We start from the raw sequence: 115,343 nt of genomic DNA on the forward strand, positions 1-115,343 counted from the left end.
CGGCAGCGAGATGCGCCGCAGCTCGGCCACCAGCTCCGGGCTGAGCCCGTCCTCCAGCTCGGCCAGCGAGCGCTCGTGCACCTGGGCGAGGCGCGCACGGCCCGCCTCGTCGAGCGGTGCGCCGCGCACCTCCTCGAGCAGCTGGCGCACCATGCTCCCGATCCGCATCACCTTGGCCGGCTGCTCCACGCTGCCGACGGCGCGGGCGGCCTGGGAGTCCTCCCCGCCCGCTGACAGCGCCGTCCCGGAGACCACCACCACGGGGTCCGCCTGCTCCTGCTGACCACCCGACTGCTCGCTCACGCGACGCTCCTCTCCCAGACCAGAAGGACCTTGCCCACGTGCGCGCCCGCCTCGAGGTCGGCGTGGGCGCGGCGCACCGCGTCCGCCGCCGCGGCCGACGTCCCGCGCGGCACCGCCACCCGCTCGGAGACCACGGGGCGGACCGTGCCCTCCGCGACGAGCGGCCACACGTGCTCGACCACGCTCGCGCAGATCGCCGCCTTGCCGTCGGGCCCGTCCACGGGCCGCGCGCGCAGCGTGGCGCCGAGCAGCGACAGGCGCTTGGACGTCATGAGACCGAGGTCGAGCTCCCCGCGCCGGCCCCCCTGCATCCCCACCTGCACCAGCCGCCCGCCGGTGGCGAGCACCTGCAGGTTCCGCTCCAGGTAGGGACCGCCGACGACGTCGAGGACGACGTCCGCCCCGCGCCCGCCCGTGGCCGCGCGGACCTCCTCGACGAAGTCCTGGCGCGAGTAGTCCACCAGCACGCTCGCCCCGAGGTCGGCGCACGCGCGCAGCTTGCGCTCGCTGCCGGCGGTCACCGCCACCACGGCGCCGGCCTGCCGCGCCAGCTGGACGGCCATCGTGCCGACGCCGCTCGCGCCGCCGTGCACGAGCAGCACCTCGCCGGGGCGCAGCCCCGCGCTCATGAACACCGTCGACCAGACCGTGGCGGCCACCTCGGGCAGCGCCGCGGCGTCGACGAGGTCGAGCCCGGCGGGCACGGGCATGACCTGGCCCGCGGGCGCCACCACGCGCTCGGCGTACCCACCGCCGGCCAGCAGCGCGCACGCGGCGTCGCCCACGCGCAGCTCGGTGGAGTCCTCGACGCCCTCGCCGAGCGCGGCCACCGTCCCGGAGACCTCCAGGCCCAGCACCCCGCTGGCGCCCGGGGGCGGCGGGTAGCGGCCCTCGCGCTGCATGAGGTCGGCGCGGTTCACCCCGGCGGCGACCACGTCGAGGAGGACCTCACCGGGACCGGGCTCCGGGTCCGGCACCTCGGCCAGCTCCAGCGCCTCCGGGCCCCCGGGGGATCGGACCAGCACGGCACGCACCCCAGCGACCCTACGCAGGCCCGGCCCCACCCGCCCTGCGGAGGCGCTCCCGCTGCTCGAGGCGCTCGAGGTCCCCCGGGGCGTCGACGTCCGCGAGGACCCCCTCCGCCACGGGCACCTCCACGAGGTCCTCCCCGGAGGGCAGCAGCCGCGCCGCGGCCAGCCCCGCCAGTCCCCGCTGACCGCCGAGGGCGGCCACCCGCCGCGCCAGGGCGCCGGCGCGGTGCGCCGCCACCAGCACCTGCCGCCGCCCTCCGCCGTCCACCGCCACAGCCGTCGCCGCCGGCGGCCGCCCCGGCGTCCCGGCGAGCGCGTCCAGGAGCACCGGGACCGCCGCCGCCGCGTGCGGGGCGTCCCCGGGGAGCACGACGACGACGGCGGGCCCGTCACGGCCGTCCTGCCCCCCGGCGCCCGGGGGCCGCACCCCCAGGGCCGCGACCCCTGCCGCCAGCGCCGCCGCGGGGCCGCCGCCCGGGGGCTCCTCCCGGCACCACAGGACCGGGCGTCCCACCTGCAGCGCGAGCTGCCGGGGCGGACCCACCAGCGCGGCCGGGACGCCGGCGGGCAGGCCGTCCAGCAGGTGCTCCAGCAGTCCGCGGCCGTCCAGCAGCAGCGCGGGCTTGTCCGCACCGCCCAACCGGGAGCCCGTGCCGCCCGCCGGCACCACGACGCCCCAGGCCAGGCCCCGGGCAGGCTCCTGTGCAGCGTGCTGGGCAGCGTCCTGGGCCCCGGTGGGGGCGGGCCCGTCCGGTCCGAGCGCGGCGGTGTCGGGGCCCGCCGGGGGGTCGGTCGGTGTCGGCACCGGAGGATCGTCCCGCGAGCCGCCCGCGGCCGGGCCGTCGACGCGAGCGCAGACCTGGGAGAGGATGTGCCCGGAGTGCGCCGGTCGTGCGACGGGCCCACTCCTCGTGAGCACGCTCCTCGGAAGGTGGACATGGTCCGCAACCTCAGCATCCGGTCCCGGATCCTGGCCGTGCTGGCCCTGCCGGTCCTGGTGCTCGTGGCGGCGGCGGCCGTCTTCTCCTGGAACGGCTTCACCGCCGCCCGCGACGCCGCCGCCCTGCAGCGCGCCGTGCAGGCCGCCAGCGACGCGCCCGCGCTCGTGGCCGCCCTGGACGCCGAGCGCACGGCCTCCACGCGGGTGCTCGACGGCGACCCCGGCGCGTCCGAGGACCTCACCCGGGCCCGGGCGTCCACCGACGCCCTGCTCGACACCACCACCCGCTCCCTGCAGCGGGTCGACGCGCAGCGCATCGGCGAGGAGCCCGCCCGGGCCGTGGCCGCGGCCCTGGCCACCACCGGCCAGGTGCGGGACGTCCGCGCCCTCGTCGACCAGGGCCGGCAGAGCGCCACCCTGGTCTCCGCCGCCTACGAGACCGCCATCGGCGCCCAGAGCGAGCTGCCCGGCGCCCTCGCCGAGGACGCGGACCCGGCCGGCGCCGACGCGCTGCGCGCGGCCACGGCGGTGCAGCAGCAGGCCGGGCTGCTGGCCGACCAGCGCGACGTCGGCACCCGGGCCCTGTCCACCAGCGGCGGCATCTCCACCTCCGAGCGGTCCAGCCTGCTGGGCCTGACCGCGCAGCTGTCCACCAACCGCAGCGAGGCGGTCCGCCTGGCGCGCAGCGCGGGCGTGCAGATCCCCCAGCCCAGCGTCGCCTACGTGCAGCTGCGCACGGCCCTGGAAGCCGACGAGGGCGCGGGCTTCGGCCTGCCGTCCGTGGAGTCCTGGCGCTCGGCGGTCAACAGCGAGATCGCCGCCCTCGGCCCGTCGGCGCAGGCCCTGTCCGCCGCCGGCGTCGACGCCGTGGCGGCGCAGGCCGCCAGCGCCCGCACCACGGCCGTCGCCGTCGCCGGGGGCGCGCTGGCCGCCGTCGTCGTCCCCCTGCTGATCGCCCTGCTGATCGCCCGCAGCATCACCGGGCCGCTGCGCGCCCTCACCCGCGCCGCCGGGCAGGTGCGCGAGCGCCTGCCCCGCCTCGTGGAGGCCGCCCACTCCGGGGACGGCTCCGACGACGCGGAGGAGGTCGAGCTCGAGCCCATCCCGGTGCGGGGGCGCGACGAGGTGGGCCGCCTGGCCACCGCCTTCAACGAGGTGAACGCCACCACCGTGCAGGTGGCGCGCGAGCAGGCGGCGCTGCGCGGGGCCATCGCGAGCACCTTCGTCACCGTGGCCCGCCGCGACCAGGCCCTCCTGTCCCGGCAGCTGTCGTTCATCGACTCCCTCGAGCGCGCCGAGGAGGACCCCCAGACCCTGGAGGAGCTCTTCACCCTCGACCACCTCGCCACCCGCATGCGCCGCAACGCCGAGTCGCTGCTGGTGCTGGCCGGCATCGACAGCGGGCGCCGGCTGCGCGCGCCGATGCCGCTGTCGGACGTGGTCCGCACGGCCTCGAGCGAGATCGAGGACTACCGCCGGGTGGACCTGGCCCTCGGCGCCGACCCGGCCGTGCTGGGCCACCTCGCCCTGCCGGCCGCCCACCTGCTGGCCGAGCTCCTCGAGAACGCCACCCGCAGCTCCGACCCCTCCACGCGGGTGCGGGTGGCCACCTCGCCCTCTCCGGGCGGCGTGCTCCTCACCGTCACCGACGAGGGCATCGGGATGACGCCGGCGCAGCGCGCCGAAGTGGCCGCGCGGCTGGCCGACCCGTCGGCCAGCGCAGCGGTCGGGGCCGCGGAGCTCGGCTACTTCGTGGTGGGCCGCATCGCCCGCCGCCTCGGCGCCGCCGTCGAGGTCCACGCGGGGGTCTCGCGCGGCACGGTGGTGGCGGTCTCGCTGCCGTCGGCCGTGTTCGCCGGTGCGGTGCAGGCCGCCGACCCCGGCGTGCGCGCGCCGCAGCCCGCGCTGCCGGTGCGAGCCACCGCCACCGGTGCACTCCCGGCGGTGCGGCTCCCGGAGTCCGCCCCCGCGGCCGCCCGCGGCCCGGTGCCGGCGGCGGCCCGCGCCGCCGCGCCGCTCGCCGCGGCGCCGTCCGCGACGACCAGGACCGGCAGCCTGCCGCGCCGAGCACCTCGCGCCGCGCAGGCCGCTGAGGCCGCTCAGCGGGCGCGGGCCGCGACGGGCCCGCTGGCCGCGGCGCCCGCCGCCCCCCTCACGGGGGTGCCGGCAGCACCCGCCCCCGGCAGCGACGCCGCCGGTGCCCCTCCCCTCGCACCGTCGGACCCGGCCGTGGCGCGCCGCAGCGCGGTCTTCCGGACCTTCACCGCGCGCCGCGGCGAGCTCCAGCCCCCCACCGGCGCGCCGCACGAGATCGACCTGACCGCGCTGCGCGCACCGCTGGCGCCCGTCACCCCTGCCGCACCGGCTGCCGCCGCCCCCGCCCGGCCGGCGGAGCCGCTCGCAGCGCTCACCGAGGCCGTCGAGCCGTACGCACCCACCGCCACGGCGACCGGCGGCGCCCCGGTGCTGCCCGCCCGCGAGGCGGAGCGCGCCCGCGGTGACCACGCCGCTCCGAAGCGCGGGCTGTTCGCGCGCCGGCCCGCGCGCCCCGAGGACGCCGCCGCCCCAGCCCCCGCCGATGCGCTCCCCTCGCAGGCCGCTCCGGGGCACCGGACCGGGGACGCGGTCCCCGTGGGCGCTCCGGACGCCGCCGAGGTGAGGCCCATGACGCGCCGCGAGCTGCGGGCGCTCGAGGCCAGCGGCCGCTTCCCGGCTGTGCGCGGCCAGCGCGGCGCGGGTCAGCGCACCGGGCAGCAGCGGGCGGTCCTGCCGGCCGCCCCGCAGACCCCGCCGGCACGCACCCCGGCCCCGCTGCCGGAGCCCGTCGCCTCGCGACCGGCTCCGGCCCCCGCAGCCCCGCCGCTGGCGCCCGTTCCCGTCCCGGTCACCGCGGCGACCGCGGGCCCCGCCGGTGCCGCTGGACCCGCTGGTCTGCCCGCCGGTCTGGTGCTCCCGCCGGCGGACGCGCCGTTCCAGCCCGTCTCCGGCACGCGGGCCGAGGCCGGCGCGGCGCTGCCGCGGCGCTCGACCGGTGTCCGCCCCGTCCCCGAGGCCGCGCCCGAGCGCGCCGCGGGCTGGCACGCGCAGCCGGGCGCACCGCTGCGGCCGCTGCGGTCCATGCCCCCCGCCACGGGCGTCTCGCCCGCGCTGGCGTCCTTCGAGACGGGCCGCATCCCGCGGGAGCCGTACCGGCCGGCCGCGCTGTCGACGGGCAGCGCGCCGCTGGTCAGGCGCGCCCCCTCGGGAGTCCCGGCCGCGCCGTCGCGCCCGGTCGGCGGGCAGCACCCGCCCCGCCGCCGCGAGCCGTCGGAGGTCCGCAGCATGCTGGCCGGCTACACGAGCGGCGTCAGCCGCGCCCGCCGCACGCCCGCGGGCGCCTCGAGCGACACCCAGACCAAGGAGGAGCGGTGACGGCTCAGACCGGACAGACCCTGCAGGACGGCCAGGGGCCGGCGGGGGGCGAGACCACCGCCGCCGGCTTCAGCTGGCTCCTCGACGACTTCGTCCGCCGGGTCCCCGGCGCGCGCAACACGCTGGCGGTGTCCGCCGACGGCCTGCTCATGGCGATGTCGGCGGACCTGGACCGCACCGAGGGGGACCAGCTCTCGGCGATCGTCGCCGGCATGTCCAGCCTGACGCGCGGCGCCGCCCGGCAGCTGCGCGGCGGTGAGGTGCGCCAGGCGATCGTGGAGATGGACGAGCTGTTCCTGTTCACGATGAGCGTGTCCGACGGCTCGGTCCTCGCCGTCGTCGCCGACGCCACCTGCGACGTGGGCATGGTCGGCTACGAGATGGCGATGCTCGTCTCCCGCGCCGACGCCGCGCTCACCCCGCAGCTGGTGGCGGAGATGCGCGCAGCCCTCCCCGTGGACGGGCCCGGTCGCACCACCCGGGAGGGGTGAGCGGTGGCCACGCACGCGCCCCGCGGCCCGGGCGGCACCCCGGAGCACGCTGACGACGAGGACGGCGAGGAGCTCCCCACCGTCCGCCCCTACGCCGTCGCCGGGGGCCGGCGCGCGCCGAGCGCCGCCGAGCTGCCGCTGGAGGCGCTCGTGCAGGCCCTCCGCACCCCGGTCACGGGGATGACCCGCGAGTGCCGCAGCATCCTCGAGCTCACGGCGACCGGCTGGCTGTCGGTCGCCGAGCTGTCGGCGCACGTGCGCCTGCCCGTGCCCGTGGCGCGCGTCGTCATCGGCGACCTGCAGCGCACGGGTGCCGTGCGCGTGCACGCGCCCGTCCTCCCGCCGGTGGGCTCGGCGGGCTCCTCGCGGTCCAGCGCAGACGGCCGCGCCGGCGACTGGGCGCCGACTTCCCCCCGCAGCGTCCTGGAGAGCGTCCTCGATGGCATCAGCAGCCTCTGACAGCACCGTCACCAGCGCACCCGGCGCCACCCGGACCGACGACGCCCCGCAGGGCGCCGGCGGGGCGGCACCGACCACGGTCAAGATCGTCATCGCCGGCGGCTTCGCGGTGGGCAAGACGACCTTCATCGGGTCCCTGTCCGACATCGAGCCGCTGAGCACCGAGGCCGCCATGACGGAGCACTCGGTGGGGGTGGACGACGCCGGCGGCGTCAGCGACCGCAAGACCACCACCACGGTGGCCATGGACTTCGGGCGCATCGCCCTGCCGGGCAACCTGTGGCTGTACCTGTTCGGCACGCCGGGCCAGGACCGCTTCCTCTTCATGTGGGACGACCTGGTGCGCGGAGCCATCGGCGCCGTCGTCCTCGTCGACACCGAGCGCCTGGACCAGTGCTTCTCCGCCGTCGACTACTTCGAGCAGCGCGGCATCCCCTTCGTGGTGGCCGTGAACTGCTTCGACGGGATCGCCCGTCACGAGCTGGAGGACGTCCGCGAGGCGCTCGCCGTCCCCGACCACGTGCCGGTGCTCTACACCGACGCCCGCGCGCGGCCCGCCACCAAGCAGGCGCTCGTCACCCTCGTGCAGCTCGCGGTGCAGCAGCTCGCCGCCTGAGCGCCGCGCCGCGGGTCCGCCACCCGGAGGACCCTGACGAGGCCCCCGGAAGATCCGCACGCCGCGGGGTGTTCGATGCGTGCGTGCGCATCTACGACGACGTCACGCAGCTGGTCGGCCGCACCCCGCTGGTGCGGCTCAACCGCCTCGCCGAGGGCGCGGTGGCCGAGGTGGTCGCCAAGCTCGAGTTCTACAACCCGTCGGCGAGCGTGAAGGACCGCATCGCCGTCGCCATGCTCGACGCCGCGGAGGCCTCGGGCGAGCTGCGGCCGGGCGGCACGGTCGTCGAGGCGACCAGCGGCAACACCGGCATCGGGCTCGCGATGGCGGGCGCGGCCCGCGGCTACCGCGTGGTGCTGACCATGCCCGAGACGATGAGCCTGGAGCGGCGGGCGCTGCTGAGGGCGTACGGCGCCGAGGTGGTGCTCACCCCGGGCAGCGAGGGCATGAAGGGCGCCGTCGCGCGCGCCGTCGAGGTCGCCACTGAGCGGGGCGCGGTGCAGGTGCGCCAGTTCGCCAACGCCGCCAACCCCGAGGTGCACCGCCGCACCACGGCGGAGGAGATCTGGGAGGACACCGACGGCCGCGTCGACGTGGTCGTCGCCGGCATCGGCACCGGCGGCACCATCACCGGCGTCGGGCAGGTGCTCAAGGAGCGCAAGCCCGGCCTGCGGGTGGTCGCCGTGGAGCCGCAGGAGTCCCCGATCCTCAACGGCGGGCAGCCCGGTCCGCACAAGATCCAGGGCATCGGCCCGAACTTCGTCCCGGAGGTCCTCGACACGTCGGTCTACGACGAGGTCGTCGACGTCGACGTCGACACCTCCGTGGCCTGGGCGCGCCGCGCCGCCGCGGAGGAGGGCATCCTCGCGGGCCTGTCGTCCGGTGCCGCCCTGTCCGCCGCGGTGCAGGTGGCCAGCCGCCCCGAGATGGCGGGCAAGCTCGTGGTCGTCGTCATCCCCAGCTTCGGGGAGCGCTACCTGTCGACGGTCCTCTACAGCGACCTCATGCAGTGACCCCGGCGACCCACCAGTGAGCCAGCCGCCGCCGTCCTCGTGGCGCGAGCGCGTGCGCGAGGACGTCGACGCGGTGCTCCTGCGCGACCCCGCCGCCCACTCGCGCCTCGAGGTGGTGCTCACCTCGCCGGGGCTGCACGCGCTGTGGGCGCACCGGGTCGCCCACGCCCTGTGGCGGCGCGGTGGGTCCGGGAGGCTGCCGGCCCGGCTCCTCGCGCACTGGGCGCGGAGGCGCACCGGTGTGGAGGTGCACCCCGCGGCACGGCTGGGCCGGCGGATCGTCATCGACCACGGCATGGGCGTGGTGGTCGGGGAGACCGCCGTGGTCGGGGACGACGTCCTGCTGTACCACGGGACCACGCTCGGCGGCCGGGTCAGCGGACTGCAGGGCGAGCAGCAGGGCCGGCGCCACCCGACCGTCGGGGACCGCGTGGTGCTCGGCGCGGGTGCCACCGTCCTGGGCGCGGTGCGGGTCGGCCACGACGCGCGCGTGGGCGCCGGAGCCGTCGTCCTGGTGGACGTCCCCGACGGCGCGACGGCCGTCGGGGTCCCCGCGCGGGTGCTGCTCGCGCGCCCCGGCGGGCAGCCTCAGGAGCCGGCGCCCGGCCCGTCCTGACCGCGGGAGGGGCCGTCGGCGGCGTCGTCGTCCTGCGAGCGCAGGAACGCCTCGAGCTGGGCGGCGAGCTCGTCGCCGTCGGCCACCTCGTCCTCGGGCAGGTGCGGTGAGACCAGCGACGGACCGGTGAGCCCGCGGCCGGCGGCCACCGCGTCGTACTGGTGCTCCAGCGCCGAGACCGCCTCGCGGGTCTCGGCCGACGCGGCCACCTGCTCGTCCACCTGGGCGAGCACCTCGACGCCGGTGGCGGCCAGGTCGGCCAGGGCCGCCTCCAGCTCCAGGCCCGTGGCCTGGGACAGGGCCTCGAGGAGGGCCACCGCCGACGGCGGGAAGGTGGTGGAGCCGAGGTAGTGCGGCACGTGCACCGAGAACCCCATCGACGCGAGCCCGGCGCGGGCCAGCGACAGCTCGACGAAGGCCCCCGCGTGGCCGGGGACGACGACGGCGTCGAACCAGCGCGGGCGGCCCGCGATCAGCGCGCGGTCGCTGGCGTGGGCCGTCAGCGCCGCCGGGCGGGTGTGCGGCGCCGCCCACGGGATGCCCTGCAGCGACACGGCGAGGCGGGCCCCGGCCCGCTGCGCGAGCTGGTGGACGGCGGCGGCGAAGCGCTGCCAGTGCAGGTCCGGCTCGGAGCCCGCCAGCAGCAGGAACGGCGTCCCGGCCTCGTCGAGGACCTCGTGGAGCACGAGCTCGGGGAGGTCCGCGTCCTCGAACCTGTCACCGCTGAAGGTCATCGGGGGGCGGCGACCGCGGTAGTCGTGCAGGAGGTCGGTGTCGAAGCGGGCCAGCACCCGCGACTCCAGGCGGCCCAGCAGGTGCGCCGCCACCAGCTGGGAGGCCCCCCCGGCGTCGACGAAGCCGGTGAGGGCGTGCACGAGCACAGGTCCCTGGCCGCCCGTCTCAGCAGCGGTCGGCTCCGCGACCACCTCGTACAGGTCCTCCGGTGCCAGCACCGCTCCTCCGTCCCTCCGCGCGGTCGCGCGCGGACTGCGTCTCTCGCGCTCAACGCCGCCGACCCCCCGGATCCATCCCACCCGTCCCACCTCCGCGCGACCAGGGGACTCCCTCGGCACCACGGCGGGAAAGGGGTTGGCGGTGCCGCCGCGCCTGCTGCCAGGCTCGACCGGTGAGTCCCTCCGTGCCCACCGGTGCACCCGTCGAGCCCGTCCTGCGCCGCGCCACCCGCGACGACCTGCCCGCGCTGCGCACCTTCGACAGCCGCGCCTTCAGCGCCACCTGGGGCGACCCCGACTTCGCGGGCTTCGAGGGCGTCTTCGAGCCGGAGCTGTTCGTCCTCGCCCTCGAGCCGGCCGCAGCGGGCCTGGCCGAGGCCGACGCGCTGGTCGGCGGGGCCGGCGCCTACTCCTTCACCCTCACCGCGCCGGGGGGTGCGCGCCTGCCCGTGCCCGGCGTCACCTGGGTCGGGGTGGCGCTGCACCAGCGCCGCCGCGGCCTGCTGCGCCGCATGCTCGCCGACCTGCACGCCGGGTTCGTCGCCGGCGGCGCCCCGCTCGCGGTGCTCACGGCCAGCGAGGCCACCATCTACGGCCGCTTCGGCTACGGCGCCGCCACCACCGACCGGTCGGTGCGCGTGGACCGGCGCCGCGCCCGGCTCACCCCCGCCGCCGAGGCGCTCGCGGGCCCCGAGGTCGCGCGCCACGCCACCACCGCCGCGGTCCGCGGGCACCTGGCCGCCGTGCACGAGCGCTGGTGCGCCGTCACGCCCGGGGCCCTGACCCGCAGCGGGGCGTGGTGGGACTGGCTGCTCGCGGACACGGCCGACCAGCGCTCCGGGGCGAGCGAGCTCTTCACGCTCGTCCACCCCGACGGGTACGCCACCTACCGGGTCTCCGAGGGCGGCACCGCCCGCGTCGTCGACCTCGTGGCCGCCACACCGGCCGCCCACGCCTCCCTGTGGCGCTCGCTGCTGGCCCTCGACCTCGTCGAGGAGGTCCTCGCCTCGCGCGGCGTCCCCCTCGGCGACCCGCTGCCCCACCTGCTGGCCGACCCGCGCGCCGTCGCGACCACCGCCGTCCAGGACGGCGTCTGGGTGCGGCTGCTCGACGTCCCCGCCGCCCTCGCGGCGCGCACGTACGCCTGCGAGGTGGACGTCGTCCTGGAGGTCGTCGACGACGGCGGCCTGGGCGGCGTGGACGCCTCGGCCCGCGTCCGCCTGCGCGGTGGACCGGACGGCGCGGAGTGCACCCGCACCGACGCGGCCGCCGACGTGCGCCTGGGGGTCGCGGCGCTCGGCGCCACCTACCTCGGCGGCACGCGGCTCGGCCCCCTCGCTCGGGCGGGTCTGGTGGAGTCCGACGACCCCGCCGTGCTGGCGAGGCTCAGCGCCGCGCTGCTGGGGGAGCGGGAGCCCCAGTACGGCACGTCCTTCTGACGCCCGCGCACCGCTGCGGGCGGGTCGTCGGCGCGTGCGGCAGGATGGGCGTGCCGAGGAGGGCTGCCGGAGCGGCCGAACGGGGCAGTCTTGAAAACTGCTGACTGGTCGTGCCAGTCCGTGGGTTCGAATCCCACGCCCTCCGCGCGCGAGGGACGGGGCTCAGGCGGGGGAGCGCCCCGCTGCCAGCTCGTCCTCCCGGCGGTTCGCGCGCTTGGCGGAGTACATGGCGGTGTCGGCGGCTCGCAGCGCGGCCTCGACGTCGGGGTGGTCGTCCAGGCGGGCCAGGCCGACGCTCGCCCCGACGGGGACGTCCGGCGGTGACGCCTCCGCCACGGCGGTGCGCAGCCGCTGGACCACGGCGTCCTCGTCGGTGGCGCTGGTGCCCCGCAGGAGCAGCGCGAACTCGTCCCCGCCGATCCGGCCGACGAGGTCCCCGCTGCGCACGTCGCTGACGAGGTAGGCGGCGATGCGCTGCAGCAGCGCGTCACCGGCGGCGTGCCCGAGGCGGTCGTTGACGGGCTTGAAGCCGTCGAGGTCGAGGAACGCCACGAGGACGCCGGCCTCGCCGCCGGCCCGCAGCCGCTCCGCGGAGGTGGTGAACGCCCGGCGGTCCAGCAGGCCCGTGAGCGGGTCGGTGTGCGCCAGGCGGCGCAGCTCGGCGTTGGCGCGGCCCAGCGCGCGCGAGCGGGCCGCGATGACCTCGCCGACCACCACGAACACCGGCACGGCGTAGACGGCGGTCCAGGCGGAGCCGGGGTGGCCCAGCAGCACCAGGGGCACGGTGTACGACACCAGCGCCAGCGGGGCGACGCCCAGCGACGTCCAGCGCGGGTGGTGCGCGCCGATCCACACGAACAGGAGCAGGTAGAAGACGCCGTAGCGGTAGGGGTCGTCACCGCCGACGGTGTTGTGCACCGCGATGACCACCAGCGCGAGCGGCGCCATCACCAGCGTCGTGCGGCGCGGCAGCCGGCCCCACACCGGCGCGAACATGCCGAGCGCCAGCACGGCGGTCGCCAGCGTCACCCAGCGGACGCCCACGTGGTCGCGGGCGAGCCCCTCGCCGGGGGTGAAGGTGGACACCAGCACGAAGGCGGAGGAGAGCAGCCCGATCGTGCCGAGCGCGCGGGCGGCCTCTGCGGCCGACGTGCGGCGGACGGGCGCGTCCGTCGTCGTCATCGGGGCCGGACGGCCGCACCGGCGGCGGGCGCGGCGGCGGGGGCGCCGAGGGGGCGCACCCCCGTGAGCAGGTCCTGCGCGACGTCCTGGGGGACGGGGCGCGACAGCAGGAAGCCCTGCGCCTTGTCGCAGCCCAGCTCGCCGAGGATGCGCAGCTGACCAGGGGTCTCGATGCCCTCGGCGATGGTCGTCAGGCCGAGCGCGGAGGCGATGTCGAGCACGGCGCGCACCATGGCCAGCGACGTGGTGTCGTCCTCCAGGCGCGAGATGAACGCCCGGTCGAGCTTGACCACGTCGACGGGCAGCTGGTGCAGGTAGGACAGCGACGACGACCCGGTGCCGAAGTCGTCGATGGCGATGCCCACACCGAGGTCCCGCAGCGCCTGCAGGCGCCGGGCCGCGCCGTCCAGGTCGAGCATCATCGCGGTCTCGGTGAGCTCGAGGGTGAGCAGCTGCGGCGCGAGCCCCGTGCGGTCCAGGACGTCGCGCACGCGGTGCACGAGGTCGACGTCGAGCAGCTGCTGCGGGGAGAGGTTGACGCTGGTGGTCCACGGCCGCGCCGGGTCGAGGGCGTGCCAGGCGGCCGACCGCTCGGCGGCGTCCTGCAGCACCTTGAGGCCGATCGGCCGGATCAGGCCCACCTCCTCGGCCACGGGCACGAAGTCCAGCGGGGACACCAGGCCGCGCGCCGGGTGCTGCCAGCGCACCAGCGCCTCGAAGCCGGCCACCCGCGAGGGGTCTGCCAGCAGCGCGTACGGCTGGTAGTGCACGAGCAGGTCGCCCGCGGACGGCTGGCCCGCCAGGGCGGCGCGCAGCTCGTCGGCGGTCCGGGAGCGCTCGAGCACCTCCTCGCGCAGGCAGGGGGTGTACAGCACCGTGCGGGCCGCGGAGCCGTTGTCGGCGCCGGTCCGCTGGGCGGCGTGCAGGGCCAGGGAGGCGTCGCGCAGGACGTCCTCCGGGCTGCGCTGCTCACCGGGTCGGTGCAGCACCGCTCCGGCGCAGGCGCTCAGCACCACGGTGGCCCCCTCCACCTCCACGGGCTGGTTCACCACCTCCAGGAGCCTCAGCGCGATGGCGGCGGCGTCGGCGTCGTCGGGGACGTCCTCCACGAGCACCGCGAAGACCGAGCCGGAGGCGCGGACCACCCGCTCGTCGCCGCGCACGGCGGCCGACAGGCGCAGCGCGGTGGTGGTCACCACCAGCTCGCCCACGTCGTGGCCGAGCGTGGCGTCGATGGTGGCGAGGTCGTCCAGCTCCACCTTGACCACGGCCAGGGGCGTGCTCCGCGGGGCGCCGAGGGCCTTCTCGAGGTGGCGCAGCAGCAGGTGGCGGTTGCCCAGGCCGGTGACGTCGTCGTGGGTGGCGCGGTGCTCCAGCTCCTCGGTGAGGCCCCTCAGGCGCTGCTGCTCCTCCACCAGCGTGTCGATCATCCTGTCGAACTGGCCGGCCACCAGCATCAGCTCGTCACGAGCGGGCCGGACCGGGGCCGGGGCGTCGACGACACCGCCGACGCGGGCGGTGAGGTCGCCCTCGGCCACGCGCCGCGCGACCTCGGCCAGGCGCTTGGTGCGCCGGCCCACGAAGGCCATGAACACCAGCCACAGCACCACCAGGAGCAGCGCGGTGCCGTCGGTCGTCACGAGGGAGACCTGCTGGCTGAGCTCGGTGCAGGCAGGGGTGCCGCCGCACTCCTCCGTGTCGAGCGCGCCCTCGAGGTAGAGGGCCATGCCCAGCGACACCGCCAGGACGGGACCGCCGACCTTGACGATGAGGGGTGTGGCGGCCGAGGCGCGGTGGGCCGTCCGCAGCGCCCCCGACCGGAGCCGCAGCAGGGCCCCGGACGCCGGCGGGGGACCGGGCGCGCCGGGCGCGCTGGACCCGTCGGGGGCGGTGGGCTGGCTCACGGGGTCCTCCCTCAGGCGGCCTGGCGGGGGCGCGTGGCCCAGACGACGCCCAGGAGCACCGCGGCGGTGCCGAGGTGCAGCGCGTGGTCCGGGCTGTTCAGCGCGATCGGGTCCATGTGGCCGCCCATGACGAAGGGGCCCACCAGGCCGAGGAGCAGGAAGACGAAGCCCACGAGGCGGTCCACGCTGCGCGCGGCCTCGGTGCCCAGGAGCCCGCCGACGAGCAGCGCCGCGCCCAGCCCGAGGTGGGCGACGTTGTGGACCGGGTTGATCTGGAACAGCAGGATGGTCGCGCTGTTGTGCATCGACCACGACGTGACGCCGGTCAGCACGAAGCCGACCAGGCCGACCAGGAGGTAGACCGAGCCGAGGCCGGCGCCGGCCAGGCGCACCGGGGTCCAGCGCTCGCGGGCGCTGCCGGTGGAGGGCTCGGTGCGGGGGCTGGTGGCGGAGGAGGTCATGCCTCCCCATCGGCACGCGGCGCCGTGCTGTTGAGCGCGGTGCTCCGGGCCGGGCGTCGGCCGTCAGGGAGACCCCTGGTCACGGCACCGGGTCGTCGTCGGGGGCCGGCGCGGCCGGCGCGGCCGAACGGGTGCCCCGCAGGTCCTCGGTGGTGGGGCCTCAGGTCCTGGGTGTCATCCGCCGATGTGACCAGCGGATGCCGCTCCAGCGCCTCCGCTCCGGCGGCGCAGGCGGCTCAGCGGCCCTGCGGCCGTCCCGGACGGACCGGCAGAAGCACACAGGAGGAGGAGGCCGCGTGGACGGCATGGACGAGATCATCGGCGAGTTCCTCGTCGAGAGCTACGAGAACCTCGACCAGCTCGACAGGGACCTGGTGGCGCTCGAGCAGGCGCCCGGCTCGCGAGAGCTGCTCGCGAGCGTCTTCCGCACCATCCACACCATCAAGGGCACCAGCGGGTTCCTCGCGCTGAGCAAGCTCGAGAGCGTGGCGCACGTGGGCGAGAACCTCCTCGCCAAGCTGCGCGACGGCGTGATGGTCATGGACCCCGCCACGGCCGACGCGCTGCTCGCGATGGTGGACACCATCCGCGGGCTGCTCGGCAGCCTCGAGGACAGCGGCTCCGAGGGCGACCTCGACGTCGAGCCGACCGTGGCCCAGATCAAGGCCGTGCTGGACGGCACCGCCGCTCCGGCCGCCGCCCCCGCGGCGAAGAGCGGCCGCGCGAAGGCGCCCGCGGCGCCCGAGCCGGTCGAGACCGTCGAGGAGGCGCCGGACGCCGTCGACGAGCACGCCGACGAGCACACCGACGAGCCGGTCGCCGAGCCGGCAGCCGAGGTGGCCGAGACCGCCCCGGCACCCGCCGCTGCGCCCGCCGCGGCTCCCGTCCAGGCCGCCGAGCCCGCGGCCAAGGCCGCCCCGGCGGCCAACGACGGCGAGCACCGCCGCAGCGCCGCCGACTCCTCGATCCGCGTGGACGTCGACGTCCTCGACGACCTCATGCGCCTCACCGGCGAGCTGGTGCTGGCCCGCAACCAGATCCTGCGCCAGGTGGCCGTCCTCACGGACGACCTGGAGCTGACCCGCGCCGCCCAGCGCCTCAACCTCATCGCCGGTGAGCTGCAGGAGGGCGTCATGAAGACGCGCATGCAGCCCATCGACGCGCTGTGGGCCAAGCTGCCGCGCGTCGTCCGCGACCTCGGCGCCCAGTGCGGCCGCCAGGTCCGCCTGGACATGGTCGGCCGCGAGACCGAGCTCGACAGGACGCTGCTCGAGGCCGTGAAGGACCCGCTGACGCACCTGGTCCGCAACGCGGTCGACCACGGCATCGAGGCGCCCGCCGACCGCGTGGCGGCCGGCAAGCCGCGCGAGGGCGTGCTGCGCCTGGCGGCCCGCCACGAGAGCGGCCAGGTGGTCGTCGAGGTCTCCGACGACGGCAAGGGCATCGACCCCGCCGTCATCGGCGCCTCCGCGGTCCGCAAGGGCGTCATCACCCAGGACGTGCTGGACCGCATGGCCCCGGCCGACGTCCTCCAGCTGATCTTCGCGCCCGGCTTCTCCACGGCGGCGGCCGTCACCAACGTCTCCGGCCGCGGTGTCGGCATGGACGTGGTGAAGACCAACGTCGAGGCCATCGGCGGCACCATCGAGGTCGAGTCGGTCGCCGGCCGCGGCACCACGTGCCGCCTGCGCATCCCGCTGACGCTGGCGATCATGCCGGCGCTCACGGTGGTCTCGGGCACCGAGCAGTACGCCATCCCGCGGGTCAACCTGCAGGAGCTCGTGGCGCTGGACGTCGAGTCCGACCCGGGCCTGCTGGAGGAGGTCGGCGGCGCGCCCGTCTACCGCCTGCGCGGCGAGCTGCTCCCGCTGGTCAACCTCGCCGACGTCCTCGGGGTCACCCCGAGCGTGCGCGCCGACGGCGCCGGCGAGCGGATCACCATCGCCGTCCTCGCCTCCGAGGGGCGCCGCTTCGGCCTCGTGGTCGACCGGGTGCTCAACACCGAGGAGATCGTGGTCAAGGCGCTGGGCAACCAGCTCAAGGCGGTAGGCCTGTTCTCCGGCGCCACGATCCTCGGCGACGGCGCGGTCGCGCTCATCCTCGACGTGCAGTCGCTGGCCCGCCGCGCGCTGCGCGGCGTGGCGGCCGAGCGCCTCGAGAGCCTGCGCGACGACCGCACCGAGGCCGCGGCCGGCACCGGCGAGCGCCTGCTCGTCGCCGGCATCGGCGGGGGGCGCCAGGTGGCGATCCCGCTGGACATGGTCACCCGCCTGGAGCGGATCGCCGCGAGCAGCGTGGAGACCGTCGGCTCGCGCGAGGTGGTGCAGTACCGCGGGGAGATCCTCCCGATCGTGCGGCTGGACCGCTACCTCGGCGCGTACGCCGAGAACGACCGCACCGACCTGGAGGTCGTCGTGTACGCCGACCCGCGCCAGGGCGGCCGCAGCGTGGCCATCGTCGTGGCGTCGATCCTCGACGTGGTCGACGGCTCCAGCGCCTCGGTGCTGTCCGACATCGACGACCACGGCCTGCTGGGCTCGGCCGTCATCGCCGACCGCGTCACGGAGATGCTCGACGTCCGCGCCGCGATCCTCACCGCCGACCCGGCGTTCTTCTCCCACATCGCCGCCGACGCCGCTGGCTCCGACGGCCTGACCCTGGCTGTGGAGGCCTGACATGAGCACGAGGACCGCCGTCAAGTCCGCGGCCACCGCCGTCGCGACCCGCATGCTGACCTTCGAGCTGGCGGGGCACCTGTACGGCCTCGAGGTCGAGCAGGTGCAGGAGGTGCTGCGCGCCCAGAAGGTCACGCGGGTGCCGCTGCACAGCGACGCCATCGCCGGTCTGATCAACCTGCGCGGCGAGGTGGTCACCGCCATCGACCTGCGGGCGCGGCTGTCCATGCCGGCGCGCCCGGAGGGCCAGGACGCGGTGAACATCGTGGTCCGCCTGCACGGGGAGTCCATCAGCCTGCTGGTCGACTCGATCGCCGACGTCGTCGAGCTGGACGACCGCAGCTTCGAGCCGGTCCCGGACACCCTGGACGGCGAGGTGCGCGACCTGATCCGCGGCGCGTACAAGACCGAGGGCCGGCTGCTGCTGGCCCTGGACGTCAACCGCGCCGTCACGGGCTGACACCGGCCGACCCCCGGTCGGCTGCGACCGGGCGCCGCAAAGCGCCCGGATCGGACACCCAGCGCTGGACCCCGCTCACCCTCCGCTACGGCGGATGGGTGAGCGGGGTTCGCGTCGTCACGCACAGCGATGCACCCTGAGCCGGTGCCGTACACCCTGACCAGCGCCGCCACCCTCGGCTACGACCTGGTCCGGCTGCCTGGCGGCCGCCAGGCCGCCGGCGTGGTGGTCTCGGCCCTGCGCAGCGGTCCCGCCGAGTGGGCCCTGCTCGCCGCCCACCACCCGCTGCGCACCTCCGACCCCTCCTGCGACCCGCTGCTGGCGGCGCAGGAGTCCGCCCGCGCCCGCGAGATCGCCTCCGAGGGCCCCCGCCTGCAGCACCTGCCCCCCACCGACGGCGGTGAGCGCTCGAGCGAGCGGGAGCGGCTGGCCGCGCTGGCCGAGCAGCTCCGCTGCTCGATGGTCGGCAGCGCCGCGGCCTTCGAGCGCCTGGTGCGCACCGAGGCGCTCGGCTGCCTCGACAGCCCCGTCGACGGTTCCTCCGACAGCACCGTCGACGACGACGGCGCCCTGGACCGAGCGCTCGCCGCCGACGTCCTGGCGGACGCCGCCTTGGCCGCCTACGCCGCCCGCGAGCTGCCCCGCGCCCTGCGCCGGCGCCTGTCCGAGCCCTACGAGCGCGCGGTGGCCGGCGCGGTCCCCGGGACGTTCGACCTCGCCCCCGACCCCAGCACCCCGTGGGGGCCCGCGCTGTCGGAGGTCCTCTCCGGCCTGCGCGGCACCGACGCCGAGGGCCGCCTGCGCTGGCGCGCCGCGGTCGACGCCTCCCGCCTGGCGGCCCAGGCCCGGCTGGCCCCCGCCAGCACCGGCGACGGGGTCCCGGGCCGGTCCTGGTCGGAGGCCATGCACGACGCCTGCTGGGCCGCGCACGCCTCGGGTCGCACCGAGGCCGCCGCGGCGGCCCAGATGCTCGCCGTGCAGGCCTTCCTGGACGGGGGCTTCGGCGTCGACGACGGCGCGACCGGCGTCTGGAACGCCGTGGCCGGCTGCGTGCAGGGGGTCCTCGTGGCCGACCTGCTGGGCGGTGGGTCCCTGGAGCTGCTGGCCCAGCCGTGGGCGGCCGTGACCGGCCGGACGCTCGCCGGCTGCTGAGCCGCAGGTCAGCGGCCCTCCCGCGGACAGGGACGAAGCGGCCCCTGGGCTGAACGGGGCATCCCCCGTCTCGCGCCCAGGTCCCCCTCGGCTGTCGCTCAACCCCCCGCCCCTGACGGCCGATCCCCTCAGTACGCCGCGCACCAGCGCCGGTGCTGCTGAGTCCAGGGAGGCCGTCGGTGCAGCCGATCAGGGTGCTCGTCGTCGACGACTCCGTCGTCGTCCGGAAGATCGTCACCGACTGCCTCTCCGGTGACCCGCAGGTCGAGGTGGTCGGCACCGCTTCCAACGGCCGGCTCGCGCTCGGCAAGATCGCGGCCCTGCGCCCCGACGCCGTGACGATGGACATCGAGATGCCGGAGATGAACGGCATCGAGGCGGTCCGCGAGATCCGCAAGACCGAGCGCCGCCTGCCCATCATCATGTTCAGCACCCTGACGGACCGCGGCGCCGCCGCGACCCTCGAGGCGCTGACCGCGGGGGCCTCCGACTACGTCACCAAGCCCGCCAACGTCGGCTCGGTGCAGGCGTCCATGGCGCAGGTGCGCGAGCAGCTGCTGCCCAAGCTGCTGGCCCTCACCGGCCGCACCCCCACCCCCGCGCAGACGGCCGCCGTGCCGCGCGCCGCAGACCTCGCCGCCGTCCCGGGGGGCAGCGCTGCCGCCCCGGTCGTGCCCGGCCCCCGCACCGTCCCGCCCCGCCAGGCGTCCGTGCTCGTCATCGGCTCCTCCACCGGCGGTCCCGAGGCGCTCACCAGCGTCCTGCCGCGCCTACCGCGCGACCTGCCAGTCCCGGTGCTGCTCGTGCAGCACATGCCGCCGCTGTTCACCGCGCAGTTCGCCGCGCGCCTGGACAGGCTGTGCGCCCTCGACGTGGTCGAGGCGACCGCCGGCACCGTCCTGCGGCCCGGCACCGTGCACCTGGCCCCCGGCGACTGGCACCTCACGGTCACGACCGCCGACCGCGAGAAGCGGACCGTGCTGACGCAGGACCCGCCGGAGAACTTCTGCCGCCCCGCCGTCGACCCGCTCTTCCGCTCCGTGGTCGACGCCTACGACGGCGCCGTCCTCGCCGTCGTCCTGACCGGCATGGGCTCGGACGGCAAGCTCGGCGCGGCCCGCGTGCGCGCCGCCGGCGGCTACGTCATCGCCCAGGACAAGGCCACCTCGGTGGTCTGGGGCATGCCCGGTGCCGTCACCACCTCCGGCAGCGCCGACGAGGTGCTGCCGCTGGGGTCCATCGCGGACGCCGTGCTGCGGCGCCTGCCGCGCGGCGCCGGCGCGCAGCGCCCTCCCGTCGCCACCGCCGCCACCGCCCCGCCGCCTCCTGCCCCACCCGCTGCCCGGCCCTCCCTGGTGCCTGCGGCGTCCCCCGCCTACTCCCGCCCCGCGGTGCCGTCCACCACGCGCCCGCCCCTGTTCGGAGGTGCTCGATGAGCCTGGCCGCCAGCGACTTCGGCTTCGTGGCCGACCTGGTCCGCCGCGAGAGCGCCATCGTCCTGAGCCCCGGCAAGGAGTACCTCGTCGAGGCGCGCCTGCTGCCGCTGGCCCGCCGCGCCGGCGCCTCCGGCGTCGCGGAGCTCGTCGAGAAGGCCCGCCGCCACCCCGACCGCGCCACCACGCAGTCGATCGTGGAGGCGCTCACCACCAACGAGACGTCGTGGTTCCGCGACGGCGACCCCTTCTCCCAGCTGGGCACCACGGTGTTCCCCCAGCTGCTCGCCACCCGCAACCCGGGCGAGAAGCTGCGCTTCTGGTCCGCGGCCTGCTCCAGCGGGCAGGAGGCCTACACGATCGCGATGGTCGCCTCCGACACCGTGCCCGCCGCCGCCTCGCGCCTGGCCATCACCGCCACCGACCTGTCGGTGGAGATGGTGGAGCGCACCAGGGCCGGCCGCTTCAGCCAGCTCGAGGTCAACCGCGGCCTGCCCGCTCCGATGCTCGTGCGCCACTTCACCCGCGCCGGAGCCGAGTGGGAGGTCGCCCCGGCCCTGCGGGCCATGGTGACCGCCAGCCAGCTCAACCTCGCGCAGCCGTACCCGCGGATGGGCCCGTTCGACGTGGTCTTCCTGCGGAACGTGCTCATCTACTTCGACGTCCCCACCAAGCAGGACATCCTGCGCCGGGTCCGCGCCCTCATGCGGCCCGACGGCTGGCTGTTCCTCGGGGCCGCGGAGACCACGCTCGGCGTCGACGCCGGGTGGGAGCGGGTGGCCCTGGGCCGCACCTCCGCCTACCGGCCCGTCAGCTGACGGTCCGACGGCCCAGCACCGACCAGCACCACCCCGGACGCAGACAGCGACGGGTCTCACAGAGAGAGGGAGAGCAGTGCACGCACTGGTGATCGACGACTCGCGCGCGATGCGCCGGATCGTGGGCGGCATCCTCGAGGACCTCGGGTACGAGGTCGAGCAGGCCGGTGACGGCCGCGAGGCGCTGGACGTCCTCGAGGCCGGGCGCGTCCCCGACCTCGCCTGCATCGACTGGAACATGCCCGTCATGGACGGCCTGTCCTTCGTCAGCGCGGTCCGCGCCAACGCCGCGTGGCGCGACGTCACGCTCATGATGGTGACCACGGAGAGCGAGCACGGGCAGATCGTCCGGGCCCTCGCCGCCGGCGCCCACGAGTACCTCATCAAGCCGTTCACGCCCGACGCGCTGCGCGACAAGCTGTCGCTGCTCGGGCTGGTCCCGGTGGAGGTGCCGTGAGCGAGCTCCTGGACACCCCCTCGGCCGCGGTGACCCCCGCCGAGCTGCTCCCCGAGGACAGCGTCCGCGCCATCGCGGACGAGATCTTCGCCTCCTTCGTCGGTGAGGACGAGGTCCTCGTCCCGCTCGAGGGCGAGCTGCCCGAGGAGACCGTCAGCGCGTGGGTCGGCATCGACGGCCCCTGGCGCGGACGCGTCGTCCTCACCTGCTCGCCCGGCACCGCTGAGGAGCTCACCCGTGCCCTGCTGCGCGGACGGGCCCCCGAGGTGCTCGACCCCGAGGACGTCGAGGACGGCTTCGGCGAGCTCGCCAACGTCGTCGGCGGCGGCCTCAAGGCCCTCCTGCCGGAGGCGTCCACCCTCACGCTGCCCCTCGTGGGCACCGACGCGCCCCACAACGGCGTCGACGAGCACCGCATCGCCAGCCTCTGGCGCGGCCAGCCCTTCGACATCGCCATCTGCTCCGTCCCGCTGCCGAGCTGACCGACCACCCACCCCAACCGCGAGGGAACCGACCGTGAAGATCCTCATCGCTGACGACAGCCGCGTGATGCGGCAGATCGTGATCCGCACCCTGCGCCAGGCGGGCTACGACAGCCACGAGGTCGTGGAGGCCGAGAACGGCCGCGACGCCCTCGACAAGGTCGCCAGCGAGCGGCCGGACCTGGTGCTGTCCGACTGGAACATGCCCGAGATGACCGGCATCGAGTGCCTGCGCGCCCTGCGCGCCTCCGGCTCCGACGTGCCGTTCGGCTTCGTGACCTCGGAGGGCTCCGACGACATGCGCTCCACGGCGGCTTCCGCCGGCGCGCTGTTCCTCATCGCCAAGCCGTTCACCGCCGAGACCTTCGAGGACCACCTGGGCGCGGTGATCGGCTGATGTCCACCGCCACCACGCCGCTGCCCGCGGCCAAGGACGTCAAGGACCTCTTCGAGGGCCTGCTCGGCAAGACGTGCGAGTTCCACGAGGGCGGCACGCTCGACGCGTCCGGCAAGAACCTCGTGGCCACCTACGTCGACGACACCCTCGTCATGCGCGCCCTCGTCGCCGTGGACCTGCCGCTGGCGGTCTACACCGGCGCGGCCATCGGCCTCATGCCCCCGGGTGCCGCGCAGGACTTCGCCTCCGAGGGCGACCTGCCGAAGACCTACCGCGAGAACGCCGCCGAGGTGCTCAACATCATGGCGTCGCTCTTCAACACCCCCGGCTCCCCGCACCTGCGGCTGTACAGCCACCACGCCCCCGGTGAGGCGCTCGCTGCCGACGTCGCGGCCAACCTCGCCAAGCGCGGCGGCCGCGTCGACTACGCGGTCGAGGTCAAGGGGTACGGCAAGGGCGCCCTGGCGGTCGTGCTGGTCTGACGCCGCCCCGCACGTCCGGCCCTCGCGGGTCGGTCAGCGCTCGGCAGCGCTCGGTGGGCCGGTTCCCCCTGCTGGGGGAGCCGGCCCTTCCGCGCGTCCGCGGCCGGCCGCTGTGCTGGCCGGTCGGCGCGTCGTCGTCCTCCTCCCCAGCCCTCCTCCACTGGCACGGGGCCACCCCGTGCCAGCAGGAGTGGCACGGGGTGGCCCCGTGCCAGTCCGGGAGTGGTTCCGCTCCACCCAGACCCGCTCCGGCGCGACGTCCGTCGACGCTGCTGAGGACGACGACGACGGCGGCGGGTGCAGGTGGTCCGCGTCGACCGAGGTCGGCGTCGCTCAGGACGACGACTCACGCCGCCCGCCGCGGTCCAGCGCCGAGGTCGGCGTCGTCGGGTGGAGCGGTCGGACGACGGCGTGCGCGCTGGTCCGGCAACGCCAGAGGCCGGCGCCCCGGGCGGGGCGCCGGCCTCTGCGGCACAGCGGGTGGAGCTGGTGCCTCAGGCCGCCAGCGGCTGGCGCAGCGGGTAGGTGCTGCCGGTGAGCACCACCTGGGCGGCGACGCCCGTGGCGGGGTTCACGAGGACCGGGGCGAGCAGGTTGACGGTGGAGTCCTCCAGCGACGCACCCGGGCTGACCACCACGAGCAGCGCGCCCTCCTCGCCGGGGGCGAGGCCGACGGCGGCGCGGGCGACGCCGTCGAAGGTGGGGGAGTAGCCGGACACGACCACGGCCGGGTCGAGCACGAACAGCCTGACCGCCTCGTCCTCGAGGCTGTGCAGCGCCATGAGGGGGCTGTCCGGGTCGATCTCGACCAGGGCGAAGCGGCTCAGGTGCTCCAGCCCCAGCAGGGGCGCGGCGAAGCGGACCTCGGTGAGGTCAGGTGCTCCGGCGGTGTCCCCCGCCGTCGTCTCGCTGTCCATCACGATCACGGTACTGCTCACGAGTCTCCTCGAGTGGTCCGCGCCGTCCGTGGCTGTGGAGGGTTCCGTCTGGTGGGTGCTCAGCGCGCGAGGCGCTGCAAGGAGGGCGCTCACCGGGGTCAGCGCAGGAAGTCCATGAGGCTGGTGTTCAGCGTCTTGGACGTGACCTGCAGCGCCGCCTTGTAGGCGGTCTCCTGCAGGGACATCTGGATCATCACCGCGGGCAGGTCGACGTCCTCGACCTTGGACAGCTGGTCGGTGAGCTCGTACTTCGCCGACGAGGCCACCTGCTGGGCGCGCTCGATGCGGTTGGTGCGGGCACCGACGTCCGCGAGGCCCTCGAGCACCTTGCCGGACGCGCTGTCCAGCTCGTCGAGCAGCTCGGCCAGCTTCGAGGCGTGCTTGGCGGGGTCGGCCACGGCTCCGGTGGACCCGGGGGTCTTGATCTCGGTGCTGATCTGCTGGAGCAGCGAGAAGACCGACTGGCCGGCGGCCACGCCGTTGCCGGCGACGTCCGCCCCGAGCATGGCGGCGCCGTTGCTGTCCACGCGGACGCTGCTCTGCGCGTCGACCTGGCGGGTCACCGGGGTGTCCGTGCCCAGCGGCACGACGGCGCTCGTGGCCGGGTCGGTGCCGCCCGCGGCGACGCCCGTGGCGCTCCACGTGTACACGGCGGGGGTGTACGTGGTGACCGCCGGCGGACCGGCGGAGATCGGCACCTCGGGGCTGGTGAGGGTGACCGCTCGCGTGCCGCCGGACGTGCCGGCGAAGACGTTGCGGCCCTGGTACTGGGTGTTCGCCAGCGACAGCACGGTCTGGGTGATGCCGTCGAGCTCCACCGAGATGGCGGTGCGGGTGCCGTCGGTGTTGCTGCCCTCGCTGAGGGCCTTCACCACGAGGGTGCGCGCCGCGGTGATCTGGGAGCTCATCGTCTGCAGCGCGGTGTCCTGGACGTTGAGCCAGCTCGTGCCGTCGTTCGCCTGCAGGGCGTACTGGTCGTTGAGCCGCAGCTGCTGGCGCAGCGCGAGGCTCGAGACCGTGCCCGACGGGTCGTCCGACGGCTTGGTGATCTTCTTGCCGCTGGAGATCTGCGCCTGCAGCAGGCCCATCGTCTGGAGGTTGCCCTGGATCCGCGCCAGGGAGGCCTCCTGGATGGACCGGTGGGTCACGCGCTCGGTCATGTCATCACCTGCCCACGAGTCCGGTCTTGTTGATGAGCGTGTCGAGCATCTCGTCGACCGCGGTCAGCACGCGCGCTGCGCCCTGGTAGGCGCGCTGGGCGGCGATGAGGTCGGCGCTCTCCTCGTCCAGCGAGACGCCGGCGGCGCCCTGCTGGTCCGCGATGGACGCCGTCAGCACCGCCTGGGCGGAGGTGGTGCGGGCCACGGCGGACGCGCTGTCGGCGCCCAGCTTGGAGACGTAGCTGGCCCAGACGCTGTCGGGGCTGGTGGCGGAGGTGCCGACCGCGGCGATCGCAGCAGCGTTCGAGCCGTCCTTGACGCCCTTGCCCACCGAGCCCAGCGCCAGGTCCTTGCTGGTGAAGGAGGTGTCGATGGTGATGCTCTGGGCGGTGAAGGTGCCGGCCGGCACGTCACCGCTGAACAGCTTCTTGGGGGGCGTGACGCCGTTGCCGTCCACCGCCGTCGTCGCCGTCTGCAGGGCGTTGACCTGGGTGGCCAGGCTCTGCGCGACCGCGTCGTACTTGGCGGAGGCGCCCGGCAGCGTGGTGCGCAGCGCCTCCAGCTCACCGGTGATCTTGCCGCTGAACGGCGTGACGGTGTTGTCGCCGAGCTTCACCACGATGGTGCCGTTCGCGACCTCGGCCGGCGTCGCGCCGGCCGCCTGGCCCTTGAGGACGTCCGTCATGCTCGTGGGCGTCTGGCTGACCGTCAGCTTGGTGGTCAGGTTGCCCTGCACCAGCAGCCCGCCGCCCAGGTAGAGGTCGGTCTGCCCGTTGGCCGCGGCCTGGGTGGTGGCGCCGGTGAGCTCGACGATGCGGGTGACCAGCTGGTCGCGCCTGTCCTTGAGCTCGTTGGCGGCCCCGCCGGTGGTGACGGCCTTCTGGATCTGCTCGTTGAGCGTGGCGACGCTGCCGGCGAGGGTGTTGACCTCGTCGACGTCGGCGCTGACCTGCGTGCGCATCGTCGACCACTGGTCGTTGATGGTGTTCCAGGCCGCGTGGAGCGTGGTGACCACGTTCTGAGCCGCACCCAGCACCGACTGGCGTGCCGCGGCGTCGGCGTTGGTGGACCCGACCTTGGTCGCGGCGTCCGCGAAGGCGGCCCACATCTTGTTGAGCTGGGTGGCCAGGCCGGCGTCGCTGGGCTCCTGCGTCAGCGACTCCAGGCCCGACAGCGTGTCGGCCCGCTGCTGCTGCAGGGCGTGGTCACCGGTCTGCACGTTGACGCGCTGGGACTGCACGGCGTCGAAGGCACGGGTGATCTCGGCGACGCGCACGCCGCCCCCGGTGACGGGGTTGCCGGTCAGCATCCCGGAGCCGCCGGGTGCGTTGAGCATCTCGAGCTCGGCGCGCTGGCGGGTGTAGCCGGGGGTGTTGACGTTGGCGACGTTCTGCCCGATGACGTCCATCGCGCTGCGGTGGGCCCGCAGCGCCGTCACCGCGGCGTTGATGCCGGAGAAGGTGCTCATGGTCGGAGTCCTCGGGTTCGCGGGGGTGGGAGCGTCAGAGCGCTCGGTCGACGAGGTGCGCGGGCGCCGGCGACGTCGTGCGGCCCGTGGGGGCGTACGTCTCGAGCGTGCCGGTGAGGTTCAGCAGGGTCTCCCGCGTGGCGCGGGCGGCCACGGCGAGCACCTCGCGGTTCTGCGCGGAGACCCGGGCGATCTCCGAGGTCAGCTCCAGCAGCGCGTCGCGGTGGGAGGTCAGGATGGACGCCCACGGCCCGTCGGAGGCGGTGGCGAGGTCCTTGAGGGACGACGACGGCGGCATGCCGATGCTCGCGGCGTAGGCGTCGACCTCCATGCTGCGCAGCAGCTCGGTCTCTCGCAGCTGCTCCACGAGCAGCTGCACCTCGTGGGAGGCGTGCGCCACCCACCGGCTGCTGCCGCTGGCGAGGATCAGACGCTCCTCCTCCAGCTTGAACAGGAGCAGCTCCAGCTGCTCGCGCTCGCGCCACAGCACGTTGGAGACCTCGGCGACGCCCACGCGCCCTCCCATCGCTGCCGACTGCACCACGGCGGTGCGGTCCTTCACGCTGTCCATCGGCACCCCGACGACGGGGCTGAGGAGAAGCTGAGAGCAAACGGCCGGCGGATGCGCCGTCCTGAGCGCAACCGGGGGAGGTCCACCCGCTCGGCTCAAGCCGACGCGCCGATCGACCGAGACATCTTCCGTGACCGGATCGACGTCGTCGCCCTCCTCCCGGACCCCGCTCTCCCGCGGCGCCGTGGAGGAGCTCGTGACCACCCACCTGCCGATCGTCGGCTACCAGGTGAACGAGATGCTCGTGCGCCTGCCGGGCCACGTGCTGCGCGACGACCTCGTCTCCGCGGGCATGGCGGCGCTCGCCGCCGCCGCCGCGAGCTTCGACGTGGCGACCGGCGTGCCGTTCGCCCGCTACGCCACGCTGCGCATCCGCGGCGCGCTGCTCGACGAGCTGCGCGGCATGGACTGGGCGCCCCGCGGCGCCCGCTCCCGGGCCCGTGCGCTGGAGGGAGTGGAGGAGCGGCTCACCACCGAGCTGGGCCGCAGGCCCTCCCGCGACGAGCTCGCCGCCGCCATGGGGTGCGCCCCCGATGAGGTCGACGCCGTCAAGAACGACGTCCAACGCGCCGTCGTCTCCCTCGACGCCTTCGACGGCGCCCTGTCCGACGTGCTCCCGCAGCGCGGCATCGGCCCGGAGGAGCACGTTCTCCAGGGCGAGCAGGTCCGCTACCTCAAGGCCGCCGTGCACGCGCTGCCGGAGCGGCTGCGCGTCGTCGTCGCCGGCCTCTACCTCGAGGACCGCTCCGTGGCCGACATGGCCGCCGAGCTGGGCGTCACCGAGTCGCGCATCAGCCAGCTCCGCACCGAGGCCCTCGGCCTCATGCGCGACGGGATGAACGCCTCCCTGGAGCCCACGATGGTCGCTCCGGTGGAGCGTCCCGGCGGCGTGGTCGACCGGCGCCGCCAGGCGTACTTCGCGGCCGTGGCCGCGCACGCGTCCGTCGCACCGACCGCCACGGCCGCAGTGGCGGCCGACTCGCTGGCCCCCGCGACGACGACGGCGGCCGCCTCGCCCGTCCCGGCCCAGCGCCGCACCGGCTGGTCCGCTACGGGCTGAGCCGCCCCCAGACCCCCGGCCGCCGCCCGGTGACTTCCCCACCCGGGCGGCGGTGGGGCCCCACGTGAGAAGGCCCCCGCGCGATCTGCGCGGGGGCCTCCTCGTGGTGCGGGGGAGCGGTCAGCTCTTCACGTCGACCGCGTGCTCCTCGTGGGCAGCGGCCGCCGGCCTCGTCGAGGACACGGTCGCCTCCAGGTAGGAGATGAGCACCGACAGGCGCTCAGGGGTGATCTTCGACGGCCGCGGCCCCTCCGGGGCGCGACCTGTGATCGACGCCGCGAGCAGGCTCGCCAGGTACGCGCCGGTGGCGTTCCGGTCGCCCGGGTCACCGCCCGCCTGGTTCTGGGGCGACGACCCCTTGGAGCTCCGCTCCGGCTTCGCCACGGCGACCGGCGCCGACGAGGTCGATGACGGCGCACCGTCGCTCGCGGCCTGCGCGGAAGCCGCGGTGGAGACGGCGACGCGGACAGGTCCGCTGTCGCCTCCAGGAGCGACTGCTGTCACGCCAGTGATCATGGGAGCCCTCCGTGGTCCCGGCCTCCAGCCTCCTGCTGGTGGTCACGGATCAGTCATCGGCATCGGCTGAGCGTTTGACCAGCGAGGTCACCCGATCGGCGCCGGTGACGCGGCTGCGCTCCGGAGCCGGTGGCTCTGGAGCGCAGCGGGTGGGAGGTCGTCAGCGGAAGCTGTCGAGCACGTGGGCGACGCGCTCCAGGGCCTCGCCCACGAAGTAGTGGTGGTTGCCGAGGTAGAAGCCGTTGTCGTGCACCTCGTCGGCGTGGACGAGGCTGCCGCTGGTGTCGGCGTTCAGGTGGCGCACGACGGGGTTGCGAGCGAAGTTCCCGGCGACGACCGGGCGGGTCTGCACGCCGACCTCCGCGAGCGCTGCGACGACGTCATCCCGCCGCCCGGCGAGGTGGTCCACCAGGACGCAGGAGAACCCGAACCAGCTGCTCTCGCCGACCTCCTGCTGGATGCGCACGCCGGGCACACGGGACATGAGCTCCCGGAAGGCGTCTGCGTTGGCGCGGCGTGTCGCGACCATCGCCGGCAGCTTCTCGAGCTGGTGCAGGCCCACGGCGCCGGACATCTCCAGCGGCCGCACGTTGTAGCCCGGCAGCACGAACTGGAAGAGGTCGTGGAAGCCCTTGGAACCTGCGGGGCGCAGCGGGCTGCCCTCGGGGAGGTTCCGCGTCCAGCCGTGGGAGCGCAGTGACAGGAGCATGTGCGCGAGGTGCTCGTCGTCGGTGACGACGACCCCGCCCTCCATCGTGGAGATGTGGTGGGAGAAGAACGTGCTGAAGGTCCCCATGAGGCCGAACGTGCCTGCGCTGCGGTCGGCGAAGGTGGCGCCCATCGACTCGCAGTTGTCCTCGAGGACCACTAGCCCTTCCTCCGCTGCGAGCCGCTGCAGCTCGTCGAAGCGGTTGGGGTTGCCGAGGAGGTTGACAGCCATGATGCCCTTGGTGCGGTCGGTGCACCGGGCCCGCGCCGCTTCGATGTCGATGTTCAGCGTGTGCGGGTCGACGTCGACCAGTACGGGACGCAGTCCGTACTGCGTGAGCGGGTAGTACGTCGTGGCCCAGGAGACCGCGGTGACGAGGACCTCGTCGCCGGGGTTGAGGTCGATCCGGTCGTCCAGGACGGCGGCGGCCACCATGAGGAGGTTGGCGCTGCTCCCGGAGTTGACCATGACGGCGTGGCGTGCGCCGAAGGTCTCTGCGAAGGCCTGCTCGAAGGCGCGCACGTGGGCGCCCATCGTGAACTGCCCGGATGCGATGACGTCCTGGAGGGCCTGCAGCTCTCGGTGGTCCCAGGTGCTCGTAGCCAGGGGGAGGCCGTGCTGCTGGACCTGCACCGGCGCCTCCGTGCGGGGGCCGGGCACCCTCACCAGAACGCTCACGCCGGCACCAGCGATCCGACGTACTTCTCGTAGGTGGCGAGCATGCCGTCCGCCAGGCTCGTCGCGGGAGCCCAGCCGAGGGCGCGGGCCCTGGAGCTGTCCATGAGCTTCTGGTGCATGCCCTTCGGCATGCTCGTGTCGTAGACGAACTCGCCCTCGTAGCCGACGACGGACCGGGCCACCTCGTAGTACTCGGTCACCGAGTGGTCGACCCCCGCTCCGAGGTTGAGGACCGGCGGCAGCAGCTCGAGGCGGGGCAGGCTCCCGAGGATCCAGCTCGCCACGTCACCGGCGTAGGTGAACTCGCGACGGGCGGTGCCGTCTCCCCAGATCGTGACGGTCGGTGAGCCGGCGACCTTGGCCGCGTGCACCTTGGCGATCGCGGCAGCGACAAGGTGCGCGCGGTCAGTGGAGAAGTCGTCGCCTGGACCGTAGAGGTTGGAGGCGACGAGGGCGCGGTAGGCGACACCGTGCTGGGCGGAGGCGAACTGGCACAGGCGCGTGCCCGCCAGCTTGGCGAGCGCGTAGCCCTCGTTGGTCGGCTCGAGGGGGGCCTGGAGCAGGTCGGTCTCGACGAGCGGCTGCCGGTGGTCGCGCGGGTAGGTGCAGGAGCTGCCCAGGTAGACCAGGCGCTCCACGCCGGCGTCCAGCGCTGCGCGGAAGAGCGAGGTGTCGATCGCGAGGTTGTCGAGCAGGAAGCCGGTCTGGTCAGCGGCGTTGGCCTTGATCCCGCCGACGCGCGCCGCGCCGTGCACGATGACGTCGGGCCGGGTCCGGCCCAGCAGATCACGGGTCGCCCGCGGGTCGCTCAGGTCTGCGTCGGACCGCGTGGCGAAGACGACTTCGAGGGCTCCGCCGCCCCTCGCGACGACTGAGCGCAGCGCACTGCCGAGGAGCCCGGCGCTGCCGGTCACGAGGACCCTGGAGACCGCCGGCAGCGTTTGCTGGGAGTCCCGGCGTAGCTCGACAGTTCGTGATGCTCCCACGGGTTCCTCCTGGCGGTCAGTGTTCTCGCGCCTCCAGCGCTCCTCCAGGTGCATCGGCCGAACGGGCGAATCCTTGAGCCAGGGCCGAGACCTCAAGCCCGGAAGCGCCTGGGCCGAAGGAGTGACATGACGATCGCTCAGGTCGAGGGAGGCCTGGCCAGCCAGATGTTCGGCTACGCCGCTGCACGCCGGCTCGCGCTGAAACACGGGGCCGACGTGCTGATCGACCCGCGGAACTACCGGACGTACACGAAGTTCCAGCTGGAGCTGCACCACTTCGACGTCCAGGCCGTCCTCCTGAGCCCCGAGCAGGCCGACGAGATCTGCGGTCGGCTGGACGAAGCCGTGACAGTGGTCAGACCTCGCCACCTGCACGTCGACCAGGCCGTGCTGGAGCTGGACAGACCCCACGTGCTCATGAAGGGCAACTACGTCAGCGAGGACTACTTCCACGACGTCGAGGACGTCCTGCGCCGGGACTTCCGCCGAACGAGCCTCCCCACCGAGTATGCAGCGGGAGCGCGCGCGGCCATCGACGCTCACCGGGCCCGGGGCGGGGCTCCCGTCGCCGTCCACGTCAGGCGCGGCGACTACGTCTCAGAGGCGCACACGAACCGCTTCCACGGCACGTGCACCCTCGACTACTACGCCCGTGCGCGTGACGTCATCACCCGCACCGTCGAGGACCCGTGGTTCTTCGTCTTCTCCGACGACCCCGAGTGGTGCAAGACCCGATTCTCGGGCTCGCGGACCACGGTCTTCCACGCCCCACCGGGAACGCCTCCCGTGGAGGACATGCTCCTCATGGCCGCGTGCGACCACCACGTCATCGCCAACAGCACCTACAGCTGGTGGGGCGCCTGGCTGGGGAAGACCGACCGGCAGGTCGTCATCGGCCCCCGACCCTTCCTCGCCGACCGCACGCACAACACCGACGACATCCTCCCGAGGCACTGGCTCACCCTGGGGGCGAGTCCTTCGCCCGGCCATGGGGCCGGTGCAGCGCGGGCGGACGACCCTCGCGTCGCGGTTGGGGCGCGCTGAGAGGGAGCTGCTGGTTGCACCGGCGTGGCTGCGCTCCCAGGGGCCGTTCGTGCCGGACGATCGGGACGAAGAGGCCATCGTGTTGAACACCTGCGAGAGGAGAAGCCGTGGTTTTCGCCGGTACCGAGCCCAGGCTCGACGTGGCAGCGCCTCGTCGAGCGGCTGGTGAGCCGCCGCTGAGCCGGTGCCACGTGGTGGACCTGCCGGTGGTGAACGACCCCCGTGGCAACCTGACCGCCATCGAGGCGGGCGTCCACGTGCCCTTCGACATCCAGCGCGTGTACTACCTCTACGACGTGCCGGGTGGTGCGCGGCGGGGTGGGCACGCCCACCGCGGGCTGCACCAGCTGATCGTCGCCATGTCCGGCAGCTTCGACGTGCTCCTCGACGACGGGTTCAGCAAGAAGCTGGTCCACCTGAACCGCTCCTACAAGGGTCTCCTGGTCACTCCCATGGTGTGGCGCGAGATCGACAACTTCTCCTCGGGGTCGGTCTGCATGGTGCTGGCCTCCGCGCCCTACGACGAGGCCGACTACTACCGCGACTACCACGACTTCCTGGCCGATGTCGTCGGCGGTTGACGTCGACCGCGTCCCGTTCCTGGACCTCGGCGCCGCCCACGACGAGGTTCGCGCTGACCTGGCCGCGGCCTTCACGGCCGTCGTGGACCGGGGCGTCTACGTCCGGGGCGCCGAGTGCGAGCTCTTCGAGCAGGAGTGGGCGGCGTACTGCGGGACCGAGCACTGCGTCGGCACGGGGAACGGCCTGGACGCGCTGACCCTCGCCCTCCGCGCGCTGGGGGTTGGGCCCGGTGACGAGGTCATCGTCCCGGGACACACCTTCATCGCGACGTGGCTGGCGGTGGAGGCCGTGGGCGCCGTCCCCGTCGGCGTGGACGTGCTCCCCGACCGGCCCGTCATCGACCCGCGGGCGGTGGCTGCAGCAGTGACGCCGCGGACCGCGGCGGTCGTCCCGGTCCACCTGTACGGGCACGTGGCGCCGATGGCGGAGCTCTGCGCCATCGCCGAGCGCGCCGGCATCGCCGTCGTCGAAGACGCGGCCCAGGCCCACGGCGCCGAGGCCGACGGGATCAGGGCTGGGGCGTTCGGCCACGCGGCGGCCTTCAGCTTCTACCCCGGCAAGAACCTCGGAGCACTGGGGGACGGAGGTGCGGTGACCACCCGAAGCGCCGAGGTGGCAGACCGCGTCCGGATGCTCGCGAACTACGGGTCGCGCACCAAGTACCACCACGAGTCATCCGGCGTGAACTCGCGCCTGGACGAGCTTCAGGCGGCGTTCCTGCGCGTGAAGCTGCCCAAGCTCGACGACTGGAACGCGCGCCGCCGCACCACCGCCGCCGTCTACGAGGACGCGCTCAGGGCAGCGGGCGGTGCAGTGCGGACCGTGCCCGTCGCGGCCGGGACGACCAGTTCCCACCACCTCGAGGTGGTCCGTCTGCCGGAGCGGGACCGGGTGCGTGGGCAGATGGACCGGGCGGGCGTGGAGTGCTCCGTCCACTACCCGGTGCCGCCGCACCTGTCCGGCGCGTACTCCGGTCGCTCCCATCCCGCGGGTGGCCTCCCCGTCTCCGAGGCCTGGTGCCGGGACGTGCTGAGCCTCCCCACGGGTCCGGGCCTCACGGTCCAGCAGGCCGAGCGAGTGGTCCACACCCTTCTGGAGGTCGCCCGGTGAGCGCACCTCGCGGTGTGGTGCTGCTGGGCAAGGGCGACCTCGCCGTGCGGCTGGGGGAGTGGCTCCTGGAGCGCGACGACTTCCACCTGAAGGCCGTGGTGCCTGTGGTGCCCGAGCCGTCCTGGACGGCGTCGCTGGGCGACTGGGCCCGGTCGAGGGGCGTACCGGTGGCGGAGAGCGGCGCCGCCGCCGACGCCTTCGTGCTGCCGGGGGTTCCTGAGCGCCTGGAGCTCGCGATCTCAGTGTTCTACGACCGCCTGCTGCGCCCGTCCTTCCTCGAGCACTGCGACCGCGCCATCAACCTCCACAACGGGCCTCTGCCCCGCTACCGAGGCGTGTCACCGATCGCGTGGGCGCTGGAGAACGGCGAGACCTCCCACGGGGTGACCCTCCACGACATCGCGCCAGGCGTGGACGACGGAGACGTCATCGCCCAGACCACGTACAGCCTCTATCCGGAGGTCGACGAGGTGGTCGACGTCTACGGGCGGGCTCTGGATCACGGCTGGCTACTGCTGGTGCACTCGCTGCCGCGGCTGGACCAGCTCCGCCCACGTCCGCAGGACGACTCCCTGGCGACCACTTACCGGCGCAGTGACGACCACCGCCTCATCGAGCGCGCGGGGCTGCGACGTCCCGGACGCTGAAGCAGGCCCCCGCCGCGGTCAGCCGCGGTGGGGGTCCGCCGGTCCGCTCCCAGCCCCAGCGGCGCGAGCCAGCCAGGACGCGAGGACAGCGGCGTCGTCGCCCGTCCGGAGCATCCCCTGGAGCCGGGAGCCGTCGGGCGGGAGCAAGCCGAGGTCATCCACGACCTCCACCGCCACCTCCGCCGCGTCCGCCAGATCCCACCCAGCGAGGTCTGCGCAGGTCTGCTCCCAGACCTCGTGGTCGGGTCGCCCGAGGGTGGGCACGGTCCAGCGCGCCAGTTCCCGGTGGCCCCGCGTCCGCTGCAGAGCCGCCCCCACGACCCCCAGGTGATGACGGGCCTCCGCCACGACCGCCGCGTAGGCGGTGGCGGTGGTCAGCGGCGTCCCGTCCCAGCGGCGCACGCCGGGACCGGCGGCCGAGGTGCCGTCTGCCAGGGCCCGCTCCAGGAGGAGGCCGGGCGAGGACAGGTCGGCAGCGTCGACGGAGCCCGCCCGGAGCGCTGCACCGGCGCGGGCGGCGAGGTCCAGGTCGTCGATGCCCCGCAGCGCGTCCAGCGCGGCGTCCAGGTCTCCCTGCAGGGCACGGCTGACCGCCAGGTTCACGACGTCGCCATCCACGGGGTCCAGCTCGCGGGCCCGGAGGTACAGGTGCTCGGCCGCGGCCGGTGAGGTGGTCAGGAGGCGGTTGCCGAGCGCGAGCGCGGCCTCGCGCCAGACCCGGGGGTTCCGGTTCCCGTGCAGCTCGGGGAAGAAGCTCGGCAGGTCGCTCGTGGCCACCCACTCGGTTCGCACGCGCTCGGCCTCACGGGTCGTGCGCGTCAAGCCAGACTCCGAGGTGGAGAGTCCGGCTGCGTGGACCCGGTAGCGCACGAGCCCGCGCGGCAGGTAGCGGAAGCGCACTCGCCCCGCAGACTTCAACCAGAAGTGGTAGTCGCAGACGAGGCCCTGTTCGAAACCACCCAGGCGATCGTGGACGCTTCGCCGGACAGTCGCCGAAGGGTGGCCCACGAAGTTGTGCGCCACGACCTCACGGGCGGCGCTGAGGTCCGTGTAGGCGGCGGGCAGGTGCCAGGAAAGGCCACCGGGCCGGCTCGAGGCATCCATGATCTCGGCCGCGCCGTGGCAGACGCCGAGTTCGGGATCCGCGTCGAAGGCCTCCACCTGGGCGCTCAGCCGGTGAGGGAGCATAGCGTCGTCGCCACCCAGCCAGGCGAGCAGCTCGCCGCGCGAGGCCGCGAGCAGGCGGTTGAACACCAGGTCGAGCCGACCCGTGCGGCCGATGTTCGGCTGTGTCATCACGCTGACGCGAGCGGACTCGTACTTGCGAGCCACGCTCAGCGATCCATCGGCTGACCCGTCGTCGAGCACGACGACCTCGTAGTCGTCGTAGTCCTGCTGCAGGACGGACGTGATCGTCTCGTCGAGGTAGCGAGCCTGGTCGTGAACCGGGATGAGCACGCTCACGCGCGGCGAGCGCTCACGCACCCTGAGGGGGTGGGCGGCGTCCGGCGTCCGCACCACTTGCGAGGCGCTGTCTCGCGCCTGGACCTCGAGCTGGTGGAGGAGGTCGTCCGCGGCGACCACCGTGACCTCAGCCTGGCCCGGTGGGTCTTCGAGCGGAACCTCGGTGAGGACGCGGAGGGGACCGACGGCTTCGCTCCACCAGCTCAGCACCTCCGACACCTCACCGGAGAGGCAGGAGCCGGCAGCTGCCGCACTGTCGAAGCCACCGACGGCCCCGAGCCCGAGCACTTCCTGCAGCTTCAACACCGCGGCGCCCAGCGGTGCGCGCGGATCCTCCGCCCCACCTCCGACGACCAGCAGGAACCGGTCGCCTCCGACAGGGCCGCTCACGCCGGAGCCATCGCCGCAGCGGTCACGTCGGCAGTCCCCTCGGGCCGGGCGAGGAGGTCGCCGAGCCGACCCAGGTCGAGCCGACCACCGGCCCTGACCGTCGCCAACCGCCGTCCGCTGACGCGGGCGCGGAGGAAGCGGAGGACGTCTCCGGGGGGCACGTCCCCTGTGGCGAAGGCCTGCACGTCGCCCTCGAGGGCGTCGACGAGACCGCGCCATGCACGGAGGTCAGGCACGGCGAGGACGAGCTCGACCCCTGAGGAGCTTCCGAGGTGGACGGCGAAGTCCTGGACGGACTCCACCGCTCCGTCAGTGTCAGAGCCCTCGCAGAGGATGACGACCGACAGCTCGTAGGGGTAGGCGTCCAGACGCGCGCTGGAGCCCGCCAGCATCTGACCGCGGGCCGCCGCCAGGGGAGAGGAGCGAGGCACGGGGTGCTTGGCGTAGATCGCCTCGAGGGCGGTGTGGAACCTGAACTGCTCGCGGACGGACTGGTTGCCGGTCCCCGAGCGCCAGCGGTACTCGGCCGTCGGCACGGGCACGTGGCGGAAGGGGAGCAGCGCCGACAGCCGGATCCACAGCTCCCAGTCCTCGAGGACCCGGAGGTCGGGATCCAGGCCCCCGGACGCGCGGACCGCGGCCAGGGGGACGAGCGCTGACATGCCGACGATGTAGTTCTCCACGAGCAGCCGCTCGGCGTCGAAGTCGCTGGCACCGAAGACCTCGCGCTGCACGACCCTGCCCGCCGAGTCCTCGGCGACCCGGACGCAGTGGGAGTAGACCACCGCTCCGGTGTCGCCGGCGGCGGCGTCGACCAGCGAGGTGAGGTGGTGCGGGTAGGCGATGTCGTCGTCGTCGAGGAAGTTGACGAAGGTCCCGCGCGCCAGTCCGAGCGCGGTGTTGAGAGCCCCGCAGCGGCCCGCGTTGGTCGTGTGCTCGGCCAGGGTGATCGACAGGCTCGAGGAGAACTCGCCCACGACGTCGTCGACGGGAGTGCCGGCATCGTTGACGACGACGACCTCAAAGTCCTCGAAGGTCTGCGCGGCCAGGCTGGCCAGCGCGCGTCGGAGGAGCTCCGGGCGGTTGTAGGTCGGCATCACCACCGAGACGACGGGCGGAGGGCCCGTCACCGCAGCGCGCGCCACGTGCTGCTCGCTCATCGCTCCGCCCCCACGAGCGCGCGCCCGAGCAGCCGCTCGAAGTCCTCGTGCACGTCCTCGGAGCGCCACAGGCGCAGCATCTCGCGCGAGGTGTGCATGAAGGCGGGCGTGTCGAAGACGTCGTGGAAGAAGTCTCCCGGCCGGCGCGGGTCGAACCAGTGGACGAGCGGGAGGAAGCGGCGGTCGGCCGGGCTGGTCCAGCTCCGCGCCTCGGAGACGAGCGGGGTCCCGCACGAGAGGACCAGGGACGCGCGCACCTGCTCGAAGCGGCTGGCCTCGTAGGCGCTGACGTTGAGTACCGCGCGCGCCCGGCGCACGAGGGCGTCCCGCTCGGGACCGTAGACGGGGCGCTGGAGCACCGTGACCTCCTGTCCGGCGCGCTCCACGGCGTGCAGCACCTCCAGCCGTCGCGGCGTGAGGCAGCCGACGAAGAGCAGGTCGATGTCGCGGTCCTCCAGGGGCGTCACGTGCGCCCCGAGGTGGGCCACCGGCCCGAGCCGCACCAGCGTCACCGACCCGGTGGCGCCCGCGTACGCGGGCAGGTTGTCGGGGTGGTAGTCCACGACTGCCGCGCAGCGCAGCAGGTCGAGGTAGCCCGAGGGCAGCGCTGCGCCTCCCGGGCCGAGCTGCTCGAGGTTCACGAGCACGCACTCGTACTGGTCGAGCAGGGTTCGGGGGAAGCCCAGGTGGGCGCCGAAGATGTAGTTGACAGCGCCGGCGACCAGGGTGTTGGAGGAGGCTGTCACGTGCGCGCCGGCGCGCTCGAACTCCTCCTGGAAGAAGACCAGCGGGTCGAGCAGCGCGCCGGAGTGGGCGTAGCCCGCCGGCTGCACCAGGCACAGGTGCACGGGTCTGACCGGCCCCGCCGCCCCTGACTGACCACGGTCGGGGCTCGCGTCGTCCACGGTCATGCCGGACCGACAGCGGTGAGCACGGCGTCCGGCACGAAGCGGCGGAGCTGGGCTCGGACCTGCTCGCGGTCGGCCGGGTCGGCCGTCGACTCCAGCTGGTCCAGCTGGTCGTCGAGGCCGGTGTCACCCAGACCGTGGTGGAGGAGGCCGAGGGCGAAGAGCCGCGCCCGGGGGTGCAGGGCCTCGTCGGCACCGATCGTCCGGAGCGGGCAGATCTCGGTGAGCCCCGCCTCCCGGACCCTGACCGACCACTCGAGCGCGACCTCGACGCTCGTGCGAGCCGCGAGGACGCTCCCGGCCACGAGCGGACGCGGGTCGCCGGGGCGAGCGTCCGCCAGAGCGGCGCTCCAGGCGAGGGCGAGGTCCGGGACCGCCACCGGTGCCTCGCGCAGCGACCGCTCCAGCAGCGCGTCGGGGACGTGTGCGGCGAGCTCGCGGAGGTCACCGCCGGCCGCCAGCACCGCCTGGAGGAGGGAGGAGACCGGGACCTTGTGCGGCGCGGCCACCATGAGCTGCACCAGGCTCGTCGCCGCGACGTGGGCCTGCCCGATGCCGACCTGCAGGTCCGCCACGGCGATGACCGCCATGTCGAGGTCGAAGGCACGACCCCACAGGTCGACGTCGCCCGCGGAACGGCCGCCATCGACGAGCCGCTGCAGGTCGGCCACAGCGGCCAGGGTCTCTCCGCAGCCGTAGCGGACCAGAGCGTGACGCAGAGCGCTGAGGCCGCGTGTCTCGCCGACCTGAGCAGCCCGGTCGGTCCACTGAGCCGCCTCGTGGAGGAGGCCGCGCTGCAGCAGCAGGGGGACGACTCCCCGTGCTGCCTGGACGACGTTGCCGGGAGTCACCTCGCGGTCGACGACAGTGCGGAGCACCTCGATGCACTCGTCGTGGCGTCCAGCCTGCCCGAGTGCCCTCGCGTAGGCGACGGTCGCCTCGGGCCAGCGGGGGTCGTCCTCGGCGATCGCACGGACGGCCGTCTCGGCGACCAGGAGGTTCCGCTGCGCCTTCCCCTGGACGTTCTCGTGACCCAGGGAGTAGCCGGAGTGCAGGAGGTGCATCTCCGGAGCGGTGCTGCAGGGCGTCCACTTGGTCGCTCCCTCGCGGGGCACGACCTGCTCGTGGAGGGCGCCCTCCCACCGCGCGCTGGTGCGCAGGAAGAGGCGGTAGGCGCGCACCTCATCACCGTCGACGCTCGCCGCAGTGCTCGGCGAGACGATCCGGACCAGGGCGAGCTCGCCGTCCGCGGCACGCAGCCAGCGGCGCAGGGCGCCCTGGTCAGCGACGAGCACCTCGTCGGCGTCCACGGACAGGATCCAGTCCGTCGTGGCGCTCGCCAGAGCGCGGTTCCGAGCAGCGGAGAAGTCGTCGTCCCAGTAGCCCTCCACCACCGTCGCCCCGGCCGAGCGGGCGATCGCCACGGTGTCGTCCGTGCTCCCGGTGTCGTACACGACCACCTCGTCGACGGCGTCCACCAGCGCGGTCAGGCAGTCACCGAGCCGCGCCTGCTCGTCCTTGACGATGAGGACGGCGCCGAGCGTCGGGCCGCCGGCGGGGCTGGTCCTTCCGGTCCCGGCCAGGAGGGCGTCGACGGGACGCAGCGCGAGCCGCGGCGCATCGAGGCTCGTGACGGACTCGGGGTAGGCGAACAGGTGGTGGGACCCCACGCGGAGGACCCCGATCTGGTCTCCTCGCCCGGCGAGCTGCTCCAGGACCTCGACGTCCCACCCCGGTCGAGTGCGCGCCCCGAAGGGCAGCACCAGGACGCAGGACGGGCCGGCGACCTCGGCAGCGAGAAGCGCGGCCCCTCCGTCGCGCACGACGGCGAGCTCGCACCGCTGAGCGGTGCTCGGGGACAGTCGTCGCGGGGCGACGACGGTCGCGATGACGCGCGCGTGCTGGGAGGTCGTGGACACGACCTCGCGCAGGCGGCGCTCGAGCCTGCCGCCGTCGAGCTCGCCGCAGTGGACGACGACGGTGGTCGCGGGCGTGTTCTCCGATGCGGTCACAGGGGACTTGTCGGCCACAGGGGGCGCTGGCTTGAGCCGAACGGGTGTCACACGGATGCCGAGCGAAAAACCTTCAGCGGTCGTGACCCCCGGCCGATGGACCTGGTGATCGCCCACGGACGGGCATCGCAGCACCACCCCACCAGTCATGGAGGAATTCGACATGGGCCTCTCGGTCAACAACAACACCGCTGCGTTCAACACGTACCGGAACCTGAGCACCACGCAGTCCCAGCTGTCCAAGAGCCTCGAGAAGCTGTCGAGCGGCTACCGCATCAACCGCGCTGCGGACGACGCGGCCGGCCTGGCCATCTCCGAGGGGCTGCGCTCCCAGATCCAGGGCCTCACCCAGGCGACCCGCAACTCCCAGGACGGCATCAACGTCGTCCAGACGGCTGAGGGCGCCCTGTCCGAGAGCACCTCGATCCTGCAGCGCATGCGCACCCTGGCGGTCCAGGCCGCCAGCGACGCCTCGGTCAACAGCGACGCCAAGGCCAACATCCAGGCCGAGGTCTCGCAGCTGAAGTCGGAGCTGGACCGCATCGCCAAGACCACCACGTTCAACGGCAAGGCGCTGCTCGACGGCTCCTTCAGCGGGACGTTCCAGGTGGGCGCCAACCAGGGCGAGACCATCTCCATCGGCGTGAGCACGTCGATGAGCTCGTCCGGTCTTGGCGTGTCCGGTGTCGACATGACCGGCACCGGCAAGTACACCTCGGCGGCCACCGGCACCGCCGCTGGTACCGCGGTGTACGCGAACGCCTCGACCACGTCCGCGGCGACCGTGACCTTCTACGCCCAGGGCTCGACGCAGGACAACTTCGTCGGTACCGGTGCCACGGCCACGGTCGACTCGTTCAAGAACCTGACCGGCACGATCAGCTTCGGTGGCAAGGTCTTCGACCTCAGCACCGTCGACTACGGCAAGTCCGCCGACACCGTCACCGTTGACGGCAAGACCGATGTCACCGAGGCCCTTGCCGCGCTGAACACCGCCGCCAAGGCCGCGCTCGGCGTCACCACCAACCCGTTCTCGGTGAGCACCGGCGCGCCGACCCAGCTCACCTTCAAGGTGACGGACGCGATCAGCGGCTACACCGGCACCGGCGGTGTCGCCACCAGCGGCTCGGCCACTGACATCGCTGAGGCCACCCCGGTCTTCGCCGCCGGCACCGGCGCGTCCTCGGCCATCAAGCTGCTGGACGACGCCATCAAGACGGTCTCCACGACCCGAGCCAACCTCGGTGCTGTGCAGAACCGCCTGGAGCACACCATCGCCAACCTCGGCACCGCGACCGAGAACCTGACGGCGTCCGAGAGCTCCATCCGCGACGTGGACATGGCTCAGGAGATGACCAAGTTCACGAGCAAGCAGATCCTGGCGCAGGCCGGCACCGCGATGCTGGCCCAGGCCAAGAACCTGCCGCAGTCGGTCCTCTCCCTGCTGCAGGGCTGAGCCCGGCGCTGCTGGTGGTCGGCTGAGCGATCAGCCGGCCACCGGCAGCGGTGGTTCTCGTGGTCCGGCTGCTGCACCCGANNTCGGGTGCAGCAGCCGGACCCGTAGCACCTCAAGTGCGCGTCTCGTCGTGACGATGCACTCCTCGACGAGCACGTCCGAGCGAAAGGCGCCCCCATGGCCTCCACGTCCGCGGTGACCGGCCTGGTGACTGGTCTCGACACCAAGACCATCATCAGCCAGCTCATGTCCATCGCGAGGGCGCCCCAGGACGAGCTCAAGACCTCCCTGAGCAAGACGAACTCCCAGGTGACCGCAGCCCAGGCGATCAACTCCAAGGCCGCCTCGATGACGAGCCTGGCCGCTGACCTCGCCTCGGCGAAGACCTTCACGACGGCCAGCGCCAGGAGCAGCGACTCCTCGGTCTCGGCGACGGCGTCCTCGTCGGCGACACCCGGGTCCATCACCTTCACCGTGAAGCAGCTCGCCACGGCGCACGTCGTCCTCAGCGACGCGATCCCGTCCGGCTCGAGCTCACCGGCGATCTCCATCGGCAGCGCCAGCTACGCGGCTGACACGGTCTCGGCGCTGGCCGACAGCATCAACAAGGACAAGGACGCCAAGGTCACCGCGACCGTCGTCAACGACGGTACGTCGCAGCGCCTCCAGCTCACGGCCAAGGACACCGGGTCTGACAACACCTTCGGCGTCAGCGGCACCGGCTTCACGGACAGCAACGGCGACGACGTCTCCACGGTCGTCAAGCAGGGGCAGAACGCGCAGATCACCATGGGGGACCCCTCCGCGGGCTCCGGTGCCGTCACCATCAGCTCGAGCACCAACACCTTCACGGGCCTGATGGCCGGCGTGGACGTCACCGTCTCCGCGAAGGACAAGACGGTGACCGTCAGCACCTCGGTGGACCAGAGCGCGATCTCCTCCAAGATCGCGACTCTCGTCACCGCGATGAACAACGTGCTGGGCGACATCCAGTTCCACACCAAGGCCCTGGCGACCGGACAGACAGCCAGCTCCACCAGCGGAGGGCTGCTCCGGGGGAACAGCACCCTGCGCGACCTCGCAGGCCAGCTGGTGGGCTCCGTCACCGTGAACGCGACCACCACCAGCGCTGGCGGCACCACCACCGGCGTCAACGCGACCCAGGCGGGCTTCTCCGCTCAGCGGGACGGCACGGTGACCTTCGACGCCGCCGCCTTCAGCAAGCTCTACGCCAAGGACCCGGCGCAGGCCGCCGCGGTGGTCCAGAAGTTCGCGGACACGGTGCAGAGCATCGGCAAGCTGGCCAGCGACCCGGTCAGCGGTTCGGTGACCGGCTACGTCAACGGCGGCCAGACCACCGCCAAGACGATGACCCAGAGCATCGCCGACTGGGACGACCGCCTCGCGAGCAAGCAGAAGCGCCTCGAGTCGCAGTACGCCGCGCTCGAGGTGGCCCTCGGCAAGCTCTCCGACCAGGGCAACAGCCTCACCGCCGCCCTGAAGCAGTTCGAGAACAACTGACCGTCGACAGACGTCGCCGCCGACGGAAGGACCTGATCCATGACCTACGCCCTGCAGACCCGCCGCGCCCGCTTCATCAGCGACGGCGTCGCTGCCGCGTCCCCGCAGACGCTGCTGGTGCTGCTCGCCGACCGCCTGGTGCTCGACCTCGGCCGCGCCGAGGCCGCCCAGCGCGCCGGTGACCTCGAGAAGGCCAACGCCCAGCTCCAGCACGCCCAGGCCATCATCGCCGAGCTCGACGGCGCGCTCGACCACGACGCCTGGGCCGGCGCCAAGGAGCTCGCCGCCCTCTACGGCTGGCTCCAGAAGGAGCTCGTCACCGCCAACGTGACGCGCAACGCCGACCTCACCGCGCAGCTGCGCGTGGTCGTCGAGCCGCTCGCCGACGCCTGGCGCCAGGCCGTGACCGGCATCCCTTCGGTGACCACGACGCCGGCCGTCGCCGCGACCACAGCGGCCCGCTCCTTCGGGGGAGTGGCGTGACCGAAGGACCCAGCACCGACCCCCGCACCGTCTGGGGCGCCTCCCTCGACGCCCTCGAGCTCGACCTCGTCGAGACCGAGCGCGCCCTCCTGCTGGAGAGCGCGGCCGACGTCGTCCCGGAGGTCCGCCCGACGTGGCAGGCTCCCGCCGTGCCGCTTCCCGCCGAGCTCGCACCCCGCGCCGCCGCCCTGCTGGCGCGCCACCAGGACCTGACCGCGCGCGTGGAGCGCGCCATGGCCGGCATCCGCCGCGAGCAGCGCCGGTCCACCCAGCTTCACGCCCGCCTCGACCTCGGCACCGCGCCACCGCCGGTGTACGTCGACAGGGCGGTCTAGCCGCGTGCCGCACAGCACCCACGTCCGCGTCGGCCGCCAGGCCATCGTGGACCGCGACCTCAACCTCGTCGGCTACGAGCTGCTGTTCCGCGCCGGTGGCGCCGACGCGGCGAACCTGCACAGCCAGGCGGAGCACGACGCGGCGACCTCGCAGGTGCTGACCGCGGTCCTCGGTGACTTCGGCGACCGGACCCTGTCCACCGGGTCCCGCTTCTTCGTCAACCTCACCCGCGCCTTCGTGGTCGGTGAGCTGCCGCTGGCCCCCGGCCTCGAGGACGTCGTCCTGGAGCTCACCGAGGAGATCGTCGTCGACGACGAGGTGATGGCCGGCGCCCACCGGCTGCGCCAGCGCGGCTTCTCCCTGGCCGTCGACGACTTCGAGGGCGAGGCCCACCGCCTGCCCACCCTGCCGCTGGCGCAGTTCGTCAAGCTGGTGCTGCCCCCGGCCGAGGACGTCTTCCTCGACGCGGAGGGCCGGCTGGTCGACAGGTTCGACCACGTCGAGCAGCTGATCTGCGTGGTGCGCGAGCACAACCCGAGCGCGCTCATCGTCGTCGAGCGGGTGGAGAGCCTGGAGGACTTCCAGCGCTGCCGCGCCCTCGGCGTCGACCTGTTCCAGGGCTACTGGGTGCAGCGCCCGGTGGTCCACGAGAGCGCGTCCATGAACCCCGCGCGGGTCTCGGCCCTGCGCCTGCTGGTCGCCCTGGGTGACCCCGACACCCCCACTGCCGAGGTCGAGCGGCTCGTGCTGGCCGATCCCGCTCTCAGCTTCCGCGTGCTGCGCCTCGCGAGCTCCTCCGCCGTCGCGACGCTGTCGCCGGTGAGCTCCGTCGGTCACGCGATCGCGCTGGTGGGCCGGCGCACCCTGTCGTCCTGGGCGGCGCTCACCGTGGTGGGCGCCAGCACCGGGGCCGGCGGGGGCCAAGGGCGCGCCGCCCTGACCTTCGTGCTCGCCCGAGCCGGTGCCGTCGCGCGCCTCGCCGTCGACCGCTCGCAGGAGGCCTACACCGCCGGCCTGCTCTCCGGCACCGCCGAGGCCATGGGCATGTCCGTGGACGAGCTGCTCTCCACCGTCAACGTGCCCGACTCCCTGCGCGGTGCGCTCACGGAGTTCGAGGGCCCGGTCGGCACGGCGCTCGCCGCCGTCCTGTCCACCGAGGCCAGCCCCGCGGCACCGGCGCCGCGCGGCGAGGCGTCCTCGCCCGTGGAAGCGGGGCGCGCCTACGCGCGCGCCCTGTCCGAGGCAGCCGGCCTGACGGCCATGCTCACCTCCTGAAGGCTCCTCAGAACGCGTCACCCGCTCGGGCTCAAGGACGTCACTCGGTCTGCCGATGACTCCTCTGAGCGACGGATCGCTCACCCAGCGGCCACGGACACGGCCAACCCCTCGCGGGACTGCCAGGCAGCCCGCTTCTGTGGAGGCCCCGTGTTCGACTCCGTCAGCTCCGCCGCGCTGCGCTCGGCCCTCGACGGGCTTGCCGCACGCCAGCGCGCCACCGCGGACAACATCGCCAACATCAACACCCCGCACTACCTGGCCGCCCGCGTCGACTTCGAGTCCGCGCTGCGCCAGGCCGTGGAGGGTGGCAGCGGTGTCGCCCCGACCACCGAGTCGCGCGACATGACCGCGCCGACCCGCGAGGACGGCAACAACGTCGACCTCGACACCGAGACGCTGTCCAACCTCGACACCCAGCTGCGCTACCAGCTCGTGTCTCAGGCCATGAGCAGCAAGTTCTCCTCCGTCGCCAACGCCCTGAAGACGAGCTGAAGCCGCCATGAGCCTGTTCGACGCCCTCAAGGCCTCCGGGTCCGGCATGACGCTCGCCCGCAAGTGGATGGACGCGGTCGGCGACAACATCGCGAACATCAACAACGTGTCCCGCACCGACGAGGACGCCTTCCGGCAGCGCTTCGTGGTCGCCCAGGCCAGGGACTACGGCACCGACCACACGGGCAGCAGCCCCGGCGGTGTCGAGGTGGCCGGCGTGGCCTTCGGCAGCGGCGAGGGGCGCCTGGTCTACGACCCGTCCAACGCCCTCGCCGACGAGGACGGCTACGTGAAGATGCCCGACATCGACATGAACAGCCAGATGGGCCAGCTGATCATCAGCCAGCGCGCCTACCAGGCCAACGCCGCCGTCGTCGAGCGCGCCCGCGCCTCCTACGAGGCCGCCATCAACATCGGAGCGAAGTGACGTGGCCGGCATCCTCCCGCTCGGCGGCGGCAGCTCCGCCCTCGAGCAGTACGCAGCCCTCCTGAAGGGAGGTGCCGCCAGCGCCGCAGGCGCCGGCGGCACCGACTCCACCGCGAACGCCGACGCCCTCGCGGCGGCGGCGCAGGCCCTCACCGGCGCGTCGGGCACGAGGTCCACCGGATCGACCGGGTTCGCGGCGACGCTGGCCTCCAGCCTCGAGAACGTGCAGGCGCTGCAGTCCAAGAGCTCCGCGCTCGCCGTCCAGGCCGCCACCGGCGACCTCAACGACGTCCACGACTACACCGTCGCCGCGGCCGAGGCCGGCATGGCGGCGCAGGTGACCGTGGCCCTCCGCAACAAGGCCCTCGAGGCGTTCTCCGAGATCATGAGGATGCAGTTCTGATGCCCCCGCAGCTGATGGACCAGCTCAAGAAGCTGGGCGCCCAGGTGAACTCCCTGTCCCTGGGCCAGAAGGTGCTCGCCGTCATCGGCATCGGCGTCCTGGTGCTCGGCGGCTCGGCGTTCTACACCTACGCCTCGAAGCCGGACCTGGTGCCGGTCGCCAGCGGCGTCTCCGACGCCGACGCCGCCGACATCACCGCGGCCCTGCAGGGCGCGGGCATCACCGGGGAGTACTCCGGCGGGTCCGTCAACGTGCCCGCCGACCAGGCCTCCTCCGCCAAGATGACCATCGCGGCGGCGGGCCTGCCCAAGCAGAAGGGCGGCTTCGCGCTGCTCGACGAGCAGGGCATCACCGCCACGCAGTTCCAGCAGAAGGTCACCTACCAGCGCGCGGTCGAGCAGGACCTCGCCACGACCATCGAGCAGATGGACGGCGTGCAGTCCGCCGTCGTCCACCTCGCGGTGCCGGAGGAGACGGTCTACAGCGAGTCGAAGGAGCCGACCAAGGCGTCCATCCTCATCGACACGGGCATCACCAAGGCCACGGACGACCAGGTCAACGCGATCATCCAGCTGGTCTCCTCCTCGGTGCCCAACCTCGACCCGAAGCAGGTGACCGTCTCCGACGCCCAGGGCGAGCTGCTGTCCGCAGCCGGCCAGGGCGCTGTCGGCCAGGGCGACGAGCAGACGGCCGCCTACGAGACCAAGACGCAGTCCGCGATCCAGTCGATGCTCGACAAGACCCTCGGCCCCGGCAAGGCGATCGCGTCGGTCAACGCCACGCTGAACTTCGACCAGACCAACCGCCTGTCCACCACCTACACCCCCAGCGGTGCGCTGCCCAGCTCGATCTCCACCAAGGAGGAGGTCTACAACGGCGGCAACGCGAACGTAGGAGGGGCGCTCGGCGCGAACGGCGTGCTCGGCGTGGACGGCACCGAGACCACGGCGGGCGCCGGCACCACCGCCGGCCAGGGCGGGTACTCCAAGAAGGAGAACACCCAGGACAACGCCAACAACACCGTGGTGGACAACACCGTGGTGGCTCCTGGCGCCGTCGAGCGGCAGTCGGTGGCGGTCATGGTCGACCAGGCGGCCCTCGCCGGCATCGGCCAGCAGAACCTGCAGGCGGCCATCGCCGCGGCGGCGGGTTTCGACGAGGCCCGCGGGGACCAGGTCGTCATCACCCCCGCGACCTTCGACACCACCGCCGCTGACGCTGCGGCGAAGGACCTGGCTGCGGCCGAGGCGGAGCAGAAGAGCGAGGAGCAGTGGGCGCTCATCAAGCAGGGCGCCATCGCCCTGGGCGTGCTCCTGCTGGCGATCGTCCTGCTCGTCGCCTGGCGCCGCGCCGTGAAGAAGAACCGCCGCGAGGCGGTGGACCTCGGTGAGCTCGAGCGCCTCTACCCCGAGACGCCCCTCGCACCCGCCCCGATGACCGCGCTCGCCCCCGCCGTGGACGACAGCCACCTGCTGGTGGCTCCTGACCCCGAGCCGGAGGCGCTGCGCCGCCAGGAGTTCGGCCAGCTGGTGGACACCCAGCCGGCCGAGGTCGCCAACCTGCTCCGCGGCTGGCTCGCCGCCTCGAAGAAGGGCTGACCCGCCATGGCCACCAGCCTCGCCACGCGCTCCATCGCGAGCCTCACCGGCCCGCAGAAGGCGGCCGTGCTGCTCGTGCAGCTCGGCCCCGAGCGCTCCGCCCTCCTCATGGCCCTGCTCGACCCGGAGGAGGTGGAGCTCATCACCGTCGAGCTCATGCGCCTCGGCGAGGTCGACCCGGAGCTGGCCGACGAGGTGCTCATCGCGGGCTTCGGCGAGCTGGTGGGCCCGGCGGCCCTCGGCCAGGGCGGTCCCGGCTTCGCCAAGGCGATGCTCGAGGCGTCCCTGGGCAAGGAGGCGGCCGGCGAGATGATCGACCGCCTCAAGGGCGGTGACGACAAGCAGCCGTTCCTCTTCCTGGAGGAGGCCGACACCCGCCAGATGGTGTCGTTCCTGCAGGGCGAGACCCCGCAGACGATCGCCCTGGTCATGGCGCACCTGCGGTCCCACCAGGCCTCGGCGGCCCTGGTCACCTTCCCCGCGGAGGTCCAGGCCGACGTCGCGCAGCGCATCGCCACGATGGAGCGCACCTCGCCCGACATCGTGGGCATCGTCGCGGAGTCGATCCGCCGCAAGGCCGGCGCGGTGCTCACCGCGCAGGTCGACGAGGTGGTCGGCGGCATGCAGCCGCTCGTGGAGATCATCAACCGCACCGACGCCGGCACCAGCAAGCAGCTGCTCGAGGAGCTGGCCAAGCGCGACCCGGTGCTGGCCGACCAGATCCGCGCGTCGATGTTCACCTTCGAGGACATCCTGTCCCTCGAGGACAAGGCGATGCAGCTGGTCCTGCGCGAGGTCGACGCCGGCACGCTGGCGGTGGCGCTCAAGGGCGCCCGCGACGACCTGCGCGACAAGATCCTCAACAACGTCTCCGCCCGGGCCAAGGAGAACCTGCTCGAGGAGATGGAGCTCATGGGCGCCGTCCGCCTCTCGCAGGCCGAGGAGGGCCGCTCCGCGGTGGTGGCCGCGATCCGCCAGCTCGAGGAGTCCGGCCAGATCACGATCCAGAGGGAGTCCGACGATGAGTTCGTCGCCTAGCCCCCACGCAGCGGTCTTCACGCCGCTGCCGGGGAGCCGGACCGCCGTGGACGCCCACGCCACCGCCGCCGCGTTCGCCTCCCAGAACGTCGCCGCCACCTCCCAGGCCTCCGGCTACGCCGCGGGCTGGGCGCAGGGCGTCGCCGCCGCCGCGGAGGAGGAGCGCCGCGTCATCGCCGAGCTGCGGGCCCGCGCGGCCGCCGAGCGCGAGGCGCTGCAGGCGCAGGTCGCCCAGGCCATCGCCTCCCTGGAGGCCGCCGCCGACGAGCTGCGCGCCCGCACGGCGCCGCAGCTGGACGCCGTGGCCGACGCCGTCGCCATCGCCGTCGTCGACCTCGCCGAGGTCGTCATCGGCCGGGAGATCGAGGACGACGGGATGCGTGGCCTGACCGCGCTGCGCCGGGCCCTCGACGCCGCCCCCACCCACGCGGACATCACCGTCCGCCTCAACCCGGAGGACCTCGCCGTGGTGGAGCAGATGCGCAGCGCCGAAGCCCTGGTGGCCCTGGCCGAGCACCAGGTGACGATCGTCGCCGACCCGCGCCTGGCGCCCGGTGACGCGTTCGCCGAGTTCCCCGGCGGCCTCGTCGACGCGCGCACCGACACCGCCCTCGCGCGCATCCGCGGCCAGCTGCGCGGCGCCGCCCGCCCGTCCGCCCAGGGACCCCGCGCATGAGCCGCCTGTCCGACCTCGCCGCCGCGCCGGGCTCGCCCGCCGCGGCCATCGGCGTTCCCGGGATCGCCCTGCCGGCGATCATGCGCCGTGCGGAGGCCGCTGGCGCCCCGCAGGTCACCGGCACCGTCCGCCGCGCCGTCGGCCTCACCATCGAGGCAGCCGGCCTGCGCGCCCCCGTCGGCGACATCGTCCGCATCCTCACCGGTGACCTCACCACCACCGGCCAGGGGATCGACGCCGAGGTCGTGGCCGTCGCGCCCGACCACGTGACCTGCATGCCGCTGGGCACGCCCCCGGTCGGCCAGGGCCTGCGCGCCGGCCAGCCGGTGCTCGCGATGGGCCGCAGCCAGCGCATCCCCGTGGGCATCGGCCTCATGGGCCGGGTGCTCGACGGCCTCGGCCGCCCCATCGACGGGCTCGGCAAGCCGCAGGCCACCGCCTGGGTGCCGATCGACAACCCCGCCCCCGACCCCATCAAGCGCGAGCGCATCGACACCCCCATGGGCACCGGCGTGCGCGCCCTGGACGCCATGACCCCGGTGGGCCGCGGCCAGCGCATCGGCCTGTTCGCCGGCTCCGGCGTCGGCAAGTCCACGCTGCTGTCGATGGTCGCCCGCGGCACCGAGGCCGACGTCAACGTCATCGCCCTCATCGGCGAGCGCGGCCGAGAGGTCCGCGAGTTCATCGAGGACGACCTCGGTCCCGAGGGCCTCGCGCGCTCCGTCGTCGTCGTCGCCACCTCCGACCAGCCGCCGCTGGTGCGCCTGCGCGCCGCGATGGTGGCCACCACCATCGCCGAGCACTTCCGCGACCTCGGCATGAACGCGCTGCTGATGATGGACAGCCTCACCCGCTTCTGCATGGCGCAGCGCGAGATCGGCCTGTCGGTGGGGGAGCCCCCCGCCACCCGCGGCTACCCGCCGAGCACCTTCGCGCTGCTGCCCCGCCTCCTCGAGCGCGCCGGCACCGGCGCCACCGGCTCGATCACCGGCATCTACACGGTGCTGGTGGACGGCGACGACCACAACGAGCCGATCGCCGACGCCGCCCGCTCCATCCTCGACGGGCACGTGGTGCTCGACCGCGACCTCGCCACCGCGGGGCACTTCCCGAGCATCGACGTGCTCGGCTCGGTCTCCCGCGTGGCCTCGCGCGTCACCACCCGCGAGCAGCGCGGCCTCGCCACGCACGTGCGCCGCCTCATGGCCGCGCGCCGCGAGGCGCAGGACCTCGTGGACGTCGGCGCGTACGTGCCCGGCTCCAACCCGCTGACCGACGCCGCCATCGGCGCACGCGCCGACATCGACGCGTTCCTGCGCCAGGACGTCGAGGACCGCACGTCCACCGACGACGCGTGGGACGCGCTGGCCGGCGTGGTGGCCCGCAACCCGGTCGCCGGGCTCTGAGCACCACGACCACGACGACCACGACGACGACCACGACGACGGACAGGAGGCGGCGGTGAGCAGGAAGTTCCGCCTGGAGCAGGTGCTGCGCGTGCGCCACCTGCAGCGCGACATCGCCGCCGCCGCAGCGGGAGCGGCCGCAGCCCGCACCGTCTCAGCCCGGACCTACTCCGAGAACATCCTCGAGGAGGCCGCGGCGCAGAGCTTCAACGACCACGGCAGCCCCGAGAGCTTCGCCGCGGCCGTCGCCGCGCGCAGCGCCAGCAGCGCCCGCTACCAGGACGCGCTCGCCGCCCTCGAGGAGGCCGAGGCCGAGGCCCGCGCCGCGCAGGCCGTCTGGGCCGCCGCCGAGGGCCGGGCCAAGGGGCTGCAGCGCCTCGCCGACCGCCACGAGCACGCCCAGCGCACCGCCGACCTCAAGGCCGACCAGGCCGTCATCGACGAGCACGCCGGCCGCGCGCGCGGCCGCACCACCGGCGTGCAGGGTCCTGCCCATCTGGGGCTCGACTCCGAGGCCCGACCTGCCGATGACTACTCCATGAGAGGGAACGAACCGTCCGGCGGTGACGCGTGACGGCCGTGACGGGCGCCCCCGCGCCGGCCCAGGCGGCCATCGCGCAGGTGCAGTCGCGCATCAGCTCGCTGCAGCTGCGGATCGCCACCCTCAGCGGCAGCCCCCTGGCAGCCACCGGGACGGCGACGACGAGCACCACCTTCGCGGGGCAGCTCGCGCTGGCGCAGTCGCAGCTGGACGGGCAGGCCTCGTCGTCGTCCGCCGCCAGCGGGGACGACATCGTCACCGACGCCAAGAAGTACCTCGGCGTGCCCTACGTGTGGGGCGGCACCGACCCCGACAAGGGCCTGGACTGCTCCGGCTTCACGCAGCTGGTGATGAAGGAGAACGGCATCACGCTGCCGCGCACCGCTGCCCAGCAGGCGAAGGTCGGCACCGAGGTCCCCTCGCTCGCGCAGGCGCAGCCCGGTGACCTCGTGGTGCTGGAGGGCGGCTCGCACATCGGCATCTACGTCGGCGACGGGCAGATGATCCACGCGCCCAAGGCCGGCGACGTGGTGAAGATCTCCAAGGTCTGGGAGACCCCCATGACCATCCGCCGGATGACCGACGCGACGGCGGGTGCCGGCACGAGCACGGGCGCGCTCAGCGCCGCCCTGCGCTCGTCGGTGCTCGGCTCGGGCACCTCCTCCGGTGCCAGCGGCGCCGCGGCCTACCAGGGCCTGTTCGACGCCGCCGAGGCGCGCTACGACCTGCCCGACGGGCTGCTGTCCGCCGTCGCCAAGACCGAGTCGAGCTACGACCCCGACGCCGTCAGCCCCGCCGGCGCCCGCGGCCTCATGCAGCTCATGCCGGGCACCGCCCGCGAGCTCGGCGTCGACGCGCACGACCCGGCCCAGGCCGTGGACGGCGCCGCCCGCCTGCTGGCCAAGCACCTCGACAGGTTCGGCTCCCTCCCGCTGGCCCTCGCCGCCTACAACGCCGGACCGGGCAACGTCAGCAAGTACGGCGGCGTGCCGCCGTTCGCCGAGACGCAGGCCTACGTCCGCAAGGTCGCTGCGGCCATGCCGGGCGCCTGACCCGTCGCCCTCCCGCACCACTTCCAGCACCACCGAGCACCGACGCACCACCCACCCCCTTCCGCGCACCGCTCGATGCCCCGGAGCACCCGATGCCCCTGAACGTCACCCCCGCCGCCCCCGCTCCCGCTGTCGCGCCCGCCGCTCCCGCGGCGCCGGCCCAGCAGGACGACGACGGCCGCTTCGCCGACGTCCTCGCCCGCCAGCAGGCGGACGACGACGCCCCGGCGACCTCCGCGAAGCCCGCGCGCCCCGACGCGCGCCCGGCTGCTGCCACCCCCGCGCAGCGCGACGCGGTGCCCTCCGCGCCGACGTCCGACGCGACCCCGGCCACCGCCACCGTGCCCGCACTTTCCGCGGACAGTGCGCTTCCGGACCCCGCCCTTCCCGCACTTTCCGCGGAAACTGCGCTTCCGGACCCCGGCCTTCTCGCACTTTCCGTGGAAAGTGCGAGTCAGGCGTGGGTGCCGGGGACGACGACGGGCGACGCCGCGGCACCGGTCGCCACCGCTCCCGCGGCTGACGCCTCCGCCGACGCGACCGCAGACGGCGCCGCACAGGCGGGCACCGCGCAGGACGCCGCCGCCGGCGCCACCTCGCTCACCGCGCAGGCGCTCGCCGCCATGGTCACGCCCGTCCCGGCCTCCCAGCCCGCGGTCGAGCCCATCCCCACCACCGCTCCGGTGACGACTGCGGCCGCACCCGTCGTGCCCGGCGCCCCGGCCTCCGCGACCGCTACGACCGCCACGACCGCCACGACCGCTACGACGGCCGCGACCGCTACGACGGCCACGACCGCTACGACGGCCACGACCGCCACGACTGCCGCGGCAGCCACGGACGCGGCGCCGACCACGGCTCCCGCAGCGGACGCCGCCCCGGCGGGGCCCACCGCGCCGGCCACGGCCCAGCCCGCTGCCACCGCCTCCGGCCCGTCCGGTGACGCCCCCGGCGCACCGCAGGGCGGCTCCTCGTCCGGTGGGGGAGGGGCGGCCGACACCGCCCCGCACGCGAAGGGCCACGCCACCGACGGCGGTGACGCGACCGCCCCGACGGTCGCAGCGCAGGCGCTCCTGGTGCCGCTCTCGGGCGCCCTCGGCGCTTCCACCGCGCCGGACGCCACGACGGCGGCGGCCGCCGTCACGCCGCTCGACGCGTCGTCGTCCGCCGTCACCACCACGGCGCCCCAGGTCGCGGCGGCGCCGACCCAGAACCCCGCGGCACCGGCGCCCCTCCCGACGTCCGCGGCGCCGGTGGCGCAGCCCGTGCTCGTCGCGCAGCCCGCCCACGTGGCGGCGCAGCTGTCGCCGCAGCTGGTCGCGCTGACCGGTCGCGGCACCGGCACCCACAAGCTCACCCTCGAGGTGAAGCCCGAGGCCATCGGCACCGTCACCGTGGTGGCGCACATCCGCCCCGAGGGCACCCGCATCGAGCTGGTCGGCGGCAACCCCGCCGCCCGCGACGCGCTGCAGGCCTCCCTGGACGACCTGCGCAAGGACCTCGCCGCCACCGGCTCCGGCGCCTCCCTCGACGTCAGCACCGGCAGCGGCGCCGCGGCCCGCCAGGACCGCACCCCGCGCAGCTGGTTCGGCTCCCACGCCTCCGGCCAGGCCGAGGACGGCGAACGGGTGGTCGACCTGGCACCCGTTCGGCTCAAGGTCGGGCCCGGACGTGTCGATGTCCTCGCATGAGGAGCGCACCAGCGCTCCCCACCCCGTGAGCTCGCCGAGCTCCACCGACACCGCAGGAGGTACTCGTGGCTGACGCCATCGGCACCACCAGCACGACGGCGACCCGCTACGCCTTCCAGTCGGGCGGCAGGGTCTCCGAGGACAAGACGACCCTCAAGAACCAGGACTTCCTGCAGCTGCTCATCAAGCAGCTGCAGAACCAGGACCCGAGCTCGCCGATGGACTCCAACGCGATCATGCAGCAGACGGCCACGCTGTCGTCGGCGCAGGCCATGCAGGAGATGACGAAGGCCCAGCAGGACTCCTTCGCCCTGATGTCCCGCATGACCGCCTCGAGCTACATCGGCCAGACCGTCAGCTACACGGACGTCGCCGGCAAGCCCCAGAGCGGCGTCGTCTCCGCTGCCTCCTTCTCCGCCACCGGCACGCCGAACCTGACGATCGGCGGCGCCTCCGTGTCGCTCAACAGCGTCACCGGCATCACCGCGCCGGCGTCGTCAGCGTCCAGCTGACGCGCCCACCGACCCACAACCGAACAACAACTGAAGACGCGGCCGCAGGCCGCACCCCGACGGAACGCCCCATGGCCACGGACGGCACACGGCACCGCGACAGCACCCCGCTGCGCGCCCTTCCCTGGAGGACCCCGTGCTCCGTTCCCTTTACACCGGCATCAGCGGCATGCGCTCGATGCAGACCATGATGGACGTCACCGGCAACAACATCGCCAACGTCAACACCACCGGCTTCAAGGCCTCGAACACCATCTTCGAGGACACCCTGTCGCAGAGCCTCGGCAACGCCGCCGCCGCGCAGGGCGCCAAGGGCGGTCAGAACCCGGCGCAGGTCGGCCTCGGCGTCCGTGTCTCGGGCATCACGACCAACTTCACCCAGGGCGCGACCCAGACCACCGGCCGCAACAGCGACATGCTGATCGACGGTGACGGGTTCTTCGTGCTGAACAACAACGGCGCGATGCAGTACACCCGCAACGGCGCGTTCAACGTGGACGGCACCGGCACGCTGGTGAGCCTCGGCGGCGCCAAGGTGCAGGGGTGGATGGCCGACGCCAAGGGCGTCACCAACTCCTCGGGGACCCCGGGCAACATCTCCATCCCGACCACGCAGATCATCCCCGCGTCGGCGACGACGAAGGTGACGATGTCGGGCCGCCTGGACAACACCGTCGACGTGGTCCAGACCAGCGCCGCCGGCGTCACCCCTGTCACCTACGGGCCGACGGCGGCGTCGACGCAGAGCTTCTCCTACCAGCTCACGGACAAGAACGGCGTGAACGTGCCGCTGTACGTGGAGATCAAGCCGACCAGCGTGACCTCCACCGACGGCAAGACCGGCCTGGTCACCGCCTGGTCCGTGACGATGCGCAAGGACTCCGCCACGGGCACCGTGGTCGGTGACGTCACCTTCAACGGCGCCGGCGTCATGGCTGCGGGCACCACCGGCACCGCCGACGTCGCCAACGAGAAGCTGACCCTCGCGGCCTTCGACGGCGCCGACGGCACCGCGTTCGCACCGCAGCCGACGCTCGACTTCTCCAAGCTGACCGTGGCCAACCGCGCGGACATCTCCATCTCCGACGTGACCGTCTCCGCGCAGGACGGCTACGCGGCGGGCTCGCTGACCAGCTGGAAGGTCGGCCCCGACGGCGCGATCGTCGGCTCGTTCGACAACGGCCGCTCGCAGGAGCTGGGCCGCATCGCGGTCGCCACCTTCGACAACCCGGCCGGCCTCGACAAGCAGGGCGGCTCGACCTACCAGGCGACGTCCAACTCGGGTCTGCCGAACGTCGGCGTGGCCGGCGACGGCGCGCACGGCTCGCTGGTCTCCGGCGCGCTGGAGATGTCGAACGTGGACCTCGCGCAGGAGTTCACCAACCTCATCGTGTCCCAGCGCGGCTTCCAGGCGAACAGCCGCGTCATCACCACCTCGGACTCGATGCTCGAGGAGCTCGTCAACCTCAAGCGCTGACGCGCCCGTCCGGGTGGCGGTGGCCGACGCGGTCGACGCCGCCACCCGGACTCCTCACCACCGGCGCGCCAGCGCCGATGGAGCACGTGGAGGCGCCCACGGAAGGGCGTGCAACCAGACTCTCAAGGACGGTCGTCATGATCCTCGTCACGCGCTTGACCGGGGCCGCGTTCGCGGTGAACCCCGACCTGCTCGAGCGGGTCGAGGCGACCCCCGACACGGTCCTCACGCTCATCGACGGCACCAAGTACCTCGTGGCGGAGTCGGTCGTCGAGGTCATCGACCTCGTCCGCGACTACCGCGCCAGCGTGGTGGCCAGCGCCCGCACCCTGCGCGAGCCCGTCCCCGCTGCACCCCCCGCGCCCGAGCCCGGCTCCGAGGCGCGCCCTGACCTGCACGTCGTCCCGGCCCTGCGCGTGCTCCCGCGCGAGGCCGCCCCCGAGGAGGTGTGATGGACCCGGCGACCCTGATCGGGCTCGGCCTCGCGGTCGGCGGCATCCTGCTGGCGATCATCCTCGAGGGCTCGAGCCCCATGTCGGTCATCCTCATCCCGGCGATGACCCTGGTCATCGTCGGCACGATCGGCGCGACGCTCGCCGGGACGCGGATGGCCGACCTGCCCTTCGTCATCCAGGGCACCATCAAGGCGCTCACGGGCAAGGCCGTGAACCCGGTCAAGACCATCGACACGCTGGTCTCGCTCGCCGAGACCGCGCGCCGCGAGGGCCTGCTGGCCCTCGAGGACGCCGCGAAGGACGTCGACGACGAGTTCCTCAAGGACGGCCTGCAGTCGGCCATCGACGGCGCGGACCCCGAGGACCTGCGCGAGATGCTGATGGCGAAGATCGAGACCAAGCGCGCCACCGACAAGATCGCCGCCGCCTTCTACGCCACGGCCGGCGGCTACGCCCCGACCGTCGGCATCATCGGCACCGTCGTGTCGCTGGTGCACGTGCTCGAGAACCTCGCCGACCCGACCAAGCTCGGCCACATGATCGCCGCGGCGCTCGTCGCGACCTTCTGGGGCCTGCTCACCGCCAACATCATCTGCCTCCCCTTCGGCGCGCGCCTCAAGCGCCTGTCGGAGACCGAGTGCGCGCACATGGAGCTGATCGTGGAGGGCCTCATGGCCGTGCAGGCCGGGGCCAACCCGCGCCTGGTGGGCCAGCGCCTGCGCAGCCTCGTGCCGAGCACCGGCAAGAAGGAGAAGGAGGCGGCCTGATGTCGGGGCACGGGAAGGGCAGGGCCAAGAAGCACCACGAGGAGGAGCACGAGAACCACGAGCGCTGGGCCGTGTCCTACTCGGACATGATGACGGTGCTCATGGCGCTCTTCCTCGTGCTGTTCGCCATGAGCAACGTCGACCAGAAGAAGTACCTGGAGCTCAAGACCTCCCTGGCGGAGGGCTTCGGCAACCAGGTGCTCCCCACGGACGGCGGCTCCGGCGTCGTCGACGGCTCCACCAACAGCCCCATCGACGTCGGCTCCGGTGCGATGAGCGGCCAGGACTTCTCCGCGACGACGAGCATCAGCAGCACCCAGGGCAAGACCGCGGAGGACGCCGCCAAGGAGGCTGACGACCTCCAGCAGCTGCAGCAGCAGGTGGAGGAGCAGCTGCAGCAGCAGGACCTGCTGGAGCAGGTGACCACCACGGTCACCGAGCGCGGCCTGGTGATCAGCGTGGCCGCCAACAACGTCTTCTTCGCCAACGGCAGCGCCGCCATCGAGCCGGCCGGGCTGAGGGTCCTCGACGTGGTCGCCCCGCTCCTGCAGGGCAACGACCGCCAGATCGCCGTCGAGGGGCACACCAACAACCTCGCCATCAGCGGTGCCGAGTACGCCAACAACTGGGAGCTCTCCGGCGCCCGCGCCACGTCCGTGCTGCTGCGGCTCAAGGACGACGGAATCTCCGGCGACCGGCTGCGGCTGGTCGGCATGGGCGACCAGCACCCGCTCTTCCCGAACGACGACCCGCGGGCCCTCGAGGGCAACCGCCGCGTGGACATCGTCCTCATGGCGAAGGCCCCCTCCGCGGAGGAGGCGGCCTCCGACGCGGCGCTCAAGGCCGTGAGCCAGGGCGCGGCCCCCTCCGGCGTGAAGCCCTCCGGCGACGTCGGCGCGGTCCCCGACCTCCGCGCCGACGCCGCGCCGTCGGCGCACGACTGACCCTCAGACCCACCCACCCGACCGACCACCGCCACTCACGACAGGACGCCCGCCATGGCCACCGCCACCGCAACGCCCGCCGAGACCGAGGCCCCGAAGAAGAAGGGCCCCAACAAGCTCGTCCTCATCCTCGTCGCGGTCATCGTGCTCATGGGTGGTGGCGGCGCGGCGTACTTCCTCGTGCTGGCGCCCAAGCCGGCGCCGAGCGCCGAGGAGGTCGCCGAGGCGAAGAAGGCCGAGGAGGCCGCGCTGCTGGGCAAGGTCAAGGCCCTCGACCCGATCAGCATCAACCTCGCCGAGGGCCACTTCCTCAAGATCGGCATCGCGCTGCAGCAGAGCTCGGCCGTGGCCGAGGACGTCGACGGCAGCAAGGCCCTCGACGAGGTGATCGAGCTCTACAGCGGCAAGTCGATCGAGGAGCTCAGCACCTCCGAGGGCCGTGACGCCGCCAAGGCCGAGCTCGTCGAGAAGGTCAAGGAGGCCTACGACGACGAGGTGCTGGACGTGTACCTCACCCAGTACGTCATGCAGTGACCCCCGGCTGACCCGCTGACCGGCGCGGACGCCCGAGCGTCCGCGCCGGGGCGGAACTCGCGCGAACTCGTTCCCCCGAACGGCTCAACCCGTTCACCCGTCCTGCCGACAACTCCTCTGTGACCGTCCAGAGCCCGAGCGCAGCGCCCCGCCGCAAGCGGCGCCGCGGCGTGGTGAGCGAGTACGACTTCACGCGGCCCACCGCGCTGGCGCGCGAGCACTCCCGCGCCCTCGAGGTGGCCTTCGAGGCGTTCGCCCGCCAGTTCTCCACCACCCTGCTCACCCGCCTGCGCCAGACCTGCACCGTCGTGTGCACCGGCGTGGGCGCCCGCAGCTTCGAGGACCACCTCGCCGGCCAGCCCGGCCAGGGGATCTTCCTCAGCTTCCGCACCGAGGCGGGGGGCGCGAGCGGCCTGGTGGTGCTCGAGGCCTCCACCGTCATGACGGCGCTGGACTTCCTCCTCGGCGGCCACGGCGTGGTCGAGCCGACGGTGCTGAACCCCGAGCGCGAGCTCACCGACATCGACAACCGGCTCATCGAGTCGCTGGCCGGTCGCCTGCTGTCCGACCTCGGCACCGCGTTCGCCGGCACCGTGCCCATGGCGCCCGTGCTGTCCGAGGTCGACCAGACCTCCCAGTTCCTCACCATGGCCGCCCCGGCCGACGTCGTGCTGGTGGCGGGCTTCACCGTGGCCCTCGGTGAGGACGCCGAGCCCGCCGACTTCTCCGTGATGCTGCCCCTGAACCCCGTCCTGGCCCGTCTCAGCGAGAGCCGCGGCGCCAACGACGGCAGCGAGGAGGAGCGCCGCACCGCGGCGCAGGCCGCGGACGTGCTCTCCCGCACCGTCCCCGAGCTCCCCGTCGACGTGTCCGTGCGCATGACGCCCATGGCGCTGTCCGTGCAGGCCGTCACCGCCCTCGCGGTCGGTGACGTCCTGCACCTGCCCCACCCCACCGCCCGCCCCCTCGACGTCGTCACCAACGACGTCGCCCTCGCTCGCGCCGTCCCCGGCACGAGCGGAACCCGCCTGGCCTGCCTCGTGGTGAACCCTGATGAGGAGACGCGATGACCACCCCCACGGACGCCCCCGCCGTCCAGGCCGCGCAGACCGCGCTGCTGGCTGCGGCCGCCGTCGCCGCCGAGCAGCTGCCCGCCGGGGCCACCCTGGCGGTGGGCCCCTCGGACGGCTCGCTGGCCCCGACCGCTGACGGCACCGCCGTGTCGGCCGCGTTCACCGGCGCGGTGTCGGGCACGCTGGTCGTCATCGTCGACCCCTCCCTGGAGGAGGCGCTCGCCGGTGCCGAGGGCGGGCCGCTGCCCGTCGTCGACGCGATCGCCCCGGCGCTGCGCGCCGCCGTCACCGCCATGGGCCCCTCGGTGCCCGGCGCGGTGCAGGCGGTCGACGTGGCCGGTGTGGTCGCCGAGCCGGACGCCCTGTGGGTGCCGCTCGTGGACGCGAACTCCGCGGCGCAGGAGGTGGTGGTCTGGGTCGGCCTCGTCATCGCGCAGACCGCCATCCCCTCCGGCGTCCCCAGCGGCCCCGCGGTCCCCGTGCAGAACGCCGCCGGCCGCGCCGGCATGGCGCTGCTGCGCGGCGTGGAGATGGTCGTCACGGTGGAGCTGGGCCGCACCCGGATGTCGGTGAAGGACCTGCTGGCCCTCACCCCCGGCTCCGTGGTCGAGCTGGACCGCGCCGCCGGTGCTCCGGCGGACCTGCTGGTCAACGGCCGGCTGCTGGCGCGGGGCGAGGTCGTCGTCGTCGACGAGGACTACGGCCTGCGCATCACCGAGATCGTCGAGCCCGGCGCCGAGGACTGACCGGCGATGGACCTCCTGCCCCTCCTCCTGCGCGTCGCGGTCTCCCTGGCGCTCGTGCTCGGCCTGGTCTACGCGCTCCAGCGCGCGGCCAAGCGCCGCAGCGGCGGCCGCGCCGTGGACGCCACCCGCTTCACCGTGCTGGCCCGACAGTCCCTGACCCGCTCCGCCGGCGTCTCGGTGCTGCGCGTCGGTGACGACGCCCTCGTGGTGGGCGTCACCGACACCCAGGTGCAGCTGCTGGCCCGCATGCCGCTGGCCGACTTCGAGCGCCCCGCCACCGAGGACGCCGTCGAGACCGCCCAGGTGGTCAGCGTCCGCGAGGTCCGCACCCCCGTGGTCAGCGTCGGCGCGGCCTTCACCCCCGCCGCCGCGCCCGCCAAGGCCGTGGCGACCGTGGGCGCCACCCCCCAGCGCGGCGCGCTGGCCGGCTCGGCGCTCTCCCCGGCCACCTGGACCTCGGCCCTCGAGGTGCTGCGCGAGAGGACGACCCGGCGATGATCACCGCCCTGCTGACGGCAGGGGCCGCGGCAGGGCCCCAGGGCCCCGCCGGGCCCGTCGCTCCCACCGGAGGAGCCGGTTTCACCGTCGCCGTGAACGGCATCGACGGGACGCCGAGCACGTCGATCGTCCTCATCCTCGCCATCACGCTGCTGTCCGTGGCGCCGGCGATGCTGCTGATGATGACGGCCTTCACCAAGATCGTCGTCGTCCTGAGCATCACCCGCAACGCCCTCGGCCTGCAGGGCGTGCCGCCCAACCAGGTGCTCGCCGGCCTGGCGCTGTTCCTGTCGCTGTTCGTCATGGCGCCGGTGATCACGCAGATCAACACCGACGCGGTGCAGCCGTTCCTGCAGGGCACCATCACGCAGGGCCAGATGTTCGAGGCGGCGGCCGAGCCGCTGAAGCAGTTCATGCTCCACCAGACCCGTCAGCAGGACCTGGCGCTCATCACCCGCGCGGCCGACCGCCCCAACCCGGCGAACCCGGCCGACGTCCCGCTGACCACGCTCATCCCGGCGTTCGTGCTCTCCGAGCTGCGGGCCGCGTTCATCATCGGCTTCGTCATCTACGTCCCGTTCCTGGTCATCGACATCGTCGTGTCCTCGGGGCTGATGGCACTGGGCATGATGATGCTCCCGCCGGTGACCGTGTCCCTGCCGTTCAAGCTGCTGCTCTTCGTCATGGTCAACGGGTGGGGCCTCATCGTGACGGCCCTGGTGGGGAGCTACCGCTGATGGACGCCGCCGTCATCGACATCGCCGTGCAGGCGATGATCATCGCCGCCAAGCTCTCCGCGCCGATGCTCCTGGTCGCCCTGTCGATCGGCTTCATCGTGTCGCTCTTCCAGTCGGTCACCCAGATCCAGGAGCCGACGCTGTCCTTCGTGCCCAAGGCCGTCGGCGTCGCCGTCGTCCTGGTGGTGGCGGGCAACTGGATGCTCGCCGAGATGAACGAGTTCACCACCGGTCTGTTCGACCGGATCCCGGCGCTGCTGGCGATGGGCTGAGAGGAGGAGACCCGTGGAGCTGCCCACCATCGCGCTGACGACCGTCGCCGGTCACCTGCTCGTGCTGCTGCGGGTCACCGCCTGGCTCGCCATCGCCCCGCCGTTCTCCCACAAGGCCATCCCGAACCAGGTGAAGGCGCTGCTGGCCCTCGGCATCACGATGGCGCTCGGCTCCACGATGGACTTCTCCACGCTCTCGCTGTCCACCCCGGACCTCGTGCTCAGCGCCCTGTCGCAGGTGCTGGTGGGGGCCTCCCTCGGCTTCCTGTGCTACCTCGTCTTCTCCGCGGTGCAGGCGGCCGGCAACCTGCTCGACCTCTTCGGCGGCTTCCAGGCGGCCACCTCCTACGACCCGCAGATGGAGACCGGCGCCGCCGTCTTCGGCCGGCTCTACCAGATGACCACCGTGGTGCTGCTGTTCGCCTCGGACGGCTACCTCGTGGTCTTCCACGGCCTCGCGCAGACCTTCCGCGTGCTGGGCCTGCAGGAGCACATCTCGTCCGCGCTGCTGGCGCGGCTGGTGGTCGAGGGCACCACGCAGATGTTCGTCTCCGCGCTGCAGATCGCCGGCCCGCTGCTCGCCGTGCTCTTCCTCACCGACGTCGGCCTGGGCCTGCTGACCCGCGCGGCCCCCGCCCTGCAGGCGTTCTCCCTCGGCTTCCCCCTCAAGATCATGATCACACTGTCGCTGGCCGCCATGACCGTCGCCGCGCTGCCGTCGGTGGTCGACGCGATGGCCGACCAGGCCGGCTCGCAGACGGTGGCCACGGCCACCGCCGGTGGCGACGCCGGAGCCGCTGACGCCGCCTCGAGCGTCCTGCTGGGCGCCCCCGCCGGTGCGGCGGTCGCCCCGTGAGCGCGGGAGGGGGTGGGGGCGAGAAGACCGAGAAGCCGACACCGAAACGGCTCCAGGACGCCCGCAAGAAGGGCCAGATCGCCCGGACGCCGGACCTCGGCGCGTGGGCCGGGCTGGGCGTCATCGTGGCCGTCATCCCGATGGTCATCGCACCGACCCGCGAGCGCCTGCAGGCGATCGCGGAGTCGCTGGACGTCGTGGCGAAGCACCCCGAGCCGGCGCTCATGCTCCAGGCGCTGGGCGCCGGTGGCGCCGCGATCGTGCCGGCCGTCGCTCCGCTCCTCGCCGTCGCAGTGGTCGTCGCGGTGGTCGCCTCCGTCGGCCAGGGCGGTTTCGTGCTGGCCACCCAGGCCGCCAAGCCCAACTGGCAGCGCCTCGACGTGCTCAAGGGCATCAAGAACCTCTTCAGCGTCGTCAACCTCTGGCAGCTGGTGAAGTCGCTGGTCAAGACCGCGATCATCGGCGGCGTCCTGTGGGTGACCGTGCAGGGCCTGGTGCCGCAGCTGCTCTCCGGCGGCGGACTCACCCTGGCCGGGGTGCTCGACGCCACCTCCGGCGGCGTCGCCTCCCTCGTGCGCATCGCCGTGGGCGCGGGCCTGATGCTCGCCGTCGTCGACTTCGCCGTCCAGAAGGCGAAGACGATGAAGGACCTGCGCATGACCAAGCAGGAGATCAAGGACGAGTCGAAGAACTCCGAGGGCAACCCGGAGATCAAGGCCGCCATCAAGGGCAAGCAGCGCGCCATGAGCCGCAACCGCATGATGGCCGCCGTCGGCGAGGCCGACGTCGTGCTCGTCAACCCGACCCACGTGGCCGTGGCCCTCAAGTACGAGCCGAACCGCGGCGCCCCCCGCGTGGTCGCCAAGGGCTCCGGCCACACCGCCGCCCGCATCCGCGCCAGGGCCTCCGAGACCGGCGTGCCGCTGGTCTCGGACGTCCCCCTCGCCCGTGCGCTGTACGCGGCCTGCGAGCTGGAGCAGGAGGTGCCGATGCACCTCTACGTGGCGGTCGCCCAGGTGCTCGCGTTCGTGATGGCCCTCAAGAAGCGCGGCTCGGCCTCGGGCCTGCACGCCAACCCGGCTCCCGTGGCCGTCGAGGTGCCCGACCACCCGCTGCTGCGCGGCCTCCCCACCGCCGGCTGACCGCGCTCCCCAGTCTCGACTATCGCCCGGCACCGCCGCCGCGTCGACCTTGGCGTTTCGTGGCCTCCCGAGCCTCCAGCCGCCCACGGAACGCCAAGATCGACGCACGTCGTCCGCCCACAGGTGACCCCCGGGCCCGTAGCGTCCACAGGCCAGCGGGCGACGACGACCCCGGGCGGCCGGGCGGCGCCAGTCTGCGGCGCGTGGAACTCCTCCTCGACGCCTCGCTCCCGTCGTCTCTGACCGGACTGGCCCTGCAGCAGCGTGGCGTGCTCACCACCGTCCAGCTGCGGACCGCCGGGCTGAGCGAGGCGCGCATCCACGACGTCGGGCGGCGCGACGGGTGGCGGCAGCTGCTGCGCGGCACCCGGCTCGTGGCGGTGCACGACGGCGACGACGCCCTCGACGACCTCGCCCGCTCCTGGAACCAGGCAGCCGTGCTGGTGCTGCCGCGCGCCGTGCTCGCCCGGGACAGCGCGCTGCGCGAGCTGCGGGTGGCGGGGCTGCCGTTCCGCGACGGCGTCTGCGTGGCCGTTCCTCCGGGCGCCGAGCTGCGGGGACGCCTCGGGCTGGAGGCGCTGGTGACCGAGCTGGCCCCGGAACACGTGACCACGTCGGTCTGGGGCCTGGCGATGACGAGTGCGGTCCGGTCGCTGGCGGACACCGTGCCGCGCTGCGACCGGCCGACGGGGCTGTCGGTCCTCGACTCCGCGCGACGCCGAGGGGCCACGGAGGCGTCGCTGGTGGCAGCACGGGTGCTGGCCCAGGGCCACCGGGGGTGCCGGCAGGTGGACGACCTGTGGGAGCTGGCCGACCCCGACGCGGAGACACCGCTGGAGAGCCGTGTGCGCCTGCGGATGGTCGACGGCCACCTGGCGCCGGACCGGCTGCAGCAGCGCCTGCGCGACGCGTCGGGCCGCGTGTACGCCCGACCGGACATGACGATCGACCGCGAGCGCCGCCGACGACCGCACCGCGGGCCGCTCTTCGTCGAGGCTGACGGGGTGGGGCCCCACGGAAGCCCCACGGCCGCGTTCCGCGACCGGGACAAGACCAGCGCCATCACTGCGGACGACGGCGACGTGGAGCGCTTCACCTGGCGGGACACGCTCGACCCGATGCGGATCCCCTGGCGCTTGCGGCGGGCGCTGTGAGCACCGCCGCCACGCCCGCCCCGACCCGCCGCTGCGCCGGACGGGTGATCACCCGATCGGCTCAAGGGCGCGGCCCCGACTGCCGATGCACCCTCCGTGGACTTCCGCCGCGTGAGCACCCTCGCTCTGCCGCTGGGCGTGATCGGCATCATCCTGCTGCTGGTCGTGCCGCTGCCGCCGTTGCTGCTCGACTTCCTCATCGCGCTCAACATCATCATCGGGCTGCTCGTGCTGATGACCGCGATGTACGTCCAGCGGCCGCTGGACTTCTCGATCTTCCCCAGCGTGCTGCTCGTCGCGACGCTGTTCCGGCTGGGCCTCAACGTGGCCAGCACCCGCCTGATCCTGCGCGACGGCCACGCCGGCGACGTCATCCACGCGTTCGGCGACTTCGTCGTCGGCGGGTCCATCGTCATCGGCCTGGTGATCTTCACGATCCTCGTGGTCATCCAGTTCATGGTCATCACCAAGGGTGCGGAGCGCGTCGCCGAGGTCGGCGCCCGCTTCACCCTCGAGGCGATGCCCGGCAAGCAGATGGCCATCGACGCCGACCTCGCGGCCGGCCTCATCGACGAGGACACCGCCCGCCAGCGCCGCGCGGACGTCACCGCCGAGGCGGACTTCTACGGCGCCATGGACGGTGGCGCCAAGTTCGTCAAGGGCGACGCGATCGCCGGCATCATCATCATCCTCATCAACCTCATCGGCGGCTTCGCCATCGGCATGGTGCAGAACGGCCTGTCGGCGGGGGAGGCGCTCCACAAGTACTCGCTGCTCAGCGTCGGCGACGGCCTCGTCACGCAGATCCCGGCGCTGCTCATGTCCATCGCCACCGGCATCATCGTCACGCGCGCCACGTCCACCTCCGACCTGGGCACCGACGCCGCCACGCAGCTGCTGCGCAACAAGACCGCGCTGCGGATCGCCGGGGTCGGCGGCCTCACGCTGGCCCTCATCCCGGGCCTTCCCAAGCTGCCGTTCATCGTCGTCGGCGGTGGGCTGCTCCTGCTGGCCCAGCGCATCAAGCCCGAGGCCACCGCCGCCGAGACGACCGACGAGGTGGACCCGCTGGCTCCCACCGCGGAGACGCCCGAGCAGCTCATGCAGCAGATGCGCGTCGACCCGCTCGAGATCGTGCTGGCGCCCGACCTCGTGGACATGGTCGACACCGCCTCCGGCGGCGACCTGCTGGACCGGGTCCGCGCCCTGCGCCGCAAGATCGCCCTCGAGCTGGGCATCGTGCTCCCTCCGGTGCGCACCCGCGACTCCCTCGACCTGCCGATGTCCTCCTACGCCGTCCGCATCTCCGGCGTCGAGGTGGGCGTGGGCCAGGCGCCGCCCGGCAAGGTGCTGGCCCTCGGCGACGACCTGGAGTCGCTGCCCGGCGTCGTCACCGTCGAGCCCGTCTTCGGGCTGCAGGGCAAGTGGGTGCCGGCGGAGATGCGCCACCAGGCCGAGCTCACCGGCGCGACCGTGGTGGACCGCGCCTCGGTGCTCGTCACCCACCTCGCGGAGATCGTCCGCAAGAACGCCCCGCGCCTGATCTCCCGCGAGGACGTCAAGACCCTCACCGCCTCGCTCAAGAGCACCGACGCGGCCGTCGTCGAGGAGCTGGTGCCGAGCCTGTTGTCGCTGGGTGAGGTGCAGCAGGTGCTGCAGTCGCTGCTGGAGGAGGGCGTCGCGGTGCGCGACCTCGGCCGCATCTACGAGGGCCTGTCGCTGCGCGCCAAGGGCGGCGCCTCCCACACCGACCTGGTGGAGGCGGCCCGCGCCGCCCTCGGTCCCGCGGTGGCCGCCCCGCACGTGCAGGACGGCGTGCTGCGGGTCCTCACCCTCGACCCGCTGCTGGAGCACCAGTTCGTGGAGACGCTGCGCCTGACCGACTCCGGCCCGCAGTTGTCGATGGACCCTGCGCGTGTCGAGCGGGTGGTGGACGAGGTGGCCCGTAAGGTCCGTCATGTCGAGGACGCTGGGTGGTCTCCCGTCCTGGTGTGCGCCCCGGCGCTGCGGGCCCCGCTGCGTCGAGTCGTGTCGCTGACCACCCCCGGCGTCGCTGTCCTGTCCTACTCCGAGGTGTCGGGCCCCGGGATGGTCGTCGAGACGGTGGGGGTCGTGAGTGGCGCCGAAGCAGTTGCTGCTTGAAGGCCCCGCCATCGAGCCGCTCCTCGAGAGGGTCTGGGCCGAGCACGGCGCGGACGTCAAGATCGTCAAGGCCGAGCGCGTCCGCGTCGGCGGCGTGGCGGGCTTCTTCGCCCGCGAGCAGTTCGAGGTGACCGTCGAGGTCCCCGACCCCGTCCCCGGCTCCGCCGGGACGGCGTCCCCCCCGTCCGCTCCCACGACGACGACGAGCGCCGCGAGGCCGGCCCCCGCTCCGCGCTCACCGCTGGCCTCGCAGCCCCAGCGCCCGGCCCGGCCCGCTCCGCAGGGCCAGCCGGCCGGTGGCCTCGAGGCGCTGCTGGCCGCCGCCGAGCAGGGCGACGCCGCCACCCGCCCCGCCGCCGCTCCGGCCGCCGCGCCCCGCGCTTCCCGGCCCGCCCCGGCGCCGGCACCCGCGGGCCCCTCCGCCCCCGCTCTCGCCGGGGGGTCGCTGGACGACTTCGACGCCATCTTCGGCGCCGTCACCGGCGGCGCCCCCCTGAGCCCGGCCGCTCGTGCGGTGGCCGAGGCCTTCGCCGCCAGCTCCGCCCAGGCGCCGCCGGCCGCCTCCCCAGGCGGCTCCGCGGGCGGCTCCCCGGGCGGCTCCGACGACGACGACCCCTGGGTCGACGGCCCTCCGCCCGGCAGCACCCCGCGCTCGCGGCGACCGATCGTCGGCCGCGTCGCCGAGCCCGCCAGCGCGCGGTCCGCCGCCCAGGCGCCGGAGCTGGAGCCGCTGCAGCCCCTGGAGGAGTCCGCGCCGGACCTCTTCGCCCCGGCGGCCGTGCTGCCGGAGACGCCCGTGGTCGAGCCCTGGCGCGCCCCCTGGGAGGCCGAGGCGGAGGCCGCCGCTGCCGCCCGCACCGCCGAGGCCGAGGAGGCCCGAGCTCCCGAGCCCGCGGTCGACGAGGACGCGCTGCTCGCCCCGTCCCGCGCCTCCGCGGTGCTCACCGCGGCCCCCGCGGCGGCGCCGGTCGCCGAGCAGGTGGCCCTCGCAGCGGCCCCGGTGCCGGCTCCCTCGGCGGCCTCGGTGGCGCCGCCGCTGCCCCCGGCCGCGGCTCCGGTCCCCGCCCCGCTGCCCCGCCGCGTGGGCCGCTCGTTCGCCCCGCTGCCCGCCGGCCCCCGGTCCGACGGGTACGCCCTGCAGCGCAGCGCCGTCCTGCGCCTGCCCGAGACCGACCCGCGGCTCGCGCCGCTGGCCCCGCTCGTCGAGGCCCTGGTCGACGACGACGACGCCGCGGCGTGGACGCCGACCCTGGCCGCGCCCCCCTCGCTCCCACGGGCCCCGCTCACGCCCCAGCCGCTCGCGCCGGCGCCCGTCCCTGCGCAGGACCCGCACGACCGCCGCTCCGCAGACCGGCTCGCCCAGCGCCTGGCGGCGCTCGGCGTCCCCGTGCCGTGGCTGTGGGACCTCCCGCCCGGCCGCTCCGCGGCCATGCGGGAGCTGGCGCGCCGCATCGGCAGCGCCCCCGTGCGCAGCCGCACGAGCCCGGTCGCCGAGCCCGTCGTCGCGGTCCTGGCCGACCTCGAGGACGCGCTCCCCGTGGCCCAGCACCTCGCCACCGGCATGGGCCTGGGCGAGGAGGACGTCGTCGTCATGGGCCGCCGGGTGCGCGGCGTGGCGCCCGAGCGGTGCCTGCCCTCGCGGCAGGAGCTGCAGGAGGCCGCGCAGGACGCTCGCGCCGACCGCCGCTCCCTGGTGGTGGTGCTGCCGGCGCCCATCGGCGCGGCGCCGCCCGTGCGGGCCGCGGTGGCCGACACCCTCGAGCAGCTCGCGCCCGACGAGGTGTGGGCCGTGGTCGACGCCACGCGCCGCCTCGACGACACCGCCGCGTGGCTGACCGCCGTCGCCGGTGAGCGGGGCGTGGACGCCCTCGCCCTCACCAACACCGAGGTCACCTCCGCGCCCGCCGCGGCGCTCGCGCTGCCCGCCCCCGTGGTGCTCGTCGGAGACCGTCCCGCCACGCCGGAGGCCTGGGTGTCGATGCTCGCGGCGCGGCTGGCGGCGGAGGAGCTGCGGTGAGCCCGGCGCGCGACCGCACCCCGCCGCCCCGCCGCGAGGTCGCGTGGCCGCCGCTCGGCAGCCGCGCCCTGCTCACCGCGCCCGGCGAGGAGCCGCGCGCGACGGTGGTCGAGGACGTCGACGGCGACGCCGTGGCCGTCGCCGTCCCGCCGCTGCGCAAGGGCGAGCTCGAGCCGCCCCGCGAGGGGGACCCGTTCGAGCTCAGCTGGCCGGGTCCGCGCGGCCTGGTGGTGGTGCCCGTCCTGCTGCGCGCCCGGGTGCGCGACGGCGTGCCCCTGTGGTGGCTGCAGGTGGCTGGCGGGCCGGACGTGAAGCAGCGCCGCAGCTTCGTGCGGTCCGAGGCCGTGCTGCCGTTCCCCGCGCGCGTCGTCGTGGACTGGCAGCTGCCCGAGCGCGGGAGCGCCGCCGGAGAGCTCCAGGACCTGTCCGAGGGCGGGCTGCGCGCCCACCTGCGCGCCACCGGTCCGGGCGCGGACTGCCCCGAGGGGGCGGGTGTCGCGGTGCGCCTGACGCTGGTCGACGTGGCGCACGGCGCCGCCGACGCGGTCGAGGGCGTGGACGTCACCGAGCACGAGCTGTTCGGCACGGTGCTGCGCTCCGGGCGCCTGCTCGAGGACCCCGACGCCTGCGAGGTGGTGGTGCAGCTGCACGACGACCGCGCCCAGGCCGACGCCCTGCGCCGCCTCGTCTTCGCCTGGCAGCGCCGCGCCCGGCGCAGCTGACCCCGGTTCGTCACCGCTGGTCGTTCCGGCGTTTCGCCCGTGGCGGGACGTACCGGACGGCTACTGTGGGTGGATGCTGGTCCTCACGCGACGTGCCGGTGAGAGCGTCATGATCGGGACCGACGTCACCGTCAGGGTCCTGGAGATCCGCGGTGACGTGGTCCGGGTGGGCGTGGACGCGCCCCGCGACGTCCAGGTGCACCGCGAGGAGGTCTTCCACGCGGTCCGCGCCGCCAACCTCGAGGCCGCGAGCACCGGCGCGGCCCCCTCCCCGGCGGTCCTCGCCGGCCTCAGGAAGCGACCGGCGCCCCCGGTGCCGGCGCAGGCCCCCCAGCCGTCGGAGCAGCCTCCGGCCGCCCCTCCCGCAGCTCCCTGACCAGGGAGCCCACCACCGCCTTCAGGTCGCCGTCGCTGGCGGCCGCCACGGCGCGCTGGCGCTGGTAGCTGGCGCCGTGCACGGGGATCTGCGCCACCGCGGCCAGCTCGTCGCTGCATCCCAGCCGACGCGCCACGGGCTCCAGCCGCGTGAGGACGTCGGCCAGGTCGTCGGTGACCAGGCGCTCGTCCCCGGCCGCGCTGGTGATGATGATCGCGTCCAGCCCGTACCGGGCGGCGCGCCACTTGTTCTCCTGCACGTGCCACGGCGGCAGCACCGCCGGCAGCTCGCCCGCCTCCAGGCGGGCGTCGAGGTCCACCACGAGGCAGTGGGTCAGCGCGGTCAGCGCCGCCAGCTCGGCCTCGGTGGGCACGCCGTCGCACACCCTGACCTCCAGCGTCCCGATGCCCGGGGAGGGCCGCACGTCCCAGCGGACGTCCTTGAAGGAGTCGATGACGCCGGTGTGCAGCAGGTCCCCGACGTAGGCCTCCAGCTCCTCCCAGCGGGCGAACTGGAAGGGCAGGCCAGCGGTGGGCAGCTGCTGGAACATCAGCGCCCGGTTGCTGGCGTAGCCGGTGTCCACCCCGGCCCAGAACGGCGAGGACGCCGACAGCGCCTGCAGGTGCGGGGCGTAGGCCAGCATCGCGTCCAGCACGGGCAGCACCTTGTGCACGCTGGACATGCCCACGTGCACGTGGACGCCCCAGATGAGCATCTGGCGGCCCCACCACTGCGTGCGCTCGATGAGCTCGGCGTACCGGGGCCCCTCGGTCATGGTCTGCGCCGACCACTGGGCGAAGGGGTGGGTGCCGCTGCAGGCCAGGTCCAGGCCCAGCGGCTCCGCAGCGGAGCGCACCTGGCCCATCACCTCGTGCAGGTCCGCGACGGCCTCGGCGACGGTGTCGTGGACGCCGGTCACCAGCTCCACGGTGTTGGTGAGCAGCTCGTGGGTGACGCGCTGGCGGCCGTCGGGGTGGGCGGGGCGCCGGCCGACCTCGGCCAGCACGTCGGAGGCGCGCGGGGCGAGGTCACCGGTGGCCGCGTCGACCAGCGCCACCTCCCACTCCACGCCCAGCGTGGGGCGCTCGGAGGCGCGGAAGGGCAGCGCACCGCGACGCGCGTGCGGTCCGAGGGACGGCGTGGTCACACCGCCACCTCAGCACACGCCGCCCACCGCGCGCTGCCCCTCCCGGTGATCAGCGCCCCGGTGACCCCGTCACAGGCGCGCGGCGAAGAACGCCAGCGCTGCGGCAGCCACCAGCACCGCGATGACGATCGGCACGACGAGGTTCGCGCGCCGGCTGGGCAGCTTCGGCTCCGGGGCCGACAGGCCCGACGTCCCGGCCTCCGACGGCGGGGTGTCACCGGGCGCGACGCCGCCACCGGGCTCCAGGCCCGGGGTGGTCGCGGGATCGGGGTCGGGCACCTCGCTGGAGCTGCCCGGGCGCTCCCGGTCGGCGCCCTCGTCGCCGTGGCCGCCATCCGGCCCGCGCCCGGGGCCCCCGCCGAGGTTGGAGCTCACGCGCCCGCCCCTGCGGCAGCGGGGCTGCTCGCGAACTCCTCGACGACGGCGGCGCAGAACGCCGGCAGGTCGCCGGGGTTGCGGCTGGACACCAGGCCGCGGTCGCGGACGACCTCCTCGTCCACCCAGGTGGCCCCGGCGTTCTGCAGGTCGGTGCGCAGGCTCGGCCAGGACGTCAGCGTGCGGCCGCGGACCACGTCGGCGGTGACCAGCGTCCAGGGGCCGTGGCAGATGACCCCGACGGGCTTGCCGGACTCCACGAACCGCTTGACGAAGCTCACGGCGGAGGAGTCCATCCGCAGGTGGTCGGGGTTGGTGGTGCCGCCGGGCAGCAGCAGCGCGTCGAAGTCGCCGGGGTCGGCGCCGGACACCTCGGCGTCGACGTCGAAGGTGTCCTTGGGCTCGACGTCGTTCTCGTAGGCCTGGATCGAGCCGCTCTCCAGCGACAGCAGCACCACCTCACCGCCGGCGTCCCTGATGGCCTTCACGGGCTCGGTGAGCTCCACCTGCTCCACGCCGTCGGCGGCGAGCACCGCGACCTTCCGTCCCTGCAGCTGATCGGTCATGCGGGACACCTACCCCGTGCGCGTCCCCTCATGCCCCGGGACGGCCGGAGGGCCCGCACCCCNNGGGGTGCGGGCCCTCCGGCCTGCTGGTCGTCCTGCGTCAGCAGGTGGTCGAGGGGTCGACGGCCTGGTGGGGGTCCGCCGGGCTCTCGGCGGGCGCCGGGACCGCCGACGACGACGCGCTGGGAGCAGCGCTCGCCGCCGGGGCGGGCGGCGCCGGGTACAGCGCGTTCTCCACCATCTCCCGCAGCGCGTCGTAGTCCGGGTCCCCGGTGGAGATGTTGGCGCTGGTGAAGGACAGGGCGCGGAGGTCGCCGCCCTTCACCACCTGGCCGAGCGTGACGAAGGCGTCGAGCTCGCCGGCGGGGATGTCGGTCTGGATGTTCCTCTCGGCGGCCTTGGCCAGCGACGGGAACGCCGCGGCCAGCTCGACCGGCCCGTACTGCTGCACGGCGGCGGAGATCACGCACTGCTGGCGGGCCATGCGGTCGTTGTTGTCCGAGCCCTCCCGCGAGCGGGCGAACCACAGCGCCTCGTAGCCGTCCAGCTCCTGGGCCTGGCCCTTCCGGATCCAGCCGGTGATCGGGTACTTGCCACCGGTCTCGAGGTTGTGGCCGCCGCCGATCGGGATGTCGCGCGGCACGTTGAGGGTGATGCCGCCCATGGCGTCCACGAGCTGCTGGAAGCCCTCCAGGTCGACCATGGCGTAGTAGTCGACGTCCAGGCCGGTCGCGGCGGCCACGGCCTCCTTGGTGGCCTCGACGCCGGGGTCGTTGCCCTTGGCGGTGCCGCCGAACATCTCTGGGTGCAGCGTGCCGAAGAGGTAGACGGCGTTGAGCATGCAGCCGCCCTCGCCGTCCTCCTCGCACGCCTTCGGCCAGGCCTTCGCGGCGGCGCTGCCCTGCGGGAACGGCACGTCCTCGAGCTGGCGGGGCAGGTTGAGGAGCGTGGTGTCACCGGTCTTGGTGTCGATGCTGGCGAGCATGATCGTGTCGGGCCGGGTGCCGACCCGGTCCGAGCCGGTGTCGGCGCCGAGCATGAGCACGTTGACGCGCGGCACCTGCGCCCAGGGGTTCGCGGCCGCGGTGTCGGGCGCGTTGCCGGAGCGCGACTCGGAGCCGAAGAGGTTCTCGAGCAGGTCGTGGTTGGCCATCGCGTAGCGCGCCGCCGTGGCCGAGGGGGCCACCACGAGGGCGAGCAGCGCGGTGACGAGCAGCAGCGAGCCCAGCCGCTGGGCCCGGGTGAGCCGGCCGACCCCCGGGGAGCGGCGCAGGCTCGCATGGGTGGCCACGATGACCACGCACCACAGCAGGGCGCCGAGCGCAGCACCGGCCGCGATGACGAGCATCGCCTGCGGGTCGAAGGCGATGCTGCGGGCCATCGGCACCAGCCGGCCGGTGAGCAGCACGGCTGCCGCCGCACCGAGCCCGGCGAGCACCGGCAGCAGCACCAGCCAGCCCCAGAAGCGCCTGCCGGCGGCCACCAGGCCCGCGCCCGGCACGGCGGCGCCGAGCACCGTCAGCAGCACCAGGCGGGTGAAGCCCTCGCCGGAGCTGCTGGCGTGCCGGCCGCGGGGGTCGTCACCGGCGTGGATGAGGGTCACCTCGTTCGCAGCGGGCCGCGGCGGCGCGCCCTCGGGCGCTCGGCGCGGGGCGGGCGGCCGCACGGCCGTCGCGGTGGCGGTGGCGCCGCGGGCGGCGCGCTGCGGGCGGCCGTCGCGGACGTCCCTCACGTCCCCCGCCTCGCGGACGTCCCGCACGCCGCGGGAGCCGCGGACGTCGCGTCGCCGCGGGTAGCTCCCCGGTTCTGTCACGGTCACCAGACCCCCTCGCGCCCGTGCGACTCGGTCGCGCACGGCGGAAGGCCATCACACCACCGGGATCACCCAGCCACGCCGCATTCGCCACGTGACGCGCCGGAGCGGTCACGTGTGGTAACGGCCTTCCGCCCTCGCGGCGGCCCGCGCGGTCAGGACGGGCAGACGCTGCTCGCGTCCACCGCCTCGCCGCTGGGCGTGCTCTCGGTGGGGCTGGGCGTGGACCCGTCCGTCGGGCTGGGGGAGGACGTGGTGGGCGAGGGCGTCACCGAGGGCGTCGTCGCGGACGGGGAGGGCGCCGGCGGCGGCGGCACGAGCGCCTGCTGCACCAGCTGGTGGATCTGGTCGTAGTCGGGGTCACCGGTGTCGACCAGCGGCTCGGTGAAGGACAGCGAGCGCAGCGGTGCCTCCTTGACCTTGCGGCCGAGGTCCACGAACGCCGACAGCCGGCTGGCGGGGATGTCGGTGGTGACGTCGCGCTCGGCGGAGGCGGCCAGCTGCGGGAAGGCGCGGGCCAGGTCGAGCACGCTGTACTGCTGCACGGCGGCGTTGATGAGGCAGCGCTGGCGGTCCATGCGGTCGTTGTTGTTCGACTGCCAGCGCGAGCGGGCGTACCACTCGGCGTGGTAGCCGTCGAGGAGCTGGTCCCGGCCCGGCTCGATGTAGCCGGTCACCGGGTAGGTGCCGATGACGCGGCCGGTGCTGCTGAGCCGCTCCCCTCCGCCGATGGGGATGCGCCGGTCGACGGTGAGGCGGATCCCGCCCATCGCGTCGATGAGGTCCTGGAAGCCGGTGAGGTTCACCATCGCCGTGTAGTCGATGTCCAGTCCCACCACGCCGGCGGCGGCCTGCTCGGTGGCGGCCAGCCCCGGGTCGTCGGCGCCGGGGAACAGCTGCGGGTTCTGGGTGCCGAAGAGGTAGGCGGCGTTGAGCCAGCAGCCGCCGGTGCCGTTGGCCTCGCACGCGTCGGGCCAGGCCTGCGCGGCGGGGGTGCCCTCGGGGAAGAAGTTCCCGGACAGCTGCCGGGGCAGGCCGAAGATCACCGTGTCCCCGGTCACCGTGTTGATGCTGGCGACGATGACGGTGTCGGGCCGGGTGCCGATGCGGTCGGCGCCGGTGTCCGCGCCCACGAGGAGCACGTTGACCCGCGGGACGCCCTGCCACGGGTCGCGGGCGGTGCCGGTGGGCTCGCCGGAGGCGGCGTCCTGGCCGCTGGGGAACAGGGACGTGATGAGGGAGCGCGAGACCAGGGCGTACCGGGTGGCCGTCGCGGCGGGGAGGACGACGACGGCGAGCAGCACCACGACGAGCAGCGAGGAGGCGAGGCGGTGCCCCCTCACGCCGCGGTGCCGGCGCTGGGCGACGTGGGTCCCCACCACCACCGCGCACCACGCGAGGCCGGCCGCGGCGGCCGCCACGGCCAGGCCGAGCAGCACGTCGGCGTCGAGCAGGTAGCGCTGGGCCACGTCGACGGCGCGCCCCGTGCCCCACAGCACCGCGGCCGCGCCCAGCACGAGCGCGAAGGGCACCAGCGCCAGCCAGCCCAGGGCCCGGCGGCGGGCGTTGAGCAGCCCCGCACCGGGCACGGCGGTGCCGAGCACCGTCCAGCCGGCGGCACGACCGAACCCGTCCTCTCCGCGCTCGCGGTGGCGCGGTGGCGCGGTTGCGGTCGAGCCGGTCCGCGTGGTCCCGTCCAGGTGGAGCCTCCGTCGCTGTCGAGGCGCAGGTCAGGTGCCTGCGCACGACCAGCGTGGGCGGTGACCCGGTGCTGGCCGCGACCATTGCAGCACCTGTTCCTGGGGACTGCTGCACGCGGAGGATCGACACGGCGTAGGGTGGTGCTGCGCTCACGGGTGCGCTGCGCGGCGACGCGTGTTCCCGTGGCGCGAGGAGGTGTCGCCTAGTCCGGTCTATGGCGCCCGCCTGCTAAGCGGGTTTGGGTGTTAAAGCCCATCGCGGGTTCAAATCCCGCCACCTCCGCCCTCCGGACGACAGGGGCCCCGGCAGCTGCCGGGGCCCCTGTCGTCGCACCGGACCGGCTCACCCCTACTGGTAGCTGACGAACACCGGGCTCGGCTGCTCCGCCACCGTCTGCTGCGGGGTGAAGGTGGGGGAGTCCTCGTCGTAGAAGTTCTTCCACCCCCACACCAGGCCCTCCGGCGCGCCGGCCTGCAGCGCCCGGTACGTGGCCTCCTTCTCGCTGGGGGCGCCGGCGCCGTCGGCGTGCACCACGAACGCCAGCTCGTCGTGGCTGGTGTCCAGCGAGGCCCGCCCGGTGACCATGGACGTCCGGAACTGGTGCAGCAGGAACACCTTCTGCGGCAGCTGCCGGTCCCGCACCAGCTGCGCCAGCCAGGCGGAGGTCTCGTCCACCTCCGCCGCCGAGACGCTGCCCACCTGGGCCAGGTGCTGCTGGCCAGGCTGCAGCCGCCACTCCGGGTCGAGCGCCAGGCCGACGCCCGGCAGCGCGAGGAGCTCCTCGTAGGCCCTGGCCTGCTCCAGGAAGGTGGAGCGGCCCGGCTGCAGGTCCAGCACCACCTGCAGGCCGGAGCCCAGCGCCTGCTCGACCAGCGGCCGGAGCTCGTCCACGGGGGTCTCGGTGGAGTAGTCGCCGTCGGGGCCGGGAGAGCTGCTCGCCACCGTGGCGATGACCTCGAGCGCCGGCGCCGGCGGCAGCGCGTCCAGACCCGCGTACTGCTGGGCCACCTGGCCGGCGCGCGCGATGGTCGCGGTGGCGTCCTGCTCGCCGAGCACGCCCAGGCTCGGGGTGCCGGGGTGGCCGTACAGCGCCACCAGGCGCCGGCCGGCCAGGGGCAGCTGGCCGCCGAGCCCGGACGGCCCGGGCAGCTGCACGCCGGTGCGGACCACGGCCAGGCGCTGGTCCAGGCGGTCCGCCGGTCCGAAGGCGTCACCGAGGGCCACCACCGGGACCTGGGGCGCGGCCCCCAGCTGCTGGACGAGGGCGGCGTCCGCGCGCGGGTCGGCGCCGGGCAGCTGCACGGCCGAGGCGCCCGCCGCCCGCGCGGTCGCCTCCGCGGGACCCGCCTCGGCGCCCCCGGAGGTCAGGACGACCGCGGTGGGCGCAGCCGGCGCGCTCGCCGCCGGGCCGTCGCCGTCGTCCCCGGTGCCGGACAGGAGCGCGTCGGCGTCGTCGGCGACGACCAGGCCGCGCTGGGCAGCGGCCTCCTGCGCCGCGGAGCCCACGGGGACCACCTCCGCGCCGAGCCGGGCGACCTCCGCGGCGCCCGCGTCGCCGGCCACGAGCACCGGGACGCGCAGCCGCTGCGCGGCCTGCGCCGCGGTGGCCTGGGACGCGGTGTCGTCGGCGCCGACGAGGAGGGCGCGGCGGGCGCTGGTGAACAGCGCGGCGCTGGCGCCCGCGGCGAGGGCGTCGGCGGTGGTCCCCGGGACCAGCGTGGAGGCCCGGGTGGGCACGGTCGCTGCGGCGGCGCCCGAGTCGTCGAGCGGGGCCGTGCCGCCCGCGGAGGCCGCCGCCGGGGGAGCGCTGCTCTCGCCGTCCCCGGCGGTGCACCCCGTCAGGACGAGCACCGCCGCGAGGACCCCGGCAGCGGTGGCGGAGGAGGACGACGAGCAGCGGAGCACGCCACGAGCCTCGCCCACCCGGCGCGCGGCCGCCAAAGTGCGCAGGTGGGACGGCCGCGGGGCCCCTGCTCCGGTCCGGGCGGGGGAACCGGTTCGCGAGCACTCCCGGGCGTCGGGTAATGTCTTCACCGCACTCCAGCGCCCGTAGCTCAACGGATAGAGCATCTGACTACGGATCAGAAGGTTGCAGGTTCGAGTCCTGCCGGGCGCGCTCGTTGAGACAGCGACGCAGAGGCCCCCGACCAGCCGCGAGGCTGGCGGGGGCCTTCTGCGTGGTCGCCGCGCGCGACGCCGTCCCGAGCGGCGGGCTGCCGTCGACCGGCTCGCGCGCCACGAGCTGCCGAACGCCGAACGCTGCTGCAGGTCCGTGCGGTCGGTCGGTCACCCGCTCGTCGGACGGGCGACCCACTCGGCGGCCGCCGCCACCTCGCTGCGCTGGGCGCCGTGACCGCCGGGGCGGACCCTGCGGTCGACCGCCGCGCCGGCGTCCCGCAGCGTCCGCTCGAGCCGGTCCACGCTGCCGCTGGGGGCCATGGGGTCGCTGGCCCCGTTGAGGAGCAGCACCCGGGTGCCTTCGAGCCCGTGCCCGACCTGGCGGTCGGGCAGGGGGTGCATGCCCGAGAGGGCGATGACCTCCTGCAGCACCCCGGGGTGCAGCAGCAGCGTGGCGAGGGCGATGTTGGCGCCGTTGGACAGGCCGACCGCGACGATCCTCCTGCCCTCCAGCGAGTGGGCGGTCCGCGCCCAGGTGATGAAGTCCGCCAGCCTGGCGGCCTCCGCCACCACGCTGTCCTCGTCGAAGATCCCCTCGGCGTAGCGGCGGAACCACCGCCGCACGCCCTGCTCGACCACGTCGCCGCGGGGCGAGAGGACAGCCGCGTCGGGGTCGACCATCGGAGCGAGCTCGGCGATCTGCGCCTCGTCACCCCCCGTCCCGTGCAGGGTGAGCAGCACGGGACCGGGTCCGTCGCGGAACAGGTGCGGTCGCTGCGCCGCAGGGCCGCCCGTCATCGGCCGACCGCGTCGGCGGCGGGGTTGTTCTCCGCGGGCAGGCTGATCCGGGGGACGGCGCGCTCGATGGCCTCGCGGCGGGGCTCCAGCCACGGCGGCAGCTTCAGGGAGCGCCCGAGCTCCAGCAGCGGCTCGTCGACGTCGAAGCCGGGGGTGTCGGTCGCGATCTCGAAGAGCACCCCTCCGGGCTCGCGGAAGTAGATCGAGGTGAAGTACTGCCGGTCCAGGACCGTCGTCACGTGGTGGCCGCGCTCGGCGAGCTCGTGGCGCCAGGCCTCCTGGGCCGCGCGGTCGGGGACGCGGAAGGCGATGTGGTGGACGGTGCCACCGGCGGTCAGGCCCTCCGAGCCGCGTCCCGCGGCCACCACGTCGACGATGTCGCCCGGCCCGCCGTCACCGGCGGCCAGGCGGGTGGTGCCGCCGCGCTGGGACACGACGCGCAGGCCGAGGTCCTCGGTCAGCACCCCGATGGTCCGCTCGGGCCGGGCGACGGTCAGGACCGAGGAGTGCTGGCCGCGCACGGCGTGCTCGGCGGGCACCGCGGGGGTGTCCCACGGGTCGCGCGGGTCCTCGGTGCTGGAGGCGACCAGCTCCAGCTGGAGCCCGTCGGGGTCGCGGACGAGCAGGCGCTCCTCCTCCGAGCCCGCGCTCCGCAGCTCGCTCTCCACGCCGAGGGCGGCGAAGTGGCCGCGCCACCAGCCGAGGCTCCCGGCCGGCACGGAGAAGGCCGTGGACGTGGACTGACCGGTCCCGATGCGGCCCTGCTGCACGCCGGGCCACGGGAAGAAGGTCATGAGCGAGCCCGGGCGGCCAGCGGCGTCCCCGTAGTAGAGGTGGTAGGCCCCCGGGGAGTCGAAGTTGACGGTGCGCTTGACCAGGCGCAGCCCCAGCGCCGTGACGTAGAAGTCGATGTTCGCCTGGGGGTGCCCGGCGATGGCGGTGACGTGGTGCAGGCCGCTGGTGCTCGACATGGGTCCTCCTCCGTCGCCGCTCCCGCGCGACGCGGGAGCGGGTCGATGCACAAGCATCAGTTGAAAACTGTACTATCCAACGACGGCGGTGCCCCGCGTCTTCCCGGGCTGCTCGCGGGCTCGGCCCGCCCCGTGCTCAGTCGGCGTCGACCAGCGCGGCGGTGGCGGGCTGCGCCCGCAGCGCGTCGCGGCGCGCCGCCACCGTGCTCGGCTCCCACCGGGTCTCACCGTCCACCAGGCGGTACCCGTCGTGGACCTCGCCGGCGCCGTCCACCCACCGCACCGCTGCGCCACCGTCCGCGGACGGTGCCTCGTGCACGAAGAAGGCGCCGTCCACGAAGGCGTCCGGCGTGGCGAACAGCTCGGTGCTCACCGGCACCCGGTGCCGCAGGCGGACCGCTTCGACCGCTGCGGCGTAGCGCGCGCGGGCCCGCTTGACGACGGGTCCCGCGCCCGGTCCCGGCGCCGTCTGCGTGGCCAGCACCTCGCCCGACATGCCCACCCAGTAGCGGGGGTGGCTGTGGTCGTCGCGGACGTCGATGAAGTTGGCGCCCGGCGCCTTCGCGTCGGGGTGCGGCTCCAGGGGCGCGTCGGCGGGGACGTCCTCCAGCGCGTGCACGCGCCGCACCGCCTCGGCGGCCATGCGGGCGGAGAGCTCGCGGGGCTCCCGGTGGGTGGTGGGGACGCCGAGGGTGGCTGCAGCGTCGGGGGCGGGCTCCTGCGAGGCGCTCACGCCGGTCACGGTAGGTGCGGCGGGGACCCGCGGGAAGGGCGGCGCGCGTCCTCCTCGCGAGGGCCTGGCGCCGTGGGGGATGCTGGGCGGCAGCTCGGCAGCCAGCACCGGAGGTGGCCCGTGACCAGCCCGACCCGTCCTCCCGTCCCGAGCCCCGCGCTGCCGACCACGCCGCTGGAGGCGGCCCCCGGGTCCGAGAGCTGGGCCCCGGGCGTGACCGCCAGCCGCCGCGAGCTCGACCGGCGCGCCCGCGCCCACGACGCGTCGCACTACCTGCTCGTGCCGCAGGTGGTGGCCACCGCTCGCGACGCCGCCGGCGTGGCCGCCGCGATGGCCCGGGCCAGTGAACGGGGGTTGGGCGTGACCTTCCGCTCCGGGGGCACGAGCCTGTCGGGCCAGGGCGTCACCGACGGGCTGCTCCTGGACGTCAGGGCGGGCTTCCGGGGCGTGGAGGTGGGACCCGGCGGCCTCACGGTGCGCGCTCAGCCGGGTGCCACCGTCCGCGAGGTCAACGCGCGCCTCGCCCCCCACCGGCGCGCGCTCGGCCCCGACCCGGCCAGCGAGGTCGCCTGCACCGTCGGCGGCGTGGTGGCCGACAACTCCAGCGGCATGGCATGCGGCACCACCGCCAACACCTACCGGACGCTGTGCGCCATGACGGCGGTGCTCGTCGACGGCACCGTGGTCGACTCCTCCGCGCCCGACGCCGACGAGCGCCTGCGGCGCGACCGGCCCGACCTGCACGCCGGGCTGCTCGCGCTGCGCGAGCGGCTCCTGGCCGACCCGGCCGCCGTCGCCGAGGTCCAGCGGCAGTTCTCGATGAAGAACACCATGGGCTACGGCATCAACGCCCTGCTCGACCACTGCACGCCCGTCGAGATCCTCACCCACCTCCTGGTGGGCAGCGAGGGCACGCTGGCGTTCGTCGCCGAGGCCACCTTCGACACCGTGCCCGTGCACCCGCACGTCGCCACCGGACTGCTCGTCTTCCCCGACCTCGGCGGCGCCACCGCCGCCCTGCCCGCGCTGGTGGGCGCCGGGGTGGCCACCGCCGAGCTCATGGACGCCGCGTCCCTGCGCGTGGCCCAGGGCCTGGCGTCCGTGCCGCCCGAGATCTCCGGTGTCGCCGTCGTCGACCACGCCGCGCTGCTCGTGGAGCTGCAGGCCGCGACCCCCGAGGGCCTGGTGGCCGCGCGGGCCGTGCTCGCCCCGGTGCTGGAGGCGCTGCCGCTGGCCGCGCCGGCCGCGCTGACCTCCGACCCCGCGCAGCGCGCCGCGCTGTGGCACGTCCGCAAGGGCCTCTACCCGGCGGTGGCCGGAGCGCGCCCGTCCGGGACCACCGCGCTGCTGGAGGACGTCGTCGTCCCCGTCGAGGCCCTGCTGGAGACCTGCCGCGGGCTGACCCGCCTGCTGGAGGAGCACGCCTATGAGGGCTCGGTCGTCTTCGGGCACGCCAAGGACGGCAACATCCACTTCCTCGTCAACGAGCGCTTCGACGACCCCGCCAGCCTGGCGCGCTACCGGCGCTTCACCGCCGACCTCGTCGACCTCGTGCTGGGCGCGGGCGGCTCCCTCAAGGCGGAGCACGGCACCGGGCGGATCATGGCGCCCTTCGTGCGGCGCCAGTACGGCGACTTCCTCTACTCCCTGATGGTCGAGGTCAAGCGCCTCTTCGACCCCCGGGGCCTGCTCAACCCCGGCGTCATCATCGCGTCCGACCCCGACGCGTGGCTGCACCACCTCAAGACCGTGCCGACGGTGGAGGCCGAGGTGGACCGGTGCGTGGAGTGCGGCTACTGCGAGCCCGCCTGCCCGAGCAAGGACCTCACCCTCACCCCGCGCCAGCGGATCGTGCTGCGCCGCGAGGTGGCTGCGGCCCGCGCCGCCGGCGACGACGACCTCGCCGCCCGGCTCAGCGAGGACTACGAGTACGCCGGGGTGCAGACCTGCGCCGTGGACGGGCTGTGCGCCTCGGCCTGCCCGGTCGGGATCGACACCGGTGACCTCGTGCGCCGCCTGCGCGCCGAGCAGGTGTCGCCGCTGCTCGACGGGGCGTGGGCGGGGGCCGCCCGCCACTGGGGCGCGGTCACCCGCGCCGGCGGGGCCGCGCTGAGCACCGCCGCGCTCCTGCCCGCGCCGGTGGTGCGGGCGACGACCACGGCGGCCCGCGCGGTGCTCGGCGCCGACCGGGTGCCCTCCTACGAGCCGGAGCTGCCCCGCGGCGGCCGCGCGCGCCGCTCCCTGCACGGCCCGGACCGCACAGCACCGGGACCGCGCGCCGAGGCGGTGCTCTTCGCGGCGTGCCTCGGCACCCTCTTCGGGCCCACGCCCGGGGTGGTCGCGCCTCCCCGGGCAGCCGGCGGGGGAGCGGCGCAGGCGCTGGTGGCGCTGGCCGAGCGCGCGGGGGTGGGGCTGCTGGCGCCCGAGGCGCCGGGGTCGCTGTGCTGCGGCACCCCGTGGAAGTCCAAGGGCCTGCGCAGCGGCTACGAGGAGGTGGCCGCGACGGTGGTGCCGGCGCTGGTCGAGGCCACCCGCGGCGGGGAGCTGCCGGTGGTCTGCGACGCCGCCTCCTGCGCGGAGGGGCTGGCGCAGCTGGTGAGCTCGCGGGCCCCGCAGGTCCGGGTGCTCGACGCCACCCGGTTCGCGGCGGAGCGCCTGCTCGACCGGCTCACGGTCACCCGCAGGCTCGCCTCGGTGGTCCTGCACCCCACCTGCTCGACGACGGCGACGGGCGCGACCGCGGCGATGCGGGCGGTGGCGGAGGCGTTCGCGGACCAGGTGGTGGTGCCGCAGGCGTGGGGGTGCTGCGCCTACGCCGGGGACCGCGGGCTGCTGCACCCCGAGCTCACCGCGAGCGCCACCGCCCGCGAGGCCGCCGAGGTCACCGCGCGACCCTTCGACGCGCACGCCTCCGCCAACCGCACCTGCGAGCTGGGGATGACCCGCGCCACCGGACGGCCGTACCAGCACGTGCTGGAGCTGCTGGAGGCAGCGACCCGCTGACGCGTCGACCGGGGGCCACCTCGATGACGACCCCAGATCTTGACTCGTTCAAGAACAGCGACCAGGATCGTCGGTGTGCCGACAGACGGGACCCGCGAGGGCGCGCCGGGCGAGCGCGCACTGCGCGACGCCGGGCTGCGCGTGACGCGGCCGCGCCTCGCGGTGCTGGGCGCCGTCGGCGACCACCCGCACGCCACCACCGACGCGCTCATCTCCGCCGCCCGGGCGAGCCTGCCGTCGCTGTCGCACCAGGCCGTCTACGACGCGCTGCGCGTGATGGCCGACGCCGGCGTCGTCCGGCGCATCCAGCCGCGCGGCTCCGTGGCCCGCTACGAGGCGCGCGTGGCCGACAACCACCACCACCTCGTGTGCCGCGCGTGCGGCTCCATCACCGACGTGGACTGCGCTGTCGGCGAGGCCCCGTGCCTCGTCCCGGACCGGTCCGCCGACGGCACCGACCCGGCCGCGGGCTACGTGCTCGACGAGGCCGAGATCACCTTCTGGGGGCTGTGCCCGGCGTGCGCCCCCGCCCCCGCTTCCAGGCCAGAGCAAGGTCCCGCCAGCAGAGAGGCACACCGTGACTGACATCGCGCAGGAGAAGGCGAACAGCGCCAGCACCAGCGAGAGCGAGAACCCGGCGATCAAGCCGCCGACCCCGGTCACCGACCACCCGCGCAGCCTGCAGGACTGGTGGCCCAACCAGGTCGACCTGTCCCCGCTCAACCGGACCTCCCGCGAGTCCGACCCGCTGGGCGAGGACTTCGACTACGCCGCCGAGTTCGCGAAGCTGGACGTCGCCGAGGTCAAGCGCGACCTCGCCGAGCTCATGAAGACCTCCCAGGACTGGTGGCCGGCGGACTGGGGCCACTACGGCCCGCTGTTCATCCGCATGTCGTGGCACGCGGCCGGCACCTACCGCATCGCCGACGGGCGCGGCGGCGGCGGCCAGGGCGCGCAGCGCTTCGCCCCGCTCAACAGCTGGCCCGACAACGCCAACCTCGACAAGGCCCGCCGTCTGCTGCTGCCGATCAAGCAGAAGTACGGCCGCAAGCTCTCCTGGGCCGACCTGCTGGTGCTCGCCGGCAACGTCGCCCACGACGACATGGGCCTGCCCACCTTCGGCTTCGCCTTCGGCCGCCGCGACACCTGGCAGCCGGAGGAGGTCTTCTGGGGCCCGGAGGACTCCTTCCTCACCGACGACCGCTACAGCGGCCCCGACACCCCGCTCGACCTCGAGCAGGGCGACCTCGCCGCCGTCACCATGGGCCTGATCTACGTCAACCCCGAGGGCCCCCAGGGCAAGCCCGACCCGCTCGGCTCCGCCCACGACATCCGCGTCACCTTCGGCCGCATGGGCATGAACGACGTCGAGACCGTCGCGCTCATCGCCGGTGGCCACACGTTCGGCAAGGTCCACGGCGCGGGCGACCCCGAGCTGGTCGGCCCCGAGCCCGAGGGCTGCCCCGTGCACGGCAACGGCCTGGGCTGGAAGAACCAGTTCGGCACCGGCAAGGGCGCTGACACGACCACGAGCGGCCTCGAGGGCGCCTGGACCCCCACGCCCACCCGGTGGGACAGCTCCTACCTCGACACGATGTTCAGCTACGAGTGGGAGCTGACCACCAGCCCCGCCGGCGCCAAGCAGTGGAAGCCGAAGGACGGCGCCGCGGCGGACCTCGTGCCCGACGCGCACGTCCCCGGCAAGATGAACCACCCGATCATGCTGACCAGCGACCTCGCGCTGCTGGCTGACCCGGCCTACCACGAGATCATGAAGGCGTTCCGCGACGACCACGCGTACTTCGCCGACCAGTACGCCCGCGCGTGGTTCAAGCTGCTCCACCGCGACATGGGCCCCCGTGAGCGCTACCTCGGCCCGGACGTCCCGTCCGAGGTGCTCATCTGGCAGGACCCGGTGCCCGCCGTCGACCACGAGCTGGTCACCGACGCCCAGGTCGCCGACCTCAAGGCCCGCCTGCTCGACTCCGGCCTGACGGTGTCGCAGCTGGTGCACACCGCCTGGTCGGCCGCGGCCTCCTACCGCGACACCGACAAGCGCGGCGGCGCCAACGGCGCCCGCATCCGCCTGGAGCCGCAGATCGGCTGGGCCGTCAACGAGGGCGTGCGCGACGTGCTGCCCGTGCTCGAGCGCGTCAAGGGCGAGTTCGAGGCGGCCACCGGTGCGAAGGTCTCCCTGGCCGACGTCATCGTCCTCGGTGGCACCGCCGCGGTGGAGAAGGCCGCGGCCGACGCCGGCGCCCCCGTCTCCGTCGGGTTCACCCCCGGTCGCACGGACGCCTCGCAGGAGCAGACGGACGTCGACAACTTCCGCTGGCTCGAGCCCAAGGCCGACGGCTTCCGCTCCTGGACCGACCCGCGCACCAAGGTGCACGCGGAGACGCTCCTGGTCGACAAGGCCTACCTGCTGGGCCTGTCCGCCAAGGAGCTGGTGGTCCTCCTCGGCGGTCTGCGGGTGCTCGGCGCCAACACCGGCGGCACGCAGCACGGCGTGTTCACCGACCGGGTGGGGGTCCTCTCGCAGGACTTCTTCCGCACCCTGCTCGACCTCGGTGTCGACTGGCGCACCTCGCGCGACGCCGAGGGCGTCTACGAGGGCGTCGCCGCCGACGGCACCGTGGTGCGCACCGCGACCGCAGCGGACCTGGTGCTCAACTCGCACTCGGTGCTGCGCGGCATCGTCGAGGTCTACTCCTCCGACGACGCGGGGGAGCTCTTCGCGGCGGACTTCGCGAAGGCCTGGCAGAAGGTCATGGAGCTGGACCGCTTCGACCTGCACGCCTGACCCGTCAGGTGACCGCCACGACCGCGCCCCGGCCCTCCGGCCGGGGCGCGGTCGCGCGCGGCCCGTCCCGCGCCGTGCGGCGTCAGCGGCCCAGGTCGACCTCGTCGAGGTCGAGCCGGCCCGCCACGACGTCGGCGGCCACCTCCTGGATCGTCGTCCCCTCCGCGAAGGCGTAGCCGCGCAGCCGGGCCAGGGCGACCGCCTCGTCCACGTCGAGCCGGACCCGCAGCATGCCCAGCAGCACCGGCAGCTCGTCGGGGGCCACGTCGGCGAGCAGGTCCCCCCGCGAGCTGCGCGCCAGCAGCAGCCGCGCCAGCACGTCGGCCAGCCGCTGCAGCACCTGCACGTCGGTCAGCGTGAAGGGGGCCACGCGGTCGCGCCCCACCGACAGCACCCCCAGGGGCACCCGGTCGGGCGCAGGCCCGAGCAGCGGCAGCGACGCGGTGGACCGCACGGGGAAGTCGCGCGGGGCGGAGCTGAGGAGCAGCTGCCAGGGGGTGTCCTCGGCGCGCAGGTCGTCGACGAGCACCGGCCCGCCGCACTGCAGGGCGTCGCGGCAGGGGCCCTGCACGAGGCTCTCCTGGAAGTTGTTGAACCGCTGCAGGGCCAGGTCGGACCCCACCAGGGGCAGCCTGCGCTCGGGGTCGACGACGACGGCGACGGCCACGCGGTCCCACCCGACCACGGGCTCGACGGCAGCGCACAGGTCCAGCTCCGGAGAGGCTGCGCTGCTGTGCACACCACAACTGTGGCACCCGTTGTCGAGCGCGGCCGGGCGGCCTACGGTGTCCCCGGGTCGACGCACCGGCCCCGGACGACTCACCGGCGAGGCCTCCGTGACGCACCAGGTCATCCACCGCACGCACCCTGACGACCAGCACGACCCGGGCCTCCAGGTCGCTGCGACGACCGCGACCAGCACCGCCGCGGTGGCCCTGCGGTGGGCCGGGGGCCGCCCCGTCGTCCACCTCAGCGGTGAGGTCGACGTGTCCACGGCCGCCCAGCTGCAGTCCGTGAGGGCCCTGCTGCACCAGCACGGGCAGCGGCTCGGCTCGGTCGACGCCGCTGGCGTCACCTTCCTCGACGTCGCGGGGCTGAGCGCCCTGCTGGAGCTGGCCGGTCCCGGCGGGTCGCTGCTGGTGCTGCGCCCCAGCCCCGCGGTGAGGCGGCTGCTCGACCTCCTCGAGCGCCACGGGCTGGGGCCTGCGGTGCTGCGCGCGGGGCCGCCCGAGGAGGCCGTCGTGCTGCGGGACGTCGCCGGTGCCGCCTCCCCGGTGCGCGGTGCGCGCCCGAGGCCGCGGTCGCCCCGCTGAGCGGCGACTGCGCGCGGCGGGGCTGTGCGCGGCGGGACTGCGCGGGGTGAGCGCGGTCAGCCGGGCGCGGTGCCCCGCTCCCGCGCCAGGGCCTCCAGCCTCGCGAGCGTCTCGGTGTTGCGCGCTCCGATGAGCGGGGTCCGCAGGGGCCGGGGCACGAGGCGCCCCGGCCCCTCGACGGCGTCCTCGGTGAGCCGCACCAGCGTGCCGCCGTCGCGGGGGACCAGGTCGAAGACGACCCGGGCCCCGCCCAGCGGCCAGCTGCGCGCCGTGAGCACCAGCCGGTGCGGCGCGTCGACCTCCTCGCTGGTGGTGCGGCCGCGCCGCAGCAGGGGCCACGCCCCCACCACCGGGTGGATGCTCGTGCCCGGTGCCGGCCACCCGGCGTCCACCCGGCGCACGTGGGCGCTGCCCACCACGAAGTCCGCGTAGCGCCAGCCGTCGGCCAGCTGCTCCCACACGGCCTCCGGCGGGGCCGCCACCCAGCGCTCCCGGACGCTCACGTCGCCGTCGTCCTCTCGACCGCCGCCCCGGCCCTCAGGTCAGCGCGTCCTTGATCTTGGTGGTCACGTTCTTGGTGCCCTGCACCCGGGCGCCGGCCGCGTCGCCGGGCGTGCCGGGGCCCTGGTCGCCGTCGTAGGTGGAGAACAGCTTGGGGTCCGGCGGGGGCAGCAGCGCGTCGTCGTCGGTGAGGAACGGCGGCTCGGCGAGGTACTGGATCGGCTCGTCGCCCACCAGGGCCGGACCGGACGCCCAGCGCCCCTCGCCGGACTTGCTCTCGTCGAGGGAGAACGACCAGAACGTGTGGTTCTGCTGCTGGTCCTCCTCGCTGCCGTGGGAGTCCTCGAGGACGTCGGCCAGGCCGTCGTCGACCAGCTGCTGGATGCCGAGCAGCCACTGCTGCTGGTGGAAGGTGTCGCGGGCCAGGTTGAACTGCAGCATCGACTTGACGCCCGGGTCGTCGGTCATGCCGTACAGGCGGGAGGTCTGCAGCCGGCTCTGGGCCTCGGCGGCCACGTTGGAGCGGAAGTCGGCCAGGAGGTTCCCCGAGGCGACGATGTAGCCGGCCTGCCACGGCACGCCCTGGCTGTTGGTGGGCATCGCCCCGCCTCCGGCCACGATGGCGTGGTGCGGGTTCTGCCCGCCGATCACCGCGGCGAGCACCGGGTTGGTGGCCACCGCCTTCTCCGTCACCTCGGCCGGGGCGCCCTCGAGGAGGCGGGCGACCATGGTGGACAGCATCTCCACGTGACCGATCTCCTCGGTCCCGATGTCCATGATCATGTCCTTGTACTTGCCGGGCATGCGGCAGTTGAAGCCCTGGAAGAGGTACTGCATCATCACGGTCATCTCGCCGAACTGACCGCCGATGAGCTCCTGCATCTTCATCGCGTACAGCGCGTCGGGCTTCTCCGGCTTCGCGGAGAACTGCAGCTGGTGGGCGTAGCGGAACACGGGTCCCCCTGGGAACGGGAGGTCCTCGCAGCAGGCGGCGTCGGCGTGCGTGACCCGGCGGGGCGGGCTGCGGCGGACCGCGGAGGCCGTGGTGTCGACCTCTTCCGACGCTAGGGGGGCGGCGCGGCGCGCGCACGTCGGGCAGGGCCGCCGCGGGCGGCCCGGGACGAGGTGGTCAAGATCCAGCAGCCTGCGCCGATGGAGGGGTGAGCGCCGCGTCCGCGGCGCCGCACCGGGGGGACGGCGATGCGCGGCAGCGAGCAGCGGCACAGCCTCCTCGCCGAGCCCGCCCCGGGGGCGACGGACCCGTCCGCAGCGCCGCCGCGGCCCCGCACCGAGGCCCTGCCGCTCGCGACGCCGCACAGCGCGGCGGCGCCCGGGACGGCCACGCTGCCCACGGACCCCCGCGTCCAAAGGGCGCTGCTGGACGCCGGCCTCGCCTCGAACGGCGCCACGCTCGTCGTGGCCCGCCCTGACGGCAGCACCGGCCTCGAGCGGGCCGTGGTGCTGTGGGCCAACCCCGCGGCCGGTGACCTGCTCCGCACCGACGCCGGTGAGCTGGTCGGACGAGAGGTCGGCAGCATCCTCGTCCGGCCGGCGGACGGCGAGCTCCGCCCCGAGGTCCTGCGCCCCACCCGGCCGGCCCGCGTCCCGGTGGCCGTGCGCACCGCAGCGGGGGACGCCGCCGAGGTGGAGCTCACCAGCACGCCCTCGCCCACCACAGGGCTGTGGGCGCTCGTGCTGGTGCGCTCGGGCACGCCGACCGAGCGCCTCGCGCAGGAGCAGGCCAGCGCGCAGGAGCGCCGCTTCGAGACGCTCGTCCGCCACAGCCCGGTGCCGACCATCATCTCCGAGGCCGGGCTGCGCCTGGCCCACGTCAACGACGCCTTCTGCGAGCTCCTCGGCCTCCCGCACGAGGAGCTGCTGGGCCTGGCGTGGACCGCGTGCGTGCGCGGCGACGACCTGCCCGACGTGCTGGCCTGCGCGGAGCGGGCGCTGGGCGGTGAGCCGGCCCAGGCCGAGGTCCGGCTGGTCCGCGCCGACGGCCAGGAGCGCTGGGTGCTCGTCCGCCTCGCTCCCGCCGCCAGCCCCGGGCACGGCGCGGGGTTCGTGGGCACCGTCGAGGACTTCACCGACCGCCGCGCCTTCGAGATGGAGCTGGCCCACCAGGCCCGCCACGACGCGCTGACGGGACTGCCCAACCGCACCGCCCTGGAGGAGGAGGTCGCGGCGCGCCTGCGCGCCGCCGACGGCGCGGACGCCGACTCCTCGCCGATGACCTGCCTGTTCCTCGACCTCGACAACTTCAAGGTGGTCAACGACAGCCTGGGCCACGAGAGCGGTGACCGGCTGCTGGTGGCGGTGGCCCAGCGGCTGCGCGCCGCCGTCCGCCCCGACGACCTCGTGGCCCGCTGGGGCGGCGACGAGTTCGTGGTGCTGCTCGAGGCCACCACCGACGACGCCGCCGCCCTCGCGCTGGCGGAGGGGCTCCTGGCCCGCCTCGGCGAGGCCCTGGCGGTGGACGGGCTGCCCTCCACGGTCTCCGCCAGCATCGGCGTGGCGCGCGCGACGGGGCCCCACCTCAGCGCCGAGCAGCTGCTGCAGGACTGCGACATCGCCATGTACCGGGCCAAGGCCGCGGGACGCAACCGCGTCGCGCTCTGCGACGCCGCGGCCCGCGACGAGGCCCACGACGCGCTGGCCCTGACGATCGACCTGCAGCGGGCGCTGCGGGACCGCTCGCTGCGGGTGGCCTACCAGCCGGTGGTCCACCTGGGCGACGCCACGGCCCTGCCGGCCGTGGAGGCGCTGGTCCGCTGGGACCACCCCCTGCGCGGCCCGGTCCCGCCCGAGCAGCTGGTCCGCACCGCCGAGGCCAACGGCCTCGTCGACGAGCTGGGCCTGTTCGTGCTGGAGGAGGCCTGCGGCCAGATGGTGCGCTGGCGCGAGGAGCTGGGCCCGGCCGCCCCGCAGAAGGTGAACGTCAACCTCTCCGCCATCCAGCTGTCCTCCCGCGGGGTCGTCGACGAGGTCGCCCGGGTGCTCGCGCGCACCGGTCTGGCGGCGTCGCAGCTGTGCCTGGAGGTCACCGAGACGGCGCTCGTGCACGACCGGGACGCCAGCCGCGACCGCCTGCTGCGGCTGCGGGCGATGGGCGTGTCGGTGGCCCTCGACGACTTCGGCACCGGCTACTCCTCGCTGGCGTACCTGCGCCAGCTGCCGGTCGACTACCTCAAGGTGGACCGGTCGTTCGTGGAGGAGCTGCGCCGGGGGCACCCGGAGGTGGCCTCCGCGGTGATCGGCCTGGCCCGCAGCCTGGGGCTGGTGGCCGTGGCCGAGGGCGTCGAGCACGCCGAGCAGGCCGAGGCGCTGCGCGCCCTGGGAGCCGAGCTCGTGCAGGGCTGGCTGTACGGGCGCGCCATGGCCCCCGCCGACCTGGTCGCGTGGCGCCGCGACGTGCGCCCCCTGCGCCCCACCGGGGGCGCGCCGTGACGTCCGCCGCGCCGGCGGCTGGGGCGACGGACCCCGGGGAGGCGCTCGAGCGCGCCGAGGCGGCGCTGGAGGCGCTGGTGGGCGTCGTCGACGAGCTGGCCTCCCGCCGGCCCGTGGCGGCGCGCCTGGTGACGATGACCGGCGACAGCTCCGTCGGCTCCGCCGAGCTCGCCGCGGTGCTGGTCGGGGACGTCGCGCTGACCGCCCGCGTGACGCGCCTGGCCAACAGCACCTTCTACGGGCTCAGCGGGCGGGTCCGCACCGTCCCCTTCGCCGTGACGGTGGTCGGGTTCGCCGCCGTGCGCGCGATGGCCGCCACGGCCGCTGCCGGGGCCGACACCGGCGGGCTGCTCCCCGAGGACGCCTGGGCCCGGTCGGAGGCGGCCGCGGTCGCGAGCAGCGAGCTGGCGCCGCTGTTCGGCGTCCCGGGTCCCGACGCGTTCTGCCTGGGGCTCCTCGCGGGCCTGGGGCGGGCGGTGCTCGCCCACCACGACCCGGCCGGCTACCGGGCGCTGCTCGACGACGACGACGTGCGGCGCGGCGGGCGCCGCGGGCTGCTGTCCGCCGAGCGGGCCGCGTTCGGCGTGGCCCACACGCAGGTCTCCGCCGCGGCGCTGTCCGCCTGGCGCTTCCCCCGCGAGATGCCCGAGGCGCTGCACCTGGTGGACGCGCCGGCGGCCTCGGGGGCGCGCTCGACGCCCTGGTCGCGCTGCCTGGCCACGGCCCTGGAGGCCGTGGAGCGGTCGGCGTCACCCGGCGCCGACCAGCAGGCGGCCCCCCTGCTCTCCGCCGGCGCGGTGGACGAGGCCCGGCTGGACGCGGTCGCCGCGCGCCTGACCCGCAGCGCACCGGCGTCCTGACCACCGGCGATCGAGACCCCCGGGGCCCCGCGCGCGGCGGGCAGCGGCCACGATGGGCCCCATGACCACCAGGCCGGACGCCGACTCGACCCCCGGGCCCGCGCTCGACGCGCTGCGCCGCGACATCCGCCTCGTCACCACCATGCTCGGCGAGACCCTGGCCCGCCACGAGGGCCCGGAGCTGCTGGAGCTGGTCGAGCGGGTGCGCGCCCACGCCAAGGAGCACACGCTCACCGACCTGCCGGGCTTCGACCTGGAGACGGTGACGCGGCTGGTGCGGGCCTTCACGGCCTACTTCCACCTCGCCAACACCACAGAGCAGGTGCACCGCGGCCGGGCGCTGCGCCAGGAGCAGGACGCGGAGGGCGGGTGGTTGAGGCAGGCGCTCTCCCGCGTCGCCGACGCGGGGGTGGGCGCTGCCGAGCTGGGCGCGATCATGGAGGAGGTGGCGGTGCGCCCGGTGTTCACGGCGCACCCCACCGAGGTGGCGCGCCGCTCGACCATCGACAAGCTGCGCCGGGTGGCGTCGCTGCTGGAGGAGCCCGACGGCCCCCGCCGCACCCGCCGCCTGGCCGAGGCGGTGGAGCTGCTGTGGCTCACCGACGAGCTGCGCGTGGAGCCGCCGCAGCCCATCGACGAGGCCCGCAACGTCATCTACTACCTGGAGGGCCTCTCCCGCGCCGCGCTGCCGGACGTGCTCGAGGAGCTGCGCGACCGGCTCGCCGAGCACGGCGTGGCCCTGCCGCCGTCCACCAGCCCGCTGCGCTTCGGCTCGTGGGTGGGCGGCGACCGGGACGGCAACCCCTTCGTCACGCCCCAGGTCACGCGCGAGGTGCTGGTCCTGCAGGCGCGCCACGGCATCCACACCCTGCGCGCCGCCGTCGACGGGCTGCGCCGGGACCTGTCGGTCAGCGAGGCCGTCAGCCCGGTCTCGCCGGAGCTGGCCGCGCGCACCGAGGAGCTCATCGCCTCGCTGCCGGAGGTGGAGCCCCGCTACCGACGGCTCAACGTCCAGGAGCCGTACCGCCTGTTCCTCACCTGCATCGACGTGCGGCTGGCGCTCACCGAGCAGCGCCTCGTCGCCGGGACCCCGCACGTGCCGGGCCGTGACTACGCCGACGACGCCGAGCTCCTGTCCGACCTGCTCCTGCTGCACGGGTCGGTCAAGGCCCACCAGGGCGAGCTGGTCGCGTCCGGCGAGACCGAGCGGCTCGTGCGCACCGTGGCGGCCACCGGGCTGGTGCTCGCCACGCTCGACGTCCGCGAGCACTCGGCCAAGCACCACGCCGCCGTCGGCGCCCTGCTCGACCGGCTGGTGGGCCGCGAGGCCGAGCTCACCCGCCCCTACGCGGAGCTGTCGCAGCCGGAGCGGCTGGAGGTGCTGTCCCGGGAGCTCGCCTCGCCGCGCCCGCTCGCCCTCCCGCCGCTGCCGCTGGAGGGCGAGACGGCCACCACCGCCGGGGCGTTCGACGCGATCCGGTGGGCCCAGGACTCCCTGGGCCGCCGCGTGGTCGAGAGCTACATCATCTCGATGACGCACGACGCCGACGACGTCTTCGCCGCCGTCGTCCTGGCCCGCGAGGCCGGCCTGGTCGACCTCACCGCGGGCGTGGCCCGGCTCGACTTCGTCCCCCTGCTCGAGACCGTCGTCGAGCTGGAGCAGACCGAGCGGATCCTCACGTCGCTGCTCAGCGACCCGTCCTACCGCGAGCTGGTGCGCCTGCGCGGTGACGTGCAGGAGCTCATGCTCGGCTACTCGGACTCCAACAAGGCCGGCGGCATCGCCGCGTCGCAGTGGCAGATCCAGCTCGCCCAGCGCCGGGCCCGCGACGTGGCCCGCCGCTTCGGGGTCAAGCTGCGCTTCTTCCACGGCCGGGGCGGCTCCGTGGGCCGCGGCGGCGGCCCTACCTACGACGCGATCATGGCGCTGCCCTCGGGCACCGTCGACGGCGAGGTGAAGATCACCGAGCAGGGCGAGGTGATCAGCGACAAGTACGCCCTGCCGCAGCTGGCGCGCCAGAACCTCGAGCTGACGCTGGCCGCCACCATCGAGGCGAGCGTGCTGCACCGCACCGACCGGCGGACCCCCGAGCAGGGCCAGCGGTGGGACGCCCTGGTCGACAGCTTCGCCGCCGCCGCGCACGACAGGTACCGCGCGCTGGTCGAGGCGGACGGCCTCACGGAGTACTTCCTCACCGCCACCCCCGTGGACCTGCTCGGCGCCCTGAACGTCGGTTCGCGCCCCTCCAAGCGGCCCGGTGGCGGCGGCATCGAGGACCTGCGGGCGATCCCGTGGGTGTTCGGCTGGACGCAGTCGCGCCAGATCGTCCCGGGCTGGTTCGGCGTGGGGACGGGCCTCAAGACCGTCCTGGACGCCGACCCCTCCGCCCGCGAGGTGCTGCGCGAGATGTACGAGGAGTGGCGCTTCTTCCGCACCTTCCTCGGCAACGTCTCCATGACGCTGGTCAAGGCGGACCTCGACATCGCCGCCGCCTACGTCGCGCTGGCGCCCGAGCCGCTGCGCGGACTGCTCGACGTGGTGCGGGAGGAGTTCGAGCTGACCGTGCAGCAGGTGCTCGCCGTCACCGGCGACACCGCCCTGCTCGACCGGGAGCCGGCCCTGCGCACCACCCTCGAGGTGCGCGAGAACTACCTGGAGCCGCTGCACCACCTGCAGACCGAGCTGCTGGGCCGCTACCGCCGCGGCGAGACCGACCCGAGCCTGCAGCGCGCCCTGCTGCTCACCATCAACGGCATCGCCGCCGGGATGCGCAACACCGGCTGAGCCTGACCCGAGTCACACCCGCGGCACCGCCGACCCGGTGCCGCGGGTGTGCTCGAAGATGATGCTGGTGCGGGTGGAGGACACCTCCGCCCGCGTGGACAGCCCGTCCGCCACGAGGTCGCGCAGCGCGGCGGAGTCGGCGGTGGCCACGTGCAGGAGGAAGTCCTCCTCGCCGCCGAGGAAGAAGACGCTCAGCACGCCCGGCAGGGCGCGGACGTGCTCGGTGAACTCGCGCAGCCTGCCGCGGGCGCCGCCGTGCAGCCGCACGGCGACCATGGCCTGCAGCGAGGCGCCGACGGCCTCCAGGTCCACCGCGGCGTGGTAGCCCGTGACGACACCGCGGCGCTCCAGCTCGCGCAGCCGCACCGACGCCGTCGAGGGCGCCACCCCCGCGCGCCGGGCCAGCTCCGCGCCGGGCGTGCGGGCGTCGCGGCGCAGCGCCTCGACGATCGTCCTGTCGACGTCGGTCAGGGGTGGTCTCGGGCGAAGGTCGTTCGGCACAGGTGCATCATCCTCGAACATCCGTGAGGATCCCTGGTGCCGGTCCGAGGATCCTGCGACGTTGGGGCCCGGCAGCGCGCCGAACGGGTCGGCGCCTGGAGCAGGAGGTCTGGCGTGTCGTCTGCACCGCTCGTCGTCGGGGTCCCCACCGAGGTCAAGGACAACGAGAACCGGGTCGCGCTCCAGCCCGACGGCGCCGCCGAGCTGGTCCACCACGGCCACCGCGTGCTGGTGCAGGCCGGGGCCGGAGCCGGCTCCCGCTTCACCGACGCCGAGTTCGCGGCCGCGGGCGCCGAGGTGCTGGACGGCGCCGACGCCGTCTTCGCCGCGGCCGACCTCATCGTCAAGGTCAAGGAGCCCGTCGCCTCCGAGCACCACCGCTTCCGCGAGGGCCAGCAGCTGTTCACCTACCTGCACCTCGCTGCGGACCGGGACCTCACCGACTTCCTCCTGGCCCGCCGCATCGACTCCATCGCCTACGAGACGGTCCAGACCCCCGACGGCCGCCTCCCGCTGCTCACCCCCATGAGCGAGGTCGCCGGCCGCATGGCCGTGCAGGCCGCGGCGCACCACCTCGAGAGCCCCGCGGGCGGGTCGGGGGTGCTGCTGGGGGGCGTCCCCGGCACGCCCGCGGCCAAGGTCACCATCATCGGAGGGGGCGTCTCCGGCACCGAGGCCGCCAAGATCGCCGTGGGGATGCGCGCCATCGTGCGGGTCTTCGACACCAACCCGTCCCGCCTGGCGTACCTGTCCGACGTCTTCGAGGGCCGCCTCGACCTCGTGACGCCCAACCGCACGCGGCTGGCCCAGTACGTGGCCGAGTCCGACGTGCTCATCGGCGCCGTGCTCGTGCCGGGCGCCAGGGCCCCCAAGATCGTGAGCCGCGAGATGATCGCCTCCATGCGCCCGGGCAGCGTCGCCGTCGACATCGCCATCGACCAGGGCGGCTGCTTCGAGACCAGCCGCCCCACCACGCACGCCGATCCGACGTACGTGGAGGAGGGCGTCGTGCACTACTGCGTGGCCAACATCCCCGGCGCCGTCGCGCGCACCTCCACCCTCGCGCTGACCTCGGCCACGCTGCCGCACCTCGTCACCGTGGCGGACCGCGGCGTGCGCGGCGCCGCCCAGGCCTCGCCCGCCCTGGCCAAGGGCCTGACCACGCTGGACGGCCAGCTGGTGAGCGCCCCGGTGGCCGCCGCCCACGGCCTCCCGCTCGGCGACGCGGCCGCGCTGCTCGGCTGAGACGGCGTGCGGCCGCCTGCGCCCCCGCGCGGGGCGCGGGCAGCCGCACCCGCTCAAGGAGGGGTGTCTGCCGACCGATGGACAGTGTGCAGCGGAGCGCACCAGCTGCGGCACCACCGCACCACCGGGAGACACCCGTGATCCACCGCTTCGCCGACCTGCGCATCGCGCACAAGCTCTTCGCCGGGTTCGGCGCCGTCTGCCTCCTGCTGGCGGTGATCAGCGGCCTGGCGCTGACGCGTCTGTCGCAGGCGCAGCAGAACCTCGATGAGCTGGCCACCTCCGGCCTGGTCTCCGTCGACACGGCGGACCGGTCGGCCACCGCCCTGCTCCTGGTCCGCTTCGACGTCGCGAACCTCGCCCTGGCCAAGACCCCCGACGCCCTGGCGAAGGCCACGGCCGCGCTGCAGAGCGACGACGCCGCCCTCGACACGGCCTGGAAGGCCTACCTGGAGAGCGGGCCGTCCTCGACTCGCGAGCAGCAGGAGGCCTTCACCTCCGCGCTGGTCCAGTACCGGGCCGCCACGGCCAAGCTGGTGCCGCTCGCCGAGGCCGGCGACACGGAGGGGTTCATCGCCGTGCGCGAGCAGGAGGCCACCCCTCCCGCGAAGGCCGCCTTCGCCGCCGTCGACGCCATCACCGAGACCGAGGTCAGCACGGCCGCCCAGATGGCCGTCGACGGTCGCAGCGCCTACCGGTCCTCGGTGCTCGTGGTGTCCACGTGCGCCCTCGCCGCGCTGCTGCTGGCCGCGGCGATGGCCGTGGTCGTGGCGCGCTCGGTGACGCGACCGCTGTCCAAGGTCGTCACCGTCATGACCGACGTCGCCGCGGGCCGCCTGGACCGCCGCGTGGAGCTGACCACCAAGGACGAGCTCGGCCAGCTCGCCGCCGCCGTCGACACGACCGTGGCCACCCTGGGCACCGCCATGCGCGACATCGCCGCCGAGGCCCGCTCCCTGGCCTCCGCCTCGACGTCCCTGTCCAGCGTCGCGGCCCAGATCTCCTCCGGTGCCGAGCAGGCCGCCGCCCAGACCCAGGTGGTCTCCGCCGCCTCCGAGCAGGTCACCGCCTCCATCTCCACCGTCGCCGCGGCTGGCGAGGAGATGACCGCCGCCATCGCCCAGATCGCCTCGGCCACCACCGACGCCTCCGCCATGGCCGCCTCCGCCGTGACCGCCGCGGGCTCCGCGGGTGGCGCCATCGAGCGCCTCGGGGTCTCCTCCCGCGAGATCGGCGACGTCGTCAAGCTCATCACGTCCATCGCCGAGCAGACCAACCTCCTCGCGCTGAACGCCACCATCGAGGCCGCCCGCGCGGGTGAGCTCGGCAAGGGCTTCGCCGTCGTCGCCGGCGAGGTCAAGGAGCTGGCCCGCCAGACCGCGCAGGCCACCGAGGAGATCATCGGCAAGGTCAACGCCACCCAGGCCGACACCGCCTCGGCCGCCTCGGCGGTCACCCACATCAGCGACATCATCGGTCGCATCGACGAGGTGCAGGCGACCATCGCCGCCGCCGTCGAGGAGCAGTCCGCGACGACGTCGGAGATGGTCCGCAACGTCACTGAGATCTCCACCGGCTCCGCGCAGATCTCGGCGAACGTCTCCGACATCGCCCGCGGCACCGACCAGAACCGCGAGGGCGCCGGCCACACCGCCGCCACCGCCAGCGCCCTGGCCACCTCGGCCGGCGCGCTGCAGGAGCTGACCGGGCGCTTCACCGTCTGAGGACCGTCCGCTGACCCGCCCTGCGCCACCACCGGGCCCCGGCCGCTGACCGCGGCCGGGGCCCCGTGGTGGTCGTCCGGCACCGATCGCCGGTGGCGCCTGCGGGGGGCGTCTGCCGGTGCCGTCTCCCTCAACCTCCGCAGCGCCGCTGGTCAGCGCCCCGACTAGCCTGGCCCGGTGCCGACCGACCGCCCAGGACTGCTCGCCTGGGCCCAGCGCTGGTCGGTGAGCCCCGCAGCCGTCGCCGCCGTGCTGGAGCGGGTGGACGGCGGCCCTGCCGTGCCGCCGTTCTCCGGCTTGCCCGACGGGGTGCGCCGCGAGCTGGTGCGCCTGCCCCTCGCCGCGCTGTCCCAGCTGCGCGACCTCACCGACTCGACCCCGCTGGCGCACCGCAGCTCTCCCGGGAGCCCGCAGAGGACCTCCCGGAGGGGCGAGGTGCCGGGCCGAGCACCCGCGGCGGCCTGGTCGGTCCTCGACGCCGTCGACCAGGCCGTCTGCGTGGCCGACGTGCGCGCCCCCGACTCGCCCATCGTCTACGTCAACCCGGCCTTCACCCGCACCACCGGGTTCTCCGAGGAGGACGTGCTCGGGCGCAACTGCCGCTTCCTGCACGACGGCCTGCTCGACCCCTCGGCCGACGCCGAGCTGGAGGCGCTCGGCACGTCCTCCGCGGAGGTGGCCGCCGCCGTCCAGCGCATCCGGGACCTGCTCGCCGAGGGCGGGGCCGGCGAGGTGGTGCTGGTCAACCGCCGCGCGGACGGCCAGCTCTTCGTCAACGAGCTCTCGCTGTCTCCCGTCCTGGGGGCCGACGGCGCCCCCGTCCACTACGTGGCGGTGCAGCGCGACACGACCCCGTACGCCGTGGTGCGGCGGGCCCGCGCCGCCCTCGCCGACGAGCTCGACCAGACCGCCCGCGCGGTGCAGGCCAGCCTGGTGCCGGCCACCCTCCCCGAGCTCCCCGGGTGGCGCATCGCCACCGGCTACCAGCCGGCGACCAGCCCGGACGGTCACCGGGGCGCGGTCAGCGGTGACTTCTTCGACGTCTTCGCCGGTCCCGCGGGCGCGGGCGGCTCCTGGTACGTCGTCATCGGTGACGTCTCCGGCCGCGGGCCCCGGGCCGCCGCCAGCACCGGCGCGCTCCGCTGGGCGCTGCGCGGAGCGGCCACCACCCACAGCGAGCCCGCGGCACTGCTCGCCGCTGCGGGAGGAGCCGTGCACGAGGCCCTCGACGACAGGTTCGCCACCGTGGCCGCCGTGGCGCTGTCGGTCGAGGCCCCGGGCGGGCGGGGGAGCCGGCCCGGGGCGGTGGTGACCCTCGCCCTGGCGGGACACCCCCAGCCGGTGCTCCTGCCCGCGCACGGCGTCCCGCGCCTGGTCGGACGGCCGGGCACCCTGCTCGGCCCGTTCGCCGAGGTCGAGGTGAGCGAGGTCGAGGTGGAGCTGGCGCCAGGAGACCAGCTGGTGCTGTACACCGACGGCGTCACCGAGGCGACCGACCCCGGCGGGCGCCAGCTCGACGAGCAGGGCCTGCTCGACCGGCTGGCCGGCCTGACCGAGCAGGAGCGCCTGGCCCCGGACGCCGCGCAGCGCACCGTCGCCGCCGTGACGGCCGCCGTCACCGACCACGTGGCCGGCGGTCCTGTCGACGACCTCACGCTCCTCGTCCTCGCGCGGCCCGCCTCCTGAGCCGAGCAGCGGCTCGCACGGCGACGGCACGGCCACCGGCACGTCGGTCCGGGTGGCGCGGCAGGTCGCCCGCGGCCGACCCGGTCTGCCGCCGCGGTCACGGCGGTGGCGGCTCGGTGTGCTCGAAGGGGTCGGACCCGAGCTCCTCGCCCCAGGCCAGGTGCAGCTCCTCGCCGCGGTCCACCCACCCACTGCGCCAGCGCTGCGGCGTGGTGGTGTCCAGCCAGTCGAGCGGCTCCACCCCGCCGGGCGCCCCGCCGTCCAGGGCCAGCCGCAGCGCCGCGGCCAGGTCGGCGTCGACCGTCTCGGTGCGGGTGGCCGGGTCCACCGAGACGAAGAGCGCGGTGCCCGACCGCGCCACGAGGTCGAGCAGCTGCCGGTTCTTCGCCCACGGGGTGCCGGGCGTGGAGGGCACGCAGTCGGCGTCCGCGGCGAACAGCGCCCCGTGCTGCGCGAGCCGGAAGGCGAGGGCGTTGACGCCGGTGCGCCGCGTGCGCGACCAGGTGAGCCCGGAGGTGTCGTCCCCGGTGCGCTGGGCGTGCTCGAGCCCCGCGGCCAGGTGCCCGACCGTGTTGCACCCCAGGACGACGACGTCGCCCGCGGCCTCGCGCACCGCGCGGTAGAAGCCGACCAGCGCCTCCGCCGTCGTCGTCGACGGGTCGGCGAGCGGCGGCCCGTCCGCGGCGGGGGAGGCGCCCATCGCGGGACCCCACCGGCCGAGCAGGTCGTACGTGGAGAAGTCGTGCTTGAGCAGCTCGAAGCCCCAGCCCCGGATCCGGGCGACGTCCTCGCGGACGAGGTCGAGCGCTCCCGGGTGGCTGGGGTCGAGGGCCCAGCCGTCCTGGCGCCGCCCGGGCGTCCCGCCGGCGGCCGACGCCCGGGCCAGGGCGCCGCCCAGCGCGCCGGAGGGGCGCTCGCGCCGCAGCAGCGGGCGGTACCAGATGCCCGGCCGTGCTCCCTGGGCGCGGATCGCGGCCGCCGCCTCGGCCAGGTCGGGGAACGTCTGCGGGCGCCCGGCGTCCCACGGCCCGCCGGAGGCGTCCCGCCCGTCCGCGACCCCGTCGACCGACCAGCCGTCGTCGATGACGCCCCACGGCCGCACCGGGTGGTCCCCGGCCAGGTCGGAGACGGCGCGGGCGTCGCGCACCACGGCGTCCAGCCCGAAGCCCCGCCCGTAGGCGTAGTACCAGTTGTTGGCGCCCGCCAGCGGCGCCGGCGGCAGCAGCGGGTCGGGGCACTGCAGGTGCGCCAGCGCCCGCTGGGCGGCGAAGGCGCTGCCGGGACCGCCCTCGGCCGCGGCCGCGACGACCACCGCGGCCGTCGTCGTCCTGCCGCGCAGCTCGACGGGGGCACCTCCGCTGCGCAGGTCCAGCCACAGGGTGAGGCCGTCGGGGTCGGCGGTCCAGAACGCCATCGCCGCGCCCCGCACCCGCACGCCGTGCCCCTCGGTCCGTCCGGTGCGCGGGTCGTGCAGGAGCACCGTCCACGGCAGCGGCCGCTCCGGGACGAGCCCCTGCCAGGCGAGGTCGCCGTAGGAGCGCTCCCACGCGTCGCCCAGCACCCGCACGCCCTGCGGGAGCGGTCGCCGCCAGCGCAGCGCCACGCGGCTGACGCGCTCGGCCGTGACGTCGACGCGCAGCCCCGCGCCGTCCTCCGCCAGGTCGACGCGCACGCCGACGGCCTCCGGCGGCGCGAACCGGTCGCGCCCCCCGACCTGGGCGCGCACGAGGTCGGGTGCGGCCACCGCCGCGCTGCCGGCACCGCTCGTCGTCGTGCTCACCGGCCCTCACCGAGGACGAAGGTGCGGATGGCGGTCACCGCGGCGCCCCGGGCCCACTCGGTGAAGCCCGTGACCTGCACCTCCACGGGCAGCGGCGCCGCCCGCGGGCTCCGGCCCGCCGCCACCGCCTCGGCCAGCGGCTGCGCACCGACCTCGGCCAGCCGCACGCCCTCCCCGGAGATGATGACCTTCTCCGGCATCACGAGGTTCCCCACCAGCGCGACCATCCGCCCGAGCGCGCGGGCGGAGTCGTCGACGACGCGCCGCGCCACCGGGTCTCCGGACTCGGCGAGGTCGTAGACCTCGTCGCGGTGGAGCTGGCGCCCGTGGGCGATGGAGGCGCGCGTGGTGATGCCCGCCGTCGAGAGCATCGCGTCGGCGCAGCCGGCGTGGCCGAGCCGGCACAGGGGTCCGTTCGGGTCGAGCGGGAGGTGGCCCACGGTGCCCAGGCCGGCGTCGGGGGCGTCGACCACCTGGCCGTGCACGGCGTAGGCGTAGCCGACGCCCTCGCCCACGGTGATGACGGCGAAGTGGTCGCACCCGCGGGCCGCGCCGAACCACTGCTCCGCGCGCGAGAGGGACAGCAGGTCGTTGTCGACGACGACCGGCAGCCCGAGGGCCTCGGCCAGCCGCGGGCCCAGCGCGACCTCGTGCCAGCGCAGGAACTGGGCGTCCACCACCAGGCCGCCCTGCGCCACCTGCCCGCCCACGCTGATGCCCACGGCGCGCACCGTGGCGGCGACGCCGGCCGCGCCGACCGCGCTCCGGACCAGCCGCGCGACCGTCTCCACCACCTCGGCGGGGTCGGTGGACAGCAGGAGGGTCTCGTCGGAGGCGACCACGCCCGCGCGCAGACCGGTCACCGCGACGTGCGCGGTGTGCTCGGTGAGCTTGACGCCCACGAAGTGGTGGGCGCCCTCGTCCACGTCCAGGGGGCGCGTGGGGTGCCCCGAGGGGGCGTGCGCGCCCTCGGTCTCCACCAGGAGCCCGGCGTCGAGCAGGGGCCGGGACAGGCGCGTCAGCGTGCCGGGGGACAGGCCGAGGCGGCGGGCGATCTCGCTGCGTGCCAGGGGGCCGTCGACCAGCACCGCGAGGGCCACGTCGTGGGCGGGGCCCTCCAGGGGGGCCCAGGCGGACGTCATGGGGCCCACGGTGGCGCTGGTCACGCCGCGAGGCTACTCAGTTGCTCTCCGGAAGGGAAAGTCCGTTCATGCTGTCCTGACAAAGGTTCGATCGGGGGGCTTGACGCGGTACTTGGTTTCACCGTAGAAACAAGTCGCACCCCGTGGATCCCCGTCCCGCACCACCACACCGCCGTGGAGAGCATCGTGACCGCAGGCACCGCCTCGCCCCCGCTCGCCGACCGGGCGCCCTCCTCGCCTCCGCAGCGGCGCTCCCGGGAGGGCCTCGCGGCGTTCGGCTTCATCGCCCCCGCGCTGCTGGGCTTCGTCGTCTTCTACTTCTGGCCGACGCTGCGCGGCCTGTACTTCTCGCTGACCGAGTACGACTTCTTCTCCCGGCCGCGCTTCGTGGGCCTGGACAACTACTCCCGGATGGCCTCGGACGAGACCTTCTGGAACGCCATGAAGGTCACCGTGCAGTACGTCGCCATCAACATCACCGTGCAGACGGTGCTGGCGGTCCTCATCGCCGTCCTGCTGCAGCGCGTCACCCGCTCGGTGTTCGTGCGCAGCGTCATCGTGCTGCCGTTCCTCATCTCGAACGTCGTGGTGGCGCTGCTCTTCTACTGGATGCTCGACGCCCAGATCGGCATCGTGAACTCCGCCATCACGGGGCTGGGCCTGGACGCGATCCCCTTCTTCGGCGAGCAGAGCTGGGTGGTCCCCACCATCGCCCTCGTCAACGTGTGGCGGCACATGGGCTACACGGCCCTGCTGGTCTTCGCCGGCCTCATGACCATCCCGGAGGGGCTGTACGAGGCGGGCCGGGTGGACGGCGCCAGCGAGTGGCGCATGTTCTGGTCGATCACCCTGCCGCTCCTGCGGCCCGTGCTCGCGCTGGTCCTGGTCATCACCGTCACCGGCTCGTTCCAGGTCTTCGACACCGTGGCCGTCACCACCTCCGGCGGCCCGGGCGACGCGAGCCGGGTGATCCAGTACTACATCTTCGACCTGGCCTTCCAGCGCCTGGAGTTCGGCTACGCCGCCGCGGTCTCGGTGGTGCTCTTCGCGATCCTCGCCGTGGTCGCGTTCGTCCAGCTGCGCCTCACGCGCGCCAACGAGTCCGACCTGGCCTGAGCGCCACCGGCTGAAGGCAGAGGAGCCTCCCGATGTCCGTCACCGCCCCCGTCGAGCCCGCCGCGTCGGGTCCCCTCGAGCAGACCGCCCGACCCGTCCAGAAGGCCCCGCGGGACCGCCGCGCCGGCATCGGCCGCGTGGTCGCCTGGGCGACGCTCGCGCTGATCATGCTCGTCACCCTGTTCCCCTTCTACTGGATGCTGCGCACCGCGCTGTCCAACGGCACCGAGCTCGCCACCAGCCCCAGCTCCCCGCTGCCGGTGGGGTTCACCTTCGGCGCCTTCGAGCGCGTGCTGGGCCTGTCGACCACCGCCGAGGCCCAGGCCCAGGGCGGCTCTGGCGCCGCCATCGACTTCTGGGTCTACCTGCTGAACTCCCTGCTGGTGGCCACGCTCATCACCGCCGGCCAGGTGTTCTTCGGCGCGATGGCCGCCTACGCCTTCGCCCGCCTGCGCTGGCCCGGCCGCGACGCGGTGTTCTTCGTCTTCCTCACCGCGCTCATGGTGCCGCCGATCTTCACGCAGCTGCCCAACTTCCTCCTCATGCGCGACCTGGGCCTGCTCAACACCTACGCCGCGATCGTCCTGCCGTTCTTCTTCATGACGCCGTTCGCGGTCTTCTTCCTGCGGCAGTTCTTCCTCAGCATCCCGAGGGAGGTGGAGGAGGCCGCGGTGCTCGACGGCGCGGGCACCGTGCGGCGCTTCTTCCGGGTGATCGCGCCCATGGCCTCCGGGCCGCTCATCACGCTGGCGATCCTGCAGTACATCCAGGCGTGGAACGAGTACTTCTGGCCGCTGCTCGTGGCCAGCGACCGCAGCGTCCGCGTGCTGACCGTGGGCCTGGGCATCTTCAGGTCCCAGACCCCGCAGGGGACGCCGGACTGGGCGGGCCTCATGGCCGCCACCCTGCTGGCCGCGCTGCCCATCGTCGTCCTCTTCGCCGTGTTCAGCCGGCGCATCGTCGAGTCCATCGGCTTCTCCGGGATCAAGTGAGGCACCCGACGTGAGCACCTCAGCACCCAGCCGCCGCCGGCCGCGCCACCTCCGCCGGGGACTGGCCGCCGCCACCGCCGCGCTCGCCCTGACCCTCACCGGCTGCGCCTCCTACGGCGTGGACCAGGGCGGGGACGGTGAGAGCGGCACCATCACCTACTGGATGTGGGACGCCTCCCAGCTGCCCGCCTACCAGCAGTGCGCCACCGACTTCCAGGCCGCGAACCCCGACGTCGAGGTGCAGATCGAGCAGTTCGGGTGGGACGACTACTGGAACAAGCTCTTCACCGGCTTCGTCGCCGGCTCCGCACCGGACGTCTTCGTCGACCACACCTCCCGCTTCGGGGAGTTCGCGGCCCGCGGGCTGATCGAGCCGCTCGACGAGCGGCTCGCCTCCTCCGACGTCGACCTGGGCCAGTACGTGCCGGGAAGCGCCGAGCTCTGGGTGGGCCCGGACGGCAAGCGCTACGGCCTGCCGAAGGACTTCGACACCATCGGCATGTTCTACAACGCCGAGATGGCCGCCGACGCCGGGCTCACCCCGGAGCAGATGAACGCCCTCACGTGGAACCCCACTGACGGCGGCACCTTCGAGCAGGCCATCGCGCACCTCACCGTGGACACCAACGGCGTGCGCGGCGACGAGCCGGGCTTCGACAGGGGCAGCATCGCCACCTACGGGCTGGGCCTGGAGAACTCCGGCGAGGCGTTCGGGCAGACGCAGTGGTCGTGGTTCACGCAGACCACGGGCTGGTCGCCCGTCGACGAGGCGTGGGGGACGACCTTCCACTACGACGACCCCCGCTTCCAGGAGTCCATCGCCTGGTGGACCGGGCTCGTCGACAAGGGCTACATGCCGCCGCTGTCCCTCACCCAGGGCGGCTCGCTCGACCAGCAGCTGCAGGCCGGCAAGTACGCCCTCATCACCAACGGCTCCTGGAACATCGCCAACTACTCCAAGCTCAAGGGCATCGAGCTCGCCGTGGCCAAGACCCCGGTGGGACCCGAGGGGCGCCGGACGATGACCAACTCCCTGGGCGACTCCATCTCCACCACGTCCCAGAACAAGGGCGCGGCGTGGAAGTGGGTGCGCTACCTGGCCAGCCCCGCCTGCCAGGACGTCGTGGCCCGCGGCGGCATCGTCTTCCCCGCCATCGCCTCGACCACGCCCGCCGCGGTCGAGACGCTCTCCGAGACCGGCCTCGACGTCACCGCCTTCACCGACCCCATCGCCGACGGCGAGACGTTCCCCTACCCGGAGATCCTCCAGGCCTCCGAGGTCCAGTCGATCATGGGGACGGCGATGGACCAGGTGGTCGGTGGCCAGGCCCCGGCCTCCTCCCTCACGGAGGTCAACGGCCGCGTCGAGGCCGTCTTCCAGTAGTCCCGCGCAACCAGCCGCACCACCCCACCAGACCCGGAGGTCCACCACCCGTGTTCTCGATCGCCTTCATCGGCGCCGGCCAGTTCGCCGGCTCCTTCACCGAGCTGTTCAAGCGCCACCCCGGCGTGGGGGACGTCTTCGTCACCGACGTGCTGCCCGAGAGGGCCGAGGCCCTCGTGGCCGAGCAGGGCCTGGCCGGCACCTTCGCCTCCTTCGAGGAGGCCATCGCCTCCGACGTCGACGCGGTGGCGATCTTCACCCAGCGCTGGACGCACGGGCCGCTGGTCGTGCAGGCGCTGCGCGCCGGCAAGCACGTCTACTCCGCCGTCCCCATGGCCATCACCGAGGACGAGATCGCCGCCATCGTCGAGGCCGTCCGCGAGACGGGGCTGACCTACATGATGGGCGAGACGAGCCACTACAACCCCGCCACCGTCTACGCCCGACAGCACGTGGAGAAGGGCACCTTCGGGCGGGTCTTCTACGCCGAGGGCGACTACGTCCACGACATGGACCTCGGCTTCTACGACGCCTACCGGTACTCCGGCGGGGAGGGCTGGAAGGCGACGGCGTCCTACCCGCCGATGCTCTACCCCACCCACGCCCTCGGCGGTGTGCTCGGGGCGCTCGACACCGACGCGGCGCACGTCGTCTCCGTCAGCTGCCTCGGCGTGGCCGACCAGCGCGGCGACGGGGTCTTCGACAGGGACGTGTCGATGTTCGACAACGACGTCTCCAACGCCACCGCGCTGTTCGAGCTGTCCGACGGCGGCGTGGTGCGCACCAACGAGATGCGCCGGGTGGGCTACCCCTCGCACCTGCGCGAGTCGCGGTTCCGCTTCTTCGGCACCGACGCGAGCTTCGAGCAGCTGGCCACGGTGTCGCTGTTCCAGGACAAGCAGGGCGTGCAGGACGTCTCGGCCGACCTGGACTCCGAGGCCTCGGTCTCCGAGGACGACCCCTCGCTGGCGCACGTGGCCCCGGAGCTGCGGGCGGCGTTCGTGTCGGGACACGCGCCGGTGCACGACGTGGCGCGCCTGCCGCGGGAGTTCGCCGGGGCGCCGAACGGGCACGAGGGCAGCCACCAGTTCCTCGTGGACGACTTCGTCACTGCCGTGAACACCCGCACCCTGCCGCCGGTCAACGCCTGGGTGGCGGCGCGCTACACGCTGCCCGGCGTGGTGGCGCACGAGTCGATGCGCCGCGGCGGGGAGCGCCTGCCGGTGCGCGACCTGGGGAACCCGCCCGCCTGACCCCCACCCCCCTCCGTGATCACGGGGGACGTGCGCAGCGGCCGCGGACGTCCCCCGTGATCACGCGGGGGTGAGGGGGAGGGTCAGGCGGAGCAGGGCTCCACCACGGGGGCCGGGGTCGGCGGCCACGAGGTCGCCGCCGTGGGCGCGGGCGATGGCCCGGGCGATCGACAGGCCCAGCCCCGCCCCTCCGGAGCGGCGGTCGCGCCCGGCGTCCAGGCGCACGAGGCGCTCGAAGACCCGCTCGCGCTGGTCGGCGGGGATGCCCGGCCCGCTGTCGCGCACCTCGACGCCGGCGTCTGCGTCGTCGACGCCCACGAAGACCACCACCGAGCCCGCACCCTCGACGGCTCGGCGGGCGTTGTCGAGCAGGTTGGTCAGCACCTGGCCCACCCGGACCGCGTCACAGCGCACCACCAGGGGGCCGGCCGCCTCCACCGACCAGGCGGTCCCCGAGCCGAGCAGGCGCTGGCGCTCCACCTCCTGGCGGGCCAGCTCGACGACGTCGACGTCGGCCCGCTCCAGCTCGACCCCCTCCTCCAGACGCGCCGCCGTCAGCAGGTCGCCCACCAGCCGCGAGGCCCGCGTGCTCTCGCGCACCATCGCCGCGAGCGCCCGCTCGCGGTCCGCCCGGGGCGGGTCGCCGCGCAGGAGGTTCTCCGCGCTGGCCTGGAAGCCCGCCAGCGGCGTGCGCAGCTCGTGGGAGGCGTCGGAGAGGAACGCGCGCATCTGCTGCTGGGAGCGCTCGGCGACCGCCACCGCGGACTCCAGCCCGTCGATCATGGCGTCGAACGCCAGCGCCGTGCGGCCGAGCTCGGTGTCGGGGCGGCCCGACCCCAGGCGCCGCCCGCGGTCACCGGCGGCGATGCCGCGCGCCACCGACGTCATGTCGTCCAGGGGCCGCAGCGCCGCGTCGACCACACGGCCCAGGGCGAACCACGCCACCAGGAGGCCCGCCGCACCACCGAGGACCTCCAGGACGACGAGGCCCGTCAGGGTCTCGCCGACGTAGGAGTCGTCGACGGTCAGCGTCAGCCGCGCACCGCTGGCCAGCTGGGTGACCGTGAAGAGGGTGCTGCCGTCGCGCTGCACCTGGTCGGCCCCGGGCGCAGCCGGAGGTCCCGCGGCCGGTCCGCGGCCCGCGGGCGACCGGGTCGCGTCGCCAGCACCGGCCGCCGGCTGGCTGTCCGGGGGCACGGGCGCCACCGGCGTGCTGACGCAGGTGCCGTCCGAGCTGCACAGCTCTGCCCCCACCCCGTCGCCGCGGAGCTTGTCCAGCAGCTGCTGCGCGCTGAGCGTGCCGTCCAGCTGCTGGGCCAGCGCCGCGCGGTCGGTGAGGCGGGTCTGCAGGTCCGAGCGCAGCCGCACCACGAGCAGGACGTCGACGACGACGAACAGCGCCACGAGCAGCGCGACCAGCAGGACGAGCACCGCCCAGCGCACGCGGCCGGCCAGCGAGGCCGGTCCGCGGCTCAGGCGCTGCCGCGGCACCCGGGGCGCCCTCACGGGCGCAGCACGTAGCCGAGGCCGCGCACCGTGTGGATCAGCCGCGGGCCGTACGCCTCGGTCTTGCGGCGCAGCGCGCTGACGTGCACCTCCACGAGGTTGGGGTCGTAGTCCTCGTAGCCCCACACCTGGGTGAGGATCTGGGTCTTGCTCAGCGTCCGGCCCCGCCCCGCCACGAGGTAGGACAGCAGCCGGTGCTCGGTGCCGGTGAGGTCGAGCACGCGGCCGGCGCGGGTGGCGACGTTCGCGGCCTCGTCGAGGACGAGGTCGCCCACCTGCACGGTGGAGGGCACCCGGCCCAGGCGCTGCAGCAGCGCCCGGATGCGGGCCAGCAGCTCGGCGGTGACGTACGGCTTGACCACGTAGTCGTCGGCGCCGGTGGAGAAGCCCCGCAGCCTGTCGTCGACCGCGTCGCGCGCGGTGAGGAACAGCAGGCCGGCGTCGCTGCGCTCCCTCAGCGAGCGGGCGAGGGAGAACCCGTCGCGCGGGCCGGGGAGCATCACGTCGAGCAGCGCGACGTCCGGGCGGAAGGCGTCGACCGCGGCCTCGAAGCCCTCGCCGTCGACCAGGGCCTCCACCACGAAGCCGTCGGTGCGCAGGGCGTCGACGAGGGCCTCGCGGACGGAGGCGTCGTCCTCCACGACCAGGGCGCGGGCAGCAGCAGCGGGCACCCGGCCATTCTGGTCGGCCCACCCTGAGGGGCTGCTGAAGAGGCCGCGGGGGCCGGTCCGCTTCAGGTCGGCTTCAGACGGGCCGCGGAGCGTCGTCGTCAGGTCCCGCTGAACCGGCGGGCCACGACTCCTGTGGAGGACATCGTGAACCAGCCCACCCAGCCCACCTGGATCCCCGACGCCGGCACCACCGAGCAGGGCGGGCGCTCGCGCCGCGGGCGGCGCACGCTGCTCGCCGTCGCCCTGGCTGGAGGCCTCACCGTCGGTGGCGCGGGCCTCGCCCTCGCGGACGGGATGCCGGACGCGTCCTCGTCGCCTTCCGCCAGCGCCCCCGCCGCTCCGCCGGCCCCCGGCGGCGCTGCCGCCCAGGGCCAGGCGCCCGCTGGCGGCCCCGCTGCCGGTCCTGCTGGCGGTCCCGCCGCCGGGGGCCCCGAGGCCGGCCAGCACACGCCCCACCTCGACGGCACCGTCGAGGAGGTCACCGACTCCGGCTTCACCCTGGTCGACAGGGACGGCTTCACCCGCACGGTGAGCACCACCGACACCACCGCGTACACCGCGGCCCCCACGCCGCCGGCCCCCGCCCAGGGCGGTGAGGGCTCGCAGTCCTCGGCGCCGGCCGCGCCCGCTGCGCCGTCGTCGTCGAGCAGCGGGGGTGGCTCCCAGCCCGAGGACCCGGCGGAGCCCGCGACCGCTGACCGCTCCAGCGTGCTCGTCGTCGGCGCCCGCGTGGTCGCCGAGGGCTCGGTGGCCAGCGACGGCACCACGCTCGACGCCACCAGCGTCTCCACCGCGCCGACCCCGCCCCAGGGCGGCCCGGCCGCCGGTGGGCCCGCTGCGGCTGGACCGGCCGGCGCGCTCGCACCGGGCCAGGGGAAGGGCCAGGGGAAGGGCCAGGAGAAGGGCCAGGGCGATGCGCCGGCGGCTCCGGCCGCCCCCCAGGCGCAGGGCGAGGCACCCGCCGCGCCGTCGGCTCCGGCCGGTGGTGGCCAGGCCCCGGTCCAGGGTTCCTGACCGCAGCGGTGGCACCGGCGCCTGCCGGGCCACCCGTCCCCCGGTCGAGCGCGTGAGGCGCTCGGCCGGGGGACCTCCGCGCCGCTGGCACCTGCTCGTGACCTGCCGACTAGATTGGGTGGCCGTCCGTCCAGACGCGCGGCGGGCGCAGAGCACCATGGGAGTCCGCATGTCGGTCGACGTCGCCTACGCCGAGCTGGGGAGGATCCTCCTCGACAGGACGCCGTTGAACGCCGTGCTCCAGCGCGTCGCGGAGCTCGCGCGGGACTCCGTGCCCGGGGCCGACGAGGCGTCGGTGACCGTCGTGCAGGGGCGGCGCGCCACGTCGGTGGCCTTCACCGGCAACCTCGCCGTCCAGCTGGACGAGCGGCAGTACGAGCTGGGCTTCGGCCCGTGCATGGACGCCGCGATGTCGGGCCAGACCATCACGATCCGCAACACCGCCGAGGGCGACCAGGCCTACCCGGGGTACTCGGAGGTGGCGGCCCGCGCGGGCGTGCGGGCCACGCTGTCCGTGGGCCTGGCGGTGCCGGGGCGCACGGTGGGCGCGCTGAACCTCTACGACACCCGGGGGGAGAGCGTCCTCACCCCCGAGTCGCGCGAGGTCGCGACCGTCTTCGCCGGCCACGCGGCCATCGCCCTGACGAACGCGCTCGCGGTGGAGAGCACCCGGGAGCTGGCCGAGCAGCTGCAGCGGGCGATGGTGTCGCGCGCGGTGATCGAGCAGGCCAAGGGCATCATCGCGGTGCAGCGGGGGATCGCCCCGGAGCAGGCGTTCGCGCTGCTGTCCCGCCGCTCCCAGGACTCCAACCGCAAGCTGGCCGACCTGGCCGGCGAGGCGGTCGAGGCCGTGTCGCAGGGGCGCGACCCCGGCTGGTGATGGCCGGCGGCCGGTGCGGGCCGCCGCTGCCTCACCGGCGGCGCGGGCGGGCCTCCACCAGCAGGCGGCGCTCGATCAGGTCCAGCAGGAAGACCAGCGCCGCGACGAAGGGCAGGAGTCCGAGGGCGAGGAGCACGCCTCCACGGTCCCCCACGCGGAGGGCCCAGCCGGCGCGACACGCCGGGCGCAGGGGGACGGCGCGCCGTCAGCGCGCGCCGCGTGGTGCGCCTGTGACCGACGCCGCCGCGTCCGCCCGCACCTCACCGACCAGCTCCTCCAGCACGTCCTCCAGCGCCGCCACGCCCAGGAGGGAGCCGTCGGCGCCCTCCACCCGGGCCAGGTGGGCGCCCGTCTCCTGCATGCGGCGCAGCACGGGGCGCAGCGCCTCGCCGTCGGAGACGGTCGCCAGCTCGCGCACGTAGCGGGAGGGCACCTCCGCCGCGCGGGCCTCCGGGTCCAGGGTGAGCACGTCCTTGACGTGGACGTAGCCCGCCAGCCCCCCGGCGCCGTCCTCCACCGGGAACCGCGAGAAGCCGGTGCGGGCGGCGGCGTCCTGCACCTGCGCCACGGTGGCGCCGCGCGGCAGCGTGGCCAGGGAGCCCAGCGGCAGCAGCACCGCCGCCGCCGTGCGGTCGGCGAAGCCGAGGGCGGCGGTGGTGAGCTCCTCCACGTCCTCCTCGAGCAGCCCCTCCGAACGCGCCTCGGCCACGAGGCCGGCCACCTCCTCGCGGGTGTACGCGCTGGTCACCTCGTCCTTCGGCTCCACGCGGACGGTGCGCAGGGCCAGGTTGGCCAGCGCGTTGGAGACGGCGATGACCGGGCGCAGCACCATCGACAGCGCCCGCAGCGGCGGCGCGAGGACCAGGGCGGCGCGGTCCGGCCCGGCCAGCGCGAGGTTCTTGGGCACCACCTCGCCGACCACCACGTGCGCGGTGACCACGAGCGCCAGGGCGATCGCGAAGGCCACGGGGTGCACCAGCGCGTCCGGCAGGCCGGCGGCCTCGAAGAGCGGCTCCAGCTGGTGGGCGACCGCGGGCTCCCCGACCGCGCCGAGCCCCAGCGAGCACAGCGTGATGCCCAGCTGCGCGCAGGAGAGCATGGACGTCACGTCCTCCATGGCCCGCAGCGTGGTGCGCGCGGCCCGGCTCCCGCCGGCGGCCAGCAGCTCCACCGAGGAGCGCCGTGCCGAGATGACCGCGAACTCGGCGCCCACGAAGAAGGCGTTGAGGCCGAGCAGGGCCACGGCCAGGGCGATCGCCAGCCCGTCGCTCACGACCGCCCCCGCCCGTCGTCGCCGTCGTCGCCGTCGGCGCCGGGCGCGGAGCCCGGCGGGAGCAGCCGCAGGTGCACGCCCTCCAGCCGCAGGCCGTCACGGGCCTCCACGCGCAGCTCGCACCACCGCTGGACGGGCAGGCCGTCGTCGTCGGCCCCGTCGGTGGTGACCGGCACGCGCGCCACCTCGCCGACCCCGGGCAGGCGCCCCAGCTCGCGCAGCACCAGGCCCGCCACCGTCTCGTAGTCGGGGTGCTCCGGCAGCTGCACCCCCGTGCGCACCGCCACCTCGTCCGGGCGCAGCAGCCCGGACAGCAGCCACCCGCCCTCGCCGTCCTCGCGGACCGCGGAGGTGACGACGTCGTGCTCGTCGACCACCTCCCCGACGATCTCCTCCACGAGGTCCTCGAAGGTGACCACGCCGGCGAAGCCCCCGTACTCGTCCACCACCACCGCGAGCTGCAGCGGGGAGCTCTTCAGCTGGTCGAGCAGCTCGTCGAGCTCGAGGGTCTCCGGCACCAGCGCCGGTTCCTCCACCACGTCCCGCAGCAGCACCCGGCCGGCCTCCTCCGGTGGCACGAGGAGGGCCTGCCGGGCATGCACCACGCCGACCACGTCGTCCTGGTCGGTGCCGGTCACCGGGAACCGGGAGCGGCCGGAGTCGTGCACGGCCGCGACCAGCTCGGTGAGGTCGTCGTCGGCGGACAGCGTGCGCACCCGCATCCGCGGGGTCATGACGTCCACGGCGCGGCGGCCGGAGAAGGCCAGCGTGCGCTGCACCAGCGCGGCGGTCTCCTCCTCCAGCGTGCCCTGCTCCGCGGAGCGGCGGACCAGGGACAGCAG

106 protein-coding genes, 3 tRNA genes and 1 pseudogene (2 of these 110 only partly in view) are annotated in these 115,343 nt (G+C 74.6%); 73 read left to right on the forward strand and 37 right to left on the reverse strand.

Annotation, left to right across the window (positions count from 1 at the left end; translation table 11 throughout):
• The 3 genes in view from FHN55_RS03245 to FHN55_RS03255 are tightly spaced (at most 10 nt apart) and all read right to left on the reverse strand, a layout consistent with a single transcriptional unit that may run on beyond the window.
• Positions 1-303: the 5' portion of a bacterial proteasome activator family protein gene (locus tag FHN55_RS03245; protein WP_139710758.1), read on the reverse strand. 225 nt of this gene lie to the left of the window's left edge; only the first 303 of its 528 coding nucleotides appear in the window; it begins with the start codon at positions 301-303; its stop codon lies beyond the left edge, outside the window.
• Positions 300-1,337: an NAD(P)H-quinone oxidoreductase gene (locus FHN55_RS03250; protein ID WP_139710760.1), complete on the reverse strand. Its 1,038-nt coding sequence runs from the start codon at positions 1,335-1,337 to the stop codon at positions 300-302. The genes FHN55_RS03245 and FHN55_RS03250 overlap by 4 nt, the downstream gene beginning before the upstream one ends.
• Before the next feature lie 10 nt (positions 1,338-1,347).
• The gene (locus FHN55_RS03255; RefSeq protein WP_139710762.1) at positions 1,348-2,139 is read right to left on the reverse strand and encodes an NTP transferase domain-containing protein; all 792 of its coding nucleotides are present in this window, start codon (positions 2,137-2,139) and stop codon (positions 1,348-1,350) included.
• A 132-nt stretch (positions 2,140-2,271) separates the two neighbouring features.
• Here FHN55_RS03255 and FHN55_RS03260 point away from each other — a divergent pair, with 132 nt between their 5' ends.
• The 6 genes from FHN55_RS03260 (at position 2,272) to cysE (ending at position 8,880) form a co-directional block, all read left to right on the forward strand.
• A complete protein-coding gene (locus tag FHN55_RS03260) occupies positions 2,272-5,685 on the forward strand; it encodes a sensor histidine kinase (protein ID WP_139710764.1) in 3,414 nt (1,137 codons plus the stop codon).
• Positions 5,686-5,705: 20 nt separating this feature from the next.
• Positions 5,706-6,176, forward strand: a complete 471-nt coding sequence (locus FHN55_RS03265) for a roadblock/LC7 domain-containing protein (RefSeq protein ID WP_139710968.1) — start codon at positions 5,706-5,708, stop codon at positions 6,174-6,176.
• A gap of 3 nt (positions 6,177-6,179) precedes the next feature.
• Complete coding sequence (locus FHN55_RS03270) at positions 6,180-6,635, forward strand: DUF742 domain-containing protein (protein WP_139710766.1); 456 nt, start codon at positions 6,180-6,182, stop codon at positions 6,633-6,635.
• Positions 6,616-7,251, forward strand: coding sequence for an ATP/GTP-binding protein (locus tag FHN55_RS03275; protein WP_139710768.1), 636 nt, complete (start codon positions 6,616-6,618; stop codon positions 7,249-7,251). Before FHN55_RS03270 ends, FHN55_RS03275 begins: the two co-directional genes overlap by 20 nt.
• An 83-nt stretch (positions 7,252-7,334) precedes the next feature.
• Positions 7,335-8,264, forward strand: a complete 930-nt coding sequence (gene cysK, locus FHN55_RS03280; protein ID WP_139710770.1) for a cysteine synthase A — start codon at positions 7,335-7,337, stop codon at positions 8,262-8,264.
• A gap of 16 nt (positions 8,265-8,280) precedes the next feature.
• Positions 8,281-8,880: a serine O-acetyltransferase gene (gene cysE / locus FHN55_RS03285; protein ID WP_139710772.1), complete on the forward strand. Its 600-nt coding sequence runs from the start codon at positions 8,281-8,283 to the stop codon at positions 8,878-8,880.
• Here the strand turns inward: cysE and FHN55_RS03290 are convergent.
• On the reverse strand, positions 8,853-9,833 hold the full coding sequence (locus FHN55_RS03290) for a PAC2 family protein (RefSeq protein ID WP_218974306.1): 981 nt from the start codon (positions 9,831-9,833) through the stop codon (positions 8,853-8,855). The genes cysE and FHN55_RS03290 overlap by 28 nt on opposite strands.
• A 173-nt stretch (positions 9,834-10,006) precedes the next feature.
• Here FHN55_RS03290 and FHN55_RS03295 point away from each other — a divergent pair, with 173 nt between their 5' ends.
• Together FHN55_RS03295 and FHN55_RS03300 are read left to right on the forward strand one after the other, a co-directional pair.
• Entirely contained in the window at positions 10,007-11,272 is a 1,266-nt protein-coding gene (locus tag FHN55_RS03295) for a GNAT family N-acetyltransferase (RefSeq protein WP_180357612.1), read from the forward strand.
• 57 nt (positions 11,273-11,329) lie between these two features.
• Positions 11,330-11,417: transfer RNA gene (locus tag FHN55_RS03300), tRNA-Ser, on the forward strand.
• Positions 11,418-11,434: 17 nt separating this feature from the next.
• Here the strand turns inward: FHN55_RS03300 and FHN55_RS03305 are convergent.
• From FHN55_RS03305 to FHN55_RS03315, 3 genes are read right to left on the reverse strand one after another with little or no spacing between them, the layout of a single operon-like run.
• Positions 11,435-12,454 (reverse strand): diguanylate cyclase, encoded by a 1,020-nt coding sequence (locus tag FHN55_RS03305; RefSeq protein WP_139710776.1) that lies wholly within the window; start codon positions 12,452-12,454, stop codon positions 11,435-11,437.
• The gene (locus FHN55_RS03310; protein WP_139710778.1) at positions 12,451-14,358 is read right to left on the reverse strand and encodes a bifunctional diguanylate cyclase/phosphodiesterase; all 1,908 of its coding nucleotides are present in this window, start codon (positions 14,356-14,358) and stop codon (positions 12,451-12,453) included. Before FHN55_RS03310 ends, FHN55_RS03305 begins: the two co-directional genes overlap by 4 nt.
• An 11-nt stretch (positions 14,359-14,369) precedes the next feature.
• Positions 14,370-14,819, reverse strand: coding sequence for a DUF4383 domain-containing protein (locus FHN55_RS03315; RefSeq protein ID WP_139710780.1), 450 nt, complete (start codon positions 14,817-14,819; stop codon positions 14,370-14,372).
• 305 nt (positions 14,820-15,124) lie between these two features.
• Between FHN55_RS03315 and FHN55_RS03320 the strand changes: the two genes are divergently transcribed.
• From FHN55_RS03320 to FHN55_RS03360, 9 genes are all read left to right on the forward strand, one after another.
• A complete protein-coding gene (locus tag FHN55_RS03320; protein WP_257570678.1) occupies positions 15,125-17,494 on the forward strand; it encodes a chemotaxis protein CheA in 2,370 nt (789 codons plus the stop codon).
• Between the two features lies 1 nt (position 17,495).
• Positions 17,496-17,954 (forward strand): chemotaxis protein CheW, encoded by a 459-nt coding sequence (locus FHN55_RS03325; protein ID WP_139710784.1) that lies wholly within the window; start codon positions 17,496-17,498, stop codon positions 17,952-17,954.
• Between the two features lie 144 nt (positions 17,955-18,098).
• The gene (locus FHN55_RS03330; RefSeq protein WP_139710786.1) at positions 18,099-19,106 is read left to right on the forward strand and encodes a hypothetical protein; all 1,008 of its coding nucleotides are present in this window, start codon (positions 18,099-18,101) and stop codon (positions 19,104-19,106) included.
• Positions 19,107-19,285: 179 nt separating this feature from the next.
• Positions 19,286-20,542, forward strand: a complete 1,257-nt coding sequence (locus FHN55_RS03335) for a chemotaxis response regulator protein-glutamate methylesterase (protein WP_139710788.1) — start codon at positions 19,286-19,288, stop codon at positions 20,540-20,542.
• On the forward strand, positions 20,539-21,357 hold the full coding sequence (locus FHN55_RS03340) for a protein-glutamate O-methyltransferase CheR (protein WP_139710790.1): 819 nt from the start codon (positions 20,539-20,541) through the stop codon (positions 21,355-21,357). Before FHN55_RS03335 ends, FHN55_RS03340 begins: the two co-directional genes overlap by 4 nt.
• A gap of 76 nt (positions 21,358-21,433) precedes the next feature.
• Positions 21,434-21,814 (forward strand): response regulator, encoded by a 381-nt coding sequence (locus FHN55_RS03345; protein ID WP_139710793.1) that lies wholly within the window; start codon positions 21,434-21,436, stop codon positions 21,812-21,814.
• On the forward strand, positions 21,811-22,296 hold the full coding sequence (locus FHN55_RS03350; protein WP_139710796.1) for a chemotaxis protein CheX: 486 nt from the start codon (positions 21,811-21,813) through the stop codon (positions 22,294-22,296). The genes FHN55_RS03345 and FHN55_RS03350 overlap by 4 nt, the downstream gene beginning before the upstream one ends.
• A gap of 34 nt (positions 22,297-22,330) precedes the next feature.
• Positions 22,331-22,693, forward strand: a complete 363-nt coding sequence (locus FHN55_RS03355; protein ID WP_139710798.1) for a response regulator — start codon at positions 22,331-22,333, stop codon at positions 22,691-22,693.
• A complete protein-coding gene (locus tag FHN55_RS03360; protein ID WP_139710800.1) occupies positions 22,693-23,175 on the forward strand; it encodes a hypothetical protein in 483 nt (160 codons plus the stop codon). The genes FHN55_RS03355 and FHN55_RS03360 overlap by 1 nt, the downstream gene beginning before the upstream one ends.
• Positions 23,176-23,669: 494 nt before the next feature.
• Here the strand turns inward: FHN55_RS03360 and FHN55_RS03365 are convergent, their stop codons facing one another.
• The 4 genes from FHN55_RS03365 to flgN all read right to left on the reverse strand — a co-directional run bounded on the left by FHN55_RS03365 (position 23,670) and on the right by flgN (position 27,303).
• Entirely contained in the window at positions 23,670-24,092 is a 423-nt protein-coding gene (locus tag FHN55_RS03365) for a flagellar assembly protein FliW (RefSeq protein WP_139710802.1), read from the reverse strand.
• A gap of 119 nt (positions 24,093-24,211) precedes the next feature.
• Positions 24,212-25,273, reverse strand: a complete 1,062-nt coding sequence (locus FHN55_RS03370) for a flagellin (RefSeq protein WP_139710804.1) — start codon at positions 25,271-25,273, stop codon at positions 24,212-24,214.
• Positions 25,274-25,277: 4 nt separating this feature from the next.
• Positions 25,278-26,741, reverse strand: coding sequence for a flagellar hook-associated protein FlgK (flgK, locus tag FHN55_RS03375; protein WP_139710806.1), 1,464 nt, complete (start codon positions 26,739-26,741; stop codon positions 25,278-25,280).
• Between the two features lie 34 nt (positions 26,742-26,775).
• Entirely contained in the window at positions 26,776-27,303 is a 528-nt protein-coding gene (flgN, locus tag FHN55_RS03380) for a flagellar export chaperone FlgN (RefSeq protein ID WP_218974307.1), read from the reverse strand.
• A gap of 139 nt (positions 27,304-27,442) precedes the next feature.
• Here flgN and FHN55_RS03385 point away from each other — a divergent pair, with 139 nt between their 5' ends.
• A complete protein-coding gene (locus FHN55_RS03385; protein ID WP_218974308.1) occupies positions 27,443-28,372 on the forward strand; it encodes a sigma-70 family RNA polymerase sigma factor in 930 nt (309 codons plus the stop codon).
• 120 nt (positions 28,373-28,492) lie between these two features.
• Here FHN55_RS03385 and FHN55_RS03390 read toward each other — a convergent pair whose 3' ends face one another.
• From FHN55_RS03390 to FHN55_RS03400, 3 genes are all read right to left on the reverse strand, one after another.
• Positions 28,493-28,876, reverse strand: coding sequence for a hypothetical protein (locus FHN55_RS03390; RefSeq protein ID WP_139710807.1), 384 nt, complete (start codon positions 28,874-28,876; stop codon positions 28,493-28,495).
• A 172-nt stretch (positions 28,877-29,048) separates the two neighbouring features.
• Positions 29,049-30,275 (reverse strand): DegT/DnrJ/EryC1/StrS aminotransferase family protein, encoded by a 1,227-nt coding sequence (locus FHN55_RS03395; protein WP_218974309.1) that lies wholly within the window; start codon positions 30,273-30,275, stop codon positions 29,049-29,051.
• Complete coding sequence (locus tag FHN55_RS03400) at positions 30,272-31,189, reverse strand: NAD-dependent epimerase/dehydratase family protein (protein WP_180357613.1); 918 nt, start codon at positions 31,187-31,189, stop codon at positions 30,272-30,274. The genes FHN55_RS03395 and FHN55_RS03400 overlap by 4 nt, the downstream gene beginning before the upstream one ends.
• Before the next feature lie 198 nt (positions 31,190-31,387).
• Between FHN55_RS03400 and FHN55_RS03405 the strand changes: the two genes are divergently transcribed.
• The 4 genes from FHN55_RS03405 (at position 31,388) to FHN55_RS03420 (ending at position 34,644) form a co-directional block, all read left to right on the forward strand.
• Complete coding sequence (locus FHN55_RS03405; RefSeq protein WP_139710811.1) at positions 31,388-32,305, forward strand: alpha-1,2-fucosyltransferase; 918 nt, start codon at positions 31,388-31,390, stop codon at positions 32,303-32,305.
• A gap of 191 nt (positions 32,306-32,496) precedes the next feature.
• Positions 32,497-32,886, forward strand: a complete 390-nt coding sequence (locus FHN55_RS03410) for an FdtA/QdtA family cupin domain-containing protein (RefSeq protein WP_257570664.1) — start codon at positions 32,497-32,499, stop codon at positions 32,884-32,886.
• The gene (locus FHN55_RS03415; protein WP_139710813.1) at positions 32,870-33,997 is read left to right on the forward strand and encodes a DegT/DnrJ/EryC1/StrS aminotransferase family protein; all 1,128 of its coding nucleotides are present in this window, start codon (positions 32,870-32,872) and stop codon (positions 33,995-33,997) included. The genes FHN55_RS03410 and FHN55_RS03415 overlap by 17 nt, the downstream gene beginning before the upstream one ends.
• Positions 33,994-34,644 carry a formyltransferase family protein gene (locus FHN55_RS03420; protein ID WP_139710816.1) on the forward strand — a complete coding sequence of 217 codons (651 nt, stop codon included), beginning with the start codon at positions 33,994-33,996 and terminating at the stop codon, positions 34,642-34,644. The genes FHN55_RS03415 and FHN55_RS03420 overlap by 4 nt, the downstream gene beginning before the upstream one ends.
• Before the next feature lie 18 nt (positions 34,645-34,662).
• Here FHN55_RS03420 and FHN55_RS03425 read toward each other — a convergent pair whose 3' ends face one another.
• From FHN55_RS03425 to FHN55_RS03435, 4 genes are read right to left on the reverse strand one after another with little or no spacing between them, the layout of a single operon-like run.
• Complete coding sequence (locus FHN55_RS03425) at positions 34,663-36,498, reverse strand: glycosyltransferase (protein ID WP_180357614.1); 1,836 nt, start codon at positions 36,496-36,498, stop codon at positions 34,663-34,665.
• Positions 36,495-37,658, reverse strand: coding sequence for a glycosyltransferase family 2 protein (locus FHN55_RS22515; RefSeq protein WP_180357615.1), 1,164 nt, complete (start codon positions 37,656-37,658; stop codon positions 36,495-36,497). The genes FHN55_RS03425 and FHN55_RS22515 overlap by 4 nt, the downstream gene beginning before the upstream one ends.
• Positions 37,655-38,506 carry a hypothetical protein gene (locus FHN55_RS22520; RefSeq protein ID WP_180357616.1) on the reverse strand — a complete coding sequence of 284 codons (852 nt, stop codon included), beginning with the start codon at positions 38,504-38,506 and terminating at the stop codon, positions 37,655-37,657. Before FHN55_RS22520 ends, FHN55_RS22515 begins: the two co-directional genes overlap by 4 nt.
• 59 nt (positions 38,507-38,565) lie before the next feature.
• On the reverse strand, positions 38,566-40,578 hold the full coding sequence (locus FHN55_RS03435) for a glycosyltransferase family 2 protein (protein WP_180357617.1): 2,013 nt from the start codon (positions 40,576-40,578) through the stop codon (positions 38,566-38,568).
• A gap of 148 nt (positions 40,579-40,726) precedes the next feature.
• On the opposite strand from FHN55_RS03435, the gene FHN55_RS24055 reads away from it, so the two are divergent.
• The 33 genes and pseudogenes from FHN55_RS24055 to csrA form a co-directional block, all read left to right on the forward strand.
• The gene (locus tag FHN55_RS24055; protein ID WP_218974310.1) at positions 40,727-42,034 is read left to right on the forward strand and encodes a flagellin; all 1,308 of its coding nucleotides are present in this window, start codon (positions 40,727-40,729) and stop codon (positions 42,032-42,034) included.
• A gap of 177 nt (positions 42,035-42,211) precedes the next feature.
• Complete coding sequence (gene fliD, locus FHN55_RS03445) at positions 42,212-43,555, forward strand: flagellar filament capping protein FliD (RefSeq protein ID WP_139710821.1); 1,344 nt, start codon at positions 42,212-42,214, stop codon at positions 43,553-43,555.
• A gap of 39 nt (positions 43,556-43,594) precedes the next feature.
• On the forward strand, positions 43,595-44,038 hold the full coding sequence (fliS, locus tag FHN55_RS03450; RefSeq protein ID WP_139710823.1) for a flagellar export chaperone FliS: 444 nt from the start codon (positions 43,595-43,597) through the stop codon (positions 44,036-44,038).
• A complete protein-coding gene (locus FHN55_RS03455; protein ID WP_139710825.1) occupies positions 44,035-44,373 on the forward strand; it encodes a hypothetical protein in 339 nt (112 codons plus the stop codon). Before fliS ends, FHN55_RS03455 begins: the two co-directional genes overlap by 4 nt.
• Positions 44,374-44,377: 4 nt before the next feature.
• Positions 44,378-45,649 (forward strand): EAL and HDOD domain-containing protein, encoded by a 1,272-nt coding sequence (locus FHN55_RS03460; RefSeq protein ID WP_139710827.1) that lies wholly within the window; start codon positions 44,378-44,380, stop codon positions 45,647-45,649.
• Between the two features lie 150 nt (positions 45,650-45,799).
• Positions 45,800-46,144, forward strand: a complete 345-nt coding sequence (locus FHN55_RS03465) for a flagellar basal body protein (protein ID WP_139710829.1) — start codon at positions 45,800-45,802, stop codon at positions 46,142-46,144.
• Positions 46,145-46,151: 7 nt separating this feature from the next.
• Entirely contained in the window at positions 46,152-46,571 is a 420-nt protein-coding gene (locus FHN55_RS03470; RefSeq protein WP_139710831.1) for a flagellar basal body rod protein FlgC, read from the forward strand.
• A 1-nt stretch (position 46,572) separates the two neighbouring features.
• Positions 46,573-46,974, forward strand: coding sequence for a flagellar hook-basal body complex protein FliE (locus FHN55_RS03475; RefSeq protein WP_139710833.1), 402 nt, complete (start codon positions 46,573-46,575; stop codon positions 46,972-46,974).
• Complete coding sequence (fliF, locus tag FHN55_RS03480; protein ID WP_139710835.1) at positions 46,974-48,572, forward strand: flagellar basal-body MS-ring/collar protein FliF; 1,599 nt, start codon at positions 46,974-46,976, stop codon at positions 48,570-48,572. The genes FHN55_RS03475 and fliF overlap by 1 nt, the downstream gene beginning before the upstream one ends.
• A 6-nt stretch (positions 48,573-48,578) precedes the next feature.
• Positions 48,579-49,610 (forward strand): flagellar motor switch protein FliG, encoded by a 1,032-nt coding sequence (fliG, locus tag FHN55_RS03485; RefSeq protein WP_139710837.1) that lies wholly within the window; start codon positions 48,579-48,581, stop codon positions 49,608-49,610.
• Positions 49,594-50,286 (forward strand): FliH/SctL family protein, encoded by a 693-nt coding sequence (locus FHN55_RS03490; RefSeq protein ID WP_139710839.1) that lies wholly within the window; start codon positions 49,594-49,596, stop codon positions 50,284-50,286. Before fliG ends, FHN55_RS03490 begins: the two co-directional genes overlap by 17 nt.
• Positions 50,283-51,692, forward strand: coding sequence for a FliI/YscN family ATPase (locus tag FHN55_RS03495; protein WP_218974311.1), 1,410 nt, complete (start codon positions 50,283-50,285; stop codon positions 51,690-51,692). Before FHN55_RS03490 ends, FHN55_RS03495 begins: the two co-directional genes overlap by 4 nt.
• Positions 51,693-51,747: 55 nt before the next feature.
• Complete coding sequence (locus FHN55_RS03500) at positions 51,748-52,266, forward strand: hypothetical protein (RefSeq protein ID WP_139710841.1); 519 nt, start codon at positions 51,748-51,750, stop codon at positions 52,264-52,266.
• Positions 52,263-53,285, forward strand: coding sequence for a transglycosylase SLT domain-containing protein (locus FHN55_RS03505; RefSeq protein WP_218974312.1), 1,023 nt, complete (start codon positions 52,263-52,265; stop codon positions 53,283-53,285). Before FHN55_RS03500 ends, FHN55_RS03505 begins: the two co-directional genes overlap by 4 nt.
• Before the next feature lie 92 nt (positions 53,286-53,377).
• Complete coding sequence (locus FHN55_RS03510) at positions 53,378-54,976, forward strand: flagellar hook-length control protein FliK (protein ID WP_139710843.1); 1,599 nt, start codon at positions 53,378-53,380, stop codon at positions 54,974-54,976.
• Between the two features lie 65 nt (positions 54,977-55,041).
• Positions 55,042-55,488 (forward strand): flagellar hook assembly protein FlgD, encoded by a 447-nt coding sequence (locus tag FHN55_RS03515; protein WP_139710845.1) that lies wholly within the window; start codon positions 55,042-55,044, stop codon positions 55,486-55,488.
• 136 nt (positions 55,489-55,624) lie between these two features.
• A complete protein-coding gene (gene flgF / locus FHN55_RS03520; protein WP_139710847.1) occupies positions 55,625-56,965 on the forward strand; it encodes a flagellar basal-body rod protein FlgF in 1,341 nt (446 codons plus the stop codon).
• A 137-nt stretch (positions 56,966-57,102) separates the two neighbouring features.
• Positions 57,103-57,417, forward strand: coding sequence for a flagellar FlbD family protein (locus FHN55_RS03525; RefSeq protein WP_139710849.1), 315 nt, complete (start codon positions 57,103-57,105; stop codon positions 57,415-57,417).
• On the forward strand, positions 57,417-58,187 hold the full coding sequence (locus FHN55_RS03530) for a motility protein A (RefSeq protein WP_139710851.1): 771 nt from the start codon (positions 57,417-57,419) through the stop codon (positions 58,185-58,187). Before FHN55_RS03525 ends, FHN55_RS03530 begins: the two co-directional genes overlap by 1 nt.
• The gene (locus FHN55_RS03535) at positions 58,187-59,131 is read left to right on the forward strand and encodes a flagellar motor protein MotB (protein WP_139710853.1); all 945 of its coding nucleotides are present in this window, start codon (positions 58,187-58,189) and stop codon (positions 59,129-59,131) included. Before FHN55_RS03530 ends, FHN55_RS03535 begins: the two co-directional genes overlap by 1 nt.
• A 54-nt stretch (positions 59,132-59,185) precedes the next feature.
• Positions 59,186-59,665 (forward strand): flagellar basal body-associated protein FliL, encoded by a 480-nt coding sequence (gene fliL, locus FHN55_RS03540; RefSeq protein WP_139710855.1) that lies wholly within the window; start codon positions 59,186-59,188, stop codon positions 59,663-59,665.
• 119 nt (positions 59,666-59,784) lie between these two features.
• Positions 59,785-60,735, forward strand: a complete 951-nt coding sequence (locus FHN55_RS03545; protein ID WP_139710857.1) for a flagellar motor switch protein FliM — start codon at positions 59,785-59,787, stop codon at positions 60,733-60,735.
• Positions 60,732-61,484, forward strand: coding sequence for a flagellar motor switch protein FliN (gene fliN / locus FHN55_RS03550; RefSeq protein ID WP_139710859.1), 753 nt, complete (start codon positions 60,732-60,734; stop codon positions 61,482-61,484). The genes FHN55_RS03545 and fliN overlap by 4 nt, the downstream gene beginning before the upstream one ends.
• A 6-nt stretch (positions 61,485-61,490) precedes the next feature.
• Complete coding sequence (locus tag FHN55_RS03555; protein ID WP_139710861.1) at positions 61,491-61,982, forward strand: flagellar biosynthetic protein FliO; 492 nt, start codon at positions 61,491-61,493, stop codon at positions 61,980-61,982.
• Positions 61,979-62,719, forward strand: coding sequence for a flagellar type III secretion system pore protein FliP (gene fliP / locus FHN55_RS03560; protein WP_139710862.1), 741 nt, complete (start codon positions 61,979-61,981; stop codon positions 62,717-62,719). The genes FHN55_RS03555 and fliP overlap by 4 nt, the downstream gene beginning before the upstream one ends.
• Positions 62,719-62,991, forward strand: a complete 273-nt coding sequence (locus tag FHN55_RS03565; protein WP_180357618.1) for a flagellar biosynthetic protein FliQ — start codon at positions 62,719-62,721, stop codon at positions 62,989-62,991. Before fliP ends, FHN55_RS03565 begins: the two co-directional genes overlap by 1 nt.
• Before the next feature lie 13 nt (positions 62,992-63,004).
• Positions 63,005-63,847: a flagellar biosynthetic protein FliR gene (locus FHN55_RS03570; RefSeq protein ID WP_218974313.1), complete on the forward strand. Its 843-nt coding sequence runs from the start codon at positions 63,005-63,007 to the stop codon at positions 63,845-63,847.
• The gene (locus FHN55_RS03575) at positions 63,844-64,989 is read left to right on the forward strand and encodes a flagellar biosynthesis protein FlhB (protein WP_139710864.1); all 1,146 of its coding nucleotides are present in this window, start codon (positions 63,844-63,846) and stop codon (positions 64,987-64,989) included. Before FHN55_RS03570 ends, FHN55_RS03575 begins: the two co-directional genes overlap by 4 nt.
• Positions 64,990-65,258: 269 nt before the next feature.
• Positions 65,259-66,143 (forward strand): hypothetical protein, encoded by an 885-nt coding sequence (locus FHN55_RS03580; RefSeq protein ID WP_139710866.1) that lies wholly within the window; start codon positions 65,259-65,261, stop codon positions 66,141-66,143.
• A gap of 111 nt (positions 66,144-66,254) precedes the next feature.
• Positions 66,255-68,285 (forward strand): flagellar biosynthesis protein FlhA, encoded by a 2,031-nt coding sequence (locus FHN55_RS03585; RefSeq protein ID WP_218974314.1) that lies wholly within the window; start codon positions 66,255-66,257, stop codon positions 68,283-68,285.
• Entirely contained in the window at positions 68,260-70,302 is a 2,043-nt protein-coding gene (locus tag FHN55_RS03590) for a hypothetical protein (RefSeq protein ID WP_139710870.1), read from the forward strand. Before FHN55_RS03585 ends, FHN55_RS03590 begins: the two co-directional genes overlap by 26 nt.
• A complete protein-coding gene (locus tag FHN55_RS03595; protein ID WP_139710872.1) occupies positions 70,299-71,024 on the forward strand; it encodes a PilZ domain-containing protein in 726 nt (241 codons plus the stop codon). The genes FHN55_RS03590 and FHN55_RS03595 overlap by 4 nt, the downstream gene beginning before the upstream one ends.
• Positions 71,025-71,097: 73 nt before the next feature.
• Positions 71,098-71,277 (forward strand): annotated as a pseudogene (gene csrA, locus FHN55_RS24230) (carbon storage regulator CsrA); the annotation flags it as partial.
• A gap of 37 nt (positions 71,278-71,314) precedes the next feature.
• Here csrA and FHN55_RS03605 read toward each other — a convergent pair.
• The 5 genes from FHN55_RS03605 to FHN55_RS03625 form a co-directional block, all read right to left on the reverse strand.
• Complete coding sequence (locus FHN55_RS03605) at positions 71,315-72,547, reverse strand: glutamate--cysteine ligase (protein ID WP_139710876.1); 1,233 nt, start codon at positions 72,545-72,547, stop codon at positions 71,315-71,317.
• Between the two features lie 69 nt (positions 72,548-72,616).
• On the reverse strand, positions 72,617-72,922 hold the full coding sequence (locus FHN55_RS03610; protein WP_306821784.1) for a DUF6480 family protein: 306 nt from the start codon (positions 72,920-72,922) through the stop codon (positions 72,617-72,619).
• Positions 72,919-73,488: a type 1 glutamine amidotransferase domain-containing protein gene (locus FHN55_RS03615; protein ID WP_139710878.1), complete on the reverse strand. Its 570-nt coding sequence runs from the start codon at positions 73,486-73,488 to the stop codon at positions 72,919-72,921. The genes FHN55_RS03610 and FHN55_RS03615 overlap by 4 nt, the downstream gene beginning before the upstream one ends.
• Before the next feature lie 100 nt (positions 73,489-73,588).
• On the reverse strand, positions 73,589-75,307 hold the full coding sequence (locus FHN55_RS03620) for an LCP family protein (RefSeq protein ID WP_139710880.1): 1,719 nt from the start codon (positions 75,305-75,307) through the stop codon (positions 73,589-73,591).
• A gap of 149 nt (positions 75,308-75,456) precedes the next feature.
• Complete coding sequence (locus FHN55_RS03625) at positions 75,457-76,905, reverse strand: LCP family protein (RefSeq protein WP_139710882.1); 1,449 nt, start codon at positions 76,903-76,905, stop codon at positions 75,457-75,459.
• 288 nt (positions 76,906-77,193) lie between these two features.
• On the opposite strand from FHN55_RS03625, the gene FHN55_RS03630 reads away from it, so the two are divergent.
• Positions 77,194-77,284: transfer RNA gene (locus FHN55_RS03630), tRNA-Ser, on the forward strand.
• Positions 77,285-77,350: 66 nt separating this feature from the next.
• Here the strand turns inward: FHN55_RS03630 and FHN55_RS03635 are convergent.
• Positions 77,351-78,907, reverse strand: a complete 1,557-nt coding sequence (locus FHN55_RS03635; RefSeq protein WP_139710884.1) for a hypothetical protein — start codon at positions 78,905-78,907, stop codon at positions 77,351-77,353.
• A 138-nt stretch (positions 78,908-79,045) separates the two neighbouring features.
• Between FHN55_RS03635 and FHN55_RS03640 the strand changes: the two genes are divergently transcribed.
• Positions 79,046-79,118, forward strand: a tRNA-Arg gene (locus FHN55_RS03640).
• A 170-nt stretch (positions 79,119-79,288) separates the two neighbouring features.
• Here FHN55_RS03640 and FHN55_RS03645 read toward each other — a convergent pair.
• The 3 genes from FHN55_RS03645 to FHN55_RS03655 all read right to left on the reverse strand — a co-directional run bounded on the left by FHN55_RS03645 (position 79,289) and on the right by FHN55_RS03655 (position 81,622).
• Positions 79,289-79,918 (reverse strand): alpha/beta hydrolase, encoded by a 630-nt coding sequence (locus FHN55_RS03645; protein ID WP_139710885.1) that lies wholly within the window; start codon positions 79,916-79,918, stop codon positions 79,289-79,291.
• On the reverse strand, positions 79,915-80,889 hold the full coding sequence (locus FHN55_RS03650; protein WP_139710886.1) for a ring-cleaving dioxygenase: 975 nt from the start codon (positions 80,887-80,889) through the stop codon (positions 79,915-79,917). Before FHN55_RS03650 ends, FHN55_RS03645 begins: the two co-directional genes overlap by 4 nt.
• A gap of 136 nt (positions 80,890-81,025) precedes the next feature.
• Positions 81,026-81,622 (reverse strand): hypothetical protein, encoded by a 597-nt coding sequence (locus tag FHN55_RS03655; RefSeq protein WP_139710887.1) that lies wholly within the window; start codon positions 81,620-81,622, stop codon positions 81,026-81,028.
• Positions 81,623-81,742: 120 nt separating this feature from the next.
• Between FHN55_RS03655 and FHN55_RS03660 the strand changes: the two genes are divergently transcribed.
• The 3 genes from FHN55_RS03660 to katG all read left to right on the forward strand — a co-directional run bounded on the left by FHN55_RS03660 (position 81,743) and on the right by katG (position 87,428).
• The gene (locus FHN55_RS03660) at positions 81,743-84,625 is read left to right on the forward strand and encodes an FAD-binding and (Fe-S)-binding domain-containing protein (RefSeq protein WP_218974315.1); all 2,883 of its coding nucleotides are present in this window, start codon (positions 81,743-81,745) and stop codon (positions 84,623-84,625) included.
• A gap of 75 nt (positions 84,626-84,700) precedes the next feature.
• Positions 84,701-85,210, forward strand: a complete 510-nt coding sequence (locus tag FHN55_RS03665; RefSeq protein WP_180357619.1) for a Fur family transcriptional regulator — start codon at positions 84,701-84,703, stop codon at positions 85,208-85,210.
• Complete coding sequence (katG, locus tag FHN55_RS03670) at positions 85,203-87,428, forward strand: catalase/peroxidase HPI (RefSeq protein ID WP_139710888.1); 2,226 nt, start codon at positions 85,203-85,205, stop codon at positions 87,426-87,428. The genes FHN55_RS03665 and katG overlap by 8 nt, the downstream gene beginning before the upstream one ends.
• A gap of 82 nt (positions 87,429-87,510) precedes the next feature.
• On the opposite strand, the gene FHN55_RS03675 is transcribed toward katG, so the two are convergent.
• The gene (locus tag FHN55_RS03675; protein WP_180357620.1) at positions 87,511-88,167 is read right to left on the reverse strand and encodes a GAF and ANTAR domain-containing protein; all 657 of its coding nucleotides are present in this window, start codon (positions 88,165-88,167) and stop codon (positions 87,511-87,513) included.
• Between the two features lie 97 nt (positions 88,168-88,264).
• On the opposite strand from FHN55_RS03675, the gene FHN55_RS03680 reads away from it, so the two are divergent.
• A complete protein-coding gene (locus FHN55_RS03680) occupies positions 88,265-88,741 on the forward strand; it encodes an STAS domain-containing protein (protein WP_180357621.1) in 477 nt (158 codons plus the stop codon).
• A gap of 56 nt (positions 88,742-88,797) precedes the next feature.
• Here the strand turns inward: FHN55_RS03680 and FHN55_RS03685 are convergent, their stop codons facing one another.
• Positions 88,798-89,244 carry an SRPBCC family protein gene (locus FHN55_RS03685; protein ID WP_139710890.1) on the reverse strand — a complete coding sequence of 149 codons (447 nt, stop codon included), beginning with the start codon at positions 89,242-89,244 and terminating at the stop codon, positions 88,798-88,800.
• A gap of 34 nt (positions 89,245-89,278) precedes the next feature.
• Positions 89,279-90,196, reverse strand: a complete 918-nt coding sequence (locus FHN55_RS03690) for a manganese catalase family protein (protein WP_139710891.1) — start codon at positions 90,194-90,196, stop codon at positions 89,279-89,281.
• Between the two features lie 246 nt (positions 90,197-90,442).
• Between FHN55_RS03690 and FHN55_RS03695 the strand changes: the two genes are divergently transcribed.
• From FHN55_RS03695 to ppc, 3 genes are read left to right on the forward strand one after another with little or no spacing between them, the layout of a single operon-like run.
• Positions 90,443-92,689 (forward strand): bifunctional diguanylate cyclase/phosphodiesterase, encoded by a 2,247-nt coding sequence (locus tag FHN55_RS03695; protein ID WP_139710892.1) that lies wholly within the window; start codon positions 90,443-90,445, stop codon positions 92,687-92,689.
• Positions 92,686-93,549, forward strand: coding sequence for an HDOD domain-containing protein (locus tag FHN55_RS03700; RefSeq protein ID WP_139710893.1), 864 nt, complete (start codon positions 92,686-92,688; stop codon positions 93,547-93,549). The genes FHN55_RS03695 and FHN55_RS03700 overlap by 4 nt, the downstream gene beginning before the upstream one ends.
• A 52-nt stretch (positions 93,550-93,601) precedes the next feature.
• Positions 93,602-96,334, forward strand: coding sequence for a phosphoenolpyruvate carboxylase (gene ppc, locus FHN55_RS03705; RefSeq protein ID WP_373995694.1), 2,733 nt, complete (start codon positions 93,602-93,604; stop codon positions 96,332-96,334).
• A gap of 12 nt (positions 96,335-96,346) precedes the next feature.
• On the opposite strand, the gene FHN55_RS03710 is transcribed toward ppc, so the two are convergent.
• Positions 96,347-96,835, reverse strand: coding sequence for an Lrp/AsnC family transcriptional regulator (locus FHN55_RS03710; protein WP_257570667.1), 489 nt, complete (start codon positions 96,833-96,835; stop codon positions 96,347-96,349).
• Positions 96,836-96,949: 114 nt separating this feature from the next.
• On the opposite strand from FHN55_RS03710, the gene ald reads away from it, so the two are divergent.
• The 3 genes from ald to FHN55_RS03725 all read left to right on the forward strand — a co-directional run bounded on the left by ald (position 96,950) and on the right by FHN55_RS03725 (position 101,490).
• Positions 96,950-98,080, forward strand: coding sequence for an alanine dehydrogenase (ald, locus tag FHN55_RS03715; RefSeq protein WP_139710896.1), 1,131 nt, complete (start codon positions 96,950-96,952; stop codon positions 98,078-98,080).
• A 137-nt stretch (positions 98,081-98,217) separates the two neighbouring features.
• Positions 98,218-99,804, forward strand: coding sequence for a methyl-accepting chemotaxis protein (locus tag FHN55_RS03720; protein ID WP_218974316.1), 1,587 nt, complete (start codon positions 98,218-98,220; stop codon positions 99,802-99,804).
• Positions 99,805-99,981: 177 nt separating this feature from the next.
• Positions 99,982-101,490, forward strand: coding sequence for a PP2C family protein-serine/threonine phosphatase (locus FHN55_RS03725; RefSeq protein WP_139710898.1), 1,509 nt, complete (start codon positions 99,982-99,984; stop codon positions 101,488-101,490).
• 97 nt (positions 101,491-101,587) lie between these two features.
• Here the strand turns inward: FHN55_RS03725 and FHN55_RS03730 are convergent, their stop codons facing one another.
• A complete protein-coding gene (locus FHN55_RS03730; protein WP_218974317.1) occupies positions 101,588-103,270 on the reverse strand; it encodes a hypothetical protein in 1,683 nt (560 codons plus the stop codon).
• Positions 103,267-104,436 (reverse strand): ROK family transcriptional regulator, encoded by a 1,170-nt coding sequence (locus FHN55_RS03735; RefSeq protein WP_257570668.1) that lies wholly within the window; start codon positions 104,434-104,436, stop codon positions 103,267-103,269. The genes FHN55_RS03730 and FHN55_RS03735 overlap by 4 nt, the downstream gene beginning before the upstream one ends.
• Before the next feature lie 162 nt (positions 104,437-104,598).
• On the opposite strand from FHN55_RS03735, the gene FHN55_RS03740 reads away from it, so the two are divergent.
• The 4 genes from FHN55_RS03740 to FHN55_RS03755 are packed head-to-tail and all read left to right on the forward strand — an operon-like array spanning position 104,599 to position 109,157.
• Positions 104,599-105,528, forward strand: coding sequence for a carbohydrate ABC transporter permease (locus FHN55_RS03740; RefSeq protein ID WP_139710899.1), 930 nt, complete (start codon positions 104,599-104,601; stop codon positions 105,526-105,528).
• A gap of 32 nt (positions 105,529-105,560) precedes the next feature.
• Positions 105,561-106,520 (forward strand): carbohydrate ABC transporter permease, encoded by a 960-nt coding sequence (locus tag FHN55_RS03745; protein ID WP_139710900.1) that lies wholly within the window; start codon positions 105,561-105,563, stop codon positions 106,518-106,520.
• Positions 106,521-106,530: 10 nt separating this feature from the next.
• Positions 106,531-107,904 carry a sugar ABC transporter substrate-binding protein gene (locus tag FHN55_RS03750; RefSeq protein ID WP_139710901.1) on the forward strand — a complete coding sequence of 458 codons (1,374 nt, stop codon included), beginning with the start codon at positions 106,531-106,533 and terminating at the stop codon, positions 107,902-107,904.
• Between the two features lie 50 nt (positions 107,905-107,954).
• The gene (locus tag FHN55_RS03755) at positions 107,955-109,157 is read left to right on the forward strand and encodes a Gfo/Idh/MocA family protein (RefSeq protein WP_139710902.1); all 1,203 of its coding nucleotides are present in this window, start codon (positions 107,955-107,957) and stop codon (positions 109,155-109,157) included.
• Positions 109,158-109,217: 60 nt separating this feature from the next.
• Here the strand turns inward: FHN55_RS03755 and FHN55_RS03760 are convergent, their stop codons facing one another.
• A complete protein-coding gene (locus tag FHN55_RS03760; protein WP_218974319.1) occupies positions 109,218-110,648 on the reverse strand; it encodes a cell wall metabolism sensor histidine kinase WalK in 1,431 nt (476 codons plus the stop codon).
• A gap of 11 nt (positions 110,649-110,659) precedes the next feature.
• The gene (locus FHN55_RS03765; RefSeq protein WP_139710904.1) at positions 110,660-111,334 is read right to left on the reverse strand and encodes a response regulator transcription factor; all 675 of its coding nucleotides are present in this window, start codon (positions 111,332-111,334) and stop codon (positions 110,660-110,662) included.
• A 144-nt stretch (positions 111,335-111,478) separates the two neighbouring features.
• On the opposite strand from FHN55_RS03765, the gene FHN55_RS03770 reads away from it, so the two are divergent.
• Together FHN55_RS03770 and FHN55_RS03775 are read left to right on the forward strand one after the other, a co-directional pair.
• A complete protein-coding gene (locus tag FHN55_RS03770) occupies positions 111,479-112,348 on the forward strand; it encodes a hypothetical protein (protein WP_139710905.1) in 870 nt (289 codons plus the stop codon).
• A gap of 169 nt (positions 112,349-112,517) precedes the next feature.
• Entirely contained in the window at positions 112,518-113,228 is a 711-nt protein-coding gene (locus FHN55_RS03775; protein ID WP_218974320.1) for a GAF and ANTAR domain-containing protein, read from the forward strand.
• Between the two features lie 205 nt (positions 113,229-113,433).
• Here the strand turns inward: FHN55_RS03775 and FHN55_RS03780 are convergent, their stop codons facing one another.
• Positions 113,434-114,501 carry a hemolysin family protein gene (locus tag FHN55_RS03780; protein WP_139710907.1) on the reverse strand — a complete coding sequence of 356 codons (1,068 nt, stop codon included), beginning with the start codon at positions 114,499-114,501 and terminating at the stop codon, positions 113,434-113,436.
• Positions 114,498-115,343, reverse strand: the 3' portion of a protein-coding gene (locus FHN55_RS03785; protein WP_139710908.1) for a hemolysin family protein. Its footprint extends 555 nt past the window's final position; the window shows 846 of its 1,401 coding nt (coding positions 556-1,401); its start codon lies off the right edge, out of view; its stop codon occupies positions 114,498-114,500. The genes FHN55_RS03780 and FHN55_RS03785 overlap by 4 nt, the downstream gene beginning before the upstream one ends.

The sequence above is a fragment of the Streptomyces sp. NP160 genome, from assembly GCF_006335115.1.
Taxonomy (GTDB): domain Bacteria; phylum Actinomycetota; class Actinomycetes; order Actinomycetales; family Quadrisphaeraceae; genus Quadrisphaera.

What these genes read in the sequence shown, in the direction of transcription:
- FHN55_RS24055 (WP_218974310.1), top strand. Translation starts at nt 40,727, where the DNA reads ATGGAGGAATTCGACATGGGCCTCTCGGTCAACAACAACACCGCTGCG.
- FHN55_RS03340 (WP_139710790.1), top strand. Translation starts at nt 20,539, where the DNA reads ATGAGCCTGGCCGCCAGCGACTTCGGCTTCGTGGCCGACCTGGTCCGC.
- FHN55_RS03535 (WP_139710853.1), top strand. Translation starts at nt 58,187, where the DNA reads ATGTCGGGGCACGGGAAGGGCAGGGCCAAGAAGCACCACGAGGAGGAG.
- FHN55_RS03275 (WP_139710768.1), top strand. Translation starts at nt 6,616, where the DNA reads ATGGCATCAGCAGCCTCTGACAGCACCGTCACCAGCGCACCCGGCGCC.
- fliN (WP_139710859.1), top strand. Translation starts at nt 60,732, where the DNA reads ATGACCACCCCCACGGACGCCCCCGCCGTCCAGGCCGCGCAGACCGCG.
- fliG (WP_139710837.1), top strand. Translation starts at nt 48,579, where the DNA reads ATGGCCACCAGCCTCGCCACGCGCTCCATCGCGAGCCTCACCGGCCCG.
- FHN55_RS03315 (WP_139710780.1), bottom strand. Translation starts at nt 14,819, where the DNA reads ATGACCTCCTCCGCCACCAGCCCCCGCACCGAGCCCTCCACCGGCAGC.
- FHN55_RS03530 (WP_139710851.1), top strand. Translation starts at nt 57,417, where the DNA reads ATGGACCCGGCGACCCTGATCGGGCTCGGCCTCGCGGTCGGCGGCATC.
- FHN55_RS03370 (WP_139710804.1), bottom strand. Translation starts at nt 25,273, where the DNA reads ATGACCGAGCGCGTGACCCACCGGTCCATCCAGGAGGCCTCCCTGGCG.
- FHN55_RS03305 (WP_139710776.1), bottom strand. Translation starts at nt 12,454, where the DNA reads ATGACGACGACGGACGCGCCCGTCCGCCGCACGTCGGCCGCAGAGGCC.
- FHN55_RS03565 (WP_180357618.1), top strand. Translation starts at nt 62,719, where the DNA reads ATGGACGCCGCCGTCATCGACATCGCCGTGCAGGCGATGATCATCGCC.
- FHN55_RS03325 (WP_139710784.1), top strand. Translation starts at nt 17,496, where the DNA reads ATGAGCACGAGGACCGCCGTCAAGTCCGCGGCCACCGCCGTCGCGACC.
- fliD (WP_139710821.1), top strand. Translation starts at nt 42,212, where the DNA reads ATGGCCTCCACGTCCGCGGTGACCGGCCTGGTGACTGGTCTCGACACC.
- FHN55_RS03365 (WP_139710802.1), bottom strand. Translation starts at nt 24,092, where the DNA reads ATGGACAGCGAGACGACGGCGGGGGACACCGCCGGAGCACCTGACCTC.
- FHN55_RS03510 (WP_139710843.1), top strand. Translation starts at nt 53,378, where the DNA reads ATGCCCCTGAACGTCACCCCCGCCGCCCCCGCTCCCGCTGTCGCGCCC.
- FHN55_RS03650 (WP_139710886.1), bottom strand. Translation starts at nt 80,889, where the DNA reads ATGTCGAGCACCAGCGGCCTGCACCACGTCACCGCCATCGCCGGGCAC.
- fliF (WP_139710835.1), top strand. Translation starts at nt 46,974, where the DNA reads ATGCCCCCGCAGCTGATGGACCAGCTCAAGAAGCTGGGCGCCCAGGTG.
- FHN55_RS03260 (WP_139710764.1), top strand. Translation starts at nt 2,272, where the DNA reads ATGGTCCGCAACCTCAGCATCCGGTCCCGGATCCTGGCCGTGCTGGCC.
- FHN55_RS03495 (WP_218974311.1), top strand. Translation starts at nt 50,283, where the DNA reads ATGAGCCGCCTGTCCGACCTCGCCGCCGCGCCGGGCTCGCCCGCCGCG.
- FHN55_RS03645 (WP_139710885.1), bottom strand. Translation starts at nt 79,918, where the DNA reads ATGACGGGCGGCCCTGCGGCGCAGCGACCGCACCTGTTCCGCGACGGA.
- FHN55_RS03775 (WP_218974320.1), top strand. Translation starts at nt 112,518, where the DNA reads ATGTCGGTCGACGTCGCCTACGCCGAGCTGGGGAGGATCCTCCTCGAC.
- FHN55_RS03615 (WP_139710878.1), bottom strand. Translation starts at nt 73,488, where the DNA reads ATGACCGATCAGCTGCAGGGACGGAAGGTCGCGGTGCTCGCCGCCGAC.
- FHN55_RS03405 (WP_139710811.1), top strand. Translation starts at nt 31,388, where the DNA reads ATGACGATCGCTCAGGTCGAGGGAGGCCTGGCCAGCCAGATGTTCGGC.
- FHN55_RS22515 (WP_180357615.1), bottom strand. Translation starts at nt 37,658, where the DNA reads ATGAGCGAGCAGCACGTGGCGCGCGCTGCGGTGACGGGCCCTCCGCCC.
- FHN55_RS03360 (WP_139710800.1), top strand. Translation starts at nt 22,693, where the DNA reads ATGTCCACCGCCACCACGCCGCTGCCCGCGGCCAAGGACGTCAAGGAC.
- FHN55_RS03320 (WP_257570678.1), top strand. Translation starts at nt 15,125, where the DNA reads ATGGACGAGATCATCGGCGAGTTCCTCGTCGAGAGCTACGAGAACCTC.
- flgK (WP_139710806.1), bottom strand. Translation starts at nt 26,741, where the DNA reads ATGAGCACCTTCTCCGGCATCAACGCCGCGGTGACGGCGCTGCGGGCC.
- ppc (WP_373995694.1), top strand. Translation starts at nt 93,602, where the DNA reads ATGGGCCCCATGACCACCAGGCCGGACGCCGACTCGACCCCCGGGCCC.
- FHN55_RS03695 (WP_139710892.1), top strand. Translation starts at nt 90,443, where the DNA reads ATGCGCGGCAGCGAGCAGCGGCACAGCCTCCTCGCCGAGCCCGCCCCG.
- FHN55_RS03470 (WP_139710831.1), top strand. Translation starts at nt 46,152, where the DNA reads ATGAGCCTGTTCGACGCCCTCAAGGCCTCCGGGTCCGGCATGACGCTC.
- FHN55_RS03555 (WP_139710861.1), top strand. Translation starts at nt 61,491, where the DNA reads ATGGACCTCCTGCCCCTCCTCCTGCGCGTCGCGGTCTCCCTGGCGCTC.
- FHN55_RS03525 (WP_139710849.1), top strand. Translation starts at nt 57,103, where the DNA reads ATGATCCTCGTCACGCGCTTGACCGGGGCCGCGTTCGCGGTGAACCCC.
- FHN55_RS03490 (WP_139710839.1), top strand. Translation starts at nt 49,594, where the DNA reads ATGAGTTCGTCGCCTAGCCCCCACGCAGCGGTCTTCACGCCGCTGCCG.
- fliS (WP_139710823.1), top strand. Translation starts at nt 43,595, where the DNA reads ATGACCTACGCCCTGCAGACCCGCCGCGCCCGCTTCATCAGCGACGGC.
- fliP (WP_139710862.1), top strand. Translation starts at nt 61,979, where the DNA reads ATGATCACCGCCCTGCTGACGGCAGGGGCCGCGGCAGGGCCCCAGGGC.
- FHN55_RS03745 (WP_139710900.1), top strand. Translation starts at nt 105,561, where the DNA reads ATGTCCGTCACCGCCCCCGTCGAGCCCGCCGCGTCGGGTCCCCTCGAG.
- FHN55_RS03415 (WP_139710813.1), top strand. Translation starts at nt 32,870, where the DNA reads ATGTCGTCGGCGGTTGACGTCGACCGCGTCCCGTTCCTGGACCTCGGC.
- fliL (WP_139710855.1), top strand. Translation starts at nt 59,186, where the DNA reads ATGGCCACCGCCACCGCAACGCCCGCCGAGACCGAGGCCCCGAAGAAG.